The following is a 110,415-nucleotide window of genomic DNA, read 5'->3' as shown; positions in this document are numbered from 1 at the left end:
CGATGAACGCGATCACCGCCGACGACACCGCGCCCATGCCCTGAATCACGCGTCCGGCGATGATCCACGCCATGGAATGCCCGACGGCCGCGACGAAGCTGCCGATTGCGAACACCAGCAGCCCGAACGCGATGACCGGCTTGCGCCCGAGCTTGTCGGAGATCCAGCCGTAGAAGATATAGAGCATCGACTGCGTGACGCCGTAAGCGCCCAGCGCAATGCCCACGAGAAGGACGTTGTCGCCGCCGGGAATCGTTTTCGCATAGACGGAAAAGACCGGCATGATCATGAAGAGACCGAGCATGCGCAGCGCGAAGATGGCAGCGAGCGACACGGTCGCGCGCAATTCCGGCGCGGAGAGACGTGCGGACGTGGCAGACGGATTGGACATCAGAGACGGGAAATGAATGAGGGTCGCGTCTGGCCCGGCCTGTTGCGACGTCAGGCGCGGCCGCCTTGTTCTTGCTCGAAACGGCACCATATGCAGCGGACGACTCGGCGCGCATGGCCGCTGCCCGCTGCGCCGGCAAGACCGCCGCAAGGCCCCGCGGCAAGCGGCCTGGGCCCGTCCGCGCCACGGGGTGCGCGGGCGCCGCGCCCTGCAAAAGTCGTTATAGTAGCAGGTTTGGCCCCCCTCATTCCCCGCTCGTCGCCGGAACAAACTCGTGGAAGAAATTCGTATTCGTGGGGCTCGCACCCACAATCTGAAAAACGTCAGTCTCGATTTGCCGCGTCACAAGCTGATCGTGATTACGGGGTTGTCCGGGTCGGGCAAGTCGTCGCTCGCGTTCGATACGCTTTACGCCGAAGGCCAACGCCGTTACGTGGAAAGTCTCTCGGCTTACGCGCGGCAATTTCTACAGCTGATGGAGAAGCCGGACGTCGATCTGATCGAAGGTTTGTCCCCGGCTATTTCGATCGAGCAGAAAGCCACGTCGCATAATCCGCGTTCGACGGTCGGCACGGTCACCGAGATTCACGATTATCTGCGTCTTCTCTATGCGCGCGTCGGCACGCCGTATTGTCCGGATCATCTGATTCCGCTGGAAGCGCAAAGCGTCTCGCAAATGGTGGACGCCGCGCTCGCGCTGCCCGAAGAAACCAAGCTGATGATTCTCGCGCCCGTGGTCGCGGACCGCAAAGGCGAGCACGTCGAATTATTCGAGGAAATGCAGGCGCAGGGCTTCATCCGCTTTCGGATTCGCTCGGGCGGCGGCACGGCGAACGAAGGCGTCGCGAAAATCTATGAAGTCGATTCGCTGCCGAAGCTCAAGAAGAACGACAAGCACACGATCGACGTGGTGATCGACCGCCTGAAAGTGCGCCCCGACATGAAGCAGCGTCTCGCGGAATCGTTCGAGACCGCGCTGCGCCTCGCCGACGGCCGCGCGATCGCGCTCGAAATGGACACGGACCACGAGAAGCTCTTCAGCTCGAAGTTTGCGTGCCCGATCTGCTCGTATTCGCTGCAGGAACTGGAGCCGCGTCTTTTCTCGTTCAACAACCCGATGGGCGCGTGCCCCGAATGCGACGGACTCGGCCAGATCACCTTCTTCGATCCGAAGCGCGTGGTCGCGCATCCGTCGCTGTCGCTGGCGGCGGGCGCGGTGAAGGGCTGGGACCGGCGCAATCAGTTCTATTTTCAGATGCTGCAAAGCCTCGCCGCGTTCTACGAATTCGATATCGACGCGCCGTTCGAGGAACTGCCCGAGAAAGTGCGCAAGACGCTGCTCTTCGGCTCGGGCAAGCAGGCCATACCGTTTTCGTACATCAACGAGCGCGGTCGCGCGTCGGTGCGCGAGCATGCGTTCGAAGGCATCATCCCGAACCTTGAGCGGCGCTACCGCGAGACGGATTCGACCGCCGTGCGCGAAGAACTGGCGAAATACCAGAACAATCAGCCGTGCCCGGCGTGCGAAGGCACGCGTCTGCGGCGCGAGGCGCGGTTCGTCAAGGTCGGCTCGGGCGATCAGGCGCGCGGCATCTACGAAGTGAGCGGCTGGCCGCTGCGCGATACGCTCGGCTACTTTCAGACGCTGCGTCTGGACGGCGCGAAGGGCGAAATCGCCGACAAGGTCATCAAGGAAATCGTCGCGCGTCTGTCGTTCCTGAATAACGTCGGGCTGGATTACCTTTCGCTGGAACGCAGCGCGGAGACGCTTTCCGGCGGCGAAGCGCAGCGCATCCGGCTCGCATCCCAGATCGGCTCGGGGCTGACAGGCGTGATGTACGTGCTCGACGAGCCGTCCATCGGCCTGCATCAGCGCGACAACGACCGCCTGATCGACACGCTCAAGCACCTGCGCGATATCGGCAATTCGGTGATCGTCGTCGAGCACGACGAGGACATGATCCGCATGGCCGATTACGTGGTCGACATGGGACCGGGCGCGGGCGAGCACGGCGGCGTGATCGTCGCGGAGGGCACGCCGCTTCAGGTGCAGAAAGACCCGAACTCCATCACGGGACAATATTTGTCCGGCAAGCGCACGATCAGCTATCCGGAAAAGCGCAATGCGCCGGACGAGCGGCGGCTGCGCATCGTCGAGGCGCACGGCAATAACCTGAAGCACGTCACGCTCGATCTTCCGGTCGGTTTGCTGACATGCGTGACGGGCGTCTCCGGTTCGGGCAAGTCGACGCTCATCAACGACACGCTTCAGCACGCGGTCGCCCAGCATTTGTATGGCTCGTCGACGGAGCCGGCGCCGTACGAATCCATCGAAGGCCTGGAGCACTTCGACAAGGTGATCGCCGTCGACCAATCGCCGATCGGCCGCACGCCGCGCTCGAATCCGGCCACTTACACCGGCTTGTTCACGCCCATCCGCGAACTGTTCGCGGGCGTGCCGGCCGCGAAGGAGCGCGGCTACGAAGCGGGCCGCTTCTCGTTCAACGTCAAGGGCGGACGCTGCGAAGCCTGTCAGGGCGACGGCGTGCTGAAGGTGGAAATGCACTTTCTGCCGGACGTTTATGTGCCTTGCGACGTGTGCCACGGCAAGCGTTACAACCGCGAGACGCTCGACATCCAGTACAAAGGCAAGAACATCAGCGAAGTGCTCGACCTCACGGTGGAAGCCGCGCACGAGTTCTTCAAGGCGGTGCCGGTCGTCGCGCGCAAGCTGAAGACGCTGCTCGAGGTGGGCCTCGGCTACATTCGCCTCGGCCAGTCGGCGACCACGCTTTCGGGCGGCGAAGCGCAGCGCGTCAAGCTTTCGCTGGAACTGAGCAAGCGCGATACCGGTCGGACGCTATATATCCTCGACGAACCGACGACCGGCCTGCACTTCCACGACATCGCGCTCTTGCTCGAAGTGATTCACCGGTTGCGAGATCAGGGCAACACGGTCGTCATCATCGAGCATAATCTGGACGTGATCAAAACCGCCGACTGGGTGATCGACCTCGGTCCGGAAGGCGGCGCGGGCGGCGGGCAGATCATCGCGCAAGGGACGCCGGAGCAGGTCGCGAAGTCGAAGGCGAGCTTCACGGGCCGCTATCTCGCGCCGCTGCTCCAGCGTCCGAAGTCGGCCGCCTGACAACCGCCGCAGCCCGGCGGCAAGAACAACCGTGGTAGGCAGCAGCGAAAAGGGAACGCAGTCATGGGGAAGCGCAACGAAGCGGCCAACGAGGAGCGACGCGTACGGGACTTGCCGGCGCGCCCCGTCAGGCTGACGAGCGACATGAGCCTGCCCAAGCTCCCCGCCGTGGAGATCGGCAGTTACATCGCGGCGTTCCTCGCCATGTTCCTCGTGCTGCATCTCAAGCTCTTGGGCGCGCTGCTCGCGGGCATGCTCGTGTTCCAGCTGGTGCACATGATCGCGCCCGTCATCGAGCGGCACGTGATGAGCAAGGGCGCGCGGCTGATCGCGGTCGTGCTGATCTCGGCCATCATCATCGGCGGGCTGACCGGCCTCACCATCGCGACGATCGAGCATTTCGAGCACGATGTCCCGAGCCTGCAGCGGCTGCTCGACCAATTGGTGAGCGTCACGTCGCATGCGCGGCTGCGCGTGCCGGACTGGATCGCCAACTATCTGCCGGTCGACGCCGGCCAGATGAAGGAACGCGCCGCCGAACTCATGCGCAAGCACTCGGAGCAGTTGCAGGAAGGCGGCCGGGACATGGCGCGCGGCTTCGGGCACATTCTGATCGGCATGATCATCGGCGCGATCATCGCGGTGGGCGCGCCGAAGCAGACGCATCGGCTGCCGCTTTCGACGGCGCTTGTCACGCGCGTCTCGCGTTTTGCCGACGCCTTCCGACGCATCGTGTTCGCTCAGATCAAGATTTCAGCGATCAACGCCGCTTTCACCGCGCTCTATCTTCTCGTCGCGCTGCCGCTCTTTCACGAGCGCCTGCCGCTTTCCAAGACGCTGGTGTTGATCACGTTCATCCTCGGGCTCTTGCCCGTCATCGGCAATCTGATCTCGAACACCATCATCGTGGCGATCTCGTTTTCGGTGTCGTTCGGCACGGCGGTCGCGTCGCTCGGGTTTCTCATCGTCATTCACAAGCTCGAATACTTCCTGAACGCACGGATCATCGGCGGGCAGATCGAGGCGCGCGCGTGGGAACTGCTGCTCGCCATGCTCGCGATGGAAGCCGCGTTCGGCTTGCCGGGCGTCATCGCCGCGCCGATTTTCTATGCGTACATCAAGCGCGAGCTGATCTATCTGCGGCTCGTCTGACCGCAGCCGCCCAGAAGCAAAAAGCCCGCTCGATCCGAAGATCAGCGGGCTTTCGTGCGTTTGGCGTCTAGCAGCGTCCAGAAGCGTCTAGCGGAACACGACCGTCTTGCTTCCGTTCAGCACGATGCGATGCTCCACATGCCATTTCACCGCGCGCGCGAGCGTCACGCACTCGACGTCGCGGCCGATCGCCGTCAGTTGATCCGGCGTCATGCTGTGGTCCACGCGCTCCACTTCCTGCTCGATGATCGGGCCTTCGTCCAGATCCGTCGTCACATAGTGCGCGGTTGCGCCGATCAGCTTCACGCCGCGGTCGAACGCCTGATAGTACGGCTTCGCGCCCTTGAAGCTCGGCAGGAACGAATGGTGGATGTTGATCGCGCGGCCGGCGAGCTTGTCGCACATGTCGGGCGACAGAATCTGCATGTAGCGCGCGAGCACGACGAGATCGGTATCGTGCTGCTCGATGATCTCCATCACGCGCGCTTCCTGCGCGGCCTTCGCCTGCGCGGTGCCGCCGTTGAGCGGCAAGTGGTGGAACGGAATGTCGTAGCTCGCGGCGAGCTGATAAAAGTCCTTGTGATTCGAGACGATCGCCGGAATCTCGATCTGCAATTGTCCCGTGCGATAGCGGAACAGCAGGTCGTTCAGGCAATGGCCGATCTTCGACACCATGATGACGACGCGCGGTTTCGCGAGCGCATCGTGCAATTCCCAGCGCATGCCGAATTCATCGGCGAGCGTGGCGAACGACTTGCGCAGCGCGTCGAGGCCCGGGTCGCCGCCGACTTCCTGAAAATGCACCCGCATGAAGAATTCGCCGGTGCGGCTGTCGCCGAATTGCGCCGAATCCAGAATGTTCGCGCCGAGATCGAACAGAAAACCGGAGACGGCATGCACGATTCCCGGCCGGTCCGGGCACGACAACTTCAGGATAAAACTATGTTCGGTCGACATGAACCGGTTACTCCTTCCTCAATGCGTTGATGCTCGATGTTCAAACGGGCGGCGGCGCGTAGAGCGCCTCGATGCCCCGGCAGGCGTCTTCGTCGATCCAGCGGTGGCGCAGCAGGCAGTCGAGCGTGGCGAGGCTCGCATCGACGGTCATCTCGCCTTCTTCGATCCAGCGCGCGACTTCGTCGATGCGAGCCTCGCGATGCTCGGCGACTTCGCCATCCTGATTGCGCGGCGTGAAATCCGGCGGCAGCGCGATGTCGTACACGAAGATCTGTTCGGCCTGCGTGCCTTCCGGCGCCGATTGCAGGACATGGAACGTGCCGCCCGGCGTCGCGGTCATGGCCAGGTCTTCGGGCATTCCCGCTTCTTCCCAGCATTCTTTGGCGAGCGTCGGCATGAGCCCGTAGCCCCAGCCGATGCCGCCCGCCACCACGTTGTCCAGCATGCCGGGATCGGTCGACTTGGTGTGGCTGCGCCGCGCGATCCATAGCCGCGGCGCGCTATCCCGATATTTTACGATGCCGTTCACATGCACCGCGTAAGTGATCGTGCCGAAGAAGCGCGAGGCCGCGCGTTCGATGAACGCGAGCGGCGCGGCGTCGAAGTGATTGCGGATCGCATACGTCTCGTCACGCCAGCCGGGAATGTTGCCGTCGGCATGCAGCGCGGCGATGACGGTGGCGAGCGCTGCGCTGCGCTTATCGATATCGTCGAGCGACGCGTTCAGACGCACGGCGTCGTCGCCAATTACGAACGTTTCCGGCCAGCGCGCGAGCAAGGCGACATCGGTCTTGCGAATCCAGCCGACGCGTTCATCGCCGATAAAGAACGGCGCATGCGCGGCGGCGTCGAAACGGCGGGCGGCGACGAGGCAAGGCAAAGTCATGAAAGCTCCGGCGAGACCGTGATGAAGTAAGGACGCGCGCAGGCGCGGCGCGGCACAGCGAAATCAGTCGCGCAGCGCCACGCGAATGCCCAGCGCGATAAAGGTCACGCCCGCTAGCCGATCCAGCCAGACGCCCACGCGCGGACGGCGCTTGAGCCACGCGCCGATCATCCCCGCGCCGATGCCGAAGAGCGAGAACACCGCGACCGTCTGCAGCATGAACACGCCGCCCAGTTCGAACATTTGCAGCATCACGCTTTGCGGGCCGTGCGGATCGACGAATTGCGGCAGGAACACGATGAAGAACAGCGTGACTTTCGGATTTAGCATGTTGCCGAGCACGCTCTGCCGAAACACGGTCGACAGCGGCTGGCTCGGTCGCGCGTGCGCCGTCGCAAGGCCATGGCTGCGCAGCGCCTTGATGCCGATCCACACGAGATACGCCGCGCCCGCGAGCTTCACCGCCTGAAACGCGATCGGCGACGAGCGCAAGAGCGCCGCGACGCCCAACGCAGCGAGCGTCGTATGAAAGATCACGCCGCACGCGAAACCCAGCGCCGCGACGACGCCCGCGAGCCGCCCTTGCGAGATGCCACGCGCGAGCACTTGCAGATTGTCGGGCCCCGGCGCGATGGTGATGGCCACCGATGTCGCCAGGAACAACAGCACGTGCGGCATCAATGGCCTCCGAACTCGCAGACCGTGTAGAGCGGCAAGCCGCCGTCGCGCAGCAGCTTCGAGCCGCCGAGATCGGGCAAGTCGATGATCGCCGCCGCTTCGACGACCTGCGCGCCGAGCCGCTCCAGCAAGATCTTGCCGGCCATCATCGTGCCGCCGGTCGCCACCAGATCGTCGACGATCACGACGCGGTCGCCGGGCTGACACGCGTCCTCGTGAATCTCGACGGTCGCGCTGCCGTACTCCAGCTCGTACGACTGCGAAAGCGTCTTGTACGGCAGCTTGCCCTTCTTGCGAATGGGCACGAAACCGAGACTCAGCTCGTACGCGAGAATCGGGCCGATGATGAAACCGCGCGCATCCATGCCCGCGATGACGTTCAGGTTCGCGTCGATATAACGCTGCACGAACAGGTCGATGAGCGTGCGCAGCGCGCGGCGGTCCTGCAGAACGGGCGTGATATCGCGAAATTGCACGCCGGCTTGCGGCCAGTCTTCGACCGTGCGCACGCGCTCCTTGATGAACCTCGCCGCATCTGACGATGCAGACGAAGCGCTCGATGAAATGGTGGACATGACTTCTCCGGAAATCCGCGCTGCGAGGCCGCGCTTGCCTGATGAAGAGAACGTTAGGCTGCCCGGCGATTGCGCGAAAGCCGTTCCTCGGCCTGAGCGAGCACTTCGGGCAGGCCGCGCAACACGACGATGTCGTTCGCGCGGAGCCTGGTTTCGGGGTCCGGCTGGACGCCCCGGATGCCGTGACGGCGAATGGCGGTCACTTCGACACCGTTGCCGACGAGACCGAGATCGTCGAGCGAATGCCCGACCGCCTCCGAATGTTCGTCGATCGGTACGGATTGTAGCCGCACCTGCTCGTGGCCATCGTCGTCGTCGAGATCGTCCGCGCCGTGGAAATAGCCGCGCAACAGGCTGTAGCGCGCATCGCGCATTTCTTCCACGCGCCGCACGACGCGGCGCATCGGCACGCCCATCAGCACGAGCGTATGCGAGGCGAGCATCAGACTGCCTTCGACGATCTCCGGAATCACTTCCGTCGCGCCCGCGGCGGTCAGCTTTTCGAGATCGGCGTCGTCCACCGTGCGCACGATCACCGGCAGCGTCGGCGCGAGTTCGTGGATGTTGTGCAGCACGCGCATGGCGGACGGCGTGTTCGCGTACGTGATCGCGACCGTCGCCGCGCGGTTCAGGCCGGCAGCCACGAGCGATTCACGCCGCCCGGCATCGCCGAACACGACCGATTCGCCTGCCGCCGCGGCCGCCGCCACGCGATCCGGGTCGAGATCGAGCGCCACGTACGAAATGCCTTCCTGTTCCAGCATGCGCGCGAGGTTCTGCCCGGCGCGGCCATAACCGCAAATAATGACGTGGCCGCTCTGCTTGAGACTTTGCGTCGCGATCTTCGTCATTTGCAGCGATTGCAGCATCCATTCCGTCGACGACAGCCGCAGCACGATTCGGTCCGCGTTCTGGATGATGAACGGCGCGGCGAGCATCGAGAGCAGCATCGCGGAAAGGAGCGCCTGAAGGATGGTGGCATCGACCAGATGCGAATCCAGAATGAGGTTCAAGAGCACGAAGCCGAATTCGCCCGCCTGCGCGAGCCCGAGCCCGGTGCGCATGGCGACGCCGGGCGGCGAGCCGAACAGGCGCGCGAGGCCGGTGATCATCACGGCTTTTAGCAGAATCGGCACGACGAAAAACGCGAGCACGAGGAACGGGTGCTCCCAGATCACGCGCGGATTGAGCAGCATGCCCGTCGTCACGAAGAACACGCCGAGCAGCACGTCGCGAAACGGCTTGATGTCTTCTTCCACCTGATGCCGGTACGGCGTTTCCGCGATCAGCATCCCCGCGATGAACGCGCCGAGCGCGAGCGACAGCCCGAACTTGTCCGTGATGAACGCCGCGCCGAGCGTCACGAGCAGCAGGTTCAGCATGAAAAGCTCTTGCGAGCGCCGCCGCGCGACGAGGTCGAACCAGCGCGTCATGAACTTCTGGCCGAGGAACAGCAAAACCGTCAGCGCGACGACGATCTTTACAGCCGCGATGCCAAGCCACATCACGAGTTGCGACGAATTGCCGTTCGCGAACGCCGCGATGATGATGAGCAGCGGCACGACCGCGAGATCCTGGAACAGCAGCACGCCGAAAATATTGCGGCCGTGCTCTGCTTCCAGTTCAAGGCGCTCCGCGAGCAGCTTGCTGACGATCGCGGTGGAAGACATGGAAAGCGCGCCGCCGAGCGCGAAACTCGCCTGCCACGAGATGCTCGTCCAGAAGTGCGCGATCCACCCGACGACGAGCGCGAACACGATCGTCGCGCCGACCTGGCTCGCGCCGAGCCCGAAGACGATGCGCCGCATCGAGCGCAGCTTCGCGAGCGAGAATTCGAGACCGATGGAGAACATGAGGAACACGACGCCGAATTCGGCGAGGTGCTGCGCGCGCTCGGTATCCGGTGCGATACCGGCCGCGTGCGGACCGACGATGATGCCGACCGCCAGATAACCGAGCATCGGCGGCAAGTTGAAAAAACGAAATACGACGACGCCCGCCACCGAACAGAGCAGCAACAACAGCGTCATTTCGAGCGGAGAAGTCATCCGTCCAGCGTCCTCGTCGTCAGCGCGCCGATACGTGTCCGGCGCGGCGTTTTCGGTGTCGTGGGAAGCCCCTGATGCCAGGGCTCGCGGGGGCGGATAAGCGGCGGCGCGCCGCGCACCGTAAGGCGCGGCGAAGAAACGCCTTTGCTATACTCCGCGAATGATAGCGAAAATCAATGGCGACCGGGCACTGGCGCTGGCTCGCAGCGTAATCCAGATCGAAGCGGACGCGGTTCGCGGTCTCTCTGACCTTCTCGACGACAACTTCACCAACGCAGTCGAAGCCCTGCTCGGCTGTCGTGGCCGCGTGGTCGTGTCGGGTATCGGCAAGTCGGGACACGTCGCGCGCAAGTTCGCTGCCACGCTTGCGTCCACCGGCACGCCGGCGTTTTTCGTGCATCCGGCTGAAGCCAGCCACGGCGATCTCGGCATGGTCACCGCCGACGACATCTTCATCGCGCTATCGAACTCCGGCGAGACCGAAGAACTCGTCGCCATTCTCCCGCTCATCAAGCGCCTCGGCGCGAAACTCATCGCCATTACCGGCCGTCCGGAATCGAGCCTCGCGCAACTCGCGGACATGCACCTGAACGCGCGCGTCGAAAAAGAAGCCTGCCCGATGAACCTTGCGCCGACCGCCAGCACGACTGCCGCGTTGGCGCTCGGCGACGCGCTCGCCGTCGCGGTCCTCGACGCACGCGGCTTCGGCCCGGACGACTTCGCGCGTTCGCATCCGGGCGGCGCGCTCGGCCGGCGGTTGCTGACGTATGTTCGCGACGTTATGCGCGTGGGCGACGAGGTTCCCGTCGTGCCGCTCGACGCGACCGTTTCCGACGCTCTCTTCCAAATTACCGCGAAGCGCATGGGCATGACGGCGGTGATCAACGGAAATCGTCACGTGGAAGGCATCTTCACCGACGGCGATCTGCGCCGCATTCTCCAGCGCGACGGCGATTTCCGCTCGCTCAAGCTCGCAGACGTGATGACGCGCAATCCGCGCACCATCGGTCCGGACCATCTCGCGGTCGAAGCCGTGGAACTGATGGAGCGCCATCGCATCAATCAGATGCTGGTCGTCGATGCCGACGCGACGCTGATCGGCGCACTGAACATGCACGACCTCTTCTCCAAGAAGGTAATCTGATGGCGCAGAAGCCTTTTCCCGCCGAGCGCGCGAGCCGCATCAAGCTGATGGTGTTCGATGTCGACGGCGTTTTCACCGACGGCAGCCTGTACTTCAGCGCCGAAGGCGACACCATGAAGTCCTTCAATTCGCTCGACGGCCACGGCGTGAAGCTGCTCGAACGTATCGGCGTGCAGACCGCGATCATCACCGGGCGGCAGTCGGGCATCGTCGCGGGGCGGGCGAAGGAACTCGGCATCACGCATCTTTATCAGGGCGTCGCGGACAAGACGGTGGCGCTCGCGCAATTGCTCGACGCAACCGGCATCTCCGCCGCCGAATGCGGCTACATGGGCGACGACTGGCCCGATCTCGCCGTGATGCGCCGCTGCGGTTTCGCAGCCGCGCCGGCCAACGCGCATGCGGAAGTGAAAGAGCGCGTGCATTGGGTAACCGAAGCACGCGGCGGCCACGGCGCCGTGCGCGAAGTGTGCGATGCGATTCTGCGCGCGCAGAATCGCTATGACGCGCTGCTCGCGGCGGCGCTCGGAGACTGACGCCATGCCGCCGACCCGACGCCTCACTTCGCTGTTGCCGCTTCTCGCGATGGCGGCGCTCGCGGGCATCACGTACTGGCTGTTGCAGGCTACACTGCCGTCCGCGCCCCAAGCGCCCGAGCAGCCCAAGCGCCACACGCCGGACTACTTCGCGGATAACTTCTCCGTCTCCGAACTGGACTCCACCGGCACGACGCAGTACCGGCTGACGGCCAAATCCATGGTCCATTACGAGGACGACGAGAATAGCGACCTGACGCTGCCCGCGGTGCGCATGTTCCAGCCGCAAAAGCCGATCGTGACGGCCACCGCACAGCGCGGCACGGTGAACGGCGACGTATCCATCGTCGACCTTTACGACAACGCCCGCATCCTGCGCGCGGCCGGTTACGGCGATCCGCAGATGCAGGCGGATTCGCAGCATTTTCGCGTGCTGGTGAACGACGATGTCATCGAAACGGAAAAGCCGGTTAAACTTCAGCGCGGTCCGTCGGTGATGACCGCCAACGGCATGAACTACAACAACGTCACCCGGGAAATGAAGCTCTTCGGTAACGTGCGCGGCGCGATCGCGGCCACGGATATCAATGGCGGCTCCTCCAAGTGAACCCGGGATTCCATCCTGATCTTGACTGCATGAACCACAGCTTCCCTCGTCCCGATGGCGGCCCCGCGGGCGCAACGTTCGCGCATCGCACCACCGCGCGCGTGAGGCGTGTGATGCGGGCCGCGCTGGCCGCAGCCGCCGCCGCGTTCGTCGCGCTGCCGCTCGCGGGCTTCGCGCCCGCCGCGCACGCCGAAAAAGCCGACCGCGACAAGCCGCTCAACATCGAAGCGGACAACATGTCCTACGACGACCTGAACCAGAAGAACGTCTTCACCGGTCACGTCGTCGCGACCAAGGGCACCATCGTCATCAAGGCGGATCGCGTGGAAGTCACGCAGGATCCGCAGGGCTATCAATACGCGACCGGCACGTCCACCGGCAGCAATCTTTCGTACTTCCGCCAGAAGCGCGACGGCGTCGACGAATACATCGATGGCAATGCCGTGCGCATCGACTATGACGGCAAGAACGACTTCACCAAGCTCACGACGCGCGCCGTGGTGCGCCGCCTGCAAGGTCTGACCACGGTTCAGGACGAAGTGCGCGGCAGCGTCATCACGTACGACGGGCAGAAAGACTTCTACACGGCGAGCGCCGGCAAGGACGTGGCCGGCCCCGGCAACCCGAGCGGCCGCGTTCGCGCGATGCTCGCGCCCCGCTCCGGCGGCGCCGCGCCGCTCAACGGCTCGCCCGCGACCCTCGCGCCGTCGAACACCATTCAAGGAACGCCGCAGCAGTGAATTCGCCCGCCATGTCCCCAAGCAAGCCGGACGGCAAGTCGAGTTCGCTCGTCGTCCGCAATCTGAAGAAGCGGTACGGTTCGCGCACCGTCGTGAAGGACGTCTCGCTCGACGTGAAGAGCGGCGAAGTCGTCGGTCTGCTCGGCCCGAACGGCGCGGGCAAGACCACGTCGTTCTATATGATCGTCGGCCTCGTGCCGCTCGACGCGGGCGAGATCGATCTCGACGGCAAGTCGATCAGCCTGCTGCCGATCCATCAGCGCGCGCATCTCGGGCTGTCGTATCTGCCGCAGGAAGCGTCCGTGTTCCGCAAGCTCACCGTCGAGCAGAACATTCGCGCCGTGCTGGAACTGCAAACGGACGGATCGGGCAAGCGGCTGTCGAAGGACGCGATCACGCAGCGCGCCGAGGCGCTCCTCGACGAACTGCAGATTGCGCATCTGCGTGAAAATCCGGCGCTCTCGCTCTCGGGCGGCGAGCGGCGGCGCGTGGAAATCGCACGGGCGCTCGCGACGAATCCCAGCTTCATCCTTCTCGACGAACCGTTCGCGGGCGTCGATCCGATCGCCGTGCTCGAAATCCAGAAGATCGTTAAGTTCCTGAAGCAGCGCAACATCGGCGTGCTGATCACGGACCACAACGTGCGCGAGACGCTGGGCATTTGCGACCACGCTTACATCATCAGCGACGGCAGCGTGCTCGCGGCCGGCGCGCCGAGCGAGATCATCGAGAATGAGAACGTGCGACGCGTGTATCTCGGCGAGCATTTCCGCATGTAGCGCCGACGCCAGGCGCACGACGCATGCGGTGAATTACCGCACTGCATCGAGCGAGAACAGCAAAACTTACGTGCCGCCCTCGAGGCGGCACGCGCTTTTTTACGCTAATTTTGGATTGGCCGCGAGGTTTCGCGCGCGTGGCAAACTCTCTACAATGAAATAAAACCTTGCCATGAAAGCCAGCCTCCAACTTCGCCTATCGCAGCATCTTGCGCTCACCCCGCAACTACAGCAGTCCATCCGGCTGCTGCAGTTGTCGACGCTCGAACTGCAGCAGGAAGTGGCAATGGCCGTCGCGCAGAACCCGCTGCTGGAAAACGACGACGACTGGATCGCGAGCCCGCTTCGCGTGGCCGCGGACGGTTCGCTGATTGCCACGGCCGGCGCGAGCAGTGCCGCGCCCGAGCCGATGATGAGCAACGGCTCCACGTCCAGCTCGTCGAGTTCCGAACGGTCGGAAAGCAGCGAGCCGCAGGGCGTCGACGAATACAACGGCCTCTCGTCCGACGGCGGGACGGATTCCAGCAACTGGAATCTCGAAGACTACGGCCGCTCGAACAACGCCTCCGACGACGACGACCTGCCGCCGCTGCAAATCCACGAATCGACCACGACGCTGCGCGACCATCTCACCGCGCAACTGCGCATGACGCAGGCGAATCAGCGCGACCGCGCGCTGATCACGTTCCTGATCGAATCGCTGGATGAGGACGGGTATCTCACGTCGTCGCTCGAAGAAATTCAGGCAGATTTGCCGGACGAACTCGAAGTCGATGTCGACGAACTGAGCGCGGCATTGGCCTTGCTCCAGAGTTTCGACCCGCCGGGTGTCGGCGGCCGGTCGGCGTCGGAGTGTCTGAAGCTGCAACTGCTGCGGCTCGATCCGTCGCCCACGCGAACGCTCGCGCTCGAAATCGTCACGAACCATCTGGAACTGCTCGCCGCGCGCGACTTCACGCGCTTGCGCAAGCAACTGAAGGCAAGCGACGACGCGCTGCGGGACGCGCACGTGCTGATCCGGTCGCTGGAGCCGTTTCCCGGCGCCGCGTACGGCAAGAGCGAAGCGGACTACGTGGTGCCGGACATTCTGGTGCGCAAATCCGCGAGCGGATGGACCGCGGAACTGAACCCGGAGATCGTGCCGCGGCTGCGGATCAACCATCTGTACGCGAACATTTTGCGCAATAACCGTGGCGATCCGGGCAGCGGTTCACTACGGCAACAGCTTCAGGAAGCGCGCTGGCTGATCAAGAATATCCAGCAGCGTTTCGAGACGATTCTTCGCGTCGCGCAGGCGATCGTCGAGCGTCAGAAGAACTTTTTTGCGCATGGTGAAATCGCCATGCGGCCCTTGGTTTTGCGGGAGATTGCTGATACGCTGGGTTTACACGAATCGACGGTTTCCCGTGTGACTACCGGGAAGTACATGCTCACCCCATTCGGGACGCTTGAATTTAAGTACTTCTTTGGATCGCACGTTTCCACCGACACGGGCGGCGCCGCATCGTCCACGGCGATCCGGGCCCTCATCAAGCAACTGATAGGAGCGGAAGACCCCAAAACTCCTCTTTCAGACAGCCGCATCGCCGAACTGCTGGCGGAACAAGGCTTCGTGGTTGCGCGGCGCACCGTCGCCAAGTATCGCGAGGCGCTGAAAATCCCCGCAGTCAATCTGCGCAAGTCTCTTTGACCCGTCTCTGTGGTTCACCGCATACCGCGGTGGACTTTTACCGGCCGCATCGCGAAAGCGCGGACGTGCCGGCCAAGCGGCCCGTTCCTTGCGCGTACAAATATCGTGCACGGCGGGACGCGTAGCCGACCGGTATCGGACGAGCCGCCGTGATTCAACGGCCCTTAGCTTGGAGAGCAACTATGAATCTGAAGATCAGTGGACACCACCTCGAATTGACGCCTGCGTTGCGCGAGTTTGTGATCACGAAGCTGGACAGAGTGCTCCGTCATTTTGATCAGGTGATGGACGGCAACGTTGTCCTCTCGGTCGACACTCATAGGGACAAGGACAAGCGCAACAAGGCGGAAATCAATCTGCACCTGAAAGGCAAGGACATTTTCATCGAGAGTTGTGACGCTGATATGTACGCAGCCATCGACCTGATGGTCGACAAGCTGGATCGCCAGGTCATTCGCCACAAGGACAAGATTCAGGGTCACGCCCACGAAGCCGCGAAGTACCGCGAAGAAGCGCACGGCCTGGAAGCGCCCTCGCCCTGAGCGGCAGGCGCGCGAAACGACGCAGCCCGCCGGCCATCGGCGGGCGCGATTGGAGGCATTCCTCGAATCGAAAAGCGCCAGAGAAACGCCCGCTTCGGACAAACGCCGCCCATTGGCGGCGTTTTTGTTGCATAGTGCATGACGGCGTGGCACAAAGCATTGATTTTCCGGGCTTTGTACTGCACATTCGATTGCGGCGACTGCAATGGCGCGCCGCACCATCGTGCTTTCCCCTGTTCTATAATGAGCCGGTTATGATCGGGGTCCGCAGTACAGGAACGCCGCAGGGAACGCCGCAAGCGCATCTTCCGTATCACCATCGCCGTGAGCGCTTTCAGACAGCAGCCACGATGAGGAGCTATCAGGCCACGCATCAGCCTGCCAACATGAATCGTTTAGCCAAATTTCTTCCCATCGAGAACGTGGTTCTCGGACTGTCCGTCACCAGCAAGAAGCGAGTATTCGAGCAAGCGGGCCTGATTTTCGAGAACCAGAACGGCATCGCCCGCAGCATCGTCACCGACAACCTCTTCGCCCGCGAGCGCCTGGGTTCGACCGGGCTCGGCGAAGGCGTCGCCATTCCGCACGGCCGCATCAAGGGGCTGAAGCAACCGCTCGCCGCCTTCGTGCGCCTGGCCGAGCCTGTCGCGTTCGAATCGCCCGACGGTCAGCCGGTGTCGCTGCTCATCTTCCTGCTCGTGCCCGAACAGGCCACGCAGCAACACCTCGAAATTCTGTCGGAGATCGCGCAACTGCTCTCCGACAGCGAAGCGCGCGAGCGTCTGCACAAGGAAGAGGACCGTGAGGCGCTGTATCAGGTGCTCACGCAATGGCAACCGTAATCGCCGCATAGACGCGGGCCGCCGCATCTGAGAAGCGCACCGGGCGCGCCGCGCCGCTCGCGCGCTTTTGACGCGTCTCGCATGCGCGGTGCTTCTGCGGCACAATCGGTCAAACGCAGCGCCATGCGGCGAATCGAAGCACAGGCTTCGTCACGCGAAGGCTGCTCCCGGCTTCCAACGGAGTTCCGGCCTCATGGATACGTCCAGCATCAACGCCCAAAGTATTTTCGACGACAACGCCGCCGCTCTGAAGCTCAGCTGGCTGACCGGGCATGAGGGCTGGGAACGCGGGTTTTCGAGCGAAACGGTGGCGAACGCAACGTCGAGCGCCGACCTCGTCGGCCACCTGAACCTCATCCACCCGAACCGCATTCAGGTGCTGGGCGACGCCGAGATCAACTACTACCAGCGTCAATCCGACGAAGACCGCTCGCGCCACATGGCCGAGCTGATCGCGCTGGAGCCGCCGTTTCTCGTGGTCGCGGGCGAAGTAGGCGCGCCCCCCGAACTCGTGCTTCGCTGCACGCGCTCGTCCACGCCGCTTTTCACCACGCGCATGTCGGCGGCGGCCGTCATCGACAGTCTGCGCGCGTATATGTCGCGCATTCTCGCGCCGCGCGCCACGCTGCACGGCGTGTTCATCGACATTCTCGGCATGGGCGTGCTGCTGACGGGCGATTCCGGCCTCGGCAAAAGCGAACTCGGCCTCGAACTCATCAGCCGCGGCCACGGACTCGTTGCCGACGACGCCGTCGATTTTGTGCGTCTCGGTCCCGATTTCGTCGAAGGACGCTGCCCGCCGCTTCTGCAAAACCTGCTGGAAGTGCGCGGCCTCGGCCTACTCGATATCAAGACCATCTTCGGCGAGACCGCCGTGCGCCGGAAGATGAAGCTCAAGCTGATCGTGCAGCTCGTGCGCCGCCCGGACGGCGAATTCCAGCGCCTGCCGCTCGAAAGCCAGACCGTCGATGTGCTCGGCCTGCCCATCAGCAAAGTGACGATTCAGGTCGCCGCAGGCCGCAACCTTGCTGTGCTGGTCGAAGCGGCAGTGCGCAACACGATTCTGCAACTGCGCGGCATCGACACCTTGCGCGATTTCATGGACCGTCAGCGGCTTGCCATGCAGGACCCGGACAGCCAGTTTCCCGGCAAACTCATCTGAAGCCCGCGCGTCTTCACGGAATCCGCACGAAGTCCGTACGATACGCAGGTGCTAAGATGAAGCGAACGAGCACACTTCCATGCGTATCATCCTGATTACCGGCATTTCCGGCTCCGGCAAGTCCGTCGCGCTCAATGCGCTCGAAGACGGCGGCTACTACTGCGTCGACAACCTGCCTCCGCGCTTTCTGCCCGAACTCGCCGCGTATCTCGCGAGCGAGGGGCAGCAGCGTCTCGCCGTCGCGATCGACGCGCGTTCGAGCCTGTCGCTCGACGAAGTTCCGTCCATCATCGACAACCTCACGAAAGCCTACGACCTGCGCGTGCTGTTCCTCAACGCCAGCACGCAGGCGCTCATTCAACGCTTCTCGGAGACGCGCCGCCGTCATCCGCTGTCCGGTCCGCCGGGGCACGACGCGAGCGTGGGCGTGCTGAACTCGCTGGGCGAAGCCATCGAGCGGGAACGCGAACTCGTCGCGGGACTCGCGGAATACGGACATCAGATCGACACGAGCAATCTGCGCGCGAACGTGCTGCGCGCGTGGGTCCGGCGCTTCGTCGAAACGGACGCCGCCGATCTCACGCTGATGTTCGAATCGTTCGGATTCAAGCGCGGCGTGCCGCTCGACGCCGATCTCGTCTTCGACGTGCGCACGCTGCCGAACCCGTACTACGACCGCGAGTTGCGCCCGTTCACCGGCTGCGATCAGCCGATCATCGACTATCTCTCGGCCCAGCCGATGGTCGGCGAGATGATCGACGATATCGGCGGCTTCGTCGGCAAATGGCTGCCGCGTTTTCGCGACGACAACCGCAGCTATCTCACCGTCGCAATCGGCTGCACGGGCGGGCAGCATCGCTCGGTGTATATCGCGGAGGCGCTCGCCGCGCGCTTTCGCGACGCTGCAACCGTGATCGTGCGGCATCGTGACGCGCCCATTCCCGTGGATGAGAGCGCGAGCACCACGCGAACCTGATCGCCGCGCCGGCGGTCCACCCTGGAGGGGTGCGATGTCCTCGAATCCCGCGAATCCCGTTCTCTTCGAAGTGCCGCTGTTTCCGCTGCACACCGTGCTTTTCCCCGGCGGGCTTCTGCCGCTCAAAATTTTCGAGGCACGTTATCTCGACATGGCGCGCGCCTGCCTGCGCGAAAAGACGCCGTTCGGCGTGTGTCTCCTGAAGAGCGGGCACGAGATCGCGTCGCCCGGGGATCCGTCGGTGCCCGAGAACGTGGGCTGTCTGGCGGAAATCATCGAGTGCGATGTCGATACCTTCGGGCTGCTACTCGTGCAGGCGCGCGGCACGGAGCGGTTCCGGCTGCTCTCGCATCGCGTGGAGGCCAGCAATCTGCTCGTCGGCACCGCCGAGCTATATGGCGACGACCGGCCGCTGCAAGGCGCGGAGACGCTCGCCAAGTTCGGCGCGTGCGCGGAAGTGCTCGAACGGATCATCGAGGCCATCAAGACGCGGGAGCCGGAGAACCTGCCGTTCATCGAGCCGTTTCTGCTGGACGATCCCACGTGGGTCTCGAACCGGCTCTCCGAGATCCTGCCGATTCCCATGCGCTCCCGTCAGAAGCTGATGGAACTGCTCGACGCGGGCGCGCGTATCGACGTCGTGCATCACTACATGCAGCACCATCAACTGCTTTAGAGCAGCGTGCCAGTCAGCGCGTCGAGCAGCTTGCGCACGGGCGCGGGCACGCCGAACGAATCGATGCGGGAGAGCGGTGCCCAAACGGTGCGCGCGTCCTTTGCCTCCGGCGTCGAGCCGCGCATTTCGCCGAGCCGCGGCTCGATGTCGAGCTTGAAGTGCGTGAACGTGTGCGAGAAAGACGCCAGACGCTGCAAGTCCGCGTCGCAGCCGTTGTCTTGCGCGACCGCGGCGAGCGCGGCCTCATCGGGCGCTTCGGGCAGGCTCCACAGGCCGCCCCAGATGCCCGTCGGCGGACGCTTCTCCAGCAGGATCGAGTCGCCGTCCTTCAGCACCAGCATCCACGTCTTGCGCGTCGGCACCGTCTTTTTCGGGCGCGCCGCCGGCAGTTCTCGCTGACGGCCTTCGACATTCGCGACGCAATCCGCAGCGAACGGACACCGCACGCAGTCCGGCTTGCCGCGAACGCAGAGCGTGGCGCCGAGGTCCATCAGGCCTTGCGTGTAGGCGGTGACTTCGTTCTTGTCGGCGGCGTCGGGCAAGAGCGATTCAGCCAGCGTCCACATCGCGTTTTCGACGCGCTTCTCGCCCGGAAAGCCTTCCACGCCGAAGACGCGGGCCAGCACGCGCTTCACGTTGCCATCGAGAATCGTCGCGCGCGCGCCGAACGCGAACGACGCGATGGCCGCCGCCGTCGAGCGCCCGATGCCCGGCAACTCCGCGAGTTCATCGACCGTTCGCGGAAACTCGCCGCCATGCTCGTGCGCGACGACCTGCGCGCAGCGATGCAGATTGCGCGCGCGCGAGTAGTAGCCGAGACCGGCCCACAGCGCCATCACGTCGTCGATCGGCGCATCCGCGAGCGCGGTCACGGTCGGGAAGCGTTCGAGAAAGCGCGCGTAGTACGGGATGACCGTCGTCACCTGCGTCTGCTGCAGCATGATCTCCGAGAGCCAGATGCGATACGCGTCGCGCGTGTTCTGCCACGGCAGATCGTGACGACCATGAATGCGTTGCCACGCGATCAGGCGCGCGGAGAAATCGGTGAGTGCGAGCATCGGAGTTAGCGTTGGCAGCGCGGACAAAAGTAAGTCGAACGCTGTCCCTGGACGATTTGGCGGATCGCCGTGCCGCAGACGTGGCACGGCAGACCCGCGCGATCATAGACGAAGTAGTCGAGCTGGAAGTATCCCGATTCGCCGTTGCTGCCGACGAAATCGCGCAGCGTGCTGCCTCCTTTGTCGATGGCCGCGGCGAGCGTCACGCGCACCGCATCCGCGAGCAGGTCGTAGCGCACCAGCGAAATGCGGCCAGCGGCGGTCGTCGGCCGGATGCCCGCGCGAAACAGGCTCTCCGACGCATAAATATTCCCCACGCCCACGACGATGCCGCCCGCGAGCAGCGCCTGCTTCACGGACACCTTGCGCCCGCGCGTCTCACGAAACAGCAGCGCGCCCGAGAACTCAGGCGAGAACGGCTCGACGCCCAGACTCGCGAGCAGCGGATGCGCGAGCACGTCGCCGTCTTCGCGCGGATGCCAGAGAATCGCGCCGAAGCGGCGCGGATCGCGAAACCGCAGGATGAATTCGTCGAAGATCAGATCGACGTGATCGTGCTTCGCGGCGTCCGGCGGTCGGGGCACGTTGCGCAGCACGCGCAGCGTTCCGGTCATCCCGAGATGAACGATGAGCCAGCCTTCGGCGGTCTCGAACAACAGATACTTGCCGCGCCGCTCGACCTTCTCGATTTTCAGATGCCCGAGCGTCTTCGCGAGATGCTTCGGGATGGGCCAGCGCAGCGCCGGCGTGCGAACGTCGACATGCTCGACGCGCCTTCCCGCCACGTAGGGTTCGATTCCCCGGCGGGTAACTTCGACTTCCGGAAGTTCGGGCATTTTCTGGAGAGAGACTTGCTTCAGCGGTTGTGCCGGTATTTTAGCGACCGCGTTACAATCGACCGAAACATCGTCTGGATTTCCATGAACTCGTTCGTCATGAAGCTGTTTGCGAAGCGTCAGGCCGGCTTGACGCAATCGTTCGCGATGCCAATGTCGCGCGCCGCCGGCGCGGTGGCGCTGGCACTCGCCGCACTCGCGTTTGCGCCCGCGCATGCGCAGTCGCCCAACGCGACGCCCGTTCCTGGCGACGACGATTCCGCTGCCCAAACGGCCGCCGACGCGCTCACCGCGCCGGTCAGCGGCGCGGAGCAGCAAGACCTGCCGAACGTGGCGGTGTCGAGCCAGATCGTGTTTCAGGTGCTGGCCGCCGAAGTCGCGTTGCAGCGCGGACAGCCCGCGCCCGCTTTCCAGACTTATCTCTCGCTCGCCCGCGACACGCACGATCCGCGCTTCGCTCAGCGCGCGACCGAGATCGCCATTGCCGCGCAAAGCCCGAACGATGCGCTCACGTCCGCGCAACTCTGGCAGCAGTTCGCGCCGCATTCCGAGCGCGCGGCGCAGTTGAGCGCATCGCTTCTGATCGTCTCCGGCAAGCCCGACGACGCGAAGCCCACGCTCGAGCGCGAACTCGCGAAGGTGTCGCCCGAGCAGCGCGGCGAGGCGCTTCTCTCGCTGCAAGCGCTGCTGGCGCGCGGCCCGAATCGCGTGGGCGGCCTCAACGTGCTGAAGGATCTCACCGCGAACGACCGCGATCGCCCGGAAGCGCAACTCGCGATCGCGCGTCAGCAGTTGCTCGCGGACGATCAGCCGGGCGCGAAGGCATCGCTCGAAAAGGCGCTGCAATTGCGGCCCGACTATTTGCCCGCCGCGTTGACGCTCGCGCGCATGGGGCCGCAGGAGCGCGCGGAAGGCATCGCTTCGTTCGAGAAGTATCTGGAGAAGAACCCGAAGTCGCATGATGCGCGGCTCGCGCTCGCGCAACTGTATCTGTCGTCCGACCGGCTCGACGACGCGCAGAAGCAGTTCGAGATCATGCGCAAGAACGATTCGAAGGACCTGACGCCGTTGATGGCGCTCGCGCTCATCGACATTCAGAAGAAGCAGTTCGACAAGGCGAAGGACTATCTGAACCAGTACGCGAAGGCTGCCGAAAGCACGCCGGGCGCGGACCCCGGTCAGGCGTATATCTATCTCGCGCAGCTCGCGCTCGAGCAGAAGGACGAAACCGCCGCCGCGCAATGGCTCGACAAGATTCCGCGCACGAGCCAGCAATACCTGCCGGCGCAGATCACGCGTGCGCAATTGCTTGCGAAGCAGGGCAAGGTGGACGATGCGCGCGCGCTCATCAATAGTCTGCAAAGCTCCGATCCGCGCGATCTCGCCCTTCTCGCGCGCACCGATTCGGCGATTCTCTTCGAAGCGCATCGCTACAAGGAAGCCGAGGAGAATCTCGCGAAGGCGGTCGCCGCGTTTCCGGACGATCCCGACCTCGTGTACGACTACGCGATGGCCGCCGAAAAGAACGGCCACTACGACGTGATGGAAACGCAACTGCGCACGCTCATGCGCACGCAGCCGAACAACCCGCAGGCGTATAACGCGCTCGGGTATTCGCTCGTCGATCGGAATCAGCGGCTCGACGAAGCGGTGCATCTGATCGAAAAGGCGGTGTCGCTCGCGCCGAACGACGCGTTCATCATGGACAGTCTCGGCTGGGCGCGCTTCCGTCAAGGAAACGCAGCCGAAGCTGAGAAGATCCTCAAGAATGCTTATGACCTTCAGCCGAATGCCGAAATCGGCGCGCATCTCGGCGAAGTGCAGTGGAAGTCCGGCCAGCAGGACCAGGCGCGCGCCACGTGGCGGCAGGCTCAGAAGCTCGAACCGGGCAACGATACGCTCGTCAAAACGCTGAAACGACTTCAGGTGAACGATCTCTAATGGCATTCGACTTCTTCGCCGGCGCGAAGCGTCCCGGGGCGCGGCGCTGCGCGCTCGGATTCGCGGCGGCTGCCGCGCTAGTACTGTCCGGCTGTGCGCTGCAACCGCGCCTGCCGACCACGTCGGAAGGCTCGACATCGCTCGCGACGCAGACGAGCCGCATGTACCACGGGCGCTTCGCCGTGCAATACGACGATCAGAACGGCGTCGCGCGTAACGCCTACGGCAACTTCGACTGGCAGGAAACGGGCGATACGGTCACGCTTCAGTTGCGCAATCCGCTCGGGCAGACCATGGCGATCGTCACGTCGTCGCCTTCGCTCGCGACGCTCGAATTGCCGAACCGCCAGCCCCTCAACGCGGACAACGTCTCCGATCTGATGCGCAACGCGCTCGGCTTCGCGCTGCCCGTCGAAGGCTTGCGCTACTGGCTGCAACCGTCGGCGGCGCCGACATCGCGCGCGGAGACGACGCTCGACCCCGAATCGAACAACGGCCGTCCCAAGGAAATCAGGCAGGACGGCTGGACGATCGACTACCTCGCCTATGCCGAGCCGCCCGCCACCGGCGTCAAGCGCGTCAACCTCACGCGCAGCGAGCCGCCGCTCGACATCAAGCTCGTCATCGACCAGTAACGCTTTATCGCCTGCCGCATGTCTTCTTCTAACGATTCGATGCGCGATTGCCTCGCGCCCGCGAAGCTGAACCTGTTCCTGCACATCACGGGCCGCCGTCCGGATGGCTATCACGAGCTTCAAACCGTCTTCCAGCTGCTCGACTGGGGCGATGTCCTGCACTTCAAGCGCCGCGACGATGGCGTCGTGACGCGCAAGACCGACGTGCCCGGCGTGGCCGAGGACGACGACCTCGTCGTGCGGGCCGCCCGATTGCTCCAGAAGCACACGGGCAGCGGCTATGGCGTCGAGATCGAGATCGACAAGCGTCTGCCGATGGGCGCGGGTCTCGGCGGAGGAAGTTCCGACGCAGCGACGACTCTTTTGGCGTTGAATCGTCTATGGGGAGTTGACCTTTCGCGTGAAACTCTGCAGAATCTCGCCCTGCAACTCGGCGCGGACGTGCCGTTTTTTGTCTTCGGGCAGAATGCATTTGCAGAGGGTGTGGGCGAGGCGCTGCAGGCGGTGAAACTGCCGAAACGCTTCTTCCTGGTAGTCACGCCCGATGTGCACGTTCCGACTGCGGCGATTTTCTCCGAAAAAAGCTTGACACGGAATACGAAAGTCGCCACAATCATGGACTTTCTTGCACAGCAAAGGTCAGACACTAACTGGCCAGACAGCTTCGGTCGGAACGACATGCAGGCTGTAGTTGCAGAAAAGTACGCGGAAGTTGCAAAGGTGCTCGAGTGGTTTTCCAATCTCGCACCAGCGCGAATGACCGGATCTGGAGCAAGCGTGTTCGCCGCTTTCCCCAGCCAGGCCGAAGCGGAGTTGGCGCAAGCCAAGCTGCCGGCAAGCTGGAGCAGTGTGGTGACAAGCAGTCTGGATTCTCATCCTCTCTTCGCTTTCGCGTCATAGATTTAGTTTTGTCGGGTATGTCCTACACTTCCCGGCAAGATTCAAGGTTAAGTGTAGGGGAGTCGCCAAGTTGGTCAAGGCACCGGATTTTGATTCCGGCATGCGAGGGTTCGAGTCCTTCCTCCCCTGCCATTCTTTCTCGCGTTTTCCTCACGCCTCCAGCCGCAGACAGGTGCACGATGAGCAGTGACGGCCTGATGGTTTTTACTGGCAACGCGAATCCCGCGCTTGCTCAGGAAGTCGTCAAGATCCTAGGAATCCCTCTCGGCAAAGCAATGGTCAGCCGTTTCTCCGACGGCGAAATCATGGTCGAGATCCAGGAAAACGTGCGAGGCAAAGACGTCTTCGTTCTTCAGTCCACGTGCGCACCGACGAACGATAACCTGATGGAACTCATGATCATGGTCGATGCGCTCAAGCGCGCATCCGCAGGCCGGATCACCGCAGCCATCCCCTACTTCGGCTATGCGCGCCAGGACCGCCGTCCGCGTTCCGCGCGCGTGGCTATCTCGGCGAAGGTCGTCGCGAACATGCTGGAAATTGCCGGCGTCGATCGCGTGATCACCATGGACCTTCACGCCGACCAGATTCAAGGCTTCTTCGACATCCCCGTCGACAACATCTACGCAACGCCCGTCCTGCTCGGCGATCTGCGCAAGCAGAATCACGATCATCTGCTGATCGTGTCGCCGGACGTCGGCGGCGTGGTGCGCGCCCGCGCGCTCGCCAAGCAGATGAACACGGATCTCGCGATCATCGACAAGCGCCGTCCGAAGGCTAACGTCGCCGAGGTGATGAACATCATCGGTGAAGTCGAAGGCCGCACGTGCGTCATCATGGACGACATGGTCGACACCGCCGGCACGCTGTGCAAGGCCGCGCAAGTGTTGAAGGATCGCGGCGCGAAGCAGGTCTTCGCCTACGCCACGCATCCGGTGCTGTCGGGTGGCGCCGCGGAGCGCATCACGGCGTCGCAACTGGACGAACTCGTCGTCACGGACACCATTCCGCTGTCGGCGGAATCGCTGGCATGCCCGAAGATTCGTCCGCTGACGAGCGCAGGCCTGCTCGCGGAGACGTTCTCGCGCATCCGGCGCGGCGACTCGGTGATGTCGCTCTTCGCCGAAGGCTAAAGCATTGGCAATACACGCGAGGCTCAGGCTTCGCGTTCTTGCATGATCGGCGCGAACGTACGAAGGTTCGCGCCGTTTGTTATGGGATCGTCCATTTCGATGATCCCGGTTTCCCTGCCTGGTCGCGGGCAGTTATAGGAGTCACAAAATGAAAGTCGTCGCTTTCGAGCGTAGCAAGCAAGGTACGGGTGCGAGCCGCCGCCTGCGTAACTCGGGCAAGACCCCGGGTATCGTGTATGGCGGTAACGCGGACGTTCAACTGGTCGAGCTCGACCACAACGCCCTGTGGCACGCCCTGAAGAAGGAAGTGTTCCATTCGTCGATTCTCGACCTGGAAGTCGGTGGCAACTCGCAGCAAGTGCTGCTGCGCGACGTGCAATATCACCCGTTCAAGCAACTCGTGCTGCACGTGGATTTCCAGCGCGTCGATTCGACGAAGAAGCTGCACACGAAGGTGCCGCTGCACTTCATGAATCAGGAAACGAATCCGGCCGTGAAGCTGGCGGGCGCCGTGATCTCGCACGTCGTCACCGAACTGGAAGTGGAATGCCTGCCGGGCGACCTGCCGGAATTCCTCGAAATCGATCTGGCGAAGATCGAAGCCGGCCAGACGATGCACGCGAAGGACATCACGCTGCCGAAGGGCGTCGCGCTGACCGCCCACGTCGAGGCGGAAAACCCGGTGGTGGCATCGGCGACCGTGCCGGCTGCGAAGCAGTCGGATGCGGCAGGCGACGCAGCGGAAGGCGAAACGCCGGCTGCCTAAGCTTCGCAAGGTGCCTGACGGCGCTGTAGTATCCTCTCGATCCGTTCACGGAACGGTCGACGTGACCCGCCGGTGTGCAAGCCCCGGCGGGTTTTTTTTCGCATGACAACACGCGGGCTGCGGCTCGCGACGATTCGACATGATCAAGCTGATCGTTGGCCTCGGTAATCCGGGCGCCGAATACACGGCGACGCGCCATAACGCGGGCTTCTGGTTCGTCGATCAACTGGCGCGCGATGCCGGCGCGACGCTGCGCGACGAACGGCGCTTTCACGGGCACTATGGCAAGGGCCGTCTGCACGGCCATGAGATTCACCTGCTGGAACCGCAGACGTTCATGAACCGCTCCGGCCAGTCGGTGGTCGCGGTCGCGCAGTTCTTCAAAATCCTGCCCGACGAGATTCTCGTGGCGCACGACGAACTCGACCTTCCGCCCGGCACCGTCAAGATGAAGCTCGGCGGCGGCAGCGGCGGCCACAACGGGCTGAAGGACATTTCGGCGCACTTGTCGTCGCAGCAGTATTGGCGCTTGCGCATCGGCATCGGGCATCCGCGCGATCTGATTCCCGAAGGCGCGCGAGCGGGCGCCAAGCCGGACGTCGCGAATTTCGTGCTAAAGCCGCCGCGACGCGAGGAACAGGACGTCATCGATCAGTCCATCGAGCGCGCGCTCGCCGTCATGCCCTTCGTCGTCGCGGGCGAAACCGAACGCGCGATGATGAACCTGCACCGCAATTCCTGACCACGAATCTGGAGCCCAACGTGAGCCGTTTCTGGAGCGATATCGTTCATCGTCTGACGCCGTATGTGCCGGGCGAGCAGCCCGCGCTGACGCATCCGATCAAGCTGAACACGAACGAAAATCCGTATCCGCCGTCGCCGCGCGTGGTCGAGGCGATTCGCCGCGAACTCGGCGAAGACGGCTCGTCGCTGCGCAAGTATCCCGATCCGACGGCCCGCGCGCTGCGCGAGGCGGTGGCCGCGCACCACGGCGTGCGCGTGGAGCAGGTTTTCGCGGGCAACGGTTCCGATGAGGTGCTCGCGCATGCATTCCAGGCGCTGCTCAAGCGCGACCTGCCGATCCGCTTTCCCGATATCACGTACAGCTTCTACCCGGTCTACGCGCAGCTTTACGGCGTGGCGTACCAGACGATTCCGCTCGATGCCGCTTTCGCCGTCGATATCGACGCTTACCGCGCGCCGAACGGCGGCGTGCTGCTGCCGAATCCGAACGCGCCGACCGGCCGCGCGCTGCCGCTCGCGGACATCGAAGCGTTGTTGAAGGCGAATCCGGACGTGCCGGTGATCATCGACGAAGCGTATGTCGATTTCGGCGCGCAATCCGCCGTGAGCCTGATCGACGCATACCCGAATCTTCTCGTCGTGCAGACGACATCGAAGGCGCGGTCGCTCGCGGGCATGCGCGTGGGCTTTGCGTTCGGCGATGCGGCGCTGATCGAGGGGCTGACGCGCGTGAAGGACAGCTTCAACTCGTATCCGCTCGATCGGCTCGCGCAAGCGGCGGCGCTCGCGTCGTACGAAGACCGCGCATGGTTCGAGGAAAGCTGCAGGAAAGTGGTGGAGAGCCGCGAAAGGCTGAACGCGCGCTTGCAGAGCCTGGGATTCGACGTGGTGCCTTCGGCGGCGAACTTCGTGTTCGCGAAGCATCCTGCTCACGATGCCGCCGCCCTGGCCGCCGCGCTCCGGCAACGCGAGATCTTCGTGCGGCACTTCAAGCTGCCGCGCATCGACCAGCATTTGCGCATTTCCATCGGCACGGACGCCGAATGCGATGCGTTGACGGCGGCGCTCGAAGAACTGATCGACGGCTGAGTGTTATCGGCCCTTCGCCGCCATCAACGCGTGGTATTTCGTCAGCAGTTGCTCCGGCGTTTCGACGTGCGCCGGATCGCGCGGAATGCACTCGACGGGGCAAACTTGCTGGCACTGCGGTTCATCGAAGTGGCCGACGCATTCCGTGCACTTGTTCGGATCGATCACGTAGATGTCCGTACCCATCGAAATGGCGTCGTTGGGGCACTCGGGCTCGCAGACGTCGCAGTTGATGCACTCGTCGGTGATGATCAGAGACATGTCGCAGCCAGCTTTGCGTTAAAAAACAAGCGATTATAACGTGCCGGCGCGTTGCTCGCCGGTGCGCGCGGCCGTGAACAGCGCGCGGACCCTCAGGTTCGGCGGGCTCCTGCCGTAAACCAGCAGTGAACTCTAAGTGCCCGTCGCGCGGCCGGATCGTTATAGATTTCATATCGATTTCCGGCTTCGTTTTACCGATATTCATCACTGTAAGAGCGACTTATGCTTGCGCTTCTCGGTCTCGTTGGATGCTTGTCGCTGCTTTTGGTCTGCGCCACGTGCCGCCGGCCCGGAGTGGCATTGTTCACCGTGATCACGTTGTCGAATCGCAAGCGCACGCTTACCGCCCTGGGCAGCACGCTTTACGTCGTGTTCTGGACGTTTTGCGTCGTCATCATCACGCTTTCGCTGCTCTATCCGAACGCGTTCATGCATCACCGCGCATAGCGGCGCGTCGCCGCTAGTCTTCGAGCCGTTCTCCGCGAGGCAGCCCGTGTCTGAACACGACGGCCAGCAGCGCTTTCGCCAGGTACAGCACGATCAACGCACCGGCCAGATCGCCTGCGACCATCACGAAGAATCGCTCGACGATATTTTGCGTGTCCCCGCGCAGCGCAAACCAGATGTGATGCAACAGCGGATTCGCGATGGAATAGGCCAGCGCGAGCATCAACAGGCGGTTCGCGGTGAGGTTTCCCAACGACGCCTTCAGCCCGTACCACTCGCGCGCCAGCCGATACACCGCATACGGCGCAACCGTCGCGATAATGCCCCCGGCAAACGCGCGCACGGGGTCGTGCGGGAAGAAGTAGAAGAAGTCGACGAGCCAGCTCGCGATCAGCAAGCCGAGCGCGCCGTCGCCGCCCAAAAGCAGCGTACTAAGCAGCCTCACGCCCGACGGCAGATAGATCCAGTTCACGCCCCGGACGAACTCGGTGTGCGCGAAGACGCGTTCGTTGAGCCACAAAGACAGCACGAACACGGCCGCTGTGCCGATCACGGAGACGACGTGCAAGCGCAGATTGGACATGGGAGTAGAATGGCCGCCACCCGTTGTTATCGGCTCATCTTAGCTCACACGGTTGATGCGGATCGAGCCGTCACACTGGATGAAGCACAGGCATGACGCGCCCCGCCGACATCTATCTCCGATTCCTTCAGCTCGCCGAAGCGCTGCGCGGACTGCCCGCGCTCGATCCGCTCGAGGAGCGCATTCTCGAATTCGTCGCGCGCATGAGCCAGCAGAAAGCGCGTCTTTCCGTGCGGGACATGATGGCGCAAAGCCAGTTCGGATCGCCCGCGACGCTGCACGCGCGCATCACGTCGATGCGCGAGAAGGGCTGGATTGTCCTCACCGATACCGAAGACGCGCGCCGCAAGCAGATCGAATTGACGCCCGGCGCGCTACGTCATTTCGACAAGCTCGCCGAGGCCTTCTCCAAAGCGGCAGACAAGCACGGCGCGCCCGACTAAGCGTCGGGCCCATGCTTACGGCGCGGCGGGATCGTTTTGAGGAGCCGCGACCTTGTCGATCAGCCGCTTCTCGACGGAAGGAAACACGAACTTGCTGACGTCGCCGCCGAGTTGCGCGATTTCGCGCACGATGGTGCCCGAGATGAATTGATACTGGTCCGACGGCGTCATGAACATGGTTTCGACGTCGGGCAGCAGATAGCGGTTCATGCCGGCCATCTGGAATTCGTATTCGAAGTCCGAGACGGCGCGCAGACCGCGCACGATCACGCGCGCATTGTTCTTGCGCACGAAGTCCTTCAGTAGCCCGGTGAAGCTGCTCACTTGAACGTTCGGATAATGCCCGAGCACGTCATGCGCGATATCGAGCCGCTCCTGCAGCGTGAAAAACGGCTTCTTCGCGCGGCTGTCGGCCACGCCCACGACCAGCGTATCGAAAATGCTCGATGCGCGCCGCACGATGTCTTCATGCCCGCGCGTCAGCGGGTCGAATGTTCCCGGGTACACGGCGACAACCATGAGCTTCTCCTCTTTTATTGACCTTGGGCCGCGCTCCGGCGACCGTCATTCCCGCGATGCCTGGTCCGGTACGCCTCGGCGCCCGGATTCGGCAGGCGCATTATTCCTCATTTTGGCGGCGCAGCAAATGATACCGAACCGCGCCCGCCTTGCCCTCGCGGGCCACGGTCCATCCAGACAGCGCGTCGATGGCGGCGGGGTCCAGCGGCTCGCCGCATTCGACGTAGATGGCGCCATCGGGCGCGGCGAGCGGCGCGGCGAGTTCGAGCGCGCGCGTGAGCAACGCTTGATCGCCGAAAGGGGGATCGAGGAAGATCACGTCGAACGAACCGGGCGCGAGGCCGGCGGCGAGCCGCAGCGCATCGGCTTCGGCCACTTCGATGTTGCGGGCGGCGAGCCGGTCCAGATTCGCGCGAAGCTGCGCGGCGGCGCGCGCGTTGCGCTCGACCATCAGCACGCGCGACGCGCCGCGAGACGCCGCCTCGAATCCGAGCGCCCCGCTGCCGGCAAAGAGATCGAGACATCGCTGGCCGTCGAGATCCTGACCGAGCCAGTTGAAGAGCGTCTCGCGCACGCGGTCGGGCGTCGGCCGCAGACCTTCGAGGTCGAGCACGGGCAGCGGCGTGCGCTTCCAGTTGCCGCCGATGATGCGGATGGTGTGCGGCTTGCCGCCGCGCGAAGGCGCGCGGTGAGAGGCGGCAGAAGCGGACGAGCGTGAGGCGGAAGAACGGGACATAGAGGGAAGCGTTGGAATCGGGCGCGAGCGCCGAATGCACGGCGCGCATGGTGAAAGCCAACGTTACCACAGGCGGCTGGCGCACAAGCGCGATAGACGGCGCCTGATAAAATACGCGGCTTACCTCTTCTTGCGCGGGCCATTGCGCGGCGTTCTTCCACGAGCGCGCCGGGCCGTCGATTGACGCGCGCATCATCGTCCGAGATCATGTTCAGCTTTTTCAAACGATTCAAAAAGCCGGCTGACGCGCCGCTCGACCCATCCGCCGAGAACACGCCCGACGCCGCAGAGGACGAAGAAGCGTCCGCTCCCGTGATCGAGGCGGAACTGGACCGCGAGCCCGCCGTCGACGCCGCCATCCCTTCCGAAGCCCCGCCTGCCGAAGCCGAGCCTGAACCGCCCGCTCAGCCCGCACAAGCTGCCGCAAACGACGAGCCGAAGCCGTACTGGCAAGGCCGCACGCAGTCGCAATGGCTGCGCGCGCCGGAAACCGACGAGGCGAGCGAAGAAGTGCTGCCGCCGCCCGAGCCCGACGCTGCCGCGAAGAAGTCGTGGCTGTCGCGCCTGAGGAACGGCCTGTCGAAGACAAGTTCGAGCCTGACGGGCATCTTCGTCGGCGCGAAGATCGACGAGGACCTGTACGAGGAGCTTGAAACCGCGCTGCTGATGTCCGACGCCGGCGTCGATGCCACCGAGTTCCTGCTCGAATCGCTGCGCGAGAAAGTGCGCGCGGAGCGCTTGACCGAGGCCACGCAGGTGAAGGCGGCGTTGCGCGCGCTGCTCGTCGATTTGCTGCGTCCGCTCGAAAAATCGCTGATGCTCGGCCGCGCGCAGCCGCTCGTGATGATGATCGCGGGCGTGAACGGCGTCGGCAAGACGACGAGCATCGGCAAGCTGGCGAAGCACTTGCAGGGCTTCAACCAGTCGGTGCTGCTCGCCGCCGGCGACACCTTCCGCGCCGCCGCCCGCGAACAGCTCACCGTCTGGGGCGAGCGCAACAACGTGACGGTGATCGCGCAGGAAAGCGGCGACGCGGCGGCCGTGATTTTCGACGCAGTGGGCGCGGCGCGCGCCCGTAAGATCGACGTGATGATGGCCGACACCGCTGGCCGTCTGCCGACGCAACTGCATCTGATGGAAGAGTTGCGCAAGGTGCGCCGCGTGATCGCGAAGGCCATGCCGGACGCGCCTCATGAAGTGTTGCTCGTCATCGACGCGAACACGGGGCAAAACGCGCTCGCGCAAGTGAAGGCGTTCGACGATGCGCTCGGTCTGACCGGCCTCATCGTGACGAAGCTGGACGGCACGGCGAAGGGCGGAATCCTCGCCGCCATCGCGCGGCAGCGGCCGATTCCGGTGTACTTCATCGGCGTCGGCGAGAAAGTCGAGGACTTGCAGCCGTTCAAGGCGGAAGAGTTCGCCGACGCGTTGCTGGGGTGATCTGCAAAGGAAGGGCGTCCGCGAGACGCCCTTTTTTTCGTCGTGCGCGAGCAGAGGCTCAAGCCGACTTCCAAGACGCACCTTGTGTCCGGCAGCGCGAGCGTGGTGTTGTATCAGGCGAAGCCGCCATAGCAAGGCGACGATGCCAGCGCACCGTGGCGTGAACGCCGGGCCACGCTAGTTTTCTCGCGCGAGCGACTGTTACATCGACGATCGCGCCTATGTGTCTGCTTCGGGTATAGAAAGGCCAGAAACGCGACCTCTGCGCCATTAGCGCAAGTTCACCACGCCCGTCCGAGCGACTGAAACAGCGCCGCCGTGTCCGACAACCGGTCGGCATGAGCACGGCTTCGATCCAATGTGGTCTGCAGCGCCGAGCGTTGCGTATCGAGCACGCTGAATTGACTGACGCCGCCTGCCGCATACTGCGCCTGCGCGATGGCAAGACTTGCCTCGGCTTCGCGTTGCGCATCGCTGCGTTGGCGCAACGTTTGTGCGTCGTGGTTGAGCGCCTGCAGTGCATCGGCGACTTGCTGCAGCGCCTGAAGCACGGTTTGCTGATAGCTGGCCAATGCCGCGTCATATTCCGCCTGTGCGGCGCGCTTCCTCGCGCGCAGCTCGCCGCCATGAAAGAGCGGCTGCGTCAGAGTGAGGCCGATATTCCAGATGTTCATTCCATTCAAGACGTCCGCTATCCGCGTGCGCTGCGAGCCGATCCCCGCCAAAATCGCAAACTGCGGATACATGTTGGCCGTTGCCACGCCGACATTCGCGCTTGCCTGGTGCAGCAGCGCTTCGGATGCGCGAATGTCGGGGCGCTCTTGCGCGAGCGTTGAAGGGAGCGTAACCGGAACAACTGACGGCAGCTGTAACGAGGCAAGCGTGATGTCGTGAAAATCGGCATCGGAAGGCGCAGTACCGAGCAATATCGCCAGTTGATGATCGGCTTGGGCAAGTTGCGTCGACAGTGGCGGCAGTGTCGCGCGCGTTTGTGCGAGCAGCGTGCGCTGACGACTAACGTCGAGCAGCGACACGCCGCCGGCCGCGAATCGTCGCTCGATGATCGACAACTGGCGCGCCTGGGTGTCAGCGAGGCCCTTGGTCAAGTCCATCTCCTCCTGTAGCGACGCCCGGCGGATCGCATACGCAACGACGTTGCCGGCGAGCGAGAGCTTGGCCGCTTCGAGCTCGTAGGCTTGGTAATCGACCTGCGCCATCAGTCCTTCCAGCGTGCGCCGGTTGCCACCGAAAATATCGAGCGCATAAGACACGCTGAGCGACGCGTTGTAGACGGTGAAAGGACCTGGACTCGGTACGGACGTGATACCAAACGAATTCAGGTCGACTTTCTGGCGCGTGGAGGACAAACCGGCGTCGATCTCGGGATACCTCGTGGCGCCGGCTTCCGCCACATAGTTCTCGCGCGCCTCCGTCAACCTGGCTTGCGCTTGCGCCAGCGTCGGGCTGTTATGCAACGCGGTGTCGACGAGACGGTTCAGCGCGCCCGAGCCGAACTGCGTCCACCACATAGGCAACGCGGTGTCGGCGTGAGTGAAGGTCTGCGTCGCTCCCTCTGCGTCGGCGGTCACGGGCTGCGCGTCGCGCGTATAGGACTGTGCGGTGGGCGCGGCCGGCGACTGGAAGTCGGGGCCTGCCGCGCAGCCGCAAACCGCGAAAGCCGCGGCAAGGACGGTGGCGCCTGCGAAGATCTTCATTAACGGATCCTCCTAATCGAGCGTGCGCCGGTAAAAGCGCAACGCGATGCCCAGCACGACCACCGTGAACACCATCAGAGGCCAGACCGACGGCCACAGTTCGAGCCATCCGTTGCCCTTGAGCAGGATGCCGCGCACGAGCCGGTTGAAGTACGTGAGCGGCAGTACGTCGCCGATCCATTGCGCCCAGCGTGGCATGCCGGCGAAGGGAAACATGAAGCCGGATAACAACAGACTCGGCAGAAAGTAGAAGAATGTGAGCTGCACGGCCTGCAACTGGTTCTGCGCGAGCGACGACAGCGTGATGCCCACGGTCAGGTTTGCGGCGATGAACAGGAGCGACGTCAGATAGATCGCCAGCAGACTGCCTTCGAAGGGCACGTCGAAAACGTAACGACACGCGGCGAGGATGATGGAGACCTGCACCAGCCCGATCGCCACATAGGGCACGATCTTGCCGGTCATCACCTCGAGCGGCAGCACGGGCGTCGCGAGAAGGTTTTCCATCGTCCCCCGCTCGCGTTCGCGCGTGATGGCGAGGCCCGTCATCATCACCATCGTCATGGTCAGGATGACGCCCATCAGCCCTGGCACGACGTTGTATTGCGTGATCCCTTCCGGATTGTAGAGACGCTGCACCTGCACGCTGAAAGCAGCGGGTGTTCCGTTCAGGTGCGCGAGCGGCCCGGTGAGGTCCTTGTCCACGACCGGTTGAACCAGGCTCGGCAACGCGCCTAGCGCCGTGCCCGTCGCCGTCGGGTCGGTCGCATCCGCTTCGACCAGCAAGGCGGGCCGCTCGCCGCGCAGCAATTTCCTTGAGAAATCGGCGGGAACTGTCAGCACGAACTGCACGCGCCCCTCAGCGAGCGCGCGGCGTCCCTCGTCCTCGGTATGTAGCGTGTCGACGATCCGGAAGTAGTCCGAGTTCTCCATTGCCGCGACGAAGCTGCGCGAAAACGGGCTCTGGTCGGAGAGAATCACCGCAGTCGGCAGGTGTTTCGGGTCGGTGTTGATCGCAAAGCCGAAAAGCGCCAGTTGGACGACCGGCAAGCCGACGATCATCGCGAACGTGATGCGGTCCCGTCGCAATTGCAACAGCTCTTTCAGCACAATGCTCCACCAGCGCGTGGGCGAAAAGAAGGCATCGAGGTTCACGGTCTGATTCCATAGTTGTCGGCAGAGCGGTTCATCATGTAGATGAAGACGTCCTCGAGGCCCGTACCGATTTGCTCGATGCGTACCGGCTTGCCGTCGGTCGCCCGCCGGATAGCGGCTTCCAGTGCGGCATGATCGTGACCGCTCGCATGCAGTGCCGAGCCGAATACGACGGTCTGATCGACGCCCTCCGTCTGGCGCAACTGTTCGGATAACTCCGTGAGATGCTCGCCGGAGATCGACCACGTCGCGAGGTTTTGCGAGTCGATCACCTCCTTCGACGTCCCATGCGCAAGCAGCTTTCCGTACGCGATATAGGCGAGCTTGTGGCAGCGTTCCGCCTCGTCCATGTAGTGCGTGCTGACGAGCACCGAGATTCCACGCGCGGCAAGACGATGCAGTTCCTCCCAGAAATCGCGCCGTGCGGTTGGGTCGACGCCGGCTGTCGGTTCGTCGAGCAACAGCAGACGCGGCTCATGCAGCATGCAGGCGGCGAGCGCGAGGCGCTGTTTCCAGCCACCCGACAGCGCGCCGGTCAGCTGGTCAGAGCGGCTTTCCAGGCCGAGCGCATTCAAGGTCGCGTCGACTTTCTCGCGGCGGTTTTTCATGCGATACACGCGCGCGACGAAGTCGAGGTTCTCGCGGATGGTCATGTCTTCCCAGAACGAGAAGCGCTGCGTCATATAGCCGACGTTGCGCTTGATCAGGGCGCTTTGCGTCAGGATGTCGTAGCCGAGGCACGTGCCGCTGCCAGAGTCCGGCGTCAACAATCCGCACATCAGCCGGATCGACGTGGTCTTGCCGCTTCCGTTCGGCCCGAGGAATCCGAAAATCTCGCCGTGGGCGACCTGCAACGAGACATCGTTGACCACATGCTTGTCGCCGAAATGCTTGTTGAGTCCATGGACGTCGATTGCGTACTGCTGGCCCGGTTGGTTCATCGCAGCGTCACCGCGACGGGCTGTCCGGGCCGAAGCCTGTCGGCATCGCCGACGGCGGGATGCGCTTCGACCATATAGACGAGTTTCGAGCGGCGCTCGTTGCTATAGATGACCGGCGGAGTGAATTCGGCCTCGTTCGAGACGTAGGTGATCTTCGCCGCTACGTCGGCCGCGCAGCCGTCGCAATGGATCGTCAGCGCGCGGCCCGGCTGCAGGGCGCCGACAACCGTTTCCGGCACGAAGAAGCGCACCTTGACGTTCCGCGGCGGCAGCATCTGCACGACCGGGCTGCCCGCCGGCACCCACTCCCCGACGCGAAACAGCGTGTCGTACACACGGCCTTGGGCAGGCGCCGCTACCCGCTTCTGATCGAGCTTCCACTGCGCCTGAGCAACGGCGGCCTGCGCGGCCTCGACTTGCGCCGACTGTGCGGTGATCTGCTGCTGGCGTCCGGGTAGCCGGGCAACGTCGATCTGATAGGACAACTCACGGACCTGAGCGGCGCTCGCTTCGGCGTTCGCGCGCGAATCGTCAAGTTGCGCTTTCGAAATGCCGCCCGCACGGAACTGAGATTCATCACGCGTGAGTTGCACCGCGGCCTTGCGCGCGTTGGCGGCGGCTTGCGCGAGTTGCGCCTTCGTCACGTCGATTTCTACCGGGCGCTTGCCGGTCTGGATGTCGCGCAACTGGGCACGCGCCGATGCGAGTTGCTGCCTAGCCTGATTCAAAGCGGCGGTTTCGTTGCCCGATTCCAGCGCGAACATGGATACGCCCGATTCCACCGTCTGTCCCCGTGTGACCGACAGTTGCGTCAGCGTTCCCGCCTGCGACGAACTGAGATAGACGAATTCCCCTTCGACATAGCCCTGATATGAGGGCGCATCCTCGCGCGAACAGCCGGCGAGCCCGGTAAGAGCGAGCATGCATCGTGCGATGAACGCGGTACGCGTCAGGGGCCGGGCCTCGACTGGTTTGGCCGCGTTGCGCGTGCAGCGATGGCGGCGCACGCCAGCGTCGCTCTCGTGCCGGAGTGGCTGCGCGAGGATGGGACTGGCTAGCGTTCCGGCTGCCGGCGGTGCATGGTTGGGTCTCAATTCTTCCTCGCGCGTTCTGGCGTTCACTTGCACAGTGGGGCGGGCACAGTTATCCGGTATCGACCCCGACTGCTCACCGGCCACTCATTCTGACGAGGCTGACGTCGTCATGGTCGGATAATGACTTCAAAGTCAGTAAACTGCAAGTGGCGCTTCGAGGAACCTAAGTCAGCGAAGTTGGCGGTGTCGCATCGACCGGCGCGCTAAGGAAACACACCCTGAATTAGCCCGGCGCGGGCGGGGATGCGACACGCCTGCTGGAGACAGAGAACAACCGGGCCAACCGGCGCGGCTATGATGACGGCGTGGCCGGAGCATGGACATCGACGTCCAGCCCGAATCGCGCTCGCTCGACGCCCATCGAATCGCAGAAGGAAGAATGAAACGACTCGCAAGCCCCGAAACAGAAGCTGGATCGGCAGTCGTTGCCAATCCAGCCGAACCCGCCAAGCGCCGCCGTCGCAAGGATGCGCGGCCGGGCGAAATTATCGATGTGGCGCTTATGTGCTTTCTCGAAGCCGGCTATGAGGCGACGAGGCTCGATGACGTCGCGCGGCGCGCGGGTGTCGCGAAGGGAACCGTCTACCTGTACTTCGAGACCAAGGAACACTTGTTTCGCGCGGTCGTGCAGCAGGTGACCGCAACCAACGTCCGGCAGCTGAGTGACACCATCCGGCAGTTCGACGGCGCATTCGTCGAATTCGTGCCGCTGTTCCTTTCGCGGGTAGCGACGTCTATTGGCAGCAGTCTCAGCCCGCGAATCGCCGCGCTGATCCTGAAGGAAAGCGAACGCTTCCCCGACCTTGGACGGATCTGGGTGGAAGAGGTGGTGGCACCGATGTTCGAAGCTCTGCAAGCGCTCGTCGAGCGCTCGCAGAAAAAAGGCGAGGTGCGCGAGGGCGATTCGCGGGCCCACGTCTTTTCGCTGGTGGGGCCGATGTTCGCGGCGATCCTGTCACGCCAGGTGCTCGCGCCGCTAGGTTTTGAGCCGGTGGACTTGAGCACGCTGGCTCGACAGCACGCAACGACAGTGCTTGCCGGTCTTTGTCCATCATCGCCAACACGCGCGTCCGCGCACGGCCATTCCGGTCGACGGGGCAAAATGGCGGTTCCCGAGACAAAATAGGTTCGCTCATTGCGGGCGCTCTGCAGTCTGATCTGGAGTCGCAGACCCTGCTCGGAAATATCCGGTCCGTACGCCTGCGTCTCAGCGATGACGACGACAGACCGGCAAGCAGCGCCTCGAAGTTGCCAAACGACGGCTGCCTCCGAGACGCAACGCCTCACCGCGAAAACACCAGCGCCGCAGCAATCCACCACATGACGCAGCCGACGATCACATCGAGCACGCGCCACGACACGTCCTTCTGAAACCACGGCTCCAGAAGACGCGCCCCGTAGCCGAGCGCCGTGAACCAGATGATGGACGAACACATCGCGCCGGCCGCGAACCACGCGTTGCCCGGCCACGCATGCCGCGCGCCGATGCCGCCGAGCAGCACGACCGTATCGAGATAAACGTGCGGATTCAGGAGCGAGAGCGCGACCACGGTGGACGCCGCCGCGACCGCCGTCTGCGAATCGCCGTCCGACGCGTCCAGATGTCCAGGGCCGCGCCACGCCGCCACGAACGCGCGCAAGCCATAGAGGAAGAGAAAGACCGCGCCCGCCCAGCGAATCACGTCGAGCAGAAACGGCGCCCGCGCGATCAGCGCGCCCATGCCGCCGACGCCGAGCGCGATCAGCATGACGTCGATGAACGCGCAGATCGACACGACGATGCCCACGTGCCGGCGCTTGAGCCCCTGCCGCAGCACGAACGCATTCTGCGCGCCGATCGCCACGATCAGGCTCGCTCCCAGTCCCGCACCCGACAAGTAACTCGACAGGGCTCCCGCAGATACCGCCGCCGTCATTCGGCGTCCGGCTGCTGCGCGGGGGCGGCGCGCATGAAGCCGTCAATCTGGTTCGCGAAATCGGCTATGCGCTCGATGGTCGGGTAAGGCGCGAGGTCGATGCCGAAGCGCCGCGCGTTGAACACCTGCGGCACGATGCACAGATCGGCGATGGTCGGCGTGTCGCCGAACGTCAGCTTGCCGACGCGCGAATCGGCCGCGAGGCGCTTTTCGAGCGATTCGAAGCCCGTTTCCACCCAATGCCGGTACCACGCGTCCTTCGCCTCGTCCGGCACCTTCACCTGATGCTTGAGGTACTTCAGCACGCGCAGGTTATCCAGCGGATGAATCTCGCAGGCAACCTGCAACGCCACCGACCGGACGAACGCGCGGTCCGACGCGCCACGCGGCAAAAGCGGCGGCTCGGGATGCGTCTCGTCGAGATATTCGATGATGGCGAGCGACTGCGTGAGCACGTCGCCGTCGACGACGAGCGTCGGCACGATGCCGTCCGGATTCAGCGCGCGATACTCGGGCTTCAGTTGCACGCCGCCATCGCGCAGCAGATGAACACCCTCGTACTCGTAGTCGAGACCCTTCAGATTCAGCGCGATGCGCACGCGATACGCCGCCGAGCTTCGGAAATAGCTGTAGAGCTTCATTGTCAGCACGCCGCCTCAGACCACGCGCACGGAGAAGTCGCCGATGCCGTCCACGCCGCCCTTCAGCAGATCGCCCTTCACGACCGCGCCGACGCCTTCGGGCGTGCCGGTGAAGATGAGATCGCCGGGGAAAAGCTCGAAGAGCGTCGAGAGATACGCCACCGTCTCGCCGACCGACCAGATCAGCTGCGAGATGTCCGAACGCTGCTTTTCCTCACCGTTGACCGTGAGCCAGATCGCGCTCTTTTCCAGATGCCCGACCTTCGACACCGGATGAATCGGGCCGAGCGGCGCGGAGTGGTCGAAGCCTTTCGCCGTATCCCACGGGCGGCCGAGCTTCTTCGCTTCGGCTTGAAGGTCGCGACGCGTCATGTCGAGCCCGAGCGCGTAGCCGTACACGTAGTCGAGGCCCTTGTCGGCGGGAATGTCCTTGCCCTGCTTGCCGATTGCCGCGACGAGTTCCATCTCGAAGTGCAGGTTCTGGGTCTGCGACGGGTACGGCAACTCGCCGGTCGAACCCGGCGCGACGTACAGCACGGCGTCGGCGGGCTTGCTGAAGAAGAACGGCGGCTCGCGGTCGGGATCGTGGCCCATTTCGCGCGCGTGCGCTTCGTAGTTGCGCCCGACGCAGTAGATGCGGCGCACGGGAAACTGCTCGTTCGAACCCGCGACCGGAACGGCGGTCGCCGGCGCCGGGGGAAACACGTAAGTCATCCCGCTCTCCTGTTTGATGTTATTCGATAGCCGGCGCATCTCACGCTCGCAGCCGGAGTCGCAAAAAGCGAGTGTAACGTGCCGGCGCGAATCGTGGCGAGCCTTGTCCGGCGCGGGCGCGCGAGCTTTCGGACGGCCTGCTGTCATCCTGCGAGCCGCCGCGCCATCTCACCGGATGCCGGTCCCCGAACTTGCAAGCGGCGCTTAAATGCGATACTGAGTGTCATACCGCATCTTCCACTCGCGACGGCGCCGCTCAGGACCATGTAAATGAACGCCCGTTTTGCGCACGCTTCCGATGACCGACACTCCACCTCCTTCTTTCCCCTGCGCGCGCTATATCAAGGAAATCGGGCGCGGCCCGAACGGCGCGCGGGCGCTTTCGCGTGACGACACCTACTCGCTCTACGAAGCCATGCTCGATGGCCGCGTCTCCGACGTCGAACTGGGCGCCGTGCTGCTCGCGTATCGCGTGAAGGGCGAGACGGCCGCCGAGCTCGCCGCGATGCTGGCGGCGGCGCATCGTTCGTTCGAGCCGCTGCACGTGCAGGAAGGCCGCGAGCACGCGCGGCCCGTGTCGATTCCGAGCTACAACGGCGCGCGCAAGCAGCCGAACCTGACGCCGCTGCTCGCGCTCCTGCTCGCGCGCGAAGGCGTGCCGGTGCTGGTGCACGGCGTCGTGGACGATCCGGGCCGCGTGACGAGCGCCGCGATCTTCGCCGAAGTGGGAATCCCGCATGCCGCGTCGCCCGACGAGATCGAGGACAGCCTCGCCTCGCGCCGCCTCGCGTTCGCGCCGGTGACCGCGCTCGCGCCGAAGCTCGCGCGGCTGCTCGACCTTCGGCGCGTGATGGGCGTGCGCAATTCGACGCACACGCTCGTCAAGATTCTGCAGCCGTTCGCGGAGCCGGGCCTGCGGCTCGTCAACTACACGCACCCCGAATATCGCGACAGCCTCACCGCGCTTTTCACCGAGCATCCGGATGCCGCGCAAGGCGGCGCGCTGCTCGCGCGCGGCACCGAAGGCGAAGCGGTCGCGGACACGCGCCGCCAGGTGCAGATCGACTGGTTCCACGACGGCCACGCCGAGACGCTCGTCGCGCCCGAGCGTTCGCAGGCGGACGCGCCCGCCGTCGAATTGCCCGAATCGCTCGATGCCGCCACTACCGCCCGCTGGATCGAAGACGTGATGCGGGGCGACGTGCCGGTGCCGCCCGCCATCGCGCGTCAGGTGGAGCTGATCGCGGATGTCGTGCGCCGGCCGGTATAGGCACCGCAATCGGAAAATCCGCATTTGACACCTTCTTCAACGCTGGTTTAAAGTAGGCCAATGCGTTTCACCCAATTCTTCTCCCTCCGAATTATTTCGGGCCGCCTAGCGCGGCCCCTATCGCTACGTCTAGCGTAAGTCGCCAGACGTAGCGGCGCGCGTCGCCAGGCGCGTGTTCCCGCCAGCCGTTCCCGCAGTTCCTTCCTTACCACCTAGTAGTCGTCAGTTTTTCGTTCGCGCATCCCGCGAATCGAAAACGCGAGGGTCACATGCACGCTGCTTCGCGCACGTTCACGTTGGTCGCAGGCGTCACCGTCGCCGGTGCGCAATGGGACCGCGCGCGCGTTTCTGCTTCGCGTGCTTCATGTGCATTGCGCCGCAGCCGGCCAGCCGCCGGCGTCGGCCGCTCCCGCAGGCGCTACGCTCCTGAAAGAGATCGACGATCATGATGCCGAACCCCGCCGAGAAATACCGCCCGTTCCCGCAAGTCCGTCTGCACGGCCGACGCTGGCCGAATCGCACGATCGAGAAAGCGCCCATCTGGATGAGCACCGATCTGCGCGACGGCAACCAGTCGCTGATCGAGCCGATGAGCATCGCAGCGAAGCTCGAATTCTTCGAGATGCTGGTGGCGACGGGTTTCAAGGAGATCGAGGTGGGATTCCCGTCGGCGTCGCAGACCGATTTCGACTTCGTGCGCAAGCTGATCGACGAAAAGCGCATTCCCGACGACGTCACCATCGAAGTGCTCGTGCAATCGCGCCGCGAACTGATCGAGCGCACGTTCGAAGCCGTCGAGGGCGCGAGCAAGGTCATCGTGCATCTCTACAACGCGATCGCGCCGTCGTTCCGGCGCATCGTGTTCAATCAGTCGAAGGACGAAGTGAAGGCGCTGGCGGTCGAGGGCACGCGCATCATCAAGGAATGCGCGGCGGCGCGGCCGGACACGCACTGGATCTACCAGTACTCGCCCGAGACGTTCAGCATGACGGAACTCTCATTCGCGCGGGAAGTGTGCGATGCCGTCGCCCAAGTCTGGCGTCCGACGCCCGATCACAAGATGATCGTCAATCTGCCGGCGACGGTCGAATCCGCCACGCCCAACGTCTTCGCCGATCAGGTCGAATGGATGGACCGCAACATGGGCTTTCGCGACAGCATCGTGCTCTCGGTGCATCCGCACAATGATCGCGGCACGGCGGTCGCGGCGGCGGAACTCGCGCTGCTCGCGGGCGCGGATCGCGTCGAAGGCTGTCTCTTCGGCAACGGCGAGCGCACGGGCAACGTCGATCTCGTCACGCTCGCGCTCAATCTGTACACGCAGGGCATCGATCCCGGCCTCGACTTCTCGGACATCGACGCGGTGCGGCGGGTCGTCGAATGCTGCAATCAGCTTCCGGTGCATCCGCGCCATCCGTACGCGGGCGATCTCGTGTTCACCGCGTTTTCCGGGTCGCATCAGGACGCAATCCGCAAAGGCTTCGCGCAGCGCGTGCCCGGCACGCCGTGGGAAGTGCCGTATCTTCCGATCGATCCCGCCGATCTCGGCCGCAGCTACGACGCCGTGATTCGCGTGAACAGCCAGTCGGGCAAAGGCGGCGCGACGTATCTGCTCGAACGCGGTCTGGGCTTCACGCCGCCGCGCCGCGTGCAGATCGAGTTCAGTCATGCGGTGCAGGCGGTGGCGGACGAATCGGGCGAGGAGATCAGCGGCGACGCCATCTGCGCGCTCTTCAAGCGCGAGTATTTCGACGCTGGCGGGCCGGTATCGCGCGTGGATGCGGCGGCGGTTTCCGTCTTCGGCCGACACATCGCGATGCCACCCGCTTCAGGCGCCGCGAGCGAGGAACACTATGCGCAGGCGGTCGCCGCGACGCTGGACGTCGGCGCGAGCGTGAGCTGGTTCGAATCGACGGTGACGGCGAGCGGCGAGACAGCGGTGTTCGTGGGCTGCCGCGTGGCGGATGAACCGATGCGCTTCGGCGTCGCGGTGCACGCGAATCCGGCGCTCGCGGTCGTCGATGCGGTCGTGAGCGCGGTGAATCGGTCAAACGGGATCGCGCGGAAGGTGCGCGAGGACGAGGCCGTGGAAGCCTGACGGCGCGGACGGCGACGCGCTATTCGAGCGCCACGCGCGTCGCCTGAAGCGCGAGCAGTTGCCACTGACCGCCGGTTTGCACGTGAACCGCCGTGTAGGCGATGGGAAAGAGCAGCGCGCCGTTCTTCGATTCCATTTCGATCAACGCGCGGCCGGACACGAGACAGGTCTCGGGTCCGGCAGAGAAAACGTCCTGCGTCTGGATCTCGATCTGCCGATAGCGGCGGCGCCCGGCGGTGATCGCGTCGATGAACTGACGCTTCGTCTCGCGCTTGCCGTTGGTGTGGACATAGCTGACGTTCTCGGCCAGCAGCGCTTCGAGCGCGGCGCCGTCGCCCTCGACCATCGCCCGAAAGCGGTCGCGCTCCAGGCCGCGGATGGCTTCAAAGGTTTTTGCCGGCATCTGTCGGTTCCCCTTGCGCCGGGGAACCGATGCGCCGGCGCCCCGTCAGAAGTTGTATTGCAGATATAGCTGGCTGAAATTTATACCAGGATTCGGCTCTTTGATACTCGCGTTCGAGAGATGCTGGAAGCGAAAACCGGCCTGATAGTTCTGCTTCTCGCCGAAGATCGCGCCCACGCCGACCATATCGGCGAACTGAAAGCCGCTGGAGAGCGTGTAGTCTTCCGTGATCCGGGCGTGCGAGAGCAGCCGGACGCCGATGCCTGCTTCCACGAACGGCCGGATATAGCCCGAGCTTTTGACGAAACGCAGAACCGGTGTGACGCCGAATTCCCAGACGTTCGGATTGACCGCGTTGCTTTCTTTCGTGTGCCAGTACGCGACGTGTCCCTCGCCGAGCAGCGTGAAGTGAAACCCGCCGATTTCCCACCACGTCAGGTTCGGGTCCCACACGATGCCCACGTCGGCCTTCTTGAAGTCATGGTTGGCGACGCCGCCCGCTATCTGAAGCCCGAACCGGTCGGCATGCGCTGCCGCCGAAGCAAGACCGAGCGAAACCGCGATGGCGCCGTGAGACAAAAAACTGCGCCAGAGAACCTTGTTTTTCTGCATGAGCGCCCCATGTGTGGGTAGTGTTTGCGTCCCGCCGAGCGGTGGTCGGCGCATTGTATTTCGGCTGCGACATATTTGCACAATCCAGCGTATCTTGCCGCTTTGATTGAATAATCCGTTGCGCTAATGCTTCTACACGGTAATTTGTTCGATCTAACGCTTCGCTTTCGGTAAGTTCAGCTCAATCGCTGAAGCCGAATGCCTATCAAACCACAAAATCGATAGTTTTGTGGGAACTCCCACACGTCGTTTCCCTCTAACACTTAGCACTCAGTTGGACGGAGTGCTAATATCGTGACTGGCCTGCTGCCGCCGTTGCGGCCGCAGCCAATTGTTGACAAGGAGCTTATGAGCGTGACCAATGCGATGACCCTTCCGAATGTTGTAGGCTCGGCACCTGCCAAGGCATCTTCGGCAGGCGCGCTGACGTACGCACAGTCGTCGATGCTGACCGGTCAGATCGGCAACATCGATTCCTACATACAAGCAGTGAACCGTATTCCGATGCTGTCGCCGGCAGAGGAACGTCAGTACGCCACCGAATTTCGCGAGCACGGCAACCTGAACGCCGCGCGGCAGCTCGTGCTGTCGCACCTGCGTCTCGTCGTGTCGATTGCCCGCAACTATCTGGGCTACGGCCTGCCGCACGCAGACCTGATTCAGGAAGGCAACATCGGTCTGATGAAGGCGGTGAAGCGCTTCGATCCGGAGCAAAACGTGCGCCTCGTGTCGTACGCCATGCACTGGATCAAGGCGGAGATCCACGAGTACATTCTGCGCAACTGGCGCATGGTGAAGGTCGCGACGACCAAGGCGCAGCGCAAGCTGTTCTTCAACCTGCGCAGCCACAAGACCGGCCATGCCGCGTTCACGCCGGACGAGATCAACGGCCTCGCAAGCGAGCTGAACGTCAAGCGCGAAGAGGTCGCGGAGATGGAAACGCGCCTTTCGGGCGGCGACATCGCGCTCGAAGGCCAGGTGGAAGACGGCGAAGAAGCGTTCGCGCCGATCGCCTATCTCGCCGACTCGCACAACGAGCCGACGAACGTGATCGCCGCGCGCCAGTTCGACAAGCTGCAAAGCGACGGCCTTTCGACGGCGCTCGAATCGCTCGACGAGCGCAGCCGCCGCATCATCAAGGCGCGCTGGCTCGACGTGCAGGACGACGGATCGGGCGGCAAGACGCTGCACGAACTGGCCGACGAGTTCGGCGTGTCGGCGGAGCGCATTCGCCAGATTGAGGCGAGCGCGATGAAGAAGATGCGCACCGCGCTGCACGACTACGCGTAACGCCGCGGCAGAACGGAAGCCAAGCGTGTTCGAACCCCGCTGTCGAAAGACAGCGGGGTTTTTGTTTGCCTGCGCGCCGTGTATGAAAACAAAACGGCGCCCGAAGGCGCCGTTTCTACGACTAACCGCTTACCGCATCAGGCCGGCATCGGCGCCGCGCCGCCGCCGTTGCCCGCGATTCGCGTGGCCATCTGCGCGGCGTACCGCTGCGCTGCCGCGCCGACGACGATGTGGAACGTATCCGCCGACACCCACGCCACATCCAGTTGCGACAGACGCTGACGATCCACCGACGACGGATCACGCACGACCACGCGCAGGCGGGTTTGCGCCACCGCATCGAGCGAAACGACGTTGGTCGCGCCGCCGAACACCGCGAGCCAGCGCAGCGGGTCCGGATCGAGCGGGCCCGCCGTCTGATCGGTCACGCCTGCCGTTGCAACCGCGGGCTGCGCGGGAGCCGACGAAGCCGGCGTGGCGCCGCGCGTCGACGAATGTTCGAGTTCGCCGCGAATTTCATCGGCGATCAGGTCCGCTTCCGGTCCGATGATCACCTGCACGTTCGTCTTGCCGCGCTTCAACACGCCACGCGCGCCGATGGTCTTCAGTTGCGGTTCCGACACCGCTTCCGTATCCACTACCGAGAGACGCAGGCGCGTCGTGCAGGCATCGACGAGCGTCAGGTTCGACGCGCCGCCCAGCGCCGCGATGTACTTCGTGGCGCGCGTGCTCGCCGCTGCCGGCGCGACGTCGCCCGGCACATAGCCGCCGACAGGCGTGGCATCGGTTTGCGCGTCCGTCGTGGCCGGCTCGCGGCCCGGCGTCGCCATGTTGAACTTGCGGATGAAGAAGCGGAACAGGCCGTAATACACGATGCCGTACACGAGGCCGATCGGAATCGCCAGCCAGCCGCGCTGCGACAGGCCGTAGTTCAGCACGTAGTCGATCGCGCCCGCCGAGAACGTGAAGCCGAGGTGAATGCCGAGCGCCGAGCAAATGGCGAGCGACAGCCCCGTCAGCACCGCGTGGATGCCGTAGAGCACCGGCGCGAGGAACATGAAGCTGTATTCGATCGGCTCGGTCACGCCCGTGAGGAACGCGGTCAGCGCCATCGAGAACAGCAGGCCGCCGACGACCGCGCGGCGCTCCTTCGGTGCTTCATGGAACATCGCAAGACACGCGGCCGGCAAACCGAACATCATGATCGGGAAAAAGCCAGTCATGAAGCCGCCCGCCGTTTGGTCGCCTGCGAAGAAGCGATGCAGGTCGCCGTGCACCACCGCGCCGCCGCCGGGCGGCGTGAACGACCCGAACACGAACCACGCGAGCGAGTTGATGATGTGATGCAGACCCGTCGCGAGCAGGATTCGGTTCAGCACGCCGAACACGAAGGTGCCGAGCGCACCGGCCGTCGTCAGCCACGTGCCGGCCGTGTCGATGCCGGATTGCACCGGCTGCCACACGTAACCGAGCACGATGCCGAGAAACAGACACGCGACGCCTGTCACGATCGGCACGAACCGCTTGCCGCCGAAGAACGCCAGATATTCGGGCAGCTTGATGTCCTTGAAGCGGTTGTACATGTACCCCGCGACCATACCCGCGATGATCCCCGACAGCACGCCCATGTTGAGCTTGTCGTTGATGTCCTTCATGACGGCCGTTTCGATCAGATAACCGATCGCGCCGGCGAGACCCGCCGTGCCGTTGTTGTCCTTCGCGAAGCCCACCGCCACGCCGATTGCGAACAAAAGCGGCAGATTCGAGAAGATGGCGTCGCCCGCGTCGGCGATCATCTTGATGTTGAAGACATCGGGCTGGCCTAGACGCAACAGCAGGCCGGCCACCGGTAAAACGGCAATCGGCAGCATCAGGGCGCGGCCTAGGCGCTGCATCTTTGCAAACGGGTTAGCGTCCATCGGGGGTTCTCCAAAAGAATATAGGTCTTGTCGTTGCTGCTCGGGTTGTGGCTAGGAAAGAAGCATCAAGCGTTTAGTCCTGCGGCCAGATTTCGCGGCTGGCCGCTCTTACTGCCTGCGCCGATTCGAGCGCGAGCACGTCTTCCGCGCGCTGACGGCAAAGCTGGTAATCGAGATTGCGCACGCGCGCCTTGATGCCCGGCACCGCGGACGGATCCACCGACAGTTCCGTCACGCCGAGGCCCACGAGCAGCGGCACCGCGAGCGGATCGCCGCCGAGCGCGCCGCACACGCCGACCCACTTGCCGTGCTTTTCCGCGCCCTGCACCGTCGTCTTGATGAGCCGCAGCACGGCCGGATGCAGGCCGTCGGACTGCGCGGCGAGATCGGGCTGGCAGCGGTCCATCGCGAGCGTGTACTGCGTGAGATCGTTCGTGCCGATCGAGAAGAAATCCGCGTACTTCGCGAGCTGGTCGGCCAGCATCGCCGCCGACGGCACCTCGATCATCACGCCCACTTCCACCGGCTCCGTGCGTCCGGCTTCGCGCGCCAGTTCGTCGATGCGCGCCCGCAGGCGCTGCAGTTCGCCGGCATCGGTGACCATCGGCAGGAGAATGCGCACCGCGCCCGCCGGCTTGACGGCGAGCAGGCCGCGCAACTGGTCGTCGAGCAGTTCGGGGCGCACTTGCGCGAGCCGGATGCCGCGCAAGCCGAGCGCCGGATTCTCTTCGGGCGGCAGCGTCAGATAGTCCACTTCCTTGTCGGCACCGACGTCCAGCGTTCGGATGATCGCGCTGCGGCCGGCCAGCGCCTCGACGATTTCCTGATAGCTCGACGCGTGTTCCGCGACCGTCGGCGCAGCCTGGCGATGAATGAACAGCAGTTCGGTGCGCAACAGGCCCACGGCGTCCGCGCCGTTCTCGACGGCGGCCTTGGCGTCGTCGAGCGTGGCGATGTTCGCCGCGATTTCGACATGACGGCCGTCGCGGGTCGATGCCGCTTGCTGCGACATCTTGCGGTTCGCCTCGCGCACGCCCGCAAGACGCTCGCGCTCGTGACGCGCCCGCTCGACATCCAGCGCGCTCGGCGCATATTCGAGGCGGCCCGCCGACGCGTCCACGACCACCTGCGCGTCTTCGGAGATTCCGTGGAGTGCGTCGCCGATCGCGACGAGCGCCGGAATGCCGATCTGCCGCGCGATGATCGCCGCGTGCGAGGTGGCGCCACCGCGCGACATCACGAGCGCGGTGACGCGCGTGCGGTCGATCGACGCGAGATCCGACGGCGTGAACTCGACGGCCGCGAGCACGGCTTCCTCCGGCAGCGCGCGCGCCGCCGTATTCGTGAGACCGAGCGCGCGCAGCACGCGCTTTTCGATGTCGCGCAGGTCGGCGGCGCGTTCGGCGAGCAACGCGTCGTTCACGTTATTCAAGAGCGCGATCTGCGCGCGGATCGCCTCGCGCCACGCGAAGCCCGCGCTCTTGCCGAGACTGATCAGATCGCGGGCGGCATCGACGAGCGTCGGGTCTTCCAGCAGCACGCGATGCACCGCGAAAATGCCCGCTTCGCCGATCGCGCCGCGCTGTGACGCGGTGCGCACGGTGACTTCGAGGTCGGCATCGACTTGCGCGATGGCTTTATCCAGCGCGCGGCTCTCCGCCGCCGACGGGCCGCTCGCCTGTTCGGGCGGCACGATTTCCTGATCGTCCCAGCGCACTAGCTTGCCGACCGCGATGCCCGGCGCCGCGCACACGCCCGCGAGCGTGTTGGGCGGCAGCGGCTCGGCCGACGCGCGAACCGCCGCGACCGGCGCGGGCGACTTCTCACGCGCGGGCGTCTCTTCGACTTCGCCTTGCGCCGCGCGCAGCAGTTCGGTGGCGACGGCATCCACCGCTTCTTGCGCCTGCGCGCCGATGCCGACGAGTTCGATGGTCGCGCCCTCGCCCGCGCCGAGCCCGAGCAGGCCGACCACGCTTTCGACCGGCGCCTTGCGGCCTTCGAAGCGCACTTCGACCTTTGCGTCGAGGCCGCGCGCCGCCTCGCGCGCCCGCGCCGCCGGCCGCGCGTGCAAGCCGCCCGCGTGGGCCAGCGTGACGGTGCGGCGCGCTTCGGTCATCACGTTGGACGACGAGCGCGCCACGTGCGCCGCCGCGCCGTCCTTCGCGCGCAGCACGAGCATGCGCGCGCCCGCCTTCAGCACGCCACGGCCGGCGCGCTGGGCGACCTCGAACGCGTCGCTATTGGCGACCGCGATCACCGAGACGAGACTCGGCGCGTGCTGCGCGACGAAATCCGCGTTGAATTCGATGAGCGGCTGGCCGGCGCGCACGGTGGCGCCTTGTTCGACCATCGGCGCGAAGCCCTCGCCGCCCAGCTCGACGGTGTCGATGCCGATATGCACGAGAATTTCCGCGCCCGCTGCCGTGCGCAGCGTGACCGCGTGATGCGTGCGCGCGAGATGCGTGACCGTGCCGTCGCACGGCGCGAGAAGCACGTTATCGAGCGGATCGATGCCGATGCCGTCGCCGAACATCCCCTGCGCGAACACGGGGTCGGGCACGTCGGCGAGCGGCACGACGGGACCGGTAAACGGAGCGAGCAGAACGATATCGCTCGGGTTATCGGTGGAATGGTTCAACACGGACTCCTCGGCACGGCGCATCGTCTATCTCACTCAATGGGTTTCGGTGACCTTGTTCAGGTGGCGCGGCGCGTCGGGGTTGCGCCCGCGCGCGGCGGCAAGACCCGCGGCCATCACGTAGAACGAAAGGATCGCGGCGATCGGATCGAGCGCCGGGTGGTCGGTGGCGACGAGCGGCAACTCGGCACCGGGCACGTCGTCGGGTGCTGCGAGCAGCACGCGCGCGCCGCGCGCGCGCATGTCCGCAGCCAACTGGATCAGACCCGCCTGCTCCGGCCCGCGCGGCGCGAACACCAGCAGCGGATAGTCGCGATCGATGATTTCCATCGGACCATGACGCACTTCCGCGCTCGAGAACGCTTCGGCCTGAATGCCGGATGTTTCCTTCAGCTTGAGCGCCGCCTCCTGCGCGATGGCGAGCCCGAGGCCGCGCCCGACGACGATCATGCGGTCGACGCCCTTCAGTTCATCCACGGCGCGCGTCCAGTCGAGCTTGCCCGCCGCGCGCAGCGCATCCGGCAGCGACTTGAGCGCGTTCAGCAATTCGGCGTCGCGCTGAACGTGCGCGATGACGATGGCCGACAGCGACAGCATCGCGATATAGCTTTTGGTGGCGGCGACCGAAAGCTCCGGTCCGGCGAGGAGCGGCAGATAGTATTCGCAGGCGTTTTCCAGCGGCGATCCGGCGACGTTGACGGCCGCGACGGTAAAGGCGCCCGCTTCGCGCAACGCCTGCATGGTGCCGACGAGATCCGGGCTCTTGCCCGACTGCGAGAACGCGACGGCAAGCTGGCCGGACACGCGCAGCGGCGCTTGCTGCAACGTGGCGACGGACATCGGCAGCGACGCGACCGGCACGCCGATGCGGCTCATCGTCAGGCTGGCGAAATAACTGGCGGCGTGGTCCGAACTGCCGCGAGCGACGGTCAACGCGACGTGACGCGGCTGCTCCGCGAGCTTCACGGCAAGCGCCTCGATGCGCGAGGTATCGGCGAGTTGGGCCGCGACGACGTCCGCGGACTCCAGCGCCTCAGTGAGCATATTCGACAATCGATTCTCCTTCGACATAAGTGGCGGTCAGCGCGAAGTCCCGGTCGAGCACGACCATGTCGGCCCATGCGCCGCGCGCGATGCGGCCGCGGTCTTCGAGCCCGAGATAGTCGGCGGGATAGCGCGACAAGCGATTCGAAACGTCCGCGAGCGGAATGCCCAGCGAGACGAGATTGCGCAGCGCCTGATCCATGGTCAGCGTGCTGCCTGCGAGCGTGCCGTCCGCGAGACGCACGCCGCCCATGCACTTGGTGACGTGCTGGCTGCCGAGGCGGTATTCGCCGTCCGGCATGCCCGCCGCCGACGTGCTGTCGGTGACGACGTAGAGTCGCGGAATGGCGCGCATGGCGGCGCGGATCGCGCCGGGGTGAACGTGCAGCAGGTCGGGAATCAGTTCGGCGTACTCCGCATGCGCGAGCGCCGCGCCGACCATGCCAGGATCGCGATGATGCAGCGGCGACATCGCGTTGAAGAGATGCGTGAAGCCGCGCGCGCCGTGCTTCAGCGCGTTGACGGCGTCGTCGTACGTGCCGAGCGAATGGCCGAGTTGCACGCGCACGCCGCGCGCCGCCATCTCGGAGATGATTTCGAGATGACCCGAGATCTCCGGCGCGATGGTCACGACGCGAATGGGCGCGAGGTCGAGGTACTTGAGCACTTCGTCGCGCACGGCGATAGCGGCGGCGTCCGGCTGCGCGCCGAGCTTGCCCGGATTGATGTACGGTCCTTCGAGATGCACGCCCAGCACGCGCGCGCCGCTCGGCGCGCGGCGCTTCGCTTGTTCGCCGAGGCCGGCGACGACCTGCATCAATTCGTCGCGCGGCGCGGTCATCGTCGTGGCGAGCAGGCTCGTCGTGCCGTGCTGCGCGTGCTGGCGCGCGACGGTATCGGCCGCGTCGCCGCCTTCCATGATGTCGCGGCCGCCGCCGCCGTGCACGTGCAGGTCGATGAAGCCCGGCAGGATGTACGGCGCGTCGTTCGACGTCGGATCGGCTATGTGACCTTCGAGCGCCGTCACGCGGCCGTTCTCGAAACGCACGGTGCCGTGAATCCAGCCGTCGTTCGTCAGTATGTTTCCTTTCAGCATGAAGTTCTCTGGAAGTACGCAATGCGTAGGAGGTTCAGGTGCGGTTCGCGCCGTGCTGCGAGCACGCTGGTCCGCGCGGATGTTTCGGTGCGCGGCCGGCGAACGGCTTCTTTTGGTCCTCTCGTTCTCTTTCTTGCTCTCTTCTTTCGATGCCTGATGACGCCGGCCGTGCTGCACCCGCGCTCATCGATGCAGCTCCGCGACGAAGTCGTAGTAGTCGTCGCGGCAATACGTATCCGTTAGTTCGATCGCCCGCCGTTGCGCCGAATATCCGATGCGCGTGATCACGAGCAGCGCGGCGCCGGGCGCGACGTCCATCAGCCGCGCGACTTCCGCGCCCGCGTTCACCGCGCGAAAGTGCTGCAACGCGCGCACCACTGCCTGACCGCGCTCCTCCAGATACCGGTACAGCGACGCGCCGATCAGCAGCGGGTCCGGCACCAGCCACGCGGGCAGCGTGGAATGCTCGACCGCCATCACGATGCCGTCCGCCCGCCGCAATCTCCTCAGACTCGCGACGACCGCGCCGGGCGACAAGCCTAGCTGCACGGTCTCGTCGCGATTCGCGGGCCTGAGTCCGCGGCCGAGCCACACCGAATCAGGCAGAAAGCCGCGCTGCTCCATCTTGCGCGTGAAGCCGGTCAGTCGGGACAACGGATCTTCCACGCGCGGCGTGATGAAATTACCCGCGCCGCGCACCCGCTTGATCAGCCCTTGCTCGACGAGCAACGCGATGGCCTTGCGCGCCGTGATACGCGACACGACGACGCCTTCCGACAACGTGCGCTCCGAAGGCAGCGCCTCTCCCGCCGACCACGTGCCTGCGTGAATGGCGGAAGCCAGGCGCGCGGCAAGCTGCAGATAAAGCGGCGTATCACTGCGTTCGTCCGGAGTGAGATTCTTCCAATTTACTCTCATGAAGAACCCTCACGCGGCCTTGAGTGGAGCCCATTATATAACCAACATAATACCAGTCAACGCGCATCAAACCCCTTGTGACGGAAGTCAAATCGCGTCTGTAATCAATAAGTTACAACTTGTTTAGACGGTGATTTCGCAACACATCCGCTATCGGGACTTACCCGCATACCGGCGTAAATGGAACCAGTCACCATCCACTGCCGAATGGGTCCGGAAATTCGGGCATTTTCGTATTCGCACGAGCGTGCTTTCTTTGGCACAATGCGTCCATTAGTTCGGAATCGCAACTAATTCAAATAGAACCACATATTTTTGAGAGAGCAAAGGCACAATGGGATGTTTTGATCGGAGTCGGGCAGTCGAGGCCGTGCGGCGCTTCAACCGGTTTTACGCGCGTCACGCAGGCGCTTTTCACGAACGCCTACATAAGAGCCATTTTTCGTTGACGGAAGTGCGCATTCTTCACGAGCTTGCGCACGATCGGGCGCACACCGCCGCGGATCTGTCGCGCAACCTCGGGCTGGATACGGGCTATCTCAGCCGCCTCATCACCAATTTTCAGAAGCTCGGCCTCGTCGTGCGCCGAAAGAACGAATCGGACGGCCGCGCGCATCTCCTCACCATGACGCCCGAAGCGAAAGCCAAGGTGGACGAACTCGATCTCCACGTTTCCGCCGAAACTGCGTCGCTGCTGGATTCCCTCGCGCCGGGCGAGATCGAGCAGTTGTCGCTGGCGATGGCGGACATCGAGCGACTCTTGTCGCCGGCGTCGCACAACGCCGCCACGCGCTTGCGCAGCCCCCGCTGCGGCGACTTCGGCTGGATGATCGAACGTCACGCGCACCTCGACGTTTCCGACCGCGCGAGTCTGGCCTACGAGGCTCACGCGGCAAAGGTCGTGTCCCGCTTTCTCGTTGCCATGCAGACGAACACGCCGCGTATCGCGTGCTGGGTCGCGGAACAGGAAGGCGACGCGCGCGTCGGCGCCGCGCTGCTGACCGCCGCATCGGACGGCCAGGCTTGCATCGAATTGTTGTTCGTGGAGCCGGGCGCGCGCCGCCGAGGGTTGGGCGAACAGCTCGTCGCCGCGTGCACGAACTTCGCTCAGGGCGCGGGCTACGCGAGCGTCGTGTGCCGGCTCGATCAGGCGCGCGAAGATCTGTGCGGGCTCTTCATGCGCACCGGCTTCAAGGCGCAACAGGGCGTAGACGCAAGCCTCGTCTGGGAGCGCGAGTTGCGGCGCATTTACGCCGACTAGACCTCGCAAATGAAAACGGCGTCTCCAAGAGACGCCGTTTTGCACATGAGTTCGCCGTCGCTTAGAACGAAGGCACGACCGAGCCCTTGAACTCGCTCTTCAGGAACTGACGCACGTCGTCGGACTGGTACGCGGCGACCAGCTTCTTGACCCACGGCTGATCCTTGTCCTTCGTGCGCACCGCGATCAGGTTCGCGTACGGGCTATGCACGTCTTCCAGCGCGATGGCATCTTTCGTCGGCTGCAGGCCCGCAGCCAGCGCGAAGTTCGTGTTGATGGCGGCGGCGTCGACATCCGCGAGCGTGCGCGGCAATTGCGCGGCGTCGAGTTCGACGAGCTTGATCTTCTTCGGATTCTCCGCGACATCGAGCGCCGTCGCGTTGTTGCCGTTCGCGCCCGCGCCCGCCTTCAGCTTGATGACGCCTTGCGATTGCAGAAGCAACAGCGCGCGATTCTCGTTCGACGGATCGTTCGGCACCGCGACCTTCGCGCCTTGCGGCAAGTCCTTCAGCGACTTCAGCTTCTTCGAGTACACGCCGAGCGGCGAGATGTAGGTGAGGCCGGCGCTCACGATCTTGTAGCCGCGCTGCTTGATCTGGCTGTCCAGATACGGCTGATGCTGAAAGCTGTTCGCATCGAGATCGCCGGCGTCGAGCGCGGCGTTCGGCTGAACGTAGTCGTTGAACTCGACCACCTTCACGTTGAGGCCCTCGCGCTTCGCGACCTTCTGCACGACTTGCCAAATCTGAGCGTCAGGGCCGCTGATCGTGCCGACCTTGATGACCTTGTCGTCGGCGTGTGCCGAGAAACTCGTGACGAACGCGGCCGACGCCACGACGGCCGCCAGGGCTTTAAGCATATTTCTGCGCTGCATGGTCTTCCTGTTTCAAAAGCAAATGACTGCGGGATAACTTGGTGCCGGCTCCGGCGCGAGCGTCGGGCCGGCGTGCCGCATGTTCGCACAGCATTGGTGCGAGCGGAAATACAGTTTCCTCATGTGAATATCCGGCGCGCTGTCCGCTTAGAATCGGGCCTGGGACCTACTTTCGGACGGCGATAACATGTATGTGATCAACCTGCGATACACCGGCGCGCTTGCCGAAATCGACGATGCGCTCGAAGAACACCGTCTGTTTCTCGAACGCTACTTCGCGGCGGGCGTATTCGTAATGGCGGGGCCGAAGGTTCCGCGCGACGGCGGCGTGATCATCGCGTCGGGCATCGAACGCGCGCGGCTCGACGAGATCATCGCGGAAGATCCGTTCGCCCGGCAGCAACTCGCGCATTACGAGATCATCGAATTCAAGGCGACGCGTCTTGCGCCGGGATGGAACCTGCCGCAGCCGACGAAGCCATAACGCAGAAGCGGCCCGCAGGCCGCTTCTCACGATTGATCGATCAGCAACTTCAGATCGTGGACCCACGGTTCGACGCCTTGTCCGTCGCGGGCGAAAAGCCGCAGCTTGCCGTCCTTGTCGAACACGTAGCTCGCGGCCGTGTGATCCATCGTGTAGTCGCCGGGCGTCTTGCCCGCCGCCCTCGCGTAGTACACGCGGAAGTCCTTCGCGACTTTCTGCAACTCAGCGTCATTCGCCGGCCGCAAACCGATGTACGTCGGATTGAACGCGGTCACGTACTGGCCGAGCAGGTTGGGCGTATCGCGCGCGGGATCGACGGTGACCATCAGCACTTGCACGTCCTTCGCCTTGTCGCCGAGCTGCTGCATGGCTTGCGACAGCTCCGCGAGCGTCGTCGGGCAGACGTCCGGGCAATGCGTGTAGCCGAAGAACAGCACGACCGCCTTGCCTTTGAAGTCAGCGAGCGTGCGCGTCTTTCCGGTCGTATCCGGCAACGAGAAGTCGCTGCCGAATTGCTTGTTGCCGGTAATGTCGAGATTCTTGAAATCGGGCGCCTTATCGCATGCGCACAGCGCCACCGCGCAGACAAACAGCGCGAACAGCCGACAAACGATCCGCCTCATGCGCCGATCACCGTGCGAACGTAGTGATCGACGAGCAGCGCGCCGAAGAGCAGCGACAAGTACACGATGGAATAGCGGAAAGTCTTGCGCGCGAGGGCGTCCGAGTATTCGCGGTACAGCTTCCACGTGTAGCCCAGAAAGACCGCACCGAGTCCGACCGCGCTCGCCAGATAAACGACGCCGCTCATCCCGGAAACGAACGGCATCAACGTGACGGCGAACAGCACGATGGTGTACAGAAAAATGTTCAGCAGCGTGTACTTTTCGCCGTGCGTGACGGGCAGCATCGGCAGGCCGGCGTTCTCGTAGTCTTTGCGGCGATAGAGCGCGAGCGCCCAGAAATGCGGCGGCGTCCAGACGAAGATGATGAGCACGAGTATCCACGCGTCGCCGGGCACCGCCCCCGTGACCGCCGCCCAGCCGAGCGCGGGCGGCATGGCGCCCGACGCGCCGCCGATCACGATGTTCTGCGGCGTGTACGGCTTGAGCAGCAGCGTGTAAATGACCGCATAGCCGACAAAAGTCGCGAGCGTGAGCCACATCGTCAGCGGATTGGTGAAGCGGTACAGCGTCCACATGCCGATGCCGCCGAGCACGGCTGAGAACGTCAGAATCTGCGCGCTCGTGATCTGCCCGCGCGCCGACGGACGCCAGGCGGTGCGGCGCATCTTCGCATCCACTTTCTGCTCGACGAGGCAATTGATGGCGAATGCCGCGCCCGCCAGCAGCCAGATGCCGATGCCGCCGCCGAGCAGCTTCGTCCACGGAACCATGCCGGGCGTCGACAGAAACATGCCGATGACGGCGCAGAAGACGGCGAGCTGCGTGACGCGCGGCTTCGTCAGCGCAATGTATTGCGAAACGCGGCTGCCGAGAGGGGAATTGAGTGTCGTGCTATCCATGGGAAGGCGCCATCACGCTGAAACGACGTCGCGTGCGGGGAGCGCGGCGCGGCCGGGACGGCTGGAAGAGATTCGAAAGTTTAGCATGACGAGCAGGAGCAGCAGGATCGCGGCCCCGCCGTTATGGGCGACGGCAATCGGCAGCGGCCATTGCAGCACGATGTTCGACATACCGGTCAGAAACTGGATGACGATGACCGCCAGCACGCCGTTCGCCGGCTTGCGCAGCGATTCGAAGCGGCGCAATTTCGTGGCCAGCCACAGCAGATACAGCACGACGACGACCGCGAACGTGCGATGCGTCCAGTGGATCGCGACGAGCGCGTCCTGCGAGATCACATCGCCGTCGCCCGTCATGCCGAGCGCGCGCCACAGGTGAAAGCCGTGTTCGAAGTTCATTGGCGGGATCCATTGGCCGTTGCAAAGCGGAAAGTCCGTGCAGGCCAGTACAGCATAGTTCGTGCTCACCCAGCCGCCGAGCGCGATCTGCACCACGAGCAACGCGAGGCCGAAGAGCGCGGCCGGCATCCAGCGCGCGGCTGCGGGATCGAGCGACGGAATCGGCGTCTGGCGCGCCGCGAGCCAGCCAAGCGCGCCGAGCAGCGCGAGTCCGAGCAGCAAATGCGTCGTGACGATGACCGGCTGCAGCTTCAACGTGACGGTCCACGCGCCGAACGCGCCTTGCAGGCAGATCAGCAGCAGGATGCCGGTGGGCCACCACGGCGACACGTGCAGCGGACGACGCTTGATGCGCGCCGTCCACGCAATGATGACCTGCGCGATGATCAGCACGCCGATCGCCATCGCGAAATAGCGGTGCAGCATCTCGATCCACGCCTTGACCATGCTGACCGGGCCGGTGGGCATCGCCTGATACGCGGCAGCAATCTGCGCGTGCGCGATGAACGGCGACGACGTGCCGTAACAGCCCGGCCAGTCCGGGCAGCCGAGGCCGGAATCGGTCAGGCGCGTGAAGCCGCCGAACATGATCAGATCGAGCGTCAGAAACGTGGTCAGCCAGACGAGCTTGCGGAACTTGTTGTCATCGGCTTTCACCCAGACGAAGGACAGCGGCAGTAGCGCAATGCACAAGCCGATCATCCCCAATTGCAATACATAACTCATGTTTCACCTTCTACCCGCGTGTTAGCCGATCCGCGACCACTTCAGCAGCTTCGCCAGATCCGCGTTGATCTTCTTGGGATCGGGATTCTTCGGGAAGCGCATCATCAGATTGCCGTTCGGATCCACCAGATAGATGTGGTCCGTCACCTTCGTGCCGTCAGCGACCGGCAGCCAGTCCGCGACCGCGCGCGGATCGGCGATCAGCATGCGCGTGTCCGGCTGCGGATACGCCGTCTTGATGACATCGGCCACGGGCTTGTCATCCGTGCGCAGCCAGACGTTCACCACGCGGTCGCGTTCCGCCGATTGCAGCACGCGCACTTGCCGCATGTAATAGAGGCGCGTGACGCATTGCTCGTCGCAAGCGCTGCCGTTGACGGTGATCATCAGCCACTTGCCTTCGAGTGACTTGAGCGGCATGGCCTGCCCTTTCTCGTCCGTCACGACGAGTTGCGCCGGAATCGGCCGCTGCGGGTCGATCAACGCGCCGTAGCTCGACGTGCCGCCCGCCGGCTTGAACACGTAGTACATGAGATAGGAAGCGATGACCGGCGCCGCGCAGACGAGCGCGAGCAGCACGAGCATCCAGCGCCCGCTGGTCCACGATCCTCTCGTGGGCGTGCGGGGCTTGTCGGCAGTCGTGGGACGTTGAGATGGCATCAAGAATTCGGTGAGAGTTGGGTCACGCGTGGCCGGCGGCTTCGTCGTCCGGGTCGTCTACGAGACGCGTGTCGTCTTTCTTCGCGGCGCGGCGGGCGGCGTACAGCCCGAAGCCCACGGCGGCGGCGGCCATGCCCCACCACTGGAGCATGTAGCCGTAATTGCGCTCGACGCCCATCGTCGGCGCGGGCCAGTCGCGCACGAGCCGGTCGTGCGTGTCGTTCGTCTGCTGGATCACGAACGGCTGAAACGCGAGCCCGGTTTCGGCGGCATAGGCCGGAATGCTGAGATTCTGGCGAATCTGCTGATGCCCCGCCGATCCGCCCGTTCCCAGTTCGAACGCCTGCGACGGATTGGCGCGGGCAATGCCTTCGACTTCGACGGTGCCTTTCGGCGTCTCGTACGGCTCGATGCCCGTGCGATCAGCCAGATTGCGCGGCAGCCATCCGCGATTGACGAGCACGTAGCCGCCGCCCTCGAGTTTAAGCGGCATCACGACATAAAAGCCCGGCTGGTCGTTATACGGACGATTATCGAGATAGACGACGCGCTCCGGCATGAACTCGCCGCGCGCCTGCATCCGGTGGAATTCGACGGATTGCAGCGGAATCGGATCGACGCCCACGCGCGTGGCCGGCGCATTCGCGAAGGCCGTGATGCGCGCGCTGAGCGCCTCTTTCTGATGCGCGCGGTCGCGCTGCCAGAATCCGAGGCGCACCGTCACGGCAACGACGATCAAGATGAGGAGCGTGGGCCAGAAGCGGATCTTCATGACCGCAGCCGCCGCGCGACGGCGCGCGCCGCCGCGCGGCGCGATCCGTCGAGTGAGATAATGAGATGACTCGTTTCCATACTGCTCGATGCGTTATCCGGGCGAGTTGAGCAACTTTGCCGGCTGGTTTATGCACATTATCGTCGCCATCGCTTTCATCCTCATTCTCGGCAGCCTCGGTTCGGCGCTGTACTTCATGATGACCGACCGCGGCAAGACCAAGCGGATGGTGTGGTCGCTCGCCATGCGCGTCGGGCTGTCCATTTCGCTCTTCCTGTTCATCCTGTTCGCTCACTGGATGGGCTGGATTCAGTCGACGGGCATTCCCCTCGGACGATAACCCGCCGCGAAGGTTCGCAAGAACGAGGCGTATTGTCGCGGCACGTCGCGAAACAAAACAAAACGCCGCCCTCGAACGTCAGGGCGGCGTGCTTGCGCGGCGGGCCTAAAAGCCCGCGGAGAAGCGCAGTTACAGCCAGTAGACGACGACGTACAACCCGAGCCACACGACGTCGACGAAGTGCCAGTACCACGCGGCGCCTTCAAATGCGAAGTGATGCTCCGGCGTGAAGTGCCCGCGAATCAGCCGGACCATCACCACAGCCAGCATCGTGCCGCCCAGGAACACGTGGAAGCCGTGGAAGCCCGTGAGCAGGAAGAACGTCGAGCCGTACACGCCGGATGCGAGCGTCAGGTTCAGTTCGTTGTACGCGTGGAAGTACTCGTAGCCCTGGCAGAACAGGAAGATGACGCCGAGGAGCACGGTCGCTGCGAGCCAGCCGATCGCCTTCTTGCGATGATCTTCACGCAGCGCGTGGTGCGCCACCGTGAGCGTCGCGCCGGACGAAAGCAGCAGCGCCGTGTTGATGGTCGGCAGAGGCCACGGCACCATCGCGCGGAAATGCGGAACGAGCGCGGCGGGACCGTTGTTCGGCCACACGGCGGAGAAGTCCGGCCAGATCAGCTTGTAGTCGAGACTGCCCAGTTCGTGCAGCGCGATGGCGCGCGCGTAAAACAGCGCGCCGAAGAACGCGCCGAAGAACATGACTTCGGAGAAGATGAACCAGCTCATGCTCCAGCGGTACGACACATCCACGCGCTTGCCGTACATGCCGCCTTCGGATTCGGAGATCGCGTCGCCGAACCAGTGCCACAGCACGAACAGCAAAAACAGCAGGCCGAGCAGCGTGCCGAACGGCGCCAAGGAATGCCCGTTGACCCACGCCGCCAGCGACGACAGCATTACCAGCAAGCCGCACGCAGCCATGATCGGATGCCGTGACGGATGCGGCACGAAATAGTACGGGCTCTCGTTTTGACCGCTCATCGTTGATTCTCCACTTCGATCCAGTTGCTTGAATTATTTTGCCGCAGCGCCGTTCGGCGCGAGTGCGCTTTGGGTTGCCCTACCGAACCACCGCGCGCACGATCACCAGCAGCACCACGATGAAAAGCGCAGCACCAATCACGCCAGCCGCGATCAGATGCAGCGGATTAAGCTGCGCGGCGTCGTTTTCCAGGTCGGCCCGCCGCCGCACGCCGAAGAACGACCAGAACACGGCCTTCACCAGCTTCACGAACCCGCCGCTCTTCTGCGTCTGTCCGCTCATGATGTTCACGTTCCCTTGGCCGCCGTTTTCGGCGCGTCGAGTTCGAAGAACGTGTACGACAGCGTGATCGTCTTCACGTCCTTCGGCAGCTTCGGATCGACGACGAACACCACCGGCATGCGCTTCGTCTCGTTCGGCGCGAGCGTCTGCTGGGTGAAACAGAAGCATTCGATCTTCTTGAAATACTCGGTGGCCTGCTTCGGCGCGTAGCTCGGAATGGCCTGCGCCTTCACCGTGCGCCCCTGCTCGTTCGTCACCTGATACATCACCGTCATCACTTCGCCGGGGTGAATGTCGAGATTCGACTGCTCCGGCTTGAACTGCAGCGGCCCGCGCGCGTTCGCATCGAATTCGATGGACACGGTGCGGCTCGCGTCGACCTGCGTGTTCTTCGCCTCACGCGCGCCGACATCGCGCTGCACGAGATTGTTGATGCCCGTGATCTGGCAGATCGCGCGGTACATCGGCACGAGCGCGAAGCCGAAGCCGAACATCATCGCCGCGACGACGAACAGCTTGAGCAGCATCGACCGGTTGAACGAGCGGTCGATATGAGAATCTTCCTGCTGAGTGGACACGTTAGCCTCGCGACAACAGGTATTGCCTGACGACGATACCCAGAAAAAAGACGGCGGCGATCAGCACCATGATGAGACCGAGCCGCTTGTTGCCCGCGCGGATGTCCTCGCGGGAGCGTCTTTTTTGTGGATTCGGGGCCATGCGTTTCTTGCTCGGGGAGTCTGTGAGGCTTCGCGCGGAAGCCTCACAGAACGGAGAGACGACTTATTCGACGGTCGGCGGATTCTCGAACGTATGGAACGGCGCCGGGCTCGGCACGGTCCATTCGAGACCTTCCGCGCCATCCCACGGCTTGTCGCTGGCCTTTTCATGCTCGCCGCCGCCGCGATACGTCGGCAGCGCGACCGCGAACAGGAAGTACACCTGCGCGAGACCGAAACCGAACGCGCCGATGGTCGCGATCTGGTTGAAGTCCGTGAACTGCGCCGGGTAGTCCGCATAGCGGCGCGGCATGCCCGCGAGACCCAGGAAGTGCATCGGGAAGAACGTGATGTTGAAGAAGATCATCGACGCCCAGAAGTGAATCTTCCCGCGCATTTCGTTGTACATCCAGCCGGTCCACTTCGGCGACCAGTAGTACCAGCCCGCGAACAGCGCGAAGAGCGAACCGGCCACCAGCACGTAGTGGAAGTGCGCGACCACGTAGTACGTGCCGTGCATCTGGATGTCGAGCGGGGCCATCGAAAGGATCAGGCCCGTGAAGCCGCCCATCGTGAACACGAACAGGAAGCCGATCGCGAAGAGCATCGGCGTTTCGAACGTCAGCGCGCCGCGCCACATCGTCGCGACCCAGTTGAACACCTTCACGCCCGTCGGCACGGCGATCAGCATCGTCGCGTACATGAAGAAGAGCTGGCCCGTCACCGGCATGCCGGTGGCGAACATGTGGTGCGCCCAGACCATGAACGAGAGAATCGCGATCGACGCGGTGGCGTACACCATCGAGCTATAGCCGAAGAGCGGCTTGCGCGAGAACGCCGGGATCACCTGCGACACGATCCCGAACGCCGGCAAGATCATGATGTACACCTCGGGGTGGCCGAAGAACCAGAAAATGTGCTGGTACATGACCGGATCGCCGCCGCCCGCGGCGTTGAAGAACGACGTGCCGAAGTGACGGTCGAACAGCACCATCGTGATGGCGCCTGCCAGAACCGGCATCACGGCGATCAGCAGATACGCGGTGATCAGCCACGTCCACGCGAACATCGGCATCTTCATGAGCGTCATGCCCGGCGCGCGCATGTTCAGGATCGTCACGACGATGTTGATGCCGCCCATGATCGACGACGCGCCCATGATGTGGACCGCGAAAATCGCGAAGTCCATGCCGGGGCCCATCTGCGTCGAGAGCGGCGCGTACAGCGTCCAGCCCGCGGCGGTTGCGCCGCCCGGCACGAAGAACGAGCCGACGAGCAGCACGGCCGCGACCGGCAGCAGCCAGAAGCTGAAGTTGTTCATGCGCGCGAACGCCATGTCCGATGCGCCGATCTGCAGCGGCACCATCCAGTTCGCGAAGCCGACGAACGCCGGCATGATCGCGCCGAACACCATGATGAGGCCGTGCATGGTGGTCAGCTGGTTGAAGAACTCGGGGCGCATGATCTGCAGGCCCGGTTCGAACAGCTCGGCGCGAATGCCGAGCGCCATCACGCCCCCGGAGAGGAACATGATGAACGAGAACAGCAGATACAAGGTACCGATGTCCTTGTGGTTAGTGGCGAAAAGCCACCGGCGCCAACCATGCGGCGTTTCGTGCGCATGGTCGTCGTGCGCGTGGTCGTGACCCGCGACTACATCGTGTCCGATGCTAGACATGACAATCATCTCCTAAAGCGAATACTCGAGGCACTTGGCGTTGCCCGCGTGCTTCTCCGTTGCCTTGAGCGAAGGAGAAGCGCACGCGAAGCATGTCAAGCAGCCGGACTGATTTCCACGCGGCGTGCTTCTTTCGCATCCGTGCCGCCCGTGACCGACTCGGGCTTCTTCAACACGATGCGTTCTTCCGAGACACCGGCCGCCTTCAGCGCGTCGCGAACGGCTTGCGCGCGCTTCTTGGCGAGGTCCGCGTTGAGGTCGGCGCCGCCGGTTGCATCCGTGAAGCCGGAAAGCGCGATCTTCGCGTCCGGATGCGCCTTCACGTAAGCGGCGGCAGCCTGCACTGCGTTGTTTGCGTCGGCGGGCAGATCGCTCTTGCCCGTTTCGAAGTAGATGCTGGCCGGCAGCGCGCCGGCCTGCGCTGCTTGCGCCGACTGTTCGCCGGACGCCGCAGCCGGCGCGCTGGCTTCCGCCGCGCCGCTCGCCGCCGCGCCCGAAGCCGGTTCGCCGCCTGCCGCCGCCGTGTGATCGCCGCCTTCGGGCATCTTGCCGTTGCGCGCGTCCGCGACCTGCTTCGGCTGCAGAACGTCGCCGGTGTGGTTGCCCCACGTGTTGCGCTCGTACGTGATGACCGATGCGATCTCGACGTCGTTGAGCGTCGTCTGCCACGGCGGCATCGCGCCCTTGCCGTGCAGCACGATATTCACGTGACCGGCGATCGGACCGTTCGCCACCTTGCTGCCGTCGAGCGCCGGGAACTGGCCCGCGCCCTTGCCGGTCGGCTGGTGGCAGACCGCGCAGTTCGACGCGTAGATCTGCGCGCCGCGCGTCTTCAGCTCATCCATCGTGTAGGTCTTGTTGGGATCGTCGGCGGAAGAAGCCATTTTCTTCTTCTGCGTGTCGACCCACTTCGCGTAGTCGTCGGTGGACAGCACTTCCACGACGACCGGCATGTACGCGTGCTCCTTGCCGCACAGTTCCGTGCAGAAGCCGCGATACGTGCCGACCTTCTCCGCCTTGAACCACGTGTCGCGCACGAAGCCGGGAATCGCGTCCTGCTTCACGCCGAACGCCGGCACGTACCACGAGTGAACGACGTCGTTCGCGGTGGTGATGATGCGGATCTTCTTGTCGACCGGCACGACGAGCGGGTTATCGACTTCCTGCAGATACGTATCGGAAATCGGCGTCTGGCCGTTGACCTGGCTGCGCGGCGTGGAGAGCGTCGAGAGGAAGCTGATGCCTTCGCCCGGACCCTTCACGTAGTCGTAGCCCCACTTCCACTGGTAGCCCGTGACCTTCACGGTCAGATCGGCGTTGGTGGTGTCCTTCATCGCGACGACGGCCTTGGTGGCCGGCAGCGCCATCAGAATGACGATGATGAACGGCACGATCGTCCAGATGATTTCGACCGTGGTGCTTTCATGGAAGTGCGCGGGCTTGAAACCCTTGGACTTGCGATGCTTGACGACCGAATAGAACATCACCCCGAACACGCCGATGAAGATGACGGTACAGATGATGAGCATGAAGATATGGAGGCCGTAGAGCTCCTCGGCGATCTTCGTCACTGGCTGCTGGAAATTGATCTCATTCACAGCGGGACCGCCAGGACTGTCGTTGACCGCCAGGGCTACGCCGGCATTGAGCAGTGCGCCCGCCGCCAGCACGCCCGAGAGGGCTCGCTTGATTGTTTTCATAGCATCCTTACCCAAAATTTCCATTCAAACCCTCGACCCCGTTGCGCATCGCGCCTGCCACACCCGGTTCCTCCTCAAGCAAGGCGCCTCAGTGACGCCTGCAGTTCGGCAGCAAATTGTTTGCGACGATGCTGTGCAAGGTGTTGTCCGACTTTCACCGACTGGCCGCGCGATACGATCGTGAGCGGTTCCCTCGGCGTCGCGCCCGTTTCGACCCGCACCCAGCGCGGATTGAACTCGAAGCGCGTTAATTCTTCGGCGTTCATCTGTTCGATCAACAACCGGTTCTCAAACAGCCGGATTCGTTCGTAATCGACGGCGTGTCGCGCATGAATCAGGAACGCGACCGTCACGACCGTCAACTCGACTCCGGTGAACGGCAGCACCAGCCAGGCGCCGTTCAGAAAAAGCGGCGTCGCGACGGCAAGAGAGAAGAGCGCCAGCGACACATAAAAGCCCACGAACTGACGCGGCGACACCGAGCAGTTGCGTTTCATCAGCCAGTCTTTGATGACCGGCTCGGACTCCGTCAGCGTCTGGCTGACCTGCATCGCTGCCTCCATCCATCCGCACACGCAACCACATACTTTTGCTCGGATTTTGCCCAAATTTGTGTCAGTTCAGGCGACAAACTGACGCATTATAGGCGGGTTGGGTGGCATCCACAAGCAAGGGCGCAAACGTCGCAAAGCCAGACGGCACAAGCCTCTGCGCCGAATTGACGCACCTTTTGGCGTGTCCTTCGCGCGCAAATTTATGACATAACACGCACCCTCTTTACCGCCTCGCCAATCCGCCTCCCGAACTCCCTTCCGACGCGCTAGCGATTCCTTTTCGGACCGCGTCCGATGTCTTCCAGCCGCACGATTCCATGTCCTTCCGCCGTCGTTCGCGGCACCGCTTTCCACGCGTGACCATAGATCACTTCGAACGTGAGCGGGATCGTGCCGTCGTCGCGGCGTAGCGCTTCGAGCGCCTCGTGCACCGCGCGGCGCAAGGCTTTGGCGTCTGCGCGGCCGCTCGCGGCTTCACGCTCGAACGGATAAGCGCCCCAGCGCGTGACATCCGCGAGCAGCGATTCGGGCGAGCGGTAGGTGATCGTCAGCACTTCCTGATCCATCACCGGAATTTCGAAGCCGCTCTCGACGAGCATGTCGCCCAGATCGTGCATATCCACGAAGTCGATGGTGTGCGGCATCGGCGAGAGGCCGAGCGTGCGTTCGGCTTCGCGATAGGCCGCGGCAAGTTCGCGGAGCGTGTCCGGCCCGAAGGTGCTGAACATCAACAAGCCGTTGACTTTGAGCACGCGCTGCCATTCCGGAAACACGAGATCCGGCCGCGAATGCCAGTGCAGCGCGAGGTTTGACCAGAGCAATTCGAATGCAGCGGACGCGAACGGCAAGGCCGAGAAGTCGGCCTGCGCGAGTTGCGGACCGCGCGCGCCGAACGCTTTGGCGAGCGTCGCCGGCAACAAGCGCCGCCAGCCCGCGCCGCTTTCGGCTTCCGCGGTCTCGGCCGCGAGCGCGCGCGCGAGCATGCCGGAGGAGATATCGACGCCCAGCACGGACGCCTCCGGGAACCGCTCACGCAAGCGCGGCAGGTCCGCGCCCGCGCCGCAGGCCGCATCGAGGACGCGCGCCGGCGCCACCTTGATGTATTCGAGACGCTCGCGCATGCGGTCCGCGATCTCGCGCGGCAGGAACGCGACGTCGTCGAAAGCGGCGGCGCGACGGTCGAAGATCTCGCGCAAACGGCGCGGATCATAGGCCGGTCGGCCAGTTCTGGGAGACGTTGGGGACATGACGATCTGTTCGCGAAGAGTGCGAAGTATACTCGGTCGTCTTGAAATAGGCCCGGCGCAGCCTTCGCGCGTGCCGTTGCAACCGATCACCCGAGCCCGCCTCACGCGCTTTAAGCCATGTACGTCTTCCGCGATTTGCTGCCGTCTTCGGCGCGCGCCTTCGCCTTTGCTGCCTTCGCGAAGCGCGCGTTCCAACTCGCGCTGCCCAACCAGTGCGCGTTATGCGGCAATGTGTCGCAGCAATTGCTGTGCGCCGGCTGCGACGAGCAGTACTGGAACGAGCCGCGTTTCCGATGCGCGACCTGCGCGATGCCGCTCGCGCCTTCCTATCTGCGACGCGATCGCGATGACACGCGCGCGCACTGCGCCGAGTGCCTCGAGAATCCGCCCGCGTTCCACGACACGCTCGCCATCGCCGACTATCGCGCGCCGCTCGATACACTGGCGGTCGAATTGAAGTTCCGCGTGCGTCTCCCGGCGGGCGCGGAGTTCGCGCGGCACTTGCACGCGATCTTCGAAGAGAGCGGCCTGCCGACGCCCGACGTGATCGTGCCCGTGCCGCTTTCGCGCAAGCGGCTCGTCGAGCGCGGTTACAACCAGGCGTGGGAAATCGCGCGTCCGCTCGCCAAGCGCCTATGCGTGCCGGCAGATCCGATGCTCGTCGCGCGCACCGTCCACACCGCGCAGCAGTCGCGGCTGGATGCCGACAGGCGCAGGCGCAATGTAGCGTCCGCATTCGTCGTCGAGGGCGATGTTCGCGGCGAACATATCGGCGTCGTGGACGACGTGATGACATCGGGCGCCACGCTCGATGCCCTCGCCCGCACGCTCAAGCTCGCAGGCGCGCGGCGCGTGACGAACTTCGTCGCGCTGCGCACCCCGAAAGACTAACCCCGTAGCCAAGCACTGCCATCCATGTTCAACGTCGTACTGGTCGAACCTGAAATCCCGCCGAACACCGGCAACGTCATCCGCCTGTGCGCGAACACGGGCGCGCGGCTGCATCTGATCGAGCCGCTCGGCTTTCCGCTCGACGACGCCAAGATGCGCCGCGCCGGTCTCGACTATCACGAGTACGCCGAAATGAACGTCCACGCGAACTGGGATGCGTTCATTGCGAAGGAATCGCCCGACGTCACGCGCATGTTCGCCTTCACGACGCGCGGCTCGACGCCGTTCTTCGATCATGCGTTCAAGCCCGGCGACTGGTTCGTGTTCGGCGCGGAGACGCGTGGCCTTTCGGCGGAATTGCTCGAACGCTTTCCGACGGAGCAGCGCGTGCGGCTGCCGATGCGTCCGGGCAATCGCAGTCTGAATCTGTCGAACACGGTGGCGATCGTGACTTTCGAAGCGTGGCGTCAGTCGGGCTTCGAGGGCGGCGCGTGAGCGTCGAGTTCGGCGCGATAGAGCGCGAGCAGGTCGTCGCTGAAGCAGGCGAAGACGACGTGTTCGATCGAAGGCGCGAGCGGCAACGTCTCGATGACCGTCGACACGGCGATCTTCACCGCGTCCTCGACAGGAAAGCGATAGATGCCGCAGCTAATGGCCGGAAACGCGATGGACGCGCAGCGCGCATCGCCGGCGAGTTCGAGCGAACGCCGGTAGCAGTTCGCGAGCAGTTGCGCCTCGTTGCGTTTGCCGCCGCTCCAGCGCGGACCGACGGCGTGAATCACGTACTTGGCGGGAAGATCGTAGGCGCCGGTGAGCCTGGCGTCGCCTGTTTCGCAGCCGCCGAGCGTTTCGCACTCCCGCAAGAGACCTTTGCCGGCCTTGCGATGAATCGCGCCATCGACGCCGCCGCCACCGAGCAGCGATTTGTTCGCCGCGTTGACGATGGCATCGACGTGGAGCGTGGTGATGTCGGCGAGAACGGCTTCGAGCTTCGCCATGCGCGTCTCCGAGAGAAACGTCGCGCTATTCCGCCTTCGAATCGCGGCTGAGCAGCGCCTGCACCGCGTCGCGCGGCGCGACGTTCTCGAAGAGCACGCGGCATACCGCGTGGGTGATCGGCATGTCGATTCCGCGCGACTGCGCGAGCGACAACACCGCGCGGGCGCAGCGCACGCCTTCGGCCACATGACCGAGCGCGGCGAGAACTTCGTCGAGCGTGCGGCCGGACGCCAGTTGCACGCCGACCGTACGGTTGCGCGACAGGTCGCCGGTGGCGGTCAGAATCAGATCGCCCAGACCCGTGAGGCCGGTGAACGTCTCCGCACGCCCGCCGAGCGCCACGCCGAGCCGCGACATTTCCGCGAGCCCGCGCGTGATGAGCGCCGCGCGGGCGTTCAGGCCGAGGCCGAGGCCATCGGAGATGCCGGTGGCGATCGCCAGCACGTTCTTCACCGCGCCGCCCACTTCGACGCCGATCACGTCGTCGCCCGTATAGATGCGCATGGCGCCGTGATGAAACGCGGCGACGGTCTGCGCGCACAGTTGCGCCGATGCGCTCGCCACCGTCAACGCGACCGGCAGGCCGCGCCCCACTTCCCGCGCGAAGCTCGGCCCCGAAAGCGTGCCGTTGCTGCGATGCTCGGGCAGCTCCGCCGCGACGACCTCGTTCGGCAGACATTGCGTGTCCGCCTCGAAGCCTTTGCACAGCCAGACGATATGCGCGGGAACGATGCCCGCCTGCCGCATCGCACGACACAGCGCGCGCAGACCCGCGACGGGCGTGGCGACGACGCAGAGCGCATCAAGCGCGGCGGCATGCGCGAGCGCGACGTCAAGATTCGCCTCGAAAGAAAGCGCGCGCGGCAACGCAACGCCTGCCAGATAGCGCGTGTTTTCGTGCGAGGAAGAGAGAGATTCGATGAGCGCGGCGTCGCGCGCCCATAGCAGGGTGTCGTGCCGCGTCGCGAGGTGGCCCGCCAGCGCGGTGCCCCACGCGCCGGCGCCGAGAACGGCTACTTTCATGCTCGGCTCCGGTTCGGCAGAGTCAGTGCGGGTGACGCTCAGTGCGTCGCGCCGTTCGCCGCGCCTTCCTGCGCGCTCGCGAGCTGGGCGATGCGCTGTTCGTACAGCGCCTGGAAGTTGATTTCCGCCAGGTGGATCGGCGGGAAGCCTGCGCGCGTGATCGCGTCGGCGATGTTCGAGCGCAGATACGGGAACAGAATGGTCGGACACGCAATGCCGACGAGCGGATCGATCTGCTCGGCCGGAATGTTGCGGATGTCGAAGATGCCGGCTTGCTTCGCTTCGATCAGGAACGCGACCTTGTCGGCGACCTTCGCCGTGACCGTGCCCGTGACCAGCACTTCGAAGACGCTTTCCGCGAGACGGTCGGCCTTCACGTCGACTTCGACCTCAACCGACGGCATTTCCTGTTCGAGGAAAATGGCGGGCGAGTTCGGCTGCTCGAGCGACATATCCTTCAGGTAAATGCGCTGGATGTTGAAAAACGGCTGGTTGTTCTCGTCGGACATAGTGATTTCCTAGGTAAATCGGTTGCCCAGCGCGTGGCCGGGCAGCGTGTGGTGATGTCAGGCCGACTCGAGCAGCGGCACGAGATCACCCTTGCGGTCGAGCGCCGAAAGATCGTCGTAACCGCCGACGTGCGTGTCGCCGATATAAACCTGCGGCACGGTGCGGCGCCCGGTGCGCTGCATCATCTCCTCGCGGCGCCCCGGCTCACGGTCGATCAGCACCTTCTCGATGGTTTCGACCCCGCGGGACTTTAAAAGACGTTCGGCCATCTGGCAATACGGGCACACTTGCGTGCTGTACATGACGACTTTTTTCACTTGACGGCTCCTTGTTTCACGACCGGCATTCCTGCCTTCTGCCAGGCATCAACCCCGCCTTGCAAGACGTGGACCTCAGCGTAGCCGGCTTCCGAGACGGCGCGGCTGGCACGCTGCGACTGTTGACCGGTCTGGCAGACAAGCACGACCGGATTGCTCTTATTCTTCGCGATCTGGCCGATTTTTGCTTGAAGCTCCGACGCCTCGATGTTTCGGGCGGACGGCAAATGTCCCTTCGCGAACTCCGCAGCCGGCCGCAAGTCCACGACGACGGCGTTGCGACGGTTGATGAGCGTGGTGGCTTCCGCGGCGGAAACGCCGCCGCGACCGCGTCGCGTGATGGCCGGCCAGAGCAGCAGCGCGCCGGAAACCAGCGCAATGACGATGAGTGCAATATTCGAGTAATCGGTGAAGAACTTCACGTCTAGGGCCGCCGAAAGATAGTGGAGAAGGGAGAAAGAGAAATGAGGGCAATCCGAGCATTATAAAATATCCCTTTCCCGCGATGGCCCTGGCCATCCGGCCGATGGCGGCACTCCACGCGTGAGGGCAGGATGGCGGAGTGCGATCGGGCACCCGATTTCTCAACTGACCGACCTATCAAACATGTACAAGCTAGTGCTCATCCGCCACGGCGAATCGACGTGGAACAAGGAAAACCGGTTTACCGGCTGGGTCGACGTGGATCTCACCGAACAGGGCAACCGCGAGGCGCGTCAGGCAGGCGTGCTGTTGCGCGAGGCCGGCTACACGTTCGACATCGCGTACACGTCGGTGCTCAAGCGCGCCATTCGCACGCTGTGGCACGTGCAGGACGAAATGGACCTGATGTATATCCCGGTCGTCCATTCGTGGCGTCTGAACGAGCGCCACTACGGCGCGCTTGCCGGTCTCAACAAGGCCGAGACCGCGAAGAAATACGGCGACGAACAGGTTCTCATCTGGCGCCGCAGCTACGACACGCCGCCGCCCGCGCTCGATCCGAGCGACGAGCGAGCGTCCTTCAACGATCCGCGTTACGCCAAGGTTCCGCGCGAGCAACTGCCGCTGACCGAGTGCCTGAAAGACACCGTCGCGCGCGTGCTGCCGGTGTGGAACGAGTCCATCGCGCCAACCATCAAGGCAGGCAAGCAGGTGCTGATCGCCGCTCACGGCAACTCCATGCGCGCGCTCGTGAAGTATCTGGACAACATCTCCGATGCGGATATCGTCGGGCTGAATATTCCGAACGGCGTGCCGCTCGTCTATGAACTCGACGAAAACCTGAAGCCGATCAAGCACTACTATCTCGGCGACGCGGACGCCATTGCTGCGGCGCAAGCTGCCGTCGCGAAGCAGGGCAAGGCGGGCTAAAGCACGCGTCAGCGCCGAAGTTGGCGTTGGCGGGCGTCGCCTGGCGACGCCCGTTTCGCATCCAAATGCCTCGGATGGCGCGTGCCTGACCGCGCGCCGTCGCCGCCGACAGGCGCGTGCGTCGCCCGCAGCGAGCGATAGTTGTCGCGGCGCGCGGCGCCGGGCATTTAAGTTGCGTTTAAGTCGCCTTCGAAAGCGAGCGGGTATACTGGCCCGTCACCCACGATGCAGCCCATTCGATTCCGCACGCACTCCTCTATGCGAAAGAACCTGAAAAACTTCAGCCTGATCGCCGCAGGCGTTGCTGTCGGCGCTCTCGCAACCCTGCAGATTTCCGCGTCCGCTCAGCAAGCCGCATCGTCACCGCTTCCGCTCGATCAACTGCGGCTCTTCGCCGAAGTGTTCGGGCAAATCAAGCACGAATACGTCGAGCCCGTCGACGACAAGAAGCTGCTCACCGCCGCGATCAAGGGCATGGTGTCGAGCCTCGATCCGCACTCGTCGTATCTCGACAAGACGGACTACGAAGAGCTTCAGGAACAGACCAAGGGCCGCTTCGCGGGCTTGGGCATCGAGATTTCGTCGGAAGACGGGCTCATCAAGGTCATCTCGCCGATCGAAGACACGCCCGCGTTCCGCGCCGGCATCCGCCCGGGCGACCTCATCACGCGCATCAACGACAAGCCGGTGCGCGGCATGACGCTCGACAAGGCCGTGAAGCAAATGCGCGGCGAACCGGGAACGAAGGTAACGCTCACCATCTTCCGCAAGAGCGACGACCGCACGTTCCCGCTCACCGTCACGCGCGCGCTGATCCGCGTGCAGTCGGTCAAGATGAAGGTGCCGGAGCCGGGTTATGGCTATATCCGCATCACGAGCTTCCAGGAGCGCACCGTGCCGGATCTCGCGGCGAAGCTGCAAGACCTCGCGCGCCAGCAGCCGAACCTGAAGGGTCTCGTGCTCGACCTGCGCAATAACGGCGGTGGCCTGCTGCAGAGCGCGGTCGGCGTGGCGGGCGCGTTCCTGCCGGATAACGCGGTCGTCGTGTCGACGAATGGACAAATCGCGGACGCCAAGCAGACGTTCCGCGATACCTACGACAACTATCGCCTGCCGTCCTTCGATTCCGATCCGCTGAAGAACGTGCCGGACGTCTTCAAGAAGGTGCCGATGGTCGTGCTGACCAACGCGTATTCGGCTTCCGCTTCGGAGATCGTCGCGGGCGCGCTGCAGGATCATCATCGCGCGCTGATCGTCGGCAAGACGACGTTCGGCAAGGGTTCGGTGCAGACGGTTCGTCCGATGACCGCCGACACCGCGCTGCGTCTGACAACGGCGTACTACTACACGCCGAGCGGCAAGTCGATCCAGAATCAGGGCGTGCGCCCGGACGTGCCGGTCGATCAATACGCGGACGGCGATCCGGACGACGCGCTCGTGACCCGCGAAGTGGACTATTCGAATCACCTCGCGAACACGCAGGATCCGAACGAGAAGAAGGAACAGGAGCAGCGCGAGCAGGATCGTCTGGATCAACTTCGTTTGCTGGAAGAGCAGAACGACAAGAAGACGCCGGAACAGCGCCGCAAGGACCGCGACCGCAAGCCGGTGGAGTTCGGCAGCAACGACGACTTCATGCTCCAGCAAGCGCTGAACAAGCTGGAAGGCAAGCCGGTCGTCGAGTCGAAGTCGTTCAGCGAACGCAAGCTCGCGCAGAACAAGCCGGCGCGTTCGGCATCGGCGCCGGTGGTGGCTCAGCCGGCATTGCCCGCAACGCCGGGTTCGTCGCCGGCATCGGGCGCGGCGCCGGCTTCGTCGCCTACGGCCCAGCAGTAGAAGTAATCTTGGTCTGGGGCTTCGCGGCGTGAGTGCCGCGAAGCTCGCGCAGCACCCCAAGCCGATGAACGACGACCAACTCCTCCGCTATTCGCGCCACATCCTCGTCGATGAAATCGGCATCGAAGCGCAGCAGCGTTTTCTCGATGCGCACGCGATCATCGTCGGCGCGGGCGGACTCGGCGCGCCGGCGGCGATGTATCTGGCCGCCGCGGGCGTCGGCAAGCTGACGCTCGTCGATGCCGATACCGTCGACCTCACGAACCTCCAACGGCAAATCGTCCATGCGACGCAATCCGTCGGGCAACCGAAAGTGGAATCCGCGCGACAGACGCTGCGCGCGCTGAACCCGGACATCGAGATCCAGGCAATCAACGCGCGCGCCGACGCCGCCTGGCTCGACGCGAACGTGCCGCACGCGAGCGTCGTGCTCGATTGCAGCGACAACTTTGCCACGCGCCATGCGATCAACGCCGCGTGCGTCGCGCATGGCGTGCCGCTCGTGTCGGGCGCGGCGTTGCGCTTCGACGGACAAATCAGCACATTCGACTTTCGCTCGCCGGCGTCGCCCTGCTACGCATGCGTGTTTCCGCCGGATCAGGCGTTCGAGGAAGTCGCATGCTCGACGATGGGCGTCTTTTCGCCGACAGTCGGCATCATCGGCGCGATGCAGGCGGCAGAAGCCCTGCGCGTGATCGGCGGCTTCGGCGAAACGCTCGCGGGCCGGCTGATGATGCTCGACTCGCTGCGCATGGAATGGAACACGATGAAGATCGCGCGGCAGCCGGATTGCCCAGTCTGCGGCACGCGTCATCTCTAAAGCTCAGGCTTTCTGCAAACGCGCGAGCGCAGCCTGAAGCTCGGCCGGCTCGTATGCCGCGAGCACGTCGGCAACCGGCTTCTCCAGCGCCTTCAAATTCGAGCGCAAAATCTCCTGCTTCACGACGAGCAATTGGCTCGGATGCATCGAGAATTCAGTCAGGCCCAGTCCGAGAAGCAGGCGCGTGACGGCCGGATCGCCCGCCATTTCACCGCACACCGAGACCGGCACGCCCGCGCGCTTCGCCTCGCGCAAGGTCAGCGCAATCAGATGCAGCACCGCCGGATGCAGCGGATCGTACAGATGCGCGACGGAGTTGTCCGCGCGGTCGATGGCGAGTGTGTACTGGATCAAATCGTTCGTGCCGATCGACAGGAAATCCAGCCGGCTCAGGAACAGCCGCACCGCGATAGCCGCCGCCGGAATCTCGATCATCGCGCCGATCTGCACCTTGCGGTCATAGGCGATGCCCGCGTCGTCGAGCTGGCGCTTCGCTTCGCGGATCAAATCGAGCGTCTGATCGATTTCCTGCGCGTGCGCCAGCATCGGAATCAAAATCTTGGTCGGGCCGAACGCGGACGCGCGCAGAATCGCGCGCAACTGCGTCACGAACATTTGCGGCTCGGACAGGCTCCAGCGGATCGCGCGCAAGCCGAGCGCCGGGTTCGGCGCGGTTTCGTAGCCGTCGCCGCCGGTCATCGAATCGAGCGGCTTGTCCGCGCCCACGTCGATGGTGCGGATCGTCACCGGCTTGCCGTTCATCAGCTCGATCGCGCGCTTGTACGCCTCGAACTGCTCTTCCTCTTCGGGCAGCCGGTCCTTGTGATTCATGAACAGGAACTCGGTGCGAAAGAGGCCGACGCCCATCGCGCCCGCGTCGACGGCCACTTGCGCGTCGTCCGGCAATTCGATGTTCGCGCATAGCTCGATCTTCGTGCCGCACAGCGTCTGCGTCGGCGAAAACTTGAGGCGCTGGAGCTTGCGCTGCTCCAGCAGCTTTTCGCTTTGCCGATACGAATACTCTTCGAGAACGATGGGCGCCGGATCGACGATCACGATGCCGTGATCGCCATCCACGATGATGAGATCGTTCTGGCGAATCAGCACGCTCGCCTGCTGCACGCCGACCGACGCCGGAATGCCGAGGCTGCGCGCGACGATCGCCGTATGCGACGTGCGCCCGCCGAGATCGGTCACGAAGCCCTTGAACGCCTGCGTCTTGAACTGAAGCATGTCGGCCGGCGCGATATCGTGCGCGACCACGATCATCTCGTTGTGTCCGTTGCTCGCGGCCGTGTGCACGACGAGCGACGCCGCCGTCGGCGCGCCCGCGAGCGCCTTCAGCAGGCGTTCGACCACTTGCTGAATATCCGCTTTGCGCTCGCGCAGGTATTCGTCTTCGATGTCGTCGAAGAAGCTGCCTAGAATTTCGAGTTGCTCGGTGAGCGCCCACTCGACGTTGTAGCGGCGCGCGCGAATGAGGTCGATAGTTTCCTGCACGAGCATGGCGTCGTTCAGGATCATCATGTGGACGTCGATGAACGCGCCCATTTCGGTGGGCGCGTCGGCGGCGAGGTCTTCCCGCAGTGCTTCAAGTTCCTGGGCTACGGCGGCCTGCGCCGCATGAAAACGCGCGATCTCCGCGTCGATTTGATCCGGCTCGATCAGATAATGAGCGACGTCGAGCGCGGCCGGCGCAATGAGATACGCTCGCCCGATGGCGATGCCTCGTGATACGGGAATTCCATGCAGCGTGAAGGACACGCGCACCTCCTCTAGTTGTGATGTATCCGCGTTTCTCCCAGACCCGCGGCGGGCGCTTGGCCGCACAGGCAATTATAAGTTCGAACTATTCGAAAGTCCCTGCACGGCCTGTCGCGGCGGCAGCGAGCCGATTGCGCCGCGTTACCGCGCCACTGAATGGAGCAGACGCAAAAAAGCCGCGTCGATGCGCGGCTTTTCGTTGCGTGCATGCAGTTTCCGATGAGGCGCTTACTGCCCTTCTCCGAACTTGTCTGCGATCAGGCCGAGTATCGCCTGCATGGCTTCTGCTTCATCCGGACCTTCGGTTTCGATCGTCACCGTGCTGCCAATGCCCGCTGCCAGCATCATCACGCCCATGATGCTCTTCGCGTTGATGCGGCGGCCGTTGCGGCTCATCCAGATTTCGGACTGATAGTTGCCGGCGAGTTGCGTGAGCTTCGCGGATGCCCGCGCGTGCAGCCCGAGCTTGTTCACGATGGTTGTTTCTTGTTGCTGCATGATGCTCCGAAACGCGAGTGGATGAGGGAAGCGGCGTCAGTGGCTCGCGGCTTTCGCGGCGGCGAGATCGGCGCTCGCGGAACAGGCGGGATCCGGCGAGCCGGCCACTTTCGTTGCGAGCGCGCAGGGATTGAGCGGCGTCGACGAATCCAGCTCCTGGATGCCTTTCGAGCCGCCTTGCAGGATCTTTTCCGTGAGCGTGTCGAGCGGCGTGGCGCGATAGCAGACGGCGCGCACGAGCATCGGCAGATTGACGCCCGCGAGCACGCGCACGTCGGCTTCAGCGAGGCTCGCCGCGATGTTGGCCGGCGTCGCGCCGAAGACGTCGGTGAGCACGATCGCGCCGTTGTCTTCCTTCAGGCGGTCGATTTCCGAGCGGGCGAATGCGCGGACCTCGACGGGATCGCAGTCGGCGGTCACGTCGATGACGCCGATGCGCGCGGGCAAGCCGCCGTAGATATGAGCGACGCACTCACGAAGCGCGGTGGCGAATGGTGCGTGCGCGATGATCAGAATGCCAGCCATGTCGGGATTGCTACCTCTGTAGCGACGAATACGTCAGAGATCGCTCGAAAACGCGCGAGCGGCGCGTGTTACAGGCCATATATGCATCCGGCCGGTCGGGAAATCAACCGGCGGCACAGACGGCCTTCCCGTCTTACCGGCTCGCAGAAGCTGTTCCAGCCCCAGTTCGCAAGCCGTCGGGAAGTCAATTGTAACAGTGCTGGCAGCGCGCGTTTTGCAGTGCGCCAAATGCATCGGAGCGGATGCGGCGAGCGGCGTCAGCCGACTGCGCGCTCCAGCGCGTCGATGAACATCCCCGCCACGTCGAAGCCCGTCTGATCCATGATCTCGCGGAAGCACGTGGGGCTCGTCACATTCACTTCGGTGAGATAGTCGCCGATGGCGTCGAGCCCGGCGAGCAGCAGTCCGCGCGCCTTCAGCACCGGACCGAGCGTTTCGGCGATCTCGCGGTCGCGCGTCGTCAGCGGCTGCGCGCGGCCGAGCCCGCCCGCCGCGAGATTGCCGCGCACTTCGCTGCCTTGAGGAATACGCGCGAGCGAATACGGCACGGGCTCGCCGCCGATCACTAGAATGCGCTTGTCGCCCGCCGAAATTTCGGGGATGAACTTCTGCGCCATCACCATGCGCGCGCCGTTCTCGCTCAGCATCTCGATGATCGAACCGAGATTCATGCCGTCCGCCTTCACGCGAAAGACGCCCATGCCACCCATGCCGTCGAGCGGCTTGAGAATGACATCGCCGTGCTCGGCGTGAAATGCGCGCAAGCGCGCCGGGTCACGGGTAACGAGCGTCGGCGCGACGAATTGCGGCCATTCGGCAATGGCGAGCTTCTCCGAATGATCGCGGATGGCCTGCGGCTTGTTGAACACGCGCGCGCCCGATCGCTCGGCGATTTCCAGCAGCCACGTCGCGTTCACGTATTCGAGGTCGAACGGCGGGTCCTTGCGCATGAGCACCGCGCCGAACTTCGCGAGCGGCAGATTCTCGGGCTCCGCCGCCGAAAACCACGGCGAGCGGCCGCTGTCCGCTTCGTCGCCGACAATCTCGACGCGGCGCACGCTCGCCTCGACCGCGCTGCCCGTCCACGCGAGATGCTGCGGCTCGCACGCGTAGAGCACGTGACCGCGGCGCGCGGCTTCCGCCATCATCGCGTAGGTCGTGTCCTTGTAGATCTTGAAGTGATCGAGCGGGTCGGCGATAAAAAGAATGTCCATGGTCTTCGCTTGGGTTCACGCGGCCTGCGAGCTTACCGCAAGCCGCGCGCTTACACCTGAATGGCTTCCGGATCGGTCTTTTCGAGTTCCACCGACGCCGCGAGCAGCCCGAGCCGCGCCACCACGCCGTACATGTAGAAGCGGTTCGGCGGCGCGGCGCCCGGCTTCGCATGCGCGTCCGGCAGCGCCGTGTGCTCGAAGCCGAGCGGCACGAAGTGCATGCCCGGCGCGTTCAGGTTTTGATCGCGCTCGCGAGAATCGTGCACGCGATAGAAGCCACCGACGACATACCGGTCGATCATGTACACGACCGGCTCCGCCACCGCGTTCTCCACGCGCTCGAACGTATGCACGCCTTCCTGCACGATCACGTCATGCACTTGCAGGCCGTCCTTCGCGTCGTTCATCTTCGCGCGCTCGCGCTTCGTGAGCGCGGCCACTTCGCTTGCGTCGTGCACGGTCATCACGCCCTTGCCGTACGTGCCGGCGTCGGCCTTGATGACCACGTACGGCTTCTCGCTGATGCCGTATTCGCGATACTTCTTCGCGATCTTCTTGATGACGCCGTCGATGGCGTCCGCCAGCGCTTCTTCGCCCGTGCGCGCCTCGTAGTCCACGCCTTCCACATGCGCGAAGTACGGGTTCACCATCCACGGATCGATTTCGACCATTTTCGCGAACTTCTTCGCCACGTCGTCGTAGCAGGAGAAGTGCGTCGATTTGCGGCGCACGGCCCATCCCGCATGGAGCGGCGGCAGCAGATACTGCTCGTGCAGATTCTCGAGGACAGGCGGAATGCCCGCCGACAGGTCGTTGTTGAGCAGAATCGAACAGGGATCGAAGTTCTTCAGCCCGAGCCTGCGCGGCGTGCGTTCGAGCGGCTCCAGCACGATCTTCTGGCCGTCGGCGAGCGGAATCGTCACCGGGCCGTGAATGTTTTCATCGAGCGTGCCGAAGCGGACGTTCAGTCCCGCTTGCCGCATGATCGTGGCGAGCCGCGCGACGTTTTCCAGATAGAACGCGTTGCGCGTGTGACGTTCCGGAATCACGAGCAGATTCTTCGCGTCGGGACAGATCTTTTCGATCGACGCCATGGCCGCCTGCACGGCGAGCGGCAGCACTTCCTGCGGCAGATTGTTGAAGCCGCCGGGAAAGAGGTTGGTGTCGACGGGCGCGAGCTTGAACCCTGCGTTGCGCAGATCGACTGAACAGTAAAACGGCGGCGTGTGCTCTTGCCATTCGAGACGGAACCACCGCTCGATGGCTGGCGTGGCCTCGAGGATTTTCCGCTCGAGATCGAGCAGAGGGCCACTCAACGCCGTAACTAAGTGCGGGACCATTGATTTCTCGCGGACAGCTTTGCACGGGACCGGAGCGTTACGCCCGGCCGATGGAAGACCAAAGATTGTAGAGCAATTGTTTTGCCTAATTGGGGATGAGCCGCCAATTACCAAGGTCTCCTGCGCCCCGTCCGGCAAAGCAGGACGCCCTTCAATGGACGAAACCCGGACGCGCGGTCTTTATTCCGCTTCGAACGAAAAAAACCCGCCATGAAGGCGGGCCAAGTCGCTGCGCTCGTTCTTGTAGCCGCAGCGCGCGCGGTCGATACGCGCACGCTTGCGGCACATTCGTCATTCGACGTGTTCGCCGTGCAGCGTCACGTCGAGACCTTCGCGTTCCTGTTCTTCCGTGACGCGCAGGCCCATGGTCATGTCGATGATCTTGAGCAAGACGAAGCTCACGACGCCCGAGTAGATCAGCGTGACGAGCACGCCCTTCGCCTGCACGAGCACCGAGCCGTCGAAGCCGCCGATGTCCTTCACTGCGAACACGCCCGTCAGCAGCGCGCCGATGATCCCGCCGACGCCGTGCACGCCGAACGCATCGAGCGAGTCGTCGTAGTCGAACTTGTGCTTGAGCCACGTCGCCGACCAGAAGCAGACCACGCCCGCGACGATGCCGATCACGATCGCGCCCGGCACGCCGACGAAGCCCGAAGCCGGCGTCACGGCAACCAGACCCGCCACCGCACCCGAAATGATGCCGAGCACCGACGGCTTGCCCTTCGTGATCCACTCCGCGAACATCCAGCCGAACGCGGCGAATGCGGTGGCGATCTGCGTGGTGAGCATTGCGAAGCCGGCACGGCCGTCAGCCGCGACCGCCGAACCTGCGTTGAAGCCGAACCAGCCGACCCACAGCATCGACGCGCCAATCAGCGAGAGCACGAGGTTATGCGGCGCCATCACTTCGCGGCCATAGCCGACGCGCTTGCCGAGCACGAGACAGCACATCAGACCCGCGATACCCGCGTTGATGTGCACCACCGTGCCGCCCGCGAAGTCGAGTACGCCTGCCGTTGCCAGCCAGCCGGTCGGTTCCCACACCATGTGCGCGATCGGCGAATAGACGATGAGCGACCACAGCGCCATGAACACGAGCATCGCGGAGAACTTCATGCGGTCCGCGAACGCACCGGTGATAAGCGCGGGCGTGATGATCGCGAACGTCAACTGGAACGCGAAGTAGACCGACTCCGGAATCGTCGAGGCAAGATGGCTGACGGTGAGCGTCGTCGCCTTGTCGCCCTTGATGTAGGCCATGCCGTGCAGGAACACGCGCGAGAAGCCGCCGATGAACGACCCGCCCGGCGTGAACGCGATGCTGTAGCCCACCACCGTCCAGAGGATCGTCACGAGACAGCAGATCGCGAAGCTCTGCATGGCGGTCGCGAGCACGTTCTTCTTGCGCACCATGCCCGCGTAGAAGAGCGCGAGACCGGGGATCGTCATGAACAGCACGAGCGCGACCGAGGTCAGCATCCACGCGGTGTCGCCGGAGCTGATCTTGGAGGAATCGACCGAGAACGGCTCGGTCGGCGCGGCGGGCGCAGCTTCAGACGCGCCCGATGCGGCAGCGGCCGCTTCTGCCGACGAAGCCATCGCCGTGTTCGCGCTCGCAGGCGCGCTTGCCGTCGAAGCGGCGGATGCGCTCGCCGAGGCGGCGTCGGACGCGGGTGCCGAGGCGGCGACCGGAGCGGACGCGTCCTCTGCGAGTGCGGTGCCGACATTCGCGCCGATCAGCGCGCCCGCCACCATCAATGACATCAAAAAGTTGCGCATTCTTCTGGTTCCTCTTATCGCCGATTTTTCTTAGAGCGCGTCCGCGCCGGTCTCGCCGGTACGAATGCGAATCACCTGTTCGATTGCGGTGACGAAGATCTTGCCGTCGCCGATCTTGCCCGTGCGGGCCGCGCGTTCGACGGCTTCGATGGCCTGATCCACGATGTCGTCCGAAACGGCTGCCTCGATCTTCACCTTCGGCAGGAAGTCGACGACGTACTCCGCGCCGCGATACAACTCGGTGTGCCCTTTCTGGCGGCCGAAGCCCTTCACTTCCGTGACGGTGATGCCCGAAACGCCGATGGCCGAAAGCGCCTCGCGCGCTTCGTCGAGCTTGAACGGCTTGATGATTGCGGTGATGAGTTTCATGTGTCCCTCGCTGTGGTTGCCTTCCTTCCGCCTGCCGTTCGCTTAAGAACGCGTTCAGAAAAGGTCGCGCCACTTATGCAACTCGTATGCCAATCGAGTCCTGGCAAGCCTTGCAGCGATGTTGCGACAAAATGCGCCGCGCCCCTCTGCCGAACGGCTAACGCGCGCCGGGCGTGCTGGCGGGGGGGCAGGTTCATTGCTAGAGTGGTCGCGAGGTCCGCAAAAAGGGCATGGACGGCCAACGCAGCCGCGAGCCGGCGCTAAAATCGCGTCGCCTGTGAGATGTCCCCGGCGTGCGTTCGCGGAACACGCGCGCGCACCAAGATCGAACATTCGATGTTTCGGGGCACTGACCTAACAATGAATGCACTTTATTTGTGCAGAAGGGAGAAACGATGAAGCAGCCCAACGACGTGTTCAACGACCTGCAGCAGAAGATGAGCGAGCTTTTCAAGAACTCGCCCGCGAAGGACGTCGAAAGAAACATGAAGGCGATGCTTTCTCAAGGCTTCTCAAAGCTCGATCTCGTCACGCGCGAAGAATTCGATACGCAGACGCAAGTGCTCGTGCGCACGCGCGCGCGGCTCGAAGAACTGGAAAAGCGCGTCGCGCAACTGGAGCAGCGGATGACGAGCACCGGCGCGGCCCAAGACTAAGCCCGCTGTTTCTCTGGTACCCGGCCGGCGAGCCGTGAAGTTCTAGTCTTATTGCCGGCGCGGCCGTTTTTCGGCGCGCGCCGTTTCAGGTGAAATCATGTCGCTTGCCGTGGTACGCAGCCGCGCGCCCGCCCCTGGGCGCGCGCCGGAAGCTGTCGTCGAAGTTCATCTTGCCAACGGGCTGCCGTCGTTCTCCATCGTCGGCCTGCCCGATCTCGAAGTCCGCGAAAGCCGCGAGCGCGTCCGCGCCGCGTTGCAGAACTGCGGCTTCGATTTTCCCGTCAGCCGTATCACCGTCAACCTCGCGCCCGCCGATCTGCCGAAAGAGTCGGGCCGCTTCGATCTGCCGATCGCCCTCGGCATTCTCGCCGCGAGCGGGCAAATTCCTGCGGAATCGCTCGCGAATCGTGAATTCGCGGGCGAGCTATCGTTGACCGGCGCGCTGCGCCCGATGCGCGGCGCGTTCGCGATGGTCTGCGGCGCCGCTCGCCAGTATGCGAACAGTGCCGGCGTTCCCGAGATATACGTGCCGCTCGCGAGCGCCGCCGAGGCCGCGCTCGTGCCGGGCATCGACGTTTACGGGGCGGCGGATCTTCCCGAACTGTGCGCTCATCTCAACGGCGTGCCCGACGCGCGGCTGCGGCCCGCCCAAGCCGCAACGCTTTCGGACGCGTCGTCGGCGCCGTCGCCCGATCTCGCCGATGTCATCGGTCATCCGGGCGCGCGACGGGCGCTCGAAGTGGCGGCGGCGGGCGGGCATCATCTGCTGATGGTCGGGCCGCCGGGCGCGGGCAAGTCGATGCTCGCCGCGCGTCTGCCCGGCCTTTTGCCGCCGATGTCCGACGACGAAGCGCTCACGTCCGCCGCCATTCTCTCGGCGAGCTCGCTCGGCTTTCACCCAGCGCAGTGGCGGCAGCGGCCGTTTCGCGCGCCGCATCATTCGTCGAGTTCGGTCGCGCTCGTCGGCGGGCGCAATCCGCCGCAACCGGGCGAAATCACGCTCGCGCACTTGGGCGTACTTTTTCTCGACGAGCTTCCCGAATTCGATCGCAAGGTGCTCGAAACGCTGCGTGAGCCGCTCGAAGCCGGCCGTATCACCATTTCGCGGGCCGCGCAGCAAGCCGACTTCCCTGCCGCCTGCCAACTGGTCGCCGCGATGAACCCGTGTCCGTGCGGGTGGCGCGGCGACCCTTCGGGCCGTTGCCGCTGCTCGCCGGAGATCGCCGCGCGTTACCTGCGCAAGCTGTCCGGGCCACTCATGGACCGCATCGACATTCAGATCGAACTGCCCGCGCTTTCGCCGGCGGAATTGTCGGCGCGCAGCGCGAAGCGTGGCGAATCGAGCGCGCAGGTCGCGGCACGCGTGGCCGTCGCGCGCAAGACGCAGTTGCGCCGGCAGGGCAAGACCAATCGCGAACTGGATGGCCGCGAAGCCGACGACGTTTGCCGCCCCGATTCCGCCGGCGAGGCGCTGCTGCGCTCGGCGGGAGAGCGGTTCGGCTGGTCGGCGCGGGCGTACTACCGCGTGCTGAAAGTGGTGCGGACCATCGCGGACCTTGCCGGCGTCGACACGCCGGACGCCGCGCACGTCGCGGAGGCGGTCCAGTATCGGCGGGCGCTCGGCATCGCATGAGGCCTGCGACGGTTCGCGTCAGCGCAAAAATGCTTGTCAAGTCTTGACTTATGCACACCGACGCGATCCGCGCCCATCTTTCATCGGATTTGATGCTGGTTTGACATCGATTCCGCAGGCCATTGATTTTATTGAACTAATTAAATTGCCGTGATCGGAGGCAAAGTAACGACAGCCGCTTGTTTCGGGCTTTTGGTGGCTACCGCACACTCTTCTCCACAAAGTTATCCACAGAACTTGTGGATAGAGGAAAAAGTCCTGACAAATCCGTGGATTACGGCTCAATTCTGCGAAGCGACTTGCATTCGATTTCGGCTCGGCACGGCGCTTTTAAGCCAGTACTTGCATGATTCGAGCGTCCCCTCTAAAAAAGTTTGAAGGACGTAAAGAATTGATCCGCTTGCTCGGCGGGCGGCGCTTTGTCAGAGACGATCGCCAGTTGATACACATGCATGCCCCGTGCGACGAAACGCGCGTGGATCGTCCGGGACTCGCGCTTTTCGCCGCTTTGACCTTCCACCTGCATCTCGCTGCCGAGCACGCGCCCGCCCGCCGCCAACTCGATTTGCGTCGCGCGCGCTGCCGGATGCGCATTCACGTTCCGCGCGAGGCCTTGCTCCAGGTAGTCGAGCGCCGCGCGTTGCAGCGCCGGGTCCGCGCTCGGCAGCACGACCGTGCCGACAGCGAACACGACGTCGTTCGCTTCGGCGGTCTGCATGCGCATGGTCATCGGCTGGCCGGCGATCTCGATCTTGCGTTCGTCCGCGCGGGGCTTGGCGGGCAGCGTCACTTCGTAGCCGTCGTCGTTGTTCATGACGGTGCGCCAGTCGTAGGCGGGCGTGCAGGCGAGCAGCGCGCCACAGGCAACCGCCGCCATCGACGCGCGCCACGCGCCCAGCGCGGCAAAATGGCGCACTGCGGCCGCCACCGGGAGAAAAGCCTGCTTCATGTCCGATTCTTCGCGTGAAAAAGCATCATTATCGCGCCGCGATGCCGGGCCTTCCGCTCCGACATGATGCCGCCCGGCGTTTGGCGCTAAAATAACCGGCAGTTTCCTATTGCGGTTGCGCCGCTCACGGCGCTGAACTCTGCAATCCGAGGTTCCCATGTCCCAAACCACGCAAGACACTTCCGGCCGCGCCAAAAGCCCGCTGCGCTATGTCGTCATGGCGCTCGTCGCGGGCGTGATCGCCTGTACCGGCTACTTCGCGTTCGGCGGCCAGCAGCGCGTGCCGGACGCCACGTTCACGCTGCTGTCGGGCCAGAAGATTTCGACATCGGCGGATCTGAAGGGCAAGGTCTATCTCGTCAACTTCTGGGCGACGAGTTGCGAGACCTGCATGAAGGAAATGCCCGAGATGATCAACACGTACAACAAGTTCAAGGGACGCGGGCTGGAATTCGTCGCCGTCGCCATGAATTACGACGCGCCGATGTACGTCAACAACTACGCGCAGACGCGCAACCTGCCGTTCAAGGTCGCGATGGACGACGGCAGCGCCGCCAAGCAGTTCGGCAACGTGCAACTGACGCCGACTACCTTCGTCGTCGACAAAAACGGCAAGATCCTGAAACGCTATGTCGGCGAGCCGACGTTCGCGGAACTGGATGCGCTGCTGGACAAGGCGCTCGGCTCCGCGGCGTGAGCGCAGCCCGTCTCAAGATGACGCCCGCTTATGCGGGCGTTGTCGTTTCTAGCGGTCCGAATCGCCTTTCGCGGCGAGCCCGTAACGCTTGATCTTCTCGTAGAGCGTCGCCTTGCCGACCTGAAGCCGGTCCGCCGCCACCGCGACCGCGCCGCCGCACTGCTCCAGCGTTTCCGCGATGACCGCGCGCTCGAACTGCTCGGCGCGCTCCTTGAGCGATTGCGTCGCCGTGTCGAGCGACGCGCTCACGTCGTCCATCACGCCGAGCACCATGCGATCCGCCGCGTTGCGCAGTTCGCGCACGTTGCCGGGCCAGTCGCGCTGCATCAGCTCGGCGCGCTGCCGGTCCGTGATGAGCGGCGCGGGCCGGCCGTACCGCACGGCGGCATCAAGCAGAAAGTGCTCGAAAAGCGGCACGATGTCCTCGCGGCGCTCGTTGAGCGGCGGCAGCGTGATGGTCACGACGTTGAGCCGATACAGCAGATCGCGCCGGAACGTGCCGTCCGCGACGTGCTCGTTCATGTCGCCCTTGGCCGCGGCGACCACGCGCAGATTCGCCTGCACCGGCTGGTTCGACCCGAGCCGTTCCAGCACGCCGTCCTGCAACACGCGCAGCAGCTTCACTTGCAGCGAGAGCGGCATGCTTTCGATTTCATCGAGAAAGAGCGTGCCGCCCGATGCGTGCTCCAGCTTGCCGATGCGCCGCTTCTGCGCGCCCGTGAACGCGCCGGCTTCGAAGCCGAACATCTCGGACTCGAACATCGGCTCGGGCAGCGCGCCGCAGTTCACCGCGATAAACGGCTTGTCGCGGCGCGACGACATCTCATGCAAGCTCCGCGCGATCAGTTCCTTGCCCGCGCCCGTGTCGCCGTTGATGAGCACGGAGGCGTCCGTCGGCGCGACGTTCGCGATCAGCCGACGCACCTGTTCGATGGCCGGACTGCGCCCGATGATGCGCGGCGCCACGCCGCTCTGATCGGCCAACTCGCGCCGCAGCGCCTGATTCTCCAGCACCAGCGTGCGCCGTTCGAGCGCGCGCCGCACCGCTTCCACGAGACGCTCCGAGGCAAACGGCTTTTCGATGAAGTCGTACGCGCCGTCGCGCATCGCCTGCACGGCCATCGAAATATCACCGTGTCCGGTGACGAGAATCACGGGCACATCCGGCGCGCGTTCGCGGCACTGCGCGAGCAGATCGAGGCCGCTCGCGCCCGGCAGCCGGATGTCGCTCACGATTACGCCGGGAAAATTCGCGTCGATGACGCGCGCCGCCGATTCGACGCTGCCGTGGCCCGCCACCTCGAAGCCCGCGAGTTGCAGGCTCTGCACGCTCGCGCGGCGCACGAGCTCGTCGTCTTCGATAAAGATCACCTGCAAACCGGTGGTCATGTCTTGCCTCGATTCAAATGGCTACGCGCGTCGCAGCGTCAACACGAATTCTGCGCCGTGCGAGTGATCGGCGTCGGCTTGCGTGCCGCCTTCCGGGCCGTCCGCGACGATGGGCGCCACGCGATTGCGCGCGACGAGCGTGCCGCCGTAGTCCCGCGCGATCGCCGATGAAATCGCCAGCCCGAGTCCCAGCCCGTGTCCCGTCTCCTTCGTCGTGAAGAAGGGCTCGAAGAGGTGCGGCAACGCGTCGGCGGGAATGCCCGGCCCGTTGTCGCGCACGACAATCTCCACCGCATCCGCCCGCGCGTCCAGTTCGATCACGATGCGCGGGGCATCGCAGGAGGCGACCGCATCCAGCGCATTGCCGATCAGATTGATGAACACCTGCTCCAGCCGCAAGTCCTCGCAGCGCACCATGATCGGCGGGCCGTCGCCTTCCAGTTCCGGCGCAATGTCCAGCACGACGTTCGAAAGACGCGGCCCGAGCATGCCGAGCACGTTGCGCAGCGCCCGCGCGACATCCGTGCGCGCGTTCTTCGGCCGCGCCTTCGCGACGAAGAGCTTCAGCTGATTCGTGATCTTGCCCATGCGCTCGGTCAGCGCGGCAATGGCTTCGAGGTTCTCGCGCGCCGCCGCCTGATCGCCGCGCTCGATCAGCACGCGCGTGTTGTCCGAGAAACTGCGTAACGCGGCAAGCGGCTGATTCAGTTCGTGCGTGATGCCCGCCGCCATCTGCCCGAGCGCGGCTAGTTTGCTCGCCTGAATGAGTTCGTCGTGCGCGGCGCGCAGGTCCTGCTCGGCGCGCGTGCGTTCGTTCACTTCCTTCGTGAGTTGCGCATTGGCCTGCGACAAGTCCGCCGTGCGTTCCGCCACGCGCTGATTCAGCTCCGCATACGCCGCCTGCAACAGCTCGCGGCTGCGGATCATCTCGCGCACGCGCGCGCGCCGCATGCGCCAGTAGAACGCGAGCAGACACAGCGAGACAAAGACGAGCGCCGTCACGACGACCGCTGTCTGCGCCGCGCTTTCGACCGGATCGAGCGGCGCCATCGTGATGAGTTGCCAGTCCGGCTCGCCGATGGAGCGGCGCGTCGCCAGAAAACTCGGCGCGTTGTGTCCGCCGCCGACGCGCACGATCTGCGCGCCACCTTCCAGCGTTTCGACGACGGACAGGGGCAGCGGCGTGATCGGCTGCTGCGCGTACTGTCGCGTCTGATACACCGACGCCTCGACGCTCTGCGGCAGCGGCCGCACCGTGTGATATTTCCACGATGGCACCGAAGACAAAAAGATCACGCCGTGGTCGTCGGTGACGAGCAGCGGCTCGGACGCATCCGCGCCCTGTAACCATTCGAGATTGAGCTTGACGACCGCCACGCCGATCAGTTCGTGCCCGCCTTCCTGATACACCGGCTGCGAGATGTAGTAGCCCGGTTCGAGCGAGATGGTGCCGAGTCCGAAGAATCGCCCGACCCCGCCTTTCACGGCATCGACGAAATACGGCCGGAAGTGATATTCCACGCCGATGAAGCTGTCCGGCCCGCGCCAGTTGCTTGCCGCGACACAGTAGCCGTCGGCGCGAATCAGGTAAGTCGCCGTGGCATGCGCGCGGCGGTTGAGATCTTCGAGATAGCGGTTCGCGCGATCGACATTGCGCGCATCGGGCGCGACGAGCACGTCCTGCACGAACGGATGGCGCGACAGCAGATACGGCAGATATTCGTAGCGGTCGAGCGTGCTTTTCAGCGTGCTCGTCGTGCGATCGACGCGCGCCGCCGCATTGCGCCGCAACTCGTCGATGCCGCGCTGCCGCTCGACGTGCCACGTGAGCGCGCAGCACGCCGTGAGCAGCGCGGCGAGCGCAAAGAACACGAGGATGCGGCGCGTCACGTGATGAGATTCCCGCGATTGAGAATCCCTCATTGTGGCATACGCATTTTCGGGATAAGCCTGCCGAAACGCGCGCGGCGAAGCTTCCGCAGTCGGGGGCTTCGCCGCTCGCATGTTCGCGTCCGTCCCGAGTCGCGTCAGACCGTCTCCGCCTCTTCGGTCACGTCGACATTGCGATGCAAGGCCGCGCGCAGCTTGGCGCGATCGAGCTCGCGCTCCCACGCCGAGACGACCACCGTCGCCACGCCGTTACCGACGATGTTCGTCAGCGCGCGGCATTCGCTCATGAAGCGGTCGACGCCGAGAATCAGCACCATGCCCGAGAGCGGAATGGTCGGCACCACCGCAAGCGTCGCGGCCAGCGTGATGAAGCCCGCGCCGGTCACGCCGCTCGCGCCCTTCGAAGTCAGCATCGTCACCGCGAGCAGCGTCAACTGCTGGCCCCACGACAGGTCGGTGTTGGTCGCCTGCGCGATGAAGAGCACCGCCATCGTCATATAGATGTTGGTGCCGTCGAGATTGAACGAATAGCCGGTCGGCACGACGAGACCCACGACCGAGCGCGAGCAGCCGAGCTTTTCGAGCTTGAGCATCAGTTGCGGCAGCGCGGCTTCGGACGAGCTCGTGCCGAGCACGATCAGCAGCTCTTCCTTGATGTACGCGACGAAGCGCAGCACCGAGAAGCCGACCATGCGCGCGATGATGCCGAGCACGACCACGACGAACACGACGGACGTCAGATAGAACGTGCCGATCAGCTTGAGCATGGGCAAGAGCGAGCCGATGCCGTATTTGCCGATGGTGAAGGCCATCGCGCCGAACGCGCCGATGGGCGCGAGCTTCGTGATGATCCCGACCATGCCGAACAGCACGCTCGACAGGCTTTCGATGAAGCTCGTCACCGGCCTGCCGCGCTCGCCGAGATGCGCGAGCACCGCGCCGAACAACAGCGCGATCAAGAGAATCTGCAGGATTTCGCCCTGCGCGAACGCGGACGAAAGCGTGTCCGGGATGATGTGCAGGAAGAAATCGACCGCGCTCTGACCGTGCGCCGCCTTCGCTGCGTACGTGTCGATGGCCTTGTGATCGAGCGTCGCCGGATCGACATTGAAGCCGACGCCCGGCCGCAGCACGTGCGTGGCGACGAGGCCGAGAATCAGCGCGAACGTCGATACGACTTCGAAGTACAGCAGCGCCTTGCCGCCGACGCGCCCGACTTTCTTCATGTCCTCCATGCCGGCGATGCCGGTCACGACGGTGCAGAAAATGATCGGCCCGATGACCATCTTGATGAGCTTGATGAAGCCGTCGCCGAGCGGCTTCATGTCGGTGGCGAACGAGGGATAGAAGTGCCCGAGCGCGATACCGATGGCGATGGCCACGAGCACCTGCACGTACAGGACTTTGTAGAAAGGTTTCTTCACGATGGTTCCAGGCAATATCAGCAGTTGGCAAAGAAAGCGCCAGCGGCGAGCCGCGAAGTGCGGGCAAAGCGGCGACGCGTGGCGGGAAACCGCGCGTGCCGGATCGCGTCGCGTTAGCGAGAGCCGCTACGTCGACGGATCAGGGTCGGTTGGGTGCGAAAGGGGGCATCGGCTTGTCTCCTGGGTTTTATGGGCGGCTTCGCGGGCCTTGGGTCTTTTTATGCAAGGGTGATGCCAGTGGGCACGTTGCTGTAACTCATTGATTCTGCGGTCGTCGGGCGCGCGGGGAATCGGTGGCGGTCCGGCATTCTAGAAAAGTGGCTTGCGCGTGTCCGGTGATCTGGACGCTCTGTTTCTAGCTCTGGATTCGCCCGCGTGGAGACAGGTTCTCAGCGTTTCCCGGCGAGACTGGCGGCTACGCGCTCCGACCGACCGCTTGAATTTATTCGCTGCCATCACCTTTCGGTGACCTGTCCGAGGTTCGCTGACTGTTTCTTGCGTTTCCGCAAAATAAGAGCGACAGCATGGCCCTATTCTGGTGCTCCCTAACACCTGAGAGGACGTAACCGTGGCTAGATATGTTGTGCATTATGAAATGCGAAAAGGTGCCAACTCAACGTCGTATTCTCATACTGCTGAGTGTGAGTCTGAATGTACCGCCATTCAGATCGCCGAAGCAAAAGGTCGTCGTGATAGACCTGGCTACGACTTCAATCTGAGGCGCGTGGAAAGGCGCTGAAGGTCGATCTCGGCGTGGAAGTGGTGAAGCGCGCCCCCTCCGGCTTCGGAAGTATCAGAGCGGTTTCCCTTCAAATAAAGGACCTTCGATAACCTGCCCATGCGCTGAGCGAACCTTTGCAGCCGATGCCTTGCTTCCGGATTGCATCGGACCACTTAAGTCGTTCGACCGTCAGTAATGGGGTGGACCAAGCCGATTCCTTTCCGCGCTGTCCGATGATCTGGACGCCGCCCTGCTCCATCGCCCATTCACAAGCCGAAAAAAAACCCACGTCACCGTGGGTTTTTTGCCAGCAGCAGAACGCAGCGCAGTTAAACCACCCCCGCCCCATGCGCCTGCAAATCCGCGTGATAACTCGACCGCACCATCGCGCCGACCGCCGCGTGCGTGAAGCCCATCTTGTACGCTTCTTCCTCGTACATCTTGAACGTATCCGGATGCACATACGCGCGCACCGGCAGATGGTGTTCCGACGGCTGCAAATACTGGCCGATAGTCAGCATATCGACGTCGTGCGCGCGCAGATCGCGCATCACCTGAAGAATCTCTTCTTCCGTTTCGCCCAAGCCGACCATCAGGCCCGACTTGGTCGCCACTTCCGGATGCAGCGCCTTGAAGTCCTTCAGCAGCTTCAGCGAATGGTGATAATCCGAACCCGGACGCGCCTCCTTATAAAGACGCGGCACCGTTTCCAGATTGTGGTTCATCACGTCGGGCGGCGCGGCGGTCAGAATATTGATCGCGCGATCCAGTCGCCCGCGAAAATCCGGCGTCAGAATTTCGATGCGCGTTTCCGGCGAATGCTTGCGCACCTGGCGGATGCACTCCACGAAATGCGCCGCGCCGCCGTCGCGCAGATCGTCGCGGTCCACGCTCGTGATGACCACATACTTCAGCTTCAACGCGCCGATGGTGCGCGCGAGGTTCAGCGGCTCCTCGGGATCGAGCGGATCGGGACGGCCGTGGCCGACATCGCAGAACGGGCAGCGGCGCGTGCACTTGTCGCCCATGATCATGAACGTGGCCGTGCCCTTGCCGAAGCATTCGCCGATATTCGGGCAGCTCGCTTCCTCGCAGACGGTGTGCAGGTTGTGCTCGCGCAGAATCTGCTTGATCTCGTTGAACCGCGAATTGCCGGTCGCCGTGCGCACGCGAATCCACTCCGGCTTCTTCAGCTTCTCGATCGGCACCACCTTGATCGGAATGCGCGATGTCTTCGCCTGCGCCTTTTGCTTCGCGGTGGCGTCGTAGGGCGCGGGGATCGTCGGGGAAGCGGGAGCGGTGTCGCCTGCCAGGTTTGCGGTTGCGTCAGTCATTCGGTTGATCCGGTAGATGCAGCGGGACGGCTCGCGCCGTCTTGCGGTTGAGCGGCGGCGCTCGGCGTGCCGTCGATCTGATGCGCCAGTCTTTCGGCGAGCGTGAGTGCGACATCGCGCCAGCCGGCCACGACGCCGAGCGTCGCCATGTCGACCGTTTCGAGTCCCGCGTAGCCGCACGGGTTGATCGCGAGGAACGGCCGAAGGTCCATCTTCACGTTCAGGCTGACGCCGTGATAGCTGCAGCCGTTGCGGATCTTGAGCCCGAGCGCGGCGATCTTCGCGCCCTCATGCAGTTCGTGCAAACGAACGTTCGCGCCGCGCTGCGCCTGAAGCGCGGACGGCGCGGCGACGTAAATGCCCGGCGCGCCCGCCTTGCGGTCACTCGCCAGATTATACGTTGCGAGCGTTTCGATCACGGCCTCTTCGATACGCCGCACCATCTCACGCACCATGAGCTTGCGACGGCGCAAGTCGATGAGCAGATACGCGACGATCTGCCCCGGCCCGTGATACGTGATCTGCCCGCCGCGATCCACCTTGACGAGCGGAATGCCGCTGTCGGCTAAGAGCAGATCCGCGGGATCGCCCGCGAGACCGAGCGTGAAGACCTGCGGATGCTCGACGAGCCAGATTTCGTCGGGCGTGTCGGGCGTGCGGGCGTCAGTGAACGCGCGCATCGCGTCGAAACTCTCGCCGTACGGTTCGAGGCCGCGCCAGCGCAGAATGACGTCGCCGGGCAACTCGATGGCAGGCTCGGAGATAAGCTCGGTAGAAAATGCAAGCGGCGTGGCGGACATGATCCCGGTAGTTTACCGAAATCGCTTCATGCCCGCCGGCCGTGAAGACGAAGATGAACCGATCCGCACGCTCAGACGGTGCGCCAGCCGGCGCGAAAACGCAGCGCGAGCCGCTCGATGCGCGCGGACAGCCAACGAATCGCGCGCTCGTCGCGACGCGGCACGATGGTGAACACGACGCGCGCGGGCTTGTCGCCTTCCGCCGAAAGCCATAGCCGTTCGCGCTCGCGCAGGTTCAGCCGGTCGCCGGGCGCGAGCCAGTAGTCTTCGATGTCGTTGCTGCGTGTCGCCCAGACCGGGCTGCCGTGCACGGTGAGCCGCGTGCCGCGCGCAATGCGCATCGGCACGGTTTCGCCGGGACTGATTTCGAACGTGACGCTTGTTGATATTTCTCGCATGATCGACTCCGCCAACGGAACGTTTCGATGACTACAATCGTAGGCGTAGCAAGGCATCGGACAAAACGATCAATTTTCACCGCTATGTGAGCCGCATTGACAAACGCATCCGCGAACATCCACATGGACCTGCGCCAGCTTCCCGCGCTGAACGCGCTGCGAGCTTTCGAAGCCGCCGCGCGTCACGAGAGTTTTTCGCGCGCCGCCGACGAGCTTTTCGTCACGCACGGCGCGGTCAGTCATCAGATACGCGCGCTGGAGGCCGAACTCGGCGTGGCGCTTTTCGCCCGCGACGGCAAGCGCGTGCGCCTCACCGACCGCGGCCGCCAGTACGCGGCGGACGTGCGCGCGGCGCTCGTCGCGCTCGCGGAATCGACGCGGCGCATGCGCTCGGGCGACCGGGACCGGCGGCTCGTCGTGTCAATGCTGTCGTCGTTTTCGGCGCGCTGGCTCACGTCGCGCGTGGGCGGTTTCATCGAAAAGCATCCGGAATTCGATCTCGAACTGCTGTCGACGAACGCGCTCACCGACTTCAGCCGCGACGACGTGGACGTGGCGATCCGCTTCGGCTATGGCAAATATGCGGGCGTGCACGCGGAACCGTTGCTCGACGAAGTGTTCTTTCCCGCGTGCTCGCCACGCTTCAATGGCGGCGCGCTGCCGCGCGTGCCGGCCGATCTCGCGAACATGCCGCTTCTGCGCTCCGGCGACGAGCTATGGCGCCCGTGGTTCGACGCAGCCGGCCTGCCGGACATGCCGGAGCCCAAACGCGGCGTCTTGTTCGAAGATTCGTCGAATTTGCTGCAAGCGGCCATCGACGGCCAGGGGATCGCGCTCGTACGGCGCTCGCTCGCGATGCAGGAAATCATCGACGGGCGGCTCGTCAGGCTTTTCAACGTGGATGGTCCGAGTCCGTGGACCTATTACTTCGTGTGTCCGCCGGAGTTGCTGGCGACTGCGCGCGTGCAGGCGTTTCGGGAGTGGATCTTCTCCGAAGCGGAGAAGTTCAGGCAGCTTTACGAGCGCACGCCCGCCGTGTGCGATGCGCCCGCAGCCGCAGGCAATCTCAGAGCACTACCTTGACCATCGGGTGGCCGGTGAGCGCGCGATAGATGTCGTCCAGATGCGCGCGGTTCTGCGCGCGCACCGTGCACGTGAGGCCCGTGTAGTTGCCGCCGGACGACGGCCGCGCTTCGACGCGCGTGACGTCGAACTCGTTGTCGAACTCGCGGATCACGGTGACGATGGTGTCCTGAAATTCGGGATGCGACTTGCCCATCACCTTGATCGGGAAATCGCAGGGGAAATTGAACAGCTCGTCGGTGCTGCTGGCCTGCGTCGGATCGGCCGACTGCGGCTTGGAATCGAATGAATCGGACATGGGTTTCTCCTTAACCGGCGCGGCTCGCCTGCTGCGCGAACTCGCGCGACTTGGCTCGCTGGTAGGCGTCATACAGCGCAGCATAGACCGGGCCGGGACGGCCGTTGCCGACAGCCTGGCCGTCGAGCGTGGTGATCGGCATGACTTCTTTCGTCGCCGAGCTGATCATGATTTCGTCGGCGGCGCGCAGTTCGGCCTCGGTGATGTCTCGTTCCTCGAACCGAATGCCTGCCTCGGCCGCGAGTTCTTCGACGATTCCGTAACGGATGCCTTCGAGAATGCGCGGGCCGCGCGGCACGCCCAGCAGCGCGCCGTCCTTCACTACCCACACATTTGAGGACGATCCTTCTGTCAGCAAGCCGTCGCGCAACTGGATGGTTTCGAGCGCGTCGTTTTCCGCCGCGTGCTGCGCCATCAGCACGTTGCCGAGCAGCGAGACCGATTTGATGTCGCAATGCAGCCAGCGCTTGTCCTCGGCCGTCACGGCGACCGCGCCTTGCGCGCGGCTCGCGGCGCTCGGCAGCACGAGCGGGCTCAACATCACGAAAACGGTCGGCGTGATGCCGGCCGGGAACGCGTGCCCGCGCTTCTTCGCGACGCCGCGCGTCACCTGAATGTAGACGAGGGCGTCGCCCGGACCGGCGTTCGCCTCGATCGCGCGGGCGATGAGCGCGCGCCAGCCGGCGTCGTCGAACGGATTCTCGATGCGGATCTTGCCGAGGCTGCGGTTCAGCCGCGCGAGATGCTGCGCGAGACGAAACGGCAGGCGCGCGCCGCCGTCCTGCGCGTAGAGCGGCACGACTTCATAGATGCCGTCGCCGAAGATGAAGCCGCGATCCAGCACCGGAATGCGCGCCTCGGAAAGCGGTCCCCACTCGCCGTTCAGATAGACCGTCGGGTTGAAGTCGTCGGCTTGGCTTTGGCTCATTCGAACCGCTCCGTTGGAACAAAAAACGCGATTACTTCTTCTTTTGCCACATCAGCAGCGCGGAATCCCACAGGCGGCCGAAGAGACCAGCTTGCGGCACGTCCTGCAACGCGACGAGCGGGAACTGTGCGACGTCCTTGCCGTCCGCCATCATGCGAACAGTGCCGATCTGCTGGCCCTTCTTGATCGGCGCGATCAGCAAGTCGTTGCGCGTGATCGTCGGCTTCACCTTGTCGCCCAAGCCCTTCGGCACGGTGATGTACTGATCCGTCTCGACGCCCGCCTGCACGTTGTCCGACGCGCCCTTGTACACGCGCGGCGATTCGATCACCTGATTCGCCTTGTAGAGGCGCAGCGCGTCATACGCGGTGTAGCCGTAGTTCAGCATCTTGAGGCTGTCCTGCACGCGCGCCGATTCCTTCGGCTCGCCCATCATGACGGCGACGAGACGCCGGCTCGCGTCCGGCATGCCCGGCAGCGAACGCTTGGCCGTCGCGATCAGGCAATAGCCCGCCGCTTTCGTGTGACCGGTCTTGAGACCGTCGACGCTCGGGTCGAGCCACAGCAGGCGGTTGCGGTTCGGCTGCTTGATCTTGTTGTACGTGAATTCCTTCTCCGAGAAGATGCTGTAGTACTCGGGGAAATCGCGGATCAGACGCGTCGACAGCACGGCGAGGTCGCCTGCCGTCGTGTAGTGCTGCGGATCGGGCATGCCGTTCACGTCGGCATAGTGCGTGTGCTTCATGCCGATGCGTTGCGCCGCGCCGTTCATCAGATTGACGAAGTTCGCCTCGCTGCCGCCGACGAGTTCCGCGAGCGCGATGGCCGCGTCGTTGCCCGACTGGATGATCATGCCGTACACGAGGTCATGCACGGTGACCGGCTTGTTCGCCTCGATGAACATGCGCGACTCGTCCGTCCTCACGCGGCGCACGGCCTCCGTCGGCATGACGGTCTGGTCCATGTTGATCTTCTTCGACTTGAGCGCGTCGAAGACGAGATACGCGGTCATGAGCTTGGTGAGCGACGCCGGCTCGACGCGTTCATCCGGATTGCCGGATGCGAGCACCTGATTGCTGGTGGCATCCACGAGCACCCACGAATGCGCGGTCACTGCGGGCGGCGGCACCTGCGCGAACGCGCTCGCGGCAGCGAGGACGGCCGGCAGCACGACGGCGGCCTTGAATGCGCGGCGGTGAATGGCGGTAGTGGAAACGAAAGCGGAGACGGGCGAAACAGAAAAGCCGGAAGGGAAAAAGCGCATAGGATCGGTCGGCAGAAAGAGCATCGGCGCTCCGCCCGGAATGATCCGAAAGGCGGCGAAGCGCGGGTTGAACAGGCAGACCGTTCATGCCGGTCGCGCTCTTCGCCTGCTGGCGGAAACGGGCACGCGGGGTGCCGCGGCGAAGGAGCGCACATTCGACAGACGGCCGCGCCATCGGTTCTCAAACGTTTGTTTTCGAACGTCGCGTAGGCCGGCAATGAACCGGCCCTCTGGCGTCGGGCTTTTCGCCGCAGCGTCGAGTCACAGCGTGCGGGCACAACGTTGGAAAGCAGCGTTGTGACACGGAGTCGCGGCAAAAAAATTCTGCGCCATTATACGCGCGGCCAAGAGCGCGATTACGGCGAATCTGCGTGAATCCAGCGCCAATCCGCGCTTTTTGAGGCGATGCCTTAAGCGAAATGTCGATTCGCGATGACCGCGTGAACCAGCGCGCGGCGAAAGCCTTCGGAAGCCTAACGCCAGGCGTCGACGATCACGCGCTTGAGAATATGCAGCTTGCGATGGAAGAAATGCTCGCCGCCCGGAATGACGACGACCGGCAATTCCTGCGGCCGCGCCCAGTCGTAGACGGAGGCGATGGGCACCGTATCGTCCACTTCGCCGTGAATCACGAGCGTGTTCTCGGGAACCGGCGCCACGTCCCAGCGGCTTGCCGCCGTGCCGACGAACACCATGCGCTCGATTGCCTGCCCGCTATCTTGCATGCGCTTGGCGACATGCGACAGCACGAAGGTGCCGAAGGAAAAGCCCGCGAGCACGATCGGCACGTCGCGCTGGCCGGGCTGCGCGCGCATGTGCTCGATGACCGCGAGCAGGTCTTCGCGCTCGCCAATGCCGTTGTCGTGCTCGCCTTCGGTCTGCCCGACGCCGCGAAAATTGGAGCGATACGTCGTATAGCCGAGCTGCACGAAAGTGCGCGCGAGGGTTTGCGCGACCTTGTTGTCCATCGTCCCGCCGAAGAGCGGATGCGGATGCGCGACGAGCGCGATGCCGCGCGGCGCAGACTCCGTGCGATCGAGCGCGACTTCGATCTTGCCCGCCGGGCCGTCGATGAGGAATTTTTCTGTTTGCGCGTTCATGAAGGCGGGCGTCAGGCGGGTTGATCGATCAGAAGACGCTCGACGATCTTGCCGTTGGCGAGATGCGAATCGACGATTTCGTCGATGTCGGTTTCATCGACATACGTGTACCACGTGCCTTCCGGATACACGACGACGACCGGCCCTTGTTCGCAGCGGTCCAGACAGCCGGCCTTGTTGATGCGCACTTTGCCTTCGCCGGCGAGGCCGAGCTTCTTGACGCGCTTTTTCGCATGCTCCTGCATGGCTTGCGCGTTGCAGTTCGCGCAACTGGGACGCGAGGCGTCGGCATCGCGCTGATTCAGGCAGAAGAACACGTGGTACTTGTAGAAGGAGTCCATGAGCGTCCGGCGATGGGGGTGTCGGTCGATTATAGCGAGCGATGTCGCGGGATGTGTCGGCGGGAGTTGGCGCTTCAGCGCTTACTCCCGCCCCATGCAAAGCGGTCGGCGGGAGTTGGCGCTTTAGCGCTTAGTCCCGCCCCATGCAAGGCGGTCGGCGGGAGTTGGCGCTTTAGCGCTTACTCCCGCCCCATGCAAGGCGGTCGGCGGGAGCTGTCGCTCTAGCGATCCCCGCCCGCGCTATCTCCCCCACCCCGCCGCCTCCCCATCCACGCCCTTTCCGCCGCCGACGCCAGCCACCCCAACGCCGCATACGGCCACACCCACGCGAGCCAGTGCAGCAGTCCATTGAAATGCAGATACCGCCCCTGCCGCCAATCCGCCAGCACGATGTCGAAGTAAGGATTCACCGGCAGCAGATTCACGAGCGCGAGCCCCACGACGAGCGCCGCGCCCGCCAACGCCGCCCGCAGCGCACGCGGCAGCGACACCGCCAGCACGCCCGCCACCGCGCCGATCCCGATGCCTTCGAGCGCGCCGTCCGTCGCCCAGTCGAAGGTCAGCCCGGCGCGCGATTGCAGGAACGAAGCGCCCGCCTTCGCCACCAGCGTCGCGACGATCAGCCCGATCATCAGCCGGATGCGCGGCGCGCGCTCGCGCGTGAGCAGCGTGACGAGCACGAGCGCCGCGAACAGATTCGACGACGTGATCATCGCTTCCCACGCTTCGTCGGGCAACAGCGCGCCGAGGCGGTCCGGCCACGTTTCCACGTCCCACGCGGCGGGCGTCCACGCGAGAATCGCGTCCTGCATCGCCGGATCGAGCTGATCCCACAGCACGCGCGGCAAGTCGCCGCCGCCGAATAGATACGGCGCAGGAAACATCGACGAGAACGGCCACAGCGCCGACAGCCCGATCACGTAGGCCGCATGTCGCTCGAACCACGTGAAGCGAATCCGCCGCAGCAAGCCGCGGTCGAGCAGCGAACTGGTCGCGGGCGCGGCGAGCACGCCGCCGATCAGCGCGCCGAGCGCATTGGCGGCGAGATCGAGATTGGACGCGACGCGCGTGGGCAGATACGTCTGGATCGATTCCATCGCGCCCGACAAAAGCGCGCCGCCCGCGAACGCCGCGCACACCGCGAGCGAGCCGCGCCAGCGCGGATACAGCGCGAGCACGATCAGCGCGCCGAGCGGCATATAGCCGAGCACGTTGGTGACGACATCGAAAGCCGTCAGGTAACGCGGCAGCGGATCGGTCAGGAACGCGAACGGCCCGAGACCGAGCGAGCGCCAGCCGGAAAACGGATACAGCGAGCCGTACACGACGAGCACCGCGTACGCGACGAGCGCCTGTCGCGAGAACGCCGACGGGCGGCGCTGCCATTGCTTGATCGTCATGAGCCGCCCAGGCGCGTCCGTTCGAGCGGATTGACGATGAAACGCGTCGTCATCGCGATGCGGTGAGCGGCTGCGCGCCGAGCCACGCGCCCAGTTGCGCGATCAGATCGTCCGATGCCGCCGCCAGCGCCCGCGCGCCGCCCGATGCATCGGCGCTCGGCGCGGGCGCGCTCGCCGCGAACATCCGCTGCGCGATGACGCGGCCTTGTCGCGTGAGCGTAGCCCGCACCGATACGACGCCATGACTCCTTTCCGGCGCATCGAAGACCTGTTCGAAGCCGGTCAGCTCGATCTCCAGCAACGGCGCGCGCACCGTGTCGACGCCCGTGAGCACCGGGCCGCGTTGCGAGAGCGTATCGCGCAATCGCTGCGTGAGAAGCTGCGCGGGCGGCATCGTCCAGTGGCTCGTCGCATAGCTGCCGGTGCGCTGCGCATCGACGTAACTCAGGCGATAGACGAACGCGTCGGTTTCCAGATCACGCGACGCGCGCACCGCCAGCACTTTGACCGGCGGCATCGGCGCTTCGGTCGTAGGGCTCGCAGGACTGGCGGCGGGCCGCGCGCCGAGGTCATAGCGCGCGTCCGGCGTCGCGGGCGGGTTCGTCGCGCAGCCTGCCAGCATCGCGATACAGGCGAGCGCAAGCGCCAACGGTCGTTTCAACTCAGCAAGTGACATATGAATCCTTCGTTGTCCTGTTCTATGGCCGCGTTCAGCGCGATGGATTCGCGGGCCACACGAAGCCCGGCTCGCCCGGCCCCGGCGGCATCGACGGCGCGCCGAACAGCACGCTGCGCGGACTCGCGCTGAACGTATCGGCGGCGCGGTCGACCGAACGCGCGGCGGCGCCAAGATCTTCGGTGAACGAATAGAGACGCGGCAATGCCTCGAAGCTCACGCGCGCCGTCACGTCGCGCAGCGATTCGTTCATGTCCGCGAGGGCGGCTGCGGCCTGTTGCGCGGCGTCGCCCGCCTTGTTCAGGTTGGTCACGAACGGTCCGTTCTCGCGATTCAGGTTCTGGATCAGCGCGTTCGTCGAGGCGAGCGTGCGATCGAGCTGATACAGCGTCTGCGGCAGATGCGCGGTTGCGGGCGCGACCTGGCTCGCGAGCGACGCGATGCCGTCCGCCGCGCCCTTCAGGCTTTTGGTCGTGTCGAGAAGCTGATCGCGCACGTCGTCGGAGAGAAACTTGTCCGCGTCTTCCGAAAGACGCTCGAACTTGCGCAGGATCACATCGCCGCGTTCCTGCAACTGCTCGAAAAGCCCCGGACGCATGGGCACTTCCGCGACGTGCTGCGGCGAGGACGCGAGCGCGGTCGGATCCTTGCCGCTGTCGTCGAGCTGCACGAACGCGATGCCCGTCACGCCCTGAAAGCCGAGCGTCGCGAAGGTGGAGTGCGTCATCGGCGCGTTGCGGTCGACGAGAATGCGGATGCGGATCTGCCCCGGATGCGCCCGGTCGAAGCGAATCGACTCGACCTTGCCGACGCCGAGCCCGCGATAACGCACGGCGGCATCGGTGAAGAGGCCCGTCACGTTGGTCCGCGCGATCAGGTCGTACGGCACGCGCACGGTGCGGTCCACGTTGAAGAAGAACGCCGCGAACGCAATGGCCAGCACGAGCACGATGGTGAACAGCCCGGTCCAGAACGCATGTGATTTGTTTTCCATCGGCAGGTTCCTTGTCGCTTTTGCGCCGGACTACTTCACGGTGATGGTGGCGTCGTCGAGCGCGGCGGCGGGCAGCTTTGCGCGGCGTTCGGGCGGCAGCGCCTGAAGCGCGCGCCGTCCGCGCCGCCCGAGAAAATACTCGCGGATGAACGGATGATCCACCGCGACGGCTTCTTCCACCGGCGCCGCGACGAGCACGCGCCGGTCCGCGAGCACGGCGACGCGCGTGGAAAGCGCGACCATCGTATCCAGATCGTGCGTGACCATGACGACGGTGAGACCGAGCGCGCGATGGAGCGTCGCGATCAGATCGACGAACTCATCCGATGCCTTCGGATCGAGACCGGCCGTGGGCTCGTCGAGAAAGAGCAGTTCGGGTTCGAGCGCGATGGCCCGCGCAATGCCCACGCGCTTCACCATGCCGCCCGAGAGCGCGGCCGGCATCTTGGTCGCGTGCTTGCACGAAAGCCCGACCATTTCGAGCTTCAGCATTACGAATTCGCGGATCAGGTCTTCTGGAATCTTGCCGAGTTCGCGAAACGGCTGCGCGATGTTGTCATACACCGACAGCGACGAGAAGAGCGCGCCTTGCTGAAACATCATGCCGGAGCGCGTGCGCAGCATCTTCGCGGTCTCGGTGTCCATGCGCGCCCATTCCTCGCCGAGCACGCGAATCACGCCCGAGGTCGGCGATTCGAGCCCGAGAATCTGCCGCACGAGCGTCGTCTTGCCGGAACCGGAGCCGCCCAGCAGCGCGACGATTTCGCCACGGCGCACCTCGAAGTTCAGATGCTCGTGAATCACCGTGCTGCCGTAGCGTTTCGTGACATCGCGCACTTCGATGACCGGCTCCGCGATCGCGGGCGGCGGCTGATGGCGCACGGCGGTGGCGAGCGTCGTCGACATGGCGTCAGAGCCCCACGTTCTGAAAGAGGATGGCGAACACCGCGTCCGCGAGAATCACGACGGTGATCGACGTGACCACGGACGTCGTCGTGCCTTCGCCGAGACTCTGTGAATTCGGCTTGATGCGAAAGCCGAAGTGGCACGCGGCGAGCGCGATCAGCATGCCGAACACGACGCCCTTGCCCAGCCCGATCCACAGATTCGCAATCGGCACGACGGACGGCAGCGAGCGGATGAAGAACGAAATGTCGATGGACAGCACGAGCTTCGCCGCGAGCGCGCCGCCCGTCAGCGCGATGATGTTGGTCCACATGACCAGCAGCGGCATCGCGACGCCGAGCGCGAGCACGCGCGGCAGAACGAGGCGCAGGCCGTGCGGAATGCCCATGACCTGCATCGCGTCGAGTTCCTCGGTGACGCGCATCACGCCGATCTGCGCGGTGATCGCGGAGCCCGAGCGCCCGGCGACGAGAATCGCGGACAGCACCGGCCCGAGTTCGCGAATCACCGACAGCCCGAGAATATTCACGATGTACTGGTTCGCGCCGAACATGCGCAACTGCTGCGCGGACAGATAACTGAGCACGATGCCGATCAAAAACGCGACGAGCGCCGTGATCGCGAGCGCCTGCGCGCCGGCGCTATAGATGTTCGCGGAAATCTCCGTCCACGGAGTCCGCTGTGGGCGACGGATCAATCCGAGCAGATCGAGCACGAAGCCGCCGAACATCGCGAGGCCGCCGTGCAGGTGATCGAAGAACGCGAAAATCAGGTGTCCGAGCCGCGTGACAGGATCGGTGCGATCGATGGCCTCCGGCTCCTCGCGCTCCGCGTCGAGCAGCGCGACGCGCTCGAAGATTTCACGCTGCGTGTCCGACAGCGCGACGGTCGCGGGCATCTTGCGGCCCCAGATGCGCCAGAGCGCCTGCCCGCCGACGTGATCGAGTCGTTCGATCGACAGCAGGTCCCACTGCCCGATGGCCTCGCGCCCGATCGCGCGCAGCCGCCGCGTGACGCCGGTTTTCGAGCGGTCACGCGCGAGCGCGAGCGCCGTCCACTGGCCCGAAAGACGGACCACCTTGCCTTGCTGACCGGCTTCCACTCGCAGGCGGGGCGGCGTGTCGAAGTTCAAGGATCGAAGGGGCGTTGGAACGCGGTTTGAGGGAGAGGGACATTGTAACGAAGGATCGTTGCGCGGCGGCGCGATCCGCCACGCGAAGCGCCGAGCCCGCCCGCTACAATATCCCGATGACCCCGACTCCCGCCTTCGCCCCCGACGCGCCCTGGCGCATCGACCGTAACCGGCTCGCCACGCTCGCCGAGCGTCCGGCGCGCGACTGGACCATCGAGATCGTCGACGAGACCGGCTCCACCAACGCCGATCTCGTCGAGCGCATGCGCACGCTCGCCCGCGACGTCGCGCAACACGCGCCGCCCGCGCCGGTCGCGCGCATCGCGTACGCGCAGACTGCCGGGCGCGGGCGGCGCGGCCGCGCGTGGCTCGCCGAGCCGGGCAATGCACTCCTGATGTCGGTGGGATACGTGCTGCGGCGGCCCATCGAAGGGCTGTCGGGCTTGAGTCTCGCCATCGGCACGGCCGTGCTCGACGCGCTCGCGCGGCTGCCGCTCACGCCGTCCGCGCGGCCCGCGCTGAAGTGGCCGAACGACGTGCTGCTCGACGACGGCAAGCTCGCCGGCATCCTGATCGAGACGGCGTGGAATGCGCCGGGCGCGACGGCCGTGGTGATCGGCATCGGCGTGAATCTGCACGGCGCGGAGCAGCTCGCCGCGCAAGTGGACGACGCGAACCGCCAGTCGCCGTCGACCGCCGCGATTCCCGGCGCCGCGCCCGCCGCGCTCGCCCGCGCGTGGCCGGACGCGAATCTCACGGACACGCTCGCCGCGCTGCTGAATGCGCTGGACACGGCGCTGCCCCGCTTCGAAGCGGACGGCTTCCGGCCGTTCCGCCAGCGCTGGACCGACGCGCACGCGTACGCGGGCCGCGAAGTCGTGCTGATCGATCAGGGACAGGAAGTCACGCGCGGCGTCGCCACCGGCGTCGACGACAGCGGCCACTTGCTGATCGACGCGCCCGAAGGACCGCGCGCCGTCGCGACGGGCGAACTGTCGCTGCGGCTCGCAAAGGAGCGTCCGTGAGCGACGCGCCGATGCTGCTGATCGACGCGGGCAACAGCCGCATCAAGTGGTCGCTCGTCGACGAAAACGGCGCGGCTATCGCGGGCGGCGCGCTGGAGCACGAACGTGAATCCACGCCGCGCGATGCCGCCGAGCCGGCGCTCGCCGCATGGTCGGCGCTGCCTCGACCCGACAGCGCGTGGATCTCGAACGTGGCCGGCGCGGCGGCGCAGGCGCGCATCGACCGCATGATCGACGCGCGCTGGCCGGCGCTGCCGCGCACCGTCGTGCGCGCGAAGGCCGCGCAATGCGGCGTGACAAACCGCTACGTCGAACCGGACAAGCTCGGCAGCGACCGCTGGGCGGGCCTGATCGGCGCGCGCGCCGCGTTTCCCGGCGAGAACGTGCTGATCGCCACCTTCGGCACCGCGACGACGCTCGAAGCGTTGCGCGCCGATGGCGTCTTCACCGGCGGATTGATCGCGCCGGGCTGGTCGCTAATGATGCAATCGCTCGGCAGCCACACCGCGCAACTGCCGACACTCGATGCCGCCGCCGCGCGCCGCGCGCTCGGCGACCCGGAAGCGGCCCCGCGCAGCCTCTTCGCCACCGATACGGCCGCCGCGCTGTCGGCGGGCTGCCTGCTCGCGCAAGCGAGTCTGATCGAACGCGCATGGCGCGATCTCCGCGCGGACTGGCAGGCGGACGTGCGGCTCGTGCTCGGCGGCGGCGCGGCCAGCGAGATTGCGGGCGCGCTCGCGGTGCCGCACACTCGCCACGATTCCCTCGTGCTCGCCGGCCTCGCGCTCATCGCGCGGGAATCGGCCACGCACCGAACTGACTGATTACGAACCGACTGACGGAGCCCCTGGCATGCTGCGCTGGCTCATTGCCTTTCTCATTCTGGCCAACGTGCTGGTGTTCGCGCTCGTGCACGGCATGTTCGGATCGTCGCTGCCCGCCGCGGGCGCGCGCGAGCCGCATCATCTGTTGCAACAGGTGCGGCCCGAAACGCTGACGACGCGGCCGCTGCGTCCCGAGGAAGCAGCCGATCAGCCGCAGGTCGGCGGTCCCGCGCCCGCCGCGAGCGTGGAGACGAAGCCGCTCGGCCAGTAACGCGGCCGTTCAGGACTGCGCGCGGACTTTCTTCAAGAGCGCGGTGGTCGAGCGGTCATGCTCGAACGCAATCGCGAGCGCCTTGCCGCCCCAGCCGCGCACGAGCGCCGATTCGGCGAGCTTGTCCATGTCGTAGTCGCCGCCTTTGACGAGCACGTCCGGGCGCAGCGCGTCGATCAGTTGCAGCGGCGTCGATTCCTCGAACTTCACGACCCAATCCACGCTTTCGAGCGCCGCGAGCAGCGCCATGCGGTCGTCCTCGCGATTGATCGGGCGATCGTCGCCCTTGCCGAGCGTGCGCACGGAGGCATCGCTGTTCACGCCGACGATCAGCGTCGCGCCGAGCGCCTTCGCGTCGGCAAGATAGGTCACGTGTCCGCGATGCAGGATGTCGAACACGCCGTTGGTGAACACGACCGGCCCCGCGAGCGTCGGGCGGAGCGCGGCGAGCGCGTCGCGCGTGGTGATCTTGCGTTCGAAAGTGGCGGGCATGGCGTTGCTCAACGGGTAGTTCGGAAAGCGCGCATTGTGCCACGGCGTCTCGCCGGCGAAGCAAGCGGCCTGGAAAGCAAAACGGCCCGCCGATGTGAGCCGGCAGGCCGTTTGTTCATGCGAGCGACACGCTGTTACACCTGTCAGGCGGGCTGTCCGCTGGAGCCGCCGGACGCGGCTTGCAGACGCTGCACCACTTCCTTGCGATAGCGGTTCAGTTCCTGCGCGGTGACGAACGACCGCTCGAAGAGAATCGAGAGGTTGTGCAGAATGCGCTCGACGACCTTCTTCTCCCAGCTATCGTCGAAGCGGATCTGGTCGTCCAGCCAGCGTTCGAGCCATTCGGGATCGGGCAGACGCGACTGCACGGTATCGCGCGGAAACAGCGCCTGATTGACGTGCAGGTTCGTCGGATGCAGCGGCTTCTCGGTGCGACGGGCCGAGGCCATCAGCACGCCGATCTTCGCAAACGCGGCGCGTGCCGAATCGCCTGCATTGGCGAGCGCCTTTTTCATGTAGCGCAGATACGCGCCGCCGTGCCGCGCCTCGTCGCGCGAAATGGTTTCGTAGATATGCTTGATGACCGGCTCGGTGTGCCATTCGGCCGCGCGGCGATACCAGTGATTCAGGCGGATTTCGCCGCAGAAGTGCAGCATCAGCGTTTCGAGCGGCGGCGCCGGATCGAATTCGAAGCGCACGGCGTGCAGTTCTTCTTCCGTCGGCACCAGTTCGGGCCTGAAGCGGCGCAGATATTCCATCAACACCAGCGAATGCTTCTGCTCTTCGAAAAACCACACGCTCATGAACGCGGAAAAGTCGCTGTCATGGTGGTTGTCACGCAAAAACATTTCGGTTGCGGGAAGAGCGGACCATTCGGTGATCGCGTTCATCTTGATGGTCCGGGCCTGCTCGTCGGTGAGCAGGGACGCATCGAACTTGTCCCAGGGGATGTCCTTCTCCATATCCCAACGGACGGATTCCAGCGATTTATAAAGTTCCGGATAAAGCATGGTGTTCATAGTCCACCCCTGAAGCCACTTATGCGACGTTATATCTGTATGACGGTCGGCCAAACGTGCGCGATAACCGCTGCGCACGAGCAACCAAGCTTTCAATTTTACGCGGGATTCCGGCGGCCACAGGCGAAAAACGACAAGGAAGCACCCGATGCAGCGCTGTCGCAACGCGCCAGCCGCCTTCGACAAGCGCGTTCTTGCGCGCGTGCCGCCTTGCGTGCGTCGTGTTCAACCTTGGGTGAGAAGCGAACCCTGTGCCCAGGTTCCGTCGAGGCTTTCGTCGTGCCGCCTGCTCAGCGGTTTGCAGCAAAGACGCATACGTGCGCCTGACCAGCGCGGCGAAGCGACTAGCGCCGGCGCGCGCGGACGCACGTTTGGTCGATGCCGCGACGTCCGCAGGCCCGCTCGGGCTCGCGCGAGCAAGCCTTTCCGATCATAGCACGGCGCTTTCGCGCCAAGCCGCCACGAACTCTTCGATCGGCGTCAAACCTGCGAGATGCTCCACGCCATCGTTCAGCTTGCGGCGCAGCGCCGGACTGCTGCCGCCGACCCAGATGCGGATGTGCGGCGGCAACATGCTGCGCAGCTCGGTCAGTCCGTTCGCGATGACCTGAGCCGGAAGCACCGCCGTGAACGACAGCCCGACGACATCGACCTCGTGCGCCACCGCCGCGCTGACGATGTCGTGCAGCGGCGTCTGCAACCCCAACTGCACGCATTCGCACTCGCAGAGGCTGAACATGGCTTCGGCCATCAGAATGCCGAGACCGTGGCCTTCGCCGGAGAGCGTCGTCAACAGC

General features: G+C 64.4%; 114 protein-coding genes and 1 tRNA gene (2 of these 115 cut by a window edge). 43 read left to right on the top strand and 72 right to left on the bottom strand.

The window, feature by feature from the left end; translation table 11 throughout:
* Positions 1-391: the start of an MFS transporter gene (locus tag LDZ24_RS01345; RefSeq protein WP_248321093.1), read on the bottom strand. It extends 812 nt beyond the left edge of the window; the window shows 391 of its 1,203 coding nt (coding positions 1-391); it begins with the start codon at positions 389-391; the stop codon falls past the left edge of the window.
* A 274-nt stretch (positions 392-665) separates the two neighbouring features.
* Here LDZ24_RS01345 and uvrA point away from each other — a divergent pair, with 274 nt between their 5' ends.
* Both uvrA and LDZ24_RS01335 read left to right on the top strand, forming a co-directional pair.
* Positions 666-3,539 carry an excinuclease ABC subunit UvrA gene (gene uvrA, locus LDZ24_RS01340; RefSeq protein WP_248321092.1) on the top strand — a complete coding sequence of 958 codons (2,874 nt, stop codon included), beginning with the start codon at positions 666-668 and terminating at the stop codon, positions 3,537-3,539.
* Positions 3,540-3,602: 63 nt separating this feature from the next.
* Positions 3,603-4,691 carry an AI-2E family transporter gene (locus LDZ24_RS01335; protein WP_248321090.1) on the top strand — a complete coding sequence of 363 codons (1,089 nt, stop codon included), beginning with the start codon at positions 3,603-3,605 and terminating at the stop codon, positions 4,689-4,691.
* An 87-nt stretch (positions 4,692-4,778) separates the two neighbouring features.
* On the opposite strand, the gene purU is transcribed toward LDZ24_RS01335, so the two are convergent.
* From purU to LDZ24_RS01310, 5 genes are all read right to left on the bottom strand, one after another.
* Positions 4,779-5,648 (bottom strand): formyltetrahydrofolate deformylase, encoded by an 870-nt coding sequence (gene purU, locus LDZ24_RS01330; RefSeq protein WP_175939348.1) that lies wholly within the window; start codon positions 5,646-5,648, stop codon positions 4,779-4,781.
* A 40-nt stretch (positions 5,649-5,688) separates the two neighbouring features.
* Positions 5,689-6,534 carry an NUDIX hydrolase family protein gene (locus LDZ24_RS01325; protein ID WP_248321088.1) on the bottom strand — a complete coding sequence of 282 codons (846 nt, stop codon included), beginning with the start codon at positions 6,532-6,534 and terminating at the stop codon, positions 5,689-5,691.
* Positions 6,535-6,597: 63 nt separating this feature from the next.
* A complete protein-coding gene (locus LDZ24_RS01320; RefSeq protein WP_248321086.1) occupies positions 6,598-7,212 on the bottom strand; it encodes a LysE family translocator in 615 nt (204 codons plus the stop codon).
* Positions 7,212-7,787 (bottom strand): adenine phosphoribosyltransferase, encoded by a 576-nt coding sequence (locus tag LDZ24_RS01315; RefSeq protein WP_284506440.1) that lies wholly within the window; start codon positions 7,785-7,787, stop codon positions 7,212-7,214. Before LDZ24_RS01315 ends, LDZ24_RS01320 begins: the two co-directional genes overlap by 1 nt.
* 53 nt (positions 7,788-7,840) lie before the next feature.
* Positions 7,841-9,835, bottom strand: a complete 1,995-nt coding sequence (locus tag LDZ24_RS01310) for a cation:proton antiporter (protein WP_248321084.1) — start codon at positions 9,833-9,835, stop codon at positions 7,841-7,843.
* 160 nt (positions 9,836-9,995) lie between these two features.
* Here LDZ24_RS01310 and kdsD point away from each other — a divergent pair, with 160 nt between their 5' ends.
* From kdsD to LDZ24_RS01255, 11 genes are all read left to right on the top strand, one after another.
* A complete protein-coding gene (gene kdsD, locus LDZ24_RS01305; protein WP_175939340.1) occupies positions 9,996-10,979 on the top strand; it encodes an arabinose 5-phosphate isomerase KdsD in 984 nt (327 codons plus the stop codon).
* A complete protein-coding gene (locus LDZ24_RS01300; protein ID WP_248321082.1) occupies positions 10,979-11,515 on the top strand; it encodes an HAD family hydrolase in 537 nt (178 codons plus the stop codon). Before kdsD ends, LDZ24_RS01300 begins: the two co-directional genes overlap by 1 nt.
* Positions 11,516-11,519: 4 nt before the next feature.
* Entirely contained in the window at positions 11,520-12,122 is a 603-nt protein-coding gene (gene lptC / locus LDZ24_RS01295) for an LPS export ABC transporter periplasmic protein LptC (RefSeq protein WP_244847815.1), read from the top strand.
* A 29-nt stretch (positions 12,123-12,151) separates the two neighbouring features.
* On the top strand, positions 12,152-12,862 hold the full coding sequence (lptA, locus tag LDZ24_RS01290; protein WP_248321080.1) for a lipopolysaccharide transport periplasmic protein LptA: 711 nt from the start codon (positions 12,152-12,154) through the stop codon (positions 12,860-12,862).
* An 11-nt stretch (positions 12,863-12,873) separates the two neighbouring features.
* A complete protein-coding gene (gene lptB, locus LDZ24_RS01285; protein WP_248321078.1) occupies positions 12,874-13,641 on the top strand; it encodes an LPS export ABC transporter ATP-binding protein in 768 nt (255 codons plus the stop codon).
* 172 nt (positions 13,642-13,813) lie between these two features.
* Positions 13,814-15,331 (top strand): RNA polymerase factor sigma-54, encoded by a 1,518-nt coding sequence (locus LDZ24_RS01280; protein WP_175939332.1) that lies wholly within the window; start codon positions 13,814-13,816, stop codon positions 15,329-15,331.
* 182 nt (positions 15,332-15,513) lie between these two features.
* Positions 15,514-15,873 (top strand): ribosome hibernation-promoting factor, HPF/YfiA family, encoded by a 360-nt coding sequence (hpf, locus tag LDZ24_RS01275; protein WP_159835157.1) that lies wholly within the window; start codon positions 15,514-15,516, stop codon positions 15,871-15,873.
* 386 nt (positions 15,874-16,259) lie between these two features.
* Positions 16,260-16,715: a PTS IIA-like nitrogen regulatory protein PtsN gene (gene ptsN / locus LDZ24_RS01270; RefSeq protein WP_175939328.1), complete on the top strand. Its 456-nt coding sequence runs from the start codon at positions 16,260-16,262 to the stop codon at positions 16,713-16,715.
* Positions 16,716-16,908: 193 nt separating this feature from the next.
* A complete protein-coding gene (gene hprK, locus LDZ24_RS01265; protein ID WP_008351692.1) occupies positions 16,909-17,877 on the top strand; it encodes an HPr(Ser) kinase/phosphatase in 969 nt (322 codons plus the stop codon).
* A 79-nt stretch (positions 17,878-17,956) separates the two neighbouring features.
* Entirely contained in the window at positions 17,957-18,853 is an 897-nt protein-coding gene (gene rapZ, locus LDZ24_RS01260) for an RNase adapter RapZ (RefSeq protein WP_206467446.1), read from the top strand.
* 34 nt (positions 18,854-18,887) lie between these two features.
* Complete coding sequence (locus tag LDZ24_RS01255; protein WP_248321076.1) at positions 18,888-19,529, top strand: LON peptidase substrate-binding domain-containing protein; 642 nt, start codon at positions 18,888-18,890, stop codon at positions 19,527-19,529.
* Here LDZ24_RS01255 and mutY read toward each other — a convergent pair.
* Both mutY and mutM read right to left on the bottom strand, forming a co-directional pair.
* Positions 19,526-20,587, bottom strand: coding sequence for an A/G-specific adenine glycosylase (mutY, locus tag LDZ24_RS01250; protein WP_248321074.1), 1,062 nt, complete (start codon positions 20,585-20,587; stop codon positions 19,526-19,528). The genes LDZ24_RS01255 and mutY overlap by 4 nt on opposite strands.
* A gap of 5 nt (positions 20,588-20,592) precedes the next feature.
* Positions 20,593-21,423, bottom strand: coding sequence for a bifunctional DNA-formamidopyrimidine glycosylase/DNA-(apurinic or apyrimidinic site) lyase (mutM, locus tag LDZ24_RS01245; RefSeq protein ID WP_244847803.1), 831 nt, complete (start codon positions 21,421-21,423; stop codon positions 20,593-20,595).
* Positions 21,424-21,507: 84 nt separating this feature from the next.
* On the opposite strand from mutM, the gene LDZ24_RS01240 reads away from it, so the two are divergent.
* The 8 genes from LDZ24_RS01240 to hisC all read left to right on the top strand — a co-directional run bounded on the left by LDZ24_RS01240 (position 21,508) and on the right by hisC (position 28,631).
* A complete protein-coding gene (locus LDZ24_RS01240) occupies positions 21,508-23,364 on the top strand; it encodes a tetratricopeptide repeat protein (protein WP_248321072.1) in 1,857 nt (618 codons plus the stop codon).
* Entirely contained in the window at positions 23,364-23,999 is a 636-nt protein-coding gene (gene lolB, locus LDZ24_RS01235) for a lipoprotein insertase outer membrane protein LolB (protein WP_248321070.1), read from the top strand. The genes LDZ24_RS01240 and lolB overlap by 1 nt, the downstream gene beginning before the upstream one ends.
* 18 nt (positions 24,000-24,017) lie before the next feature.
* Complete coding sequence (gene ispE / locus LDZ24_RS01230; protein ID WP_248321069.1) at positions 24,018-24,899, top strand: 4-(cytidine 5'-diphospho)-2-C-methyl-D-erythritol kinase; 882 nt, start codon at positions 24,018-24,020, stop codon at positions 24,897-24,899.
* Positions 24,900-24,954: 55 nt separating this feature from the next.
* A tRNA-Gln gene (locus LDZ24_RS01225) sits at positions 24,955-25,031 on the top strand.
* Positions 25,032-25,078: 47 nt separating this feature from the next.
* Positions 25,079-26,032, top strand: coding sequence for a ribose-phosphate pyrophosphokinase (locus LDZ24_RS01220; protein ID WP_175939311.1), 954 nt, complete (start codon positions 25,079-25,081; stop codon positions 26,030-26,032).
* Positions 26,033-26,180: 148 nt separating this feature from the next.
* Positions 26,181-26,798, top strand: coding sequence for a 50S ribosomal protein L25/general stress protein Ctc (locus tag LDZ24_RS01215; RefSeq protein ID WP_206467439.1), 618 nt, complete (start codon positions 26,181-26,183; stop codon positions 26,796-26,798).
* A gap of 139 nt (positions 26,799-26,937) precedes the next feature.
* Positions 26,938-27,540 carry an aminoacyl-tRNA hydrolase gene (gene pth, locus LDZ24_RS01210; RefSeq protein ID WP_248321068.1) on the top strand — a complete coding sequence of 201 codons (603 nt, stop codon included), beginning with the start codon at positions 26,938-26,940 and terminating at the stop codon, positions 27,538-27,540.
* Between the two features lie 20 nt (positions 27,541-27,560).
* Positions 27,561-28,631 carry a histidinol-phosphate transaminase gene (gene hisC, locus LDZ24_RS01205; RefSeq protein WP_248321067.1) on the top strand — a complete coding sequence of 357 codons (1,071 nt, stop codon included), beginning with the start codon at positions 27,561-27,563 and terminating at the stop codon, positions 28,629-28,631.
* A 3-nt stretch (positions 28,632-28,634) separates the two neighbouring features.
* Here the strand turns inward: hisC and LDZ24_RS01200 are convergent, their stop codons facing one another.
* Positions 28,635-28,892, bottom strand: a complete 258-nt coding sequence (locus LDZ24_RS01200; RefSeq protein ID WP_159835144.1) for a YfhL family 4Fe-4S dicluster ferredoxin — start codon at positions 28,890-28,892, stop codon at positions 28,635-28,637.
* A 300-nt stretch (positions 28,893-29,192) separates the two neighbouring features.
* On the opposite strand from LDZ24_RS01200, the gene LDZ24_RS01195 reads away from it, so the two are divergent.
* Positions 29,193-29,339 (top strand): hypothetical protein, encoded by a 147-nt coding sequence (locus tag LDZ24_RS01195; protein WP_248321066.1) that lies wholly within the window; start codon positions 29,193-29,195, stop codon positions 29,337-29,339.
* Positions 29,340-29,352: 13 nt separating this feature from the next.
* Here LDZ24_RS01195 and LDZ24_RS01190 read toward each other — a convergent pair whose 3' ends face one another.
* Positions 29,353-29,922 carry a hypothetical protein gene (locus LDZ24_RS01190; RefSeq protein ID WP_248321064.1) on the bottom strand — a complete coding sequence of 190 codons (570 nt, stop codon included), beginning with the start codon at positions 29,920-29,922 and terminating at the stop codon, positions 29,353-29,355.
* 92 nt (positions 29,923-30,014) lie between these two features.
* On the opposite strand from LDZ24_RS01190, the gene LDZ24_RS01185 reads away from it, so the two are divergent.
* A complete protein-coding gene (locus tag LDZ24_RS01185; protein WP_175939301.1) occupies positions 30,015-30,365 on the top strand; it encodes a winged helix-turn-helix domain-containing protein in 351 nt (116 codons plus the stop codon).
* A gap of 15 nt (positions 30,366-30,380) precedes the next feature.
* Here the strand turns inward: LDZ24_RS01185 and coaD are convergent, their stop codons facing one another.
* Both coaD and rsmD read right to left on the bottom strand, forming a co-directional pair.
* A complete protein-coding gene (coaD, locus tag LDZ24_RS01180) occupies positions 30,381-30,884 on the bottom strand; it encodes a pantetheine-phosphate adenylyltransferase (protein WP_248321062.1) in 504 nt (167 codons plus the stop codon).
* Positions 30,885-30,984: 100 nt separating this feature from the next.
* Complete coding sequence (gene rsmD / locus LDZ24_RS01175; protein ID WP_248321061.1) at positions 30,985-31,620, bottom strand: 16S rRNA (guanine(966)-N(2))-methyltransferase RsmD; 636 nt, start codon at positions 31,618-31,620, stop codon at positions 30,985-30,987.
* A 207-nt stretch (positions 31,621-31,827) separates the two neighbouring features.
* Here rsmD and ftsY point away from each other — a divergent pair, with 207 nt between their 5' ends.
* Positions 31,828-33,060: a signal recognition particle-docking protein FtsY gene (gene ftsY / locus LDZ24_RS01170; protein WP_248321059.1), complete on the top strand. Its 1,233-nt coding sequence runs from the start codon at positions 31,828-31,830 to the stop codon at positions 33,058-33,060.
* A 281-nt stretch (positions 33,061-33,341) separates the two neighbouring features.
* Here ftsY and LDZ24_RS01165 read toward each other — a convergent pair whose 3' ends face one another.
* From LDZ24_RS01165 to LDZ24_RS01150, 4 genes are read right to left on the bottom strand one after another with little or no spacing between them, the layout of a single operon-like run.
* Positions 33,342-34,775: an efflux transporter outer membrane subunit gene (locus LDZ24_RS01165; RefSeq protein WP_248321058.1), complete on the bottom strand. Its 1,434-nt coding sequence runs from the start codon at positions 34,773-34,775 to the stop codon at positions 33,342-33,344.
* 12 nt (positions 34,776-34,787) lie between these two features.
* Entirely contained in the window at positions 34,788-35,930 is a 1,143-nt protein-coding gene (locus LDZ24_RS01160; RefSeq protein WP_248321057.1) for an ABC transporter permease, read from the bottom strand.
* Positions 35,927-36,871: an ABC transporter ATP-binding protein gene (locus LDZ24_RS01155; protein ID WP_248321053.1), complete on the bottom strand. Its 945-nt coding sequence runs from the start codon at positions 36,869-36,871 to the stop codon at positions 35,927-35,929. The genes LDZ24_RS01160 and LDZ24_RS01155 overlap by 4 nt, the downstream gene beginning before the upstream one ends.
* Positions 36,868-37,794 carry an HlyD family secretion protein gene (locus LDZ24_RS01150; RefSeq protein WP_248321052.1) on the bottom strand — a complete coding sequence of 309 codons (927 nt, stop codon included), beginning with the start codon at positions 37,792-37,794 and terminating at the stop codon, positions 36,868-36,870. Before LDZ24_RS01150 ends, LDZ24_RS01155 begins: the two co-directional genes overlap by 4 nt.
* Before the next feature lie 487 nt (positions 37,795-38,281).
* Between LDZ24_RS01150 and LDZ24_RS01145 the strand changes: the two genes are divergently transcribed.
* Complete coding sequence (locus LDZ24_RS01145) at positions 38,282-39,091, top strand: TetR/AcrR family transcriptional regulator (RefSeq protein WP_248321050.1); 810 nt, start codon at positions 38,282-38,284, stop codon at positions 39,089-39,091.
* A gap of 157 nt (positions 39,092-39,248) precedes the next feature.
* Here the strand turns inward: LDZ24_RS01145 and LDZ24_RS01140 are convergent, their stop codons facing one another.
* The 3 genes from LDZ24_RS01140 to LDZ24_RS01130 are packed head-to-tail and all read right to left on the bottom strand — an operon-like array spanning position 39,249 to position 41,236.
* Positions 39,249-39,881, bottom strand: a complete 633-nt coding sequence (locus tag LDZ24_RS01140; RefSeq protein WP_248321049.1) for a LysE/ArgO family amino acid transporter — start codon at positions 39,879-39,881, stop codon at positions 39,249-39,251.
* Positions 39,878-40,522, bottom strand: a complete 645-nt coding sequence (gene maiA / locus LDZ24_RS01135) for a maleylacetoacetate isomerase (protein ID WP_175939292.1) — start codon at positions 40,520-40,522, stop codon at positions 39,878-39,880. Before maiA ends, LDZ24_RS01140 begins: the two co-directional genes overlap by 4 nt.
* 15 nt (positions 40,523-40,537) lie before the next feature.
* The gene (locus tag LDZ24_RS01130; protein ID WP_248321047.1) at positions 40,538-41,236 is read right to left on the bottom strand and encodes a fumarylacetoacetate hydrolase family protein; all 699 of its coding nucleotides are present in this window, start codon (positions 41,234-41,236) and stop codon (positions 40,538-40,540) included.
* 298 nt (positions 41,237-41,534) lie between these two features.
* On the opposite strand from LDZ24_RS01130, the gene ybiB reads away from it, so the two are divergent.
* Complete coding sequence (ybiB, locus tag LDZ24_RS01125; RefSeq protein ID WP_175939288.1) at positions 41,535-42,506, top strand: DNA-binding protein YbiB; 972 nt, start codon at positions 41,535-41,537, stop codon at positions 42,504-42,506.
* A gap of 445 nt (positions 42,507-42,951) precedes the next feature.
* Positions 42,952-44,604 (top strand): 2-isopropylmalate synthase, encoded by a 1,653-nt coding sequence (gene leuA, locus LDZ24_RS01120; protein WP_248321046.1) that lies wholly within the window; start codon positions 42,952-42,954, stop codon positions 44,602-44,604.
* Positions 44,605-44,623: 19 nt separating this feature from the next.
* Here leuA and LDZ24_RS01115 read toward each other — a convergent pair whose 3' ends face one another.
* The gene (locus LDZ24_RS01115; protein WP_175939282.1) at positions 44,624-45,007 is read right to left on the bottom strand and encodes a nuclear transport factor 2 family protein; all 384 of its coding nucleotides are present in this window, start codon (positions 45,005-45,007) and stop codon (positions 44,624-44,626) included.
* Between the two features lie 45 nt (positions 45,008-45,052).
* Positions 45,053-45,619, bottom strand: a complete 567-nt coding sequence (locus LDZ24_RS01110) for an acyloxyacyl hydrolase (RefSeq protein ID WP_248321045.1) — start codon at positions 45,617-45,619, stop codon at positions 45,053-45,055.
* 354 nt (positions 45,620-45,973) lie between these two features.
* On the opposite strand from LDZ24_RS01110, the gene rpoH reads away from it, so the two are divergent.
* Positions 45,974-46,909, top strand: a complete 936-nt coding sequence (gene rpoH, locus LDZ24_RS01105) for an RNA polymerase sigma factor RpoH (protein ID WP_175940582.1) — start codon at positions 45,974-45,976, stop codon at positions 46,907-46,909.
* A gap of 137 nt (positions 46,910-47,046) precedes the next feature.
* On the opposite strand, the gene nagE is transcribed toward rpoH, so the two are convergent.
* From nagE to LDZ24_RS01080, 5 genes are all read right to left on the bottom strand, one after another.
* Positions 47,047-48,828, bottom strand: coding sequence for an N-acetylglucosamine-specific PTS transporter subunit IIBC (nagE, locus tag LDZ24_RS01100; RefSeq protein WP_248321044.1), 1,782 nt, complete (start codon positions 48,826-48,828; stop codon positions 47,047-47,049).
* Between the two features lie 73 nt (positions 48,829-48,901).
* Complete coding sequence (ptsP, locus tag LDZ24_RS01095; protein WP_248321043.1) at positions 48,902-51,490, bottom strand: phosphoenolpyruvate--protein phosphotransferase; 2,589 nt, start codon at positions 51,488-51,490, stop codon at positions 48,902-48,904.
* A gap of 12 nt (positions 51,491-51,502) precedes the next feature.
* A complete protein-coding gene (locus tag LDZ24_RS01090; protein WP_175940581.1) occupies positions 51,503-52,510 on the bottom strand; it encodes an SIS domain-containing protein in 1,008 nt (335 codons plus the stop codon).
* On the bottom strand, positions 52,500-53,606 hold the full coding sequence (gene nagA, locus LDZ24_RS01085; RefSeq protein WP_248321042.1) for an N-acetylglucosamine-6-phosphate deacetylase: 1,107 nt from the start codon (positions 53,604-53,606) through the stop codon (positions 52,500-52,502). The genes LDZ24_RS01090 and nagA overlap by 11 nt, the downstream gene beginning before the upstream one ends.
* Before the next feature lie 183 nt (positions 53,607-53,789).
* On the bottom strand, positions 53,790-54,524 hold the full coding sequence (locus LDZ24_RS01080) for a GntR family transcriptional regulator (protein WP_248321040.1): 735 nt from the start codon (positions 54,522-54,524) through the stop codon (positions 53,790-53,792).
* A 454-nt stretch (positions 54,525-54,978) separates the two neighbouring features.
* Here LDZ24_RS01080 and LDZ24_RS01075 point away from each other — a divergent pair, with 454 nt between their 5' ends.
* Positions 54,979-55,785 (top strand): bifunctional helix-turn-helix transcriptional regulator/GNAT family N-acetyltransferase, encoded by an 807-nt coding sequence (locus LDZ24_RS01075; RefSeq protein ID WP_248322240.1) that lies wholly within the window; start codon positions 54,979-54,981, stop codon positions 55,783-55,785.
* A 61-nt stretch (positions 55,786-55,846) separates the two neighbouring features.
* Here LDZ24_RS01075 and LDZ24_RS01070 read toward each other — a convergent pair whose 3' ends face one another.
* Positions 55,847-56,659 (bottom strand): MetQ/NlpA family ABC transporter substrate-binding protein, encoded by an 813-nt coding sequence (locus LDZ24_RS01070; RefSeq protein ID WP_248321038.1) that lies wholly within the window; start codon positions 56,657-56,659, stop codon positions 55,847-55,849.
* Between the two features lie 187 nt (positions 56,660-56,846).
* Here LDZ24_RS01070 and LDZ24_RS01065 point away from each other — a divergent pair, with 187 nt between their 5' ends.
* On the top strand, positions 56,847-57,143 hold the full coding sequence (locus LDZ24_RS01065) for a YciI family protein (protein ID WP_248321036.1): 297 nt from the start codon (positions 56,847-56,849) through the stop codon (positions 57,141-57,143).
* Between the two features lie 26 nt (positions 57,144-57,169).
* Here LDZ24_RS01065 and LDZ24_RS01060 read toward each other — a convergent pair whose 3' ends face one another.
* From LDZ24_RS01060 to LDZ24_RS01040, 5 genes are read right to left on the bottom strand one after another with little or no spacing between them, the layout of a single operon-like run.
* Positions 57,170-57,766, bottom strand: a complete 597-nt coding sequence (locus LDZ24_RS01060) for an SCO family protein (RefSeq protein ID WP_248321034.1) — start codon at positions 57,764-57,766, stop codon at positions 57,170-57,172.
* Positions 57,763-58,668 (bottom strand): heme o synthase, encoded by a 906-nt coding sequence (gene cyoE / locus LDZ24_RS01055; protein ID WP_248321032.1) that lies wholly within the window; start codon positions 58,666-58,668, stop codon positions 57,763-57,765. Before cyoE ends, LDZ24_RS01060 begins: the two co-directional genes overlap by 4 nt.
* A gap of 12 nt (positions 58,669-58,680) precedes the next feature.
* Positions 58,681-59,793 carry a heme A synthase gene (locus LDZ24_RS01050; RefSeq protein ID WP_248321030.1) on the bottom strand — a complete coding sequence of 371 codons (1,113 nt, stop codon included), beginning with the start codon at positions 59,791-59,793 and terminating at the stop codon, positions 58,681-58,683.
* 21 nt (positions 59,794-59,814) lie between these two features.
* On the bottom strand, positions 59,815-60,453 hold the full coding sequence (locus LDZ24_RS01045) for a cytochrome C oxidase subunit I (protein ID WP_248321028.1): 639 nt from the start codon (positions 60,451-60,453) through the stop codon (positions 59,815-59,817).
* Between the two features lie 22 nt (positions 60,454-60,475).
* Complete coding sequence (locus tag LDZ24_RS01040; protein ID WP_248321027.1) at positions 60,476-61,225, bottom strand: SURF1 family protein; 750 nt, start codon at positions 61,223-61,225, stop codon at positions 60,476-60,478.
* A gap of 130 nt (positions 61,226-61,355) precedes the next feature.
* On the opposite strand from LDZ24_RS01040, the gene LDZ24_RS01035 reads away from it, so the two are divergent.
* A complete protein-coding gene (locus LDZ24_RS01035) occupies positions 61,356-61,565 on the top strand; it encodes a twin transmembrane helix small protein (protein ID WP_035961831.1) in 210 nt (69 codons plus the stop codon).
* A gap of 129 nt (positions 61,566-61,694) precedes the next feature.
* Here LDZ24_RS01035 and LDZ24_RS01030 read toward each other — a convergent pair whose 3' ends face one another.
* From LDZ24_RS01030 to LDZ24_RS00995, 8 genes are all read right to left on the bottom strand, one after another.
* Positions 61,695-62,552: a cytochrome c oxidase subunit 3 gene (locus LDZ24_RS01030; RefSeq protein WP_175939252.1), complete on the bottom strand. Its 858-nt coding sequence runs from the start codon at positions 62,550-62,552 to the stop codon at positions 61,695-61,697.
* A gap of 79 nt (positions 62,553-62,631) precedes the next feature.
* Entirely contained in the window at positions 62,632-62,835 is a 204-nt protein-coding gene (locus LDZ24_RS01025; protein ID WP_248321025.1) for a DUF2970 domain-containing protein, read from the bottom strand.
* Between the two features lie 5 nt (positions 62,836-62,840).
* Positions 62,841-63,362: a cytochrome c oxidase assembly protein gene (locus LDZ24_RS01020; RefSeq protein WP_248322239.1), complete on the bottom strand. Its 522-nt coding sequence runs from the start codon at positions 63,360-63,362 to the stop codon at positions 62,841-62,843.
* Positions 63,363-63,414: 52 nt separating this feature from the next.
* Positions 63,415-63,555: a cytochrome oxidase small assembly protein gene (locus tag LDZ24_RS01015; RefSeq protein ID WP_244847767.1), complete on the bottom strand. Its 141-nt coding sequence runs from the start codon at positions 63,553-63,555 to the stop codon at positions 63,415-63,417.
* A 63-nt stretch (positions 63,556-63,618) separates the two neighbouring features.
* On the bottom strand, positions 63,619-65,232 hold the full coding sequence (gene ctaD, locus LDZ24_RS01010) for a cytochrome c oxidase subunit I (protein ID WP_175939245.1): 1,614 nt from the start codon (positions 65,230-65,232) through the stop codon (positions 63,619-63,621).
* 95 nt (positions 65,233-65,327) lie between these two features.
* Positions 65,328-66,956: a cytochrome c oxidase subunit II gene (gene coxB, locus LDZ24_RS01005; protein ID WP_248321023.1), complete on the bottom strand. Its 1,629-nt coding sequence runs from the start codon at positions 66,954-66,956 to the stop codon at positions 65,328-65,330.
* Between the two features lie 50 nt (positions 66,957-67,006).
* The gene (locus LDZ24_RS01000; RefSeq protein WP_248321022.1) at positions 67,007-67,483 is read right to left on the bottom strand and encodes a DUF2244 domain-containing protein; all 477 of its coding nucleotides are present in this window, start codon (positions 67,481-67,483) and stop codon (positions 67,007-67,009) included.
* Positions 67,484-67,752: 269 nt separating this feature from the next.
* Positions 67,753-68,733, bottom strand: coding sequence for a methyltransferase domain-containing protein (locus LDZ24_RS00995; protein ID WP_248322238.1), 981 nt, complete (start codon positions 68,731-68,733; stop codon positions 67,753-67,755).
* Positions 68,734-68,850: 117 nt separating this feature from the next.
* On the opposite strand from LDZ24_RS00995, the gene LDZ24_RS00990 reads away from it, so the two are divergent.
* The gene (locus tag LDZ24_RS00990) at positions 68,851-69,624 is read left to right on the top strand and encodes a ComF family protein (RefSeq protein WP_248321020.1); all 774 of its coding nucleotides are present in this window, start codon (positions 68,851-68,853) and stop codon (positions 69,622-69,624) included.
* A gap of 24 nt (positions 69,625-69,648) precedes the next feature.
* Complete coding sequence (trmL, locus tag LDZ24_RS00985; protein ID WP_248321018.1) at positions 69,649-70,119, top strand: tRNA (uridine(34)/cytosine(34)/5-carboxymethylaminomethyluridine(34)-2'-O)-methyltransferase TrmL; 471 nt, start codon at positions 69,649-69,651, stop codon at positions 70,117-70,119.
* On the opposite strand, the gene LDZ24_RS00980 is transcribed toward trmL, so the two are convergent.
* Genes LDZ24_RS00980 through LDZ24_RS00960 form a run of 5 tightly spaced genes read right to left on the bottom strand, consistent with a single transcriptional unit; the run spans position 70,092 to position 72,895 of the window.
* The gene (locus LDZ24_RS00980; RefSeq protein WP_248321016.1) at positions 70,092-70,622 is read right to left on the bottom strand and encodes an O-acetyl-ADP-ribose deacetylase; all 531 of its coding nucleotides are present in this window, start codon (positions 70,620-70,622) and stop codon (positions 70,092-70,094) included. The two genes, trmL and LDZ24_RS00980, sit on opposite strands and share 28 nt — an antisense overlap.
* Positions 70,623-70,647: 25 nt before the next feature.
* Positions 70,648-71,646, bottom strand: a complete 999-nt coding sequence (locus LDZ24_RS00975) for an NAD(P)H-dependent glycerol-3-phosphate dehydrogenase (RefSeq protein WP_248321014.1) — start codon at positions 71,644-71,646, stop codon at positions 70,648-70,650.
* 38 nt (positions 71,647-71,684) lie between these two features.
* Positions 71,685-72,155, bottom strand: a complete 471-nt coding sequence (gene secB, locus LDZ24_RS00970) for a protein-export chaperone SecB (RefSeq protein WP_175939231.1) — start codon at positions 72,153-72,155, stop codon at positions 71,685-71,687.
* Positions 72,156-72,212: 57 nt separating this feature from the next.
* Entirely contained in the window at positions 72,213-72,473 is a 261-nt protein-coding gene (grxC, locus tag LDZ24_RS00965; protein WP_248321012.1) for a glutaredoxin 3, read from the bottom strand.
* Positions 72,470-72,895, bottom strand: a complete 426-nt coding sequence (locus LDZ24_RS00960) for a rhodanese-like domain-containing protein (protein ID WP_248321010.1) — start codon at positions 72,893-72,895, stop codon at positions 72,470-72,472. Before LDZ24_RS00960 ends, grxC begins: the two co-directional genes overlap by 4 nt.
* A gap of 184 nt (positions 72,896-73,079) precedes the next feature.
* Here LDZ24_RS00960 and gpmA point away from each other — a divergent pair, with 184 nt between their 5' ends.
* The 3 genes from gpmA (at position 73,080) to LDZ24_RS00945 (ending at position 76,482) form a co-directional block, all read left to right on the top strand.
* On the top strand, positions 73,080-73,826 hold the full coding sequence (gene gpmA, locus LDZ24_RS00955; protein ID WP_248321008.1) for a 2,3-diphosphoglycerate-dependent phosphoglycerate mutase: 747 nt from the start codon (positions 73,080-73,082) through the stop codon (positions 73,824-73,826).
* A 258-nt stretch (positions 73,827-74,084) separates the two neighbouring features.
* The gene (locus tag LDZ24_RS00950; RefSeq protein WP_248321007.1) at positions 74,085-75,662 is read left to right on the top strand and encodes a S41 family peptidase; all 1,578 of its coding nucleotides are present in this window, start codon (positions 74,085-74,087) and stop codon (positions 75,660-75,662) included.
* A 64-nt stretch (positions 75,663-75,726) separates the two neighbouring features.
* Positions 75,727-76,482, top strand: a complete 756-nt coding sequence (locus tag LDZ24_RS00945) for a molybdopterin-synthase adenylyltransferase MoeB (RefSeq protein WP_248321006.1) — start codon at positions 75,727-75,729, stop codon at positions 76,480-76,482.
* Positions 76,483-76,485: 3 nt separating this feature from the next.
* Here LDZ24_RS00945 and ptsP (LDZ24_RS00940) read toward each other — a convergent pair whose 3' ends face one another.
* From ptsP (LDZ24_RS00940) to LDZ24_RS00905, 7 genes are all read right to left on the bottom strand, one after another.
* Positions 76,486-78,246: a phosphoenolpyruvate--protein phosphotransferase gene (ptsP, locus tag LDZ24_RS00940; RefSeq protein WP_175939220.1), complete on the bottom strand. Its 1,761-nt coding sequence runs from the start codon at positions 78,244-78,246 to the stop codon at positions 76,486-76,488.
* Positions 78,247-78,474: 228 nt separating this feature from the next.
* Complete coding sequence (locus tag LDZ24_RS00935) at positions 78,475-78,744, bottom strand: HPr family phosphocarrier protein (RefSeq protein WP_159835102.1); 270 nt, start codon at positions 78,742-78,744, stop codon at positions 78,475-78,477.
* 36 nt (positions 78,745-78,780) lie between these two features.
* Positions 78,781-79,269 carry a PTS sugar transporter subunit IIA gene (locus tag LDZ24_RS00930; protein ID WP_248321004.1) on the bottom strand — a complete coding sequence of 163 codons (489 nt, stop codon included), beginning with the start codon at positions 79,267-79,269 and terminating at the stop codon, positions 78,781-78,783.
* Positions 79,270-79,526: 257 nt separating this feature from the next.
* On the bottom strand, positions 79,527-80,483 hold the full coding sequence (gene gshB, locus LDZ24_RS00925) for a glutathione synthase (protein WP_248321002.1): 957 nt from the start codon (positions 80,481-80,483) through the stop codon (positions 79,527-79,529).
* A 50-nt stretch (positions 80,484-80,533) separates the two neighbouring features.
* Positions 80,534-81,823, bottom strand: a complete 1,290-nt coding sequence (gene gshA / locus LDZ24_RS00920) for a glutamate--cysteine ligase (RefSeq protein ID WP_248321000.1) — start codon at positions 81,821-81,823, stop codon at positions 80,534-80,536.
* Between the two features lie 291 nt (positions 81,824-82,114).
* Positions 82,115-83,605, bottom strand: a complete 1,491-nt coding sequence (locus LDZ24_RS00915; RefSeq protein ID WP_256465374.1) for an ammonium transporter — start codon at positions 83,603-83,605, stop codon at positions 82,115-82,117.
* Between the two features lie 30 nt (positions 83,606-83,635).
* Positions 83,636-83,974: a P-II family nitrogen regulator gene (locus tag LDZ24_RS00905; RefSeq protein ID WP_014190273.1), complete on the bottom strand. Its 339-nt coding sequence runs from the start codon at positions 83,972-83,974 to the stop codon at positions 83,636-83,638.
* Between the two features lie 395 nt (positions 83,975-84,369).
* Here LDZ24_RS00905 and LDZ24_RS00900 point away from each other — a divergent pair, with 395 nt between their 5' ends.
* Together LDZ24_RS00900 and LDZ24_RS00895 are read left to right on the top strand one after the other, a co-directional pair.
* On the top strand, positions 84,370-84,630 hold the full coding sequence (locus tag LDZ24_RS00900; protein ID WP_175939211.1) for an accessory factor UbiK family protein: 261 nt from the start codon (positions 84,370-84,372) through the stop codon (positions 84,628-84,630).
* Between the two features lie 97 nt (positions 84,631-84,727).
* Entirely contained in the window at positions 84,728-86,263 is a 1,536-nt protein-coding gene (locus LDZ24_RS00895; protein ID WP_248320996.1) for a YifB family Mg chelatase-like AAA ATPase, read from the top strand.
* Between the two features lie 364 nt (positions 86,264-86,627).
* Here LDZ24_RS00895 and LDZ24_RS00890 read toward each other — a convergent pair whose 3' ends face one another.
* Positions 86,628-87,140, bottom strand: coding sequence for a hypothetical protein (locus LDZ24_RS00890; RefSeq protein ID WP_371747400.1), 513 nt, complete (start codon positions 87,138-87,140; stop codon positions 86,628-86,630).
* A gap of 229 nt (positions 87,141-87,369) precedes the next feature.
* On the opposite strand from LDZ24_RS00890, the gene LDZ24_RS00885 reads away from it, so the two are divergent.
* Positions 87,370-87,909, top strand: coding sequence for a TlpA disulfide reductase family protein (locus tag LDZ24_RS00885; RefSeq protein ID WP_248320993.1), 540 nt, complete (start codon positions 87,370-87,372; stop codon positions 87,907-87,909).
* A 48-nt stretch (positions 87,910-87,957) separates the two neighbouring features.
* On the opposite strand, the gene LDZ24_RS00880 is transcribed toward LDZ24_RS00885, so the two are convergent.
* From LDZ24_RS00880 to LDZ24_RS00855, 6 genes are all read right to left on the bottom strand, one after another.
* A complete protein-coding gene (locus LDZ24_RS00880) occupies positions 87,958-89,298 on the bottom strand; it encodes a sigma-54 dependent transcriptional regulator (RefSeq protein ID WP_248320991.1) in 1,341 nt (446 codons plus the stop codon).
* Between the two features lie 21 nt (positions 89,299-89,319).
* Positions 89,320-91,302, bottom strand: coding sequence for an ATP-binding protein (locus LDZ24_RS00875; RefSeq protein ID WP_371747364.1), 1,983 nt, complete (start codon positions 91,300-91,302; stop codon positions 89,320-89,322).
* Positions 91,303-91,325: 23 nt separating this feature from the next.
* The gene (locus LDZ24_RS00870; RefSeq protein WP_248320987.1) at positions 91,326-92,612 is read right to left on the bottom strand and encodes a dicarboxylate/amino acid:cation symporter; all 1,287 of its coding nucleotides are present in this window, start codon (positions 92,610-92,612) and stop codon (positions 91,326-91,328) included.
* 1,050 nt (positions 92,613-93,662) lie between these two features.
* Positions 93,663-94,667: a lipoyl synthase gene (gene lipA / locus LDZ24_RS00865; protein ID WP_248320985.1), complete on the bottom strand. Its 1,005-nt coding sequence runs from the start codon at positions 94,665-94,667 to the stop codon at positions 93,663-93,665.
* Positions 94,664-95,467 (bottom strand): lipoyl(octanoyl) transferase LipB, encoded by an 804-nt coding sequence (lipB, locus tag LDZ24_RS00860; protein ID WP_248320983.1) that lies wholly within the window; start codon positions 95,465-95,467, stop codon positions 94,664-94,666. The genes lipA and lipB overlap by 4 nt, the downstream gene beginning before the upstream one ends.
* Before the next feature lie 71 nt (positions 95,468-95,538).
* The gene (locus LDZ24_RS00855; protein ID WP_248320981.1) at positions 95,539-95,865 is read right to left on the bottom strand and encodes a DUF2917 domain-containing protein; all 327 of its coding nucleotides are present in this window, start codon (positions 95,863-95,865) and stop codon (positions 95,539-95,541) included.
* Between the two features lie 123 nt (positions 95,866-95,988).
* Between LDZ24_RS00855 and LDZ24_RS00850 the strand changes: the two genes are divergently transcribed.
* Positions 95,989-96,948, top strand: coding sequence for a transcriptional regulator GcvA (locus tag LDZ24_RS00850; RefSeq protein ID WP_248322236.1), 960 nt, complete (start codon positions 95,989-95,991; stop codon positions 96,946-96,948).
* On the opposite strand, the gene LDZ24_RS00845 is transcribed toward LDZ24_RS00850, so the two are convergent.
* The 10 genes from LDZ24_RS00845 to LDZ24_RS00800 form a co-directional block, all read right to left on the bottom strand.
* Positions 96,932-97,246, bottom strand: coding sequence for a DUF493 family protein (locus LDZ24_RS00845; RefSeq protein WP_248320979.1), 315 nt, complete (start codon positions 97,244-97,246; stop codon positions 96,932-96,934). The genes LDZ24_RS00850 and LDZ24_RS00845 overlap by 17 nt on opposite strands.
* Before the next feature lie 10 nt (positions 97,247-97,256).
* Complete coding sequence (locus tag LDZ24_RS00840; protein ID WP_248320977.1) at positions 97,257-98,174, bottom strand: D-amino acid aminotransferase; 918 nt, start codon at positions 98,172-98,174, stop codon at positions 97,257-97,259.
* A 31-nt stretch (positions 98,175-98,205) separates the two neighbouring features.
* A complete protein-coding gene (locus LDZ24_RS00835) occupies positions 98,206-99,438 on the bottom strand; it encodes a D-alanyl-D-alanine carboxypeptidase family protein (protein ID WP_206468173.1) in 1,233 nt (410 codons plus the stop codon).
* A gap of 473 nt (positions 99,439-99,911) precedes the next feature.
* Positions 99,912-100,538 (bottom strand): alpha/beta hydrolase, encoded by a 627-nt coding sequence (locus LDZ24_RS00830; protein ID WP_248320975.1) that lies wholly within the window; start codon positions 100,536-100,538, stop codon positions 99,912-99,914.
* A gap of 11 nt (positions 100,539-100,549) precedes the next feature.
* On the bottom strand, positions 100,550-100,879 hold the full coding sequence (locus LDZ24_RS00825; RefSeq protein ID WP_244847737.1) for a ferredoxin: 330 nt from the start codon (positions 100,877-100,879) through the stop codon (positions 100,550-100,552).
* Positions 100,880-101,100: 221 nt separating this feature from the next.
* Entirely contained in the window at positions 101,101-102,279 is a 1,179-nt protein-coding gene (locus tag LDZ24_RS00820; protein ID WP_248320973.1) for a VanZ family protein, read from the bottom strand.
* A gap of 49 nt (positions 102,280-102,328) precedes the next feature.
* Positions 102,329-102,955, bottom strand: coding sequence for an ABC-type transport auxiliary lipoprotein family protein (locus tag LDZ24_RS00815; RefSeq protein WP_248320971.1), 627 nt, complete (start codon positions 102,953-102,955; stop codon positions 102,329-102,331).
* A 34-nt stretch (positions 102,956-102,989) separates the two neighbouring features.
* On the bottom strand, positions 102,990-103,949 hold the full coding sequence (locus LDZ24_RS00810) for an MlaD family protein (protein ID WP_248320970.1): 960 nt from the start codon (positions 103,947-103,949) through the stop codon (positions 102,990-102,992).
* A 30-nt stretch (positions 103,950-103,979) separates the two neighbouring features.
* A complete protein-coding gene (locus LDZ24_RS00805; RefSeq protein ID WP_248320969.1) occupies positions 103,980-104,855 on the bottom strand; it encodes an ABC transporter ATP-binding protein in 876 nt (291 codons plus the stop codon).
* 4 nt (positions 104,856-104,859) lie between these two features.
* Positions 104,860-105,987, bottom strand: a complete 1,128-nt coding sequence (locus LDZ24_RS00800) for an ABC transporter permease (protein WP_248320968.1) — start codon at positions 105,985-105,987, stop codon at positions 104,860-104,862.
* A 116-nt stretch (positions 105,988-106,103) separates the two neighbouring features.
* Between LDZ24_RS00800 and LDZ24_RS00795 the strand changes: the two genes are divergently transcribed.
* The 3 genes from LDZ24_RS00795 to LDZ24_RS00785 are packed head-to-tail and all read left to right on the top strand — an operon-like array spanning position 106,104 to position 108,107.
* Positions 106,104-107,012, top strand: a complete 909-nt coding sequence (locus LDZ24_RS00795) for a biotin--[acetyl-CoA-carboxylase] ligase (RefSeq protein WP_248320967.1) — start codon at positions 106,104-106,106, stop codon at positions 107,010-107,012.
* 11 nt (positions 107,013-107,023) lie between these two features.
* Entirely contained in the window at positions 107,024-107,836 is an 813-nt protein-coding gene (locus tag LDZ24_RS00790; protein WP_248322235.1) for a type III pantothenate kinase, read from the top strand.
* 28 nt (positions 107,837-107,864) lie between these two features.
* A complete protein-coding gene (locus tag LDZ24_RS00785) occupies positions 107,865-108,107 on the top strand; it encodes a hypothetical protein (RefSeq protein ID WP_248320966.1) in 243 nt (80 codons plus the stop codon).
* Positions 108,108-108,116: 9 nt separating this feature from the next.
* Here LDZ24_RS00785 and rfaE2 read toward each other — a convergent pair whose 3' ends face one another.
* The 3 genes from rfaE2 to LDZ24_RS00770 all read right to left on the bottom strand — a co-directional run.
* Positions 108,117-108,599 (bottom strand): D-glycero-beta-D-manno-heptose 1-phosphate adenylyltransferase, encoded by a 483-nt coding sequence (rfaE2, locus tag LDZ24_RS00780; RefSeq protein ID WP_175939096.1) that lies wholly within the window; start codon positions 108,597-108,599, stop codon positions 108,117-108,119.
* 143 nt (positions 108,600-108,742) lie between these two features.
* Positions 108,743-109,618: a ferritin-like domain-containing protein gene (locus tag LDZ24_RS00775; RefSeq protein WP_175939095.1), complete on the bottom strand. Its 876-nt coding sequence runs from the start codon at positions 109,616-109,618 to the stop codon at positions 108,743-108,745.
* A 430-nt stretch (positions 109,619-110,048) separates the two neighbouring features.
* Positions 110,049-110,415 carry the 3' end of a MerR family transcriptional regulator gene (locus LDZ24_RS00770; protein WP_248320965.1) on the bottom strand. 560 nt of this gene lie beyond the right edge of the window, so only the last 367 of its 927 coding nucleotides appear in the window; its start codon lies beyond the right edge, outside the window — the gene reads right to left on this strand; the stop codon is at positions 110,049-110,051.

This window comes from Caballeronia sp. Sq4a (genome assembly GCF_023170545.1).
Lineage (GTDB): Bacteria > Pseudomonadota > Gammaproteobacteria > Burkholderiales > Burkholderiaceae > Caballeronia.
Note: the sequence above shows the minus strand (reverse complement) of the source record. Positions and strands in the feature narration are given on the sequence as shown.

What these genes read in the sequence shown, in the direction of transcription:
- rapZ (WP_206467446.1), top strand. Translation starts at nt 17,957, where the DNA reads ATGCGTATCATCCTGATTACCGGCATTTCCGGCTCCGGCAAGTCCGTC.
- rsmD (WP_248321061.1), bottom strand. Translation starts at nt 31,620, where the DNA reads ATGTCCCGTTCTTCCGCCTCACGCTCGTCCGCTTCTGCCGCCTCTCAC.
- LDZ24_RS01060 (WP_248321034.1), bottom strand. Translation starts at nt 57,766, where the DNA reads ATGAGGCGGATCGTTTGTCGGCTGTTCGCGCTGTTTGTCTGCGCGGTG.
- ispE (WP_248321069.1), top strand. Translation starts at nt 24,018, where the DNA reads ATGTCTTCTTCTAACGATTCGATGCGCGATTGCCTCGCGCCCGCGAAG.
- ptsN (WP_175939328.1), top strand. Translation starts at nt 16,260, where the DNA reads ATGAATCGTTTAGCCAAATTTCTTCCCATCGAGAACGTGGTTCTCGGA.
- LDZ24_RS00835 (WP_206468173.1), bottom strand. Translation starts at nt 99,438, where the DNA reads ATGCGCTTTTTCCCTTCCGGCTTTTCTGTTTCGCCCGTCTCCGCTTTC.
- LDZ24_RS00820 (WP_248320973.1), bottom strand. Translation starts at nt 102,279, where the DNA reads ATGACGATCAAGCAATGGCAGCGCCGCCCGTCGGCGTTCTCGCGACAG.
- LDZ24_RS00915 (WP_256465374.1), bottom strand. Translation starts at nt 83,605, where the DNA reads ATGCGCAACTTTTTGATGTCATTGATGGTGGCGGGCGCGCTGATCGGC.
- LDZ24_RS01040 (WP_248321027.1), bottom strand. Translation starts at nt 61,225, where the DNA reads ATGAAGATCCGCTTCTGGCCCACGCTCCTCATCTTGATCGTCGTTGCC.
- LDZ24_RS01280 (WP_175939332.1), top strand. Translation starts at nt 13,814, where the DNA reads ATGAAAGCCAGCCTCCAACTTCGCCTATCGCAGCATCTTGCGCTCACC.
- trmL (WP_248321018.1), top strand. Translation starts at nt 69,649, where the DNA reads ATGTTCAACGTCGTACTGGTCGAACCTGAAATCCCGCCGAACACCGGC.
- lptC (WP_244847815.1), top strand. Translation starts at nt 11,520, where the DNA reads ATGCCGCCGACCCGACGCCTCACTTCGCTGTTGCCGCTTCTCGCGATG.
- LDZ24_RS01035 (WP_035961831.1), top strand. Translation starts at nt 61,356, where the DNA reads ATGCACATTATCGTCGCCATCGCTTTCATCCTCATTCTCGGCAGCCTC.
- gshA (WP_248321000.1), bottom strand. Translation starts at nt 81,823, where the DNA reads ATGGTCCCGCACTTAGTTACGGCGTTGAGTGGCCCTCTGCTCGATCTC.
- LDZ24_RS00890 (WP_371747400.1), bottom strand. Translation starts at nt 87,140, where the DNA reads ATGGCGGCGGTTGCCTGTGGCGCGCTGCTCGCCTGCACGCCCGCCTAC.
- nagA (WP_248321042.1), bottom strand. Translation starts at nt 53,606, where the DNA reads ATGCTGAAAGGAAACATACTGACGAACGACGGCTGGATTCACGGCACC.
- lolB (WP_248321070.1), top strand. Translation starts at nt 23,364, where the DNA reads ATGGCATTCGACTTCTTCGCCGGCGCGAAGCGTCCCGGGGCGCGGCGC.
- LDZ24_RS00840 (WP_248320977.1), bottom strand. Translation starts at nt 98,174, where the DNA reads ATGAGCCAAAGCCAAGCCGACGACTTCAACCCGACGGTCTATCTGAAC.
- nagE (WP_248321044.1), bottom strand. Translation starts at nt 48,828, where the DNA reads ATGGACGCTAACCCGTTTGCAAAGATGCAGCGCCTAGGCCGCGCCCTG.
- LDZ24_RS00950 (WP_248321007.1), top strand. Translation starts at nt 74,085, where the DNA reads ATGCGAAAGAACCTGAAAAACTTCAGCCTGATCGCCGCAGGCGTTGCT.
- ptsP (WP_248321043.1), bottom strand. Translation starts at nt 51,490, where the DNA reads ATGCGCCGTGCCGAGGAGTCCGTGTTGAACCATTCCACCGATAACCCG.
- LDZ24_RS00980 (WP_248321016.1), bottom strand. Translation starts at nt 70,622, where the DNA reads ATGGCGAAGCTCGAAGCCGTTCTCGCCGACATCACCACGCTCCACGTC.
- leuA (WP_248321046.1), top strand. Translation starts at nt 42,952, where the DNA reads ATGATGCCGAACCCCGCCGAGAAATACCGCCCGTTCCCGCAAGTCCGT.
- LDZ24_RS00815 (WP_248320971.1), bottom strand. Translation starts at nt 102,955, where the DNA reads ATGTCACTTGCTGAGTTGAAACGACCGTTGGCGCTTGCGCTCGCCTGT.
- LDZ24_RS01110 (WP_248321045.1), bottom strand. Translation starts at nt 45,619, where the DNA reads ATGCAGAAAAACAAGGTTCTCTGGCGCAGTTTTTTGTCTCACGGCGCC.
- LDZ24_RS01020 (WP_248322239.1), bottom strand. Translation starts at nt 63,362, where the DNA reads ATGCTGCTCAAGCTGTTCGTCGTCGCGGCGATGATGTTCGGCTTCGGC.
- LDZ24_RS01240 (WP_248321072.1), top strand. Translation starts at nt 21,508, where the DNA reads ATGAACTCGTTCGTCATGAAGCTGTTTGCGAAGCGTCAGGCCGGCTTG.
- LDZ24_RS00775 (WP_175939095.1), bottom strand. Translation starts at nt 109,618, where the DNA reads ATGAACACCATGCTTTATCCGGAACTTTATAAATCGCTGGAATCCGTC.
- LDZ24_RS01185 (WP_175939301.1), top strand. Translation starts at nt 30,015, where the DNA reads ATGACGCGCCCCGCCGACATCTATCTCCGATTCCTTCAGCTCGCCGAA.
- LDZ24_RS00805 (WP_248320969.1), bottom strand. Translation starts at nt 104,855, where the DNA reads ATGTCGACGACGCTCGCCACCGCCGTGCGCCATCAGCCGCCGCCCGCG.
- LDZ24_RS00795 (WP_248320967.1), top strand. Translation starts at nt 106,104, where the DNA reads ATGACCCCGACTCCCGCCTTCGCCCCCGACGCGCCCTGGCGCATCGAC.
- lptA (WP_248321080.1), top strand. Translation starts at nt 12,152, where the DNA reads ATGAACCACAGCTTCCCTCGTCCCGATGGCGGCCCCGCGGGCGCAACG.
- LDZ24_RS00930 (WP_248321004.1), bottom strand. Translation starts at nt 79,269, where the DNA reads ATGGCTGGCATTCTGATCATCGCGCACGCACCATTCGCCACCGCGCTT.
- LDZ24_RS01165 (WP_248321058.1), bottom strand. Translation starts at nt 34,775, where the DNA reads ATGAAGATCTTCGCAGGCGCCACCGTCCTTGCCGCGGCTTTCGCGGTT.
- LDZ24_RS00885 (WP_248320993.1), top strand. Translation starts at nt 87,370, where the DNA reads ATGTCCCAAACCACGCAAGACACTTCCGGCCGCGCCAAAAGCCCGCTG.
- LDZ24_RS01070 (WP_248321038.1), bottom strand. Translation starts at nt 56,659, where the DNA reads ATGCAGCGCAGAAATATGCTTAAAGCCCTGGCGGCCGTCGTGGCGTCG.
- LDZ24_RS00825 (WP_244847737.1), bottom strand. Translation starts at nt 100,879, where the DNA reads ATGGACTCCTTCTACAAGTACCACGTGTTCTTCTGCCTGAATCAGCGC.
- coaD (WP_248321062.1), bottom strand. Translation starts at nt 30,884, where the DNA reads ATGGTTGTCGCCGTGTACCCGGGAACATTCGACCCGCTGACGCGCGGG.
- LDZ24_RS01320 (WP_248321086.1), bottom strand. Translation starts at nt 7,212, where the DNA reads ATGCCGCACGTGCTGTTGTTCCTGGCGACATCGGTGGCCATCACCATC.
- lipA (WP_248320985.1), bottom strand. Translation starts at nt 94,667, where the DNA reads ATGACTGACGCAACCGCAAACCTGGCAGGCGACACCGCTCCCGCTTCC.
- purU (WP_175939348.1), bottom strand. Translation starts at nt 5,648, where the DNA reads ATGTCGACCGAACATAGTTTTATCCTGAAGTTGTCGTGCCCGGACCGG.
- LDZ24_RS01255 (WP_248321076.1), top strand. Translation starts at nt 18,888, where the DNA reads ATGTCCTCGAATCCCGCGAATCCCGTTCTCTTCGAAGTGCCGCTGTTT.
- ftsY (WP_248321059.1), top strand. Translation starts at nt 31,828, where the DNA reads ATGTTCAGCTTTTTCAAACGATTCAAAAAGCCGGCTGACGCGCCGCTC.
- LDZ24_RS01025 (WP_248321025.1), bottom strand. Translation starts at nt 62,835, where the DNA reads ATGAGCGGACAGACGCAGAAGAGCGGCGGGTTCGTGAAGCTGGTGAAG.
- LDZ24_RS01190 (WP_248321064.1), bottom strand. Translation starts at nt 29,922, where the DNA reads ATGTCCAATCTGCGCTTGCACGTCGTCTCCGTGATCGGCACAGCGGCC.
- LDZ24_RS00895 (WP_248320996.1), top strand. Translation starts at nt 84,728, where the DNA reads ATGTCGCTTGCCGTGGTACGCAGCCGCGCGCCCGCCCCTGGGCGCGCG.
- LDZ24_RS01090 (WP_175940581.1), bottom strand. Translation starts at nt 52,510, where the DNA reads ATGCTCACTGAGGCGCTGGAGTCCGCGGACGTCGTCGCGGCCCAACTC.
- secB (WP_175939231.1), bottom strand. Translation starts at nt 72,155, where the DNA reads ATGTCCGACGAGAACAACCAGCCGTTTTTCAACATCCAGCGCATTTAC.
- mutY (WP_248321074.1), bottom strand. Translation starts at nt 20,587, where the DNA reads ATGCTCGCACTCACCGATTTCTCCGCGCGCCTGATCGCGTGGCAACGC.
- LDZ24_RS00855 (WP_248320981.1), bottom strand. Translation starts at nt 95,865, where the DNA reads ATGCGAGAAATATCAACAAGCGTCACGTTCGAAATCAGTCCCGGCGAA.
- gpmA (WP_248321008.1), top strand. Translation starts at nt 73,080, where the DNA reads ATGTACAAGCTAGTGCTCATCCGCCACGGCGAATCGACGTGGAACAAG.
- LDZ24_RS00785 (WP_248320966.1), top strand. Translation starts at nt 107,865, where the DNA reads ATGCTGCGCTGGCTCATTGCCTTTCTCATTCTGGCCAACGTGCTGGTG.
- LDZ24_RS01115 (WP_175939282.1), bottom strand. Translation starts at nt 45,007, where the DNA reads ATGCCGGCAAAAACCTTTGAAGCCATCCGCGGCCTGGAGCGCGACCGC.
- LDZ24_RS00790 (WP_248322235.1), top strand. Translation starts at nt 107,024, where the DNA reads ATGCTGCTGATCGACGCGGGCAACAGCCGCATCAAGTGGTCGCTCGTC.
- LDZ24_RS01325 (WP_248321088.1), bottom strand. Translation starts at nt 6,534, where the DNA reads ATGACTTTGCCTTGCCTCGTCGCCGCCCGCCGTTTCGACGCCGCCGCG.
- LDZ24_RS00845 (WP_248320979.1), bottom strand. Translation starts at nt 97,246, where the DNA reads ATGTCCGATTCATTCGATTCCAAGCCGCAGTCGGCCGATCCGACGCAG.
- LDZ24_RS00990 (WP_248321020.1), top strand. Translation starts at nt 68,851, where the DNA reads ATGTACGTCTTCCGCGATTTGCTGCCGTCTTCGGCGCGCGCCTTCGCC.
- LDZ24_RS00975 (WP_248321014.1), bottom strand. Translation starts at nt 71,646, where the DNA reads ATGAAAGTAGCCGTTCTCGGCGCCGGCGCGTGGGGCACCGCGCTGGCG.
- LDZ24_RS01030 (WP_175939252.1), bottom strand. Translation starts at nt 62,552, where the DNA reads ATGAGCGGTCAAAACGAGAGCCCGTACTATTTCGTGCCGCATCCGTCA.
- LDZ24_RS00905 (WP_014190273.1), bottom strand. Translation starts at nt 83,974, where the DNA reads ATGAAACTCATCACCGCAATCATCAAGCCGTTCAAGCTCGACGAAGCG.
- cyoE (WP_248321032.1), bottom strand. Translation starts at nt 58,668, where the DNA reads ATGGATAGCACGACACTCAATTCCCCTCTCGGCAGCCGCGTTTCGCAA.
- LDZ24_RS01215 (WP_206467439.1), top strand. Translation starts at nt 26,181, where the DNA reads ATGAAAGTCGTCGCTTTCGAGCGTAGCAAGCAAGGTACGGGTGCGAGC.
- LDZ24_RS01080 (WP_248321040.1), bottom strand. Translation starts at nt 54,524, where the DNA reads ATGAGAGTAAATTGGAAGAATCTCACTCCGGACGAACGCAGTGATACG.
- LDZ24_RS01310 (WP_248321084.1), bottom strand. Translation starts at nt 9,835, where the DNA reads ATGACTTCTCCGCTCGAAATGACGCTGTTGTTGCTGCTCTGTTCGGTG.
- LDZ24_RS01065 (WP_248321036.1), top strand. Translation starts at nt 56,847, where the DNA reads ATGTATGTGATCAACCTGCGATACACCGGCGCGCTTGCCGAAATCGAC.
- kdsD (WP_175939340.1), top strand. Translation starts at nt 9,996, where the DNA reads ATGATAGCGAAAATCAATGGCGACCGGGCACTGGCGCTGGCTCGCAGC.
- rfaE2 (WP_175939096.1), bottom strand. Translation starts at nt 108,599, where the DNA reads ATGCCCGCCACTTTCGAACGCAAGATCACCACGCGCGACGCGCTCGCC.
- lipB (WP_248320983.1), bottom strand. Translation starts at nt 95,467, where the DNA reads ATGTCCGCCACGCCGCTTGCATTTTCTACCGAGCTTATCTCCGAGCCT.
- LDZ24_RS01140 (WP_248321049.1), bottom strand. Translation starts at nt 39,881, where the DNA reads ATGACGGCGGCGGTATCTGCGGGAGCCCTGTCGAGTTACTTGTCGGGT.
- LDZ24_RS01220 (WP_175939311.1), top strand. Translation starts at nt 25,079, where the DNA reads ATGAGCAGTGACGGCCTGATGGTTTTTACTGGCAACGCGAATCCCGCG.
- hpf (WP_159835157.1), top strand. Translation starts at nt 15,514, where the DNA reads ATGAATCTGAAGATCAGTGGACACCACCTCGAATTGACGCCTGCGTTG.
- gshB (WP_248321002.1), bottom strand. Translation starts at nt 80,483, where the DNA reads ATGGACATTCTTTTTATCGCCGACCCGCTCGATCACTTCAAGATCTAC.
- LDZ24_RS01155 (WP_248321053.1), bottom strand. Translation starts at nt 36,871, where the DNA reads ATGAACCAACCGGGCCAGCAGTACGCAATCGACGTCCATGGACTCAAC.
- coxB (WP_248321023.1), bottom strand. Translation starts at nt 66,956, where the DNA reads ATGGAAATTTTGGGTAAGGATGCTATGAAAACAATCAAGCGAGCCCTC.
- LDZ24_RS00945 (WP_248321006.1), top strand. Translation starts at nt 75,727, where the DNA reads ATGAACGACGACCAACTCCTCCGCTATTCGCGCCACATCCTCGTCGAT.
- hprK (WP_008351692.1), top strand. Translation starts at nt 16,909, where the DNA reads ATGGATACGTCCAGCATCAACGCCCAAAGTATTTTCGACGACAACGCC.
- LDZ24_RS00935 (WP_159835102.1), bottom strand. Translation starts at nt 78,744, where the DNA reads ATGCAGCAACAAGAAACAACCATCGTGAACAAGCTCGGGCTGCACGCG.
- ybiB (WP_175939288.1), top strand. Translation starts at nt 41,535, where the DNA reads ATGACCGACACTCCACCTCCTTCTTTCCCCTGCGCGCGCTATATCAAG.
- lptB (WP_248321078.1), top strand. Translation starts at nt 12,874, where the DNA reads ATGTCCCCAAGCAAGCCGGACGGCAAGTCGAGTTCGCTCGTCGTCCGC.
- LDZ24_RS01315 (WP_284506440.1), bottom strand. Translation starts at nt 7,787, where the DNA reads ATGTCCACCATTTCATCGAGCGCTTCGTCTGCATCGTCAGATGCGGCG.
- mutM (WP_244847803.1), bottom strand. Translation starts at nt 21,423, where the DNA reads ATGCCCGAACTTCCGGAAGTCGAAGTTACCCGCCGGGGAATCGAACCC.
- LDZ24_RS01145 (WP_248321050.1), top strand. Translation starts at nt 38,282, where the DNA reads ATGGACATCGACGTCCAGCCCGAATCGCGCTCGCTCGACGCCCATCGA.
- LDZ24_RS01200 (WP_159835144.1), bottom strand. Translation starts at nt 28,892, where the DNA reads ATGTCTCTGATCATCACCGACGAGTGCATCAACTGCGACGTCTGCGAG.
- LDZ24_RS01045 (WP_248321028.1), bottom strand. Translation starts at nt 60,453, where the DNA reads ATGCCATCTCAACGTCCCACGACTGCCGACAAGCCCCGCACGCCCACG.
- LDZ24_RS01000 (WP_248321022.1), bottom strand. Translation starts at nt 67,483, where the DNA reads ATGCAGGTCAGCCAGACGCTGACGGAGTCCGAGCCGGTCATCAAAGAC.
- LDZ24_RS00830 (WP_248320975.1), bottom strand. Translation starts at nt 100,538, where the DNA reads ATGAACGCGCAAACAGAAAAATTCCTCATCGACGGCCCGGCGGGCAAG.
- LDZ24_RS01130 (WP_248321047.1), bottom strand. Translation starts at nt 41,236, where the DNA reads ATGACTTACGTGTTTCCCCCGGCGCCGGCGACCGCCGTTCCGGTCGCG.
- LDZ24_RS01015 (WP_244847767.1), bottom strand. Translation starts at nt 63,555, where the DNA reads ATGGCCCCGAATCCACAAAAAAGACGCTCCCGCGAGGACATCCGCGCG.
- LDZ24_RS00995 (WP_248322238.1), bottom strand. Translation starts at nt 68,733, where the DNA reads ATGTCCCCAACGTCTCCCAGAACTGGCCGACCGGCCTATGATCCGCGC.
- LDZ24_RS00875 (WP_371747364.1), bottom strand. Translation starts at nt 91,302, where the DNA reads ATGCGAGCGGCGAAGCCCCCGACTGCGGAAGCTTCGCCGCGCGCGTTT.
- LDZ24_RS01300 (WP_248321082.1), top strand. Translation starts at nt 10,979, where the DNA reads ATGGCGCAGAAGCCTTTTCCCGCCGAGCGCGCGAGCCGCATCAAGCTG.
- LDZ24_RS01335 (WP_248321090.1), top strand. Translation starts at nt 3,603, where the DNA reads ATGGGGAAGCGCAACGAAGCGGCCAACGAGGAGCGACGCGTACGGGAC.
- maiA (WP_175939292.1), bottom strand. Translation starts at nt 40,522, where the DNA reads ATGAAGCTCTACAGCTATTTCCGAAGCTCGGCGGCGTATCGCGTGCGC.
- LDZ24_RS00880 (WP_248320991.1), bottom strand. Translation starts at nt 89,298, where the DNA reads ATGACCACCGGTTTGCAGGTGATCTTTATCGAAGACGACGAGCTCGTG.
- LDZ24_RS00850 (WP_248322236.1), top strand. Translation starts at nt 95,989, where the DNA reads ATGGACCTGCGCCAGCTTCCCGCGCTGAACGCGCTGCGAGCTTTCGAA.
- LDZ24_RS00810 (WP_248320970.1), bottom strand. Translation starts at nt 103,949, where the DNA reads ATGGAAAACAAATCACATGCGTTCTGGACCGGGCTGTTCACCATCGTG.
- ctaD (WP_175939245.1), bottom strand. Translation starts at nt 65,232, where the DNA reads ATGTCTAGCATCGGACACGATGTAGTCGCGGGTCACGACCACGCGCAC.
- LDZ24_RS01150 (WP_248321052.1), bottom strand. Translation starts at nt 37,794, where the DNA reads ATGCTCGCTCTTACCGGGCTCGCCGGCTGTTCGCGCGAGGATGCGCCC.
- pth (WP_248321068.1), top strand. Translation starts at nt 26,938, where the DNA reads ATGATCAAGCTGATCGTTGGCCTCGGTAATCCGGGCGCCGAATACACG.
- LDZ24_RS00900 (WP_175939211.1), top strand. Translation starts at nt 84,370, where the DNA reads ATGAAGCAGCCCAACGACGTGTTCAACGACCTGCAGCAGAAGATGAGC.
- LDZ24_RS01050 (WP_248321030.1), bottom strand. Translation starts at nt 59,793, where the DNA reads ATGAGTTATGTATTGCAATTGGGGATGATCGGCTTGTGCATTGCGCTA.